Genomic DNA, 115,343 nt, shown 5'->3' with positions numbered 1-115,343 from the left:
GCGGAATAGCGGGACCAGCATGCAGCGCATAATGCCATGACACTCTCGCCTTCCAGGGACGCAGCAGGGGCTGACCTTCTTTTCCTGCGTGAAGAACGCCTGCGCCTGGCGCAGACGCTGATGTTCCTGGTCGGCCGCGACATGGCCGAAGCCGTGGCCCCCGTGCTGGAAGAGGTGGGGCTGGGCCGCGCGCATCACCGCGTGTTGCAGGCGCTGGCATTCAGCCCCGGTATTCCCGTCACGCATCTGCAGGATATTCTGGGGGTGACAAAACAGAGCCTGGGCCGCACCCTGCATGAGCTTGAGGCACGGCAGTATCTGGAAACCCGGCGCGGCAGGAACGACAAGCGCCAGAAGCTGCTTTACCTGAGCACGGCGGGCAAGGCGGCGGAAGCGCGGCTGTTCGCGGTAGTGCGCCAGAGGCTGGTCACCGCCTATCGCGAGGCGGGGGGAACCGCCGTGGAAGGGTTCCGCCGGGTCATGCGCGGAATGTTGTCAGAACACAGCCGGAGTTTGCTGGCCGAGGAGCCTTCGGGGCGCAGGGAGGTTTCGCATGGGAGCTAGGCAGGATCTGATGGAGGGGCAGGTAGCCCCCCATGTGCTGGTGGTGGATGACGACCCGCGCCTGCGCCGCCTGTTGCAGCGTTACCTGTTCGAACACGGTTTTCGCGTGAGTGTCGCGGCCAGTGCTGCGGATGCGCGTTCAAGCCTTGAAGGAATCCAGCCCGATGCGATCGTGCTTGATGTCAGCATGCCCGGTGAAAACGGGCTGGAACTGACCCGCGCCTTGCGCGATGCCGGCCAGGACCTGCCCATCCTGCTGCTGACGGCGCGCGGTGAGCCCGCCGATCGTATCAGCGGGCTGGAATCCGGGGCGGACGATTACCTGGGCAAACCGTTCGAACCGCGCGAGCTGCTGCTGCGGCTCAAGGCGCATCTGCGGCGCAACCAGCCTGCCCCTGCATCGGACAACCTGCGCGTGGTCCGCCTGGGCGACAAGGAATTCGATCCTGCCCGCATGCTGTTGGCGGGGCCCAGGGGCAATATTCACCTGACCGGGGGCGAAGCTGCGCTGCTGGCGGTTCTGGCCCGCCGGCCCAACGAGGTTTTCACGCGCGAGGATATCGCCAAGGCCATGGATATGGGCGAAATAGGCGAACGCGCGGTGGATGTGCAGGTCACGCGCCTGCGCCGCTGCATAGAGCCCGACCCGCGTGAGCCACGGTTCCTGCATACCATTCGTGGCCGTGGCTACGTGCTCAAGCCCGGCCTCTAGAGGCTGAAATGAGAAAGCGGGTCTTCGGACGCCTTTTCTTCGTGCCCAACCAGACCCGGAACATGGAAAAATCCATCCGCCGGGTGCTGCCGCGTTCGTTCCTGGGCCGCTCGCTTCTGATCGTGCTGTTCCCGCTGCTGATAACCCAGGGTATCGCGCTGGAACTGTTCTACGGCAATTTTCTCCAGGTCGTATCGCGCCGGCTTTCAGACAGTGTCACGTCTGAAATCGTCCTGTCGCTGAACGCGCTCGAACGGCTCAAGCAGCCCGAAGACAAGCAGTGGTTCGTCGAACAGGCCAGGCAGAACCTCCAGCTTGTCGAAACATGGCATGGCGGCGCACGGCTGCGGCGTTTCGGGTCCACCCATGTGCTGGGCCCGATGGACGAGGACCTGGCCCGGGCCTTGCAGACTTCGATCAGCTATCCGTTTTTCGTCAACTGGCGGCAGAACCCGCGTACGGTCAAAATTTCCATTCAACTGCCCGATGGCGTGCTGGACGTGGATGCACCCAGGAAGCGGCTGGATATGGGGCAGCTCTGGCTGTTCGTGGCCTGGACGCTGGGCAGCACGGTGCTGCTGTCGGTCATCGCAAGCCTGTTCATGCGCCAGCAGGTCAAGGCCATCCGGCTTCTGGCCCGCGCGGCCGAACAGTTCGGGCTGGGGCGCGATACCGGGCCCATCCGCCCCGTGGGCGCGCAGGAAGTGCGCAAGGCCGCCGTAGCGTTCAACCGCATGCAGGAACGCATCTTCCGCTTCGTGTCCCAGCGCATGGGGGTGCTGGCCGGGGTATCGCACGATTTGCGCACGCCCCTGACCCGGTTGCGCCTTTCGCTGGCCATGCTGCCGCAATCTGGCGCGCTCCAGGCCGAGGATATCCGCCAGGACGTAGAGGACATGGTGGGCGACGTGGTCGAAATGGAACACATGATCGAGAGCTATCTCGCCTTCGCCCGGGGGGAAGGGGCCGAAACCGTCACCCAGGTCGAGCTTCCCACCTTTCTGGAGGACGTGGTGGCTGCCGCCCGCCGGGCCGGAGTGCGGGTGGAGGCGATCGATGTCCCGCCCGACCTGAAAGTGCCCATGCGGCCGGACGCCATGCGCCGCACCTTTGCCAATCTTCTGGACAATGCCCGCAGGCATGACGCCTGTGTCAGGCTCAAGGCCTATCTGGCGGGGCGCAATGTGTGCGTGCTGGTCGATGATGACGGGCCGGGCATCCAGCCCGAGCGTCGCGCCCTGGTGCTCCGGGCGTTTGAAAGCGGGCGCAGCAGCGGCACGGGCCTTGGCCTGACGATTGCACGCGATATCGCCCGCGCGCATGGCGGCGAACTTACGCTGGAGGATTCTCCATTCGGCGGGCTGCGGGTCAGGGTCATCCTGCCGCTGTAAGGTTTTACCCTTGCGCGGCGCAGGCGGGCGTTGCCATTTGCGGGAAAAGAGCGCGCCGTGGAGTAAGGCTGCCGCCTGCGGTGGTTAGAGCGAGTTGCCCGAACCGAAATGGCCGGGGCCCTGCATGTTGTTGTTGTAGCCGCCCATCATGCCGTCGCCCGAGCCAGAGCCCATCATGTTCTGCATGGGGTTGTAGCGGCCCACATTGCCCAGGATCTGCTGCATGACATTGATCTTGGTGCCCGGTGTGGGCGTGATCTTGTCGACCATGGCCACGTTCATGCCGTCCTTGCGGCTGAGGGTGCGCAGGCTTGTTATCTTGCCGGTATTGTCAAAACGCAGCACAACCACCTGCTGCTTGCTGACGGCGGGGAAATCCATGGGGACCATATGTGTGGCCATGGTGATGTAGATCCACACATTGTCATCGAACGCGCCGCGCGTGGTGGGCGAGCCCATCAGGTCCAGCGCATCCGCGCGGGTGCTGGTGCCCGGTATCAACTGGTTATAGTCGTCGGGTTCAGCCAGGGAGCCACGCGGAATAAGGCTGGGGGCGAAAACCGCGCAGCCCGATAGCAGGACAACCGCACAGAACGCCCCGCAGGTGCTGCGCAGGCGGGCTAGTCCGTTGCGGTGTGGCTGTGTCATCTGCTCAGGGTTTCCCAGCTACTTGAGGTCGTATCGTCTGGCATGCGCCGTGGCACATTCCTATCAGGTCGGGGATGCCTCAACCACCGCGAGGCGTCAATTCCCGAGGGCGGCAAAGCAAAGTGCCAGTGCGGTTTTATTGTGCCATTGCGCCGCGCGGAATGCCCGATATGATAGAAGCGTCCTGACGGAATGCGCCGTTGCAGGCCGATCCCCGCCCGGATGCCATATCGCGACAGCTCAGGAGGCCGCCATGACCGACAAGCCAGAATTTTCCCGCCCCATGGCGGTGCGCCGAATCGGGAGTGACGGGACGGATCATACCGTCGAGGCCACGGAAGAGGAACGCCGCCGGGTGGCCCTGCGCCTGGGCCTGCCCGAAATCGCCATGCTGCGCTGCCGTTACACCCTGCATGACAGGGGCCGCGGCGTGGTGGAGGCACAGGGTGCACTTGCCGCGCGCTTCATGCAGACCTGTGTGGTCAGCCTTGAAGTATTTGAGGATATGATGGCGGGGTCTTTTGTGGTCCGCTTCATCCCTGCGCGTGATTTCACGGACTCTGATGTGCCGGACCTGGAGGCGGTGGACGAAATACCGTACGAGGGCCAGGAGATCGATCTGGGTGAAGCCGCGGTGGAGCAGTTTGCGCTGGATCTTGACCCGTACCCCCATGCGCCCGACCTGGTTCTCCCCCCCGGCCTGATCATGGATGAGGACGAGGCGGAGGCCATCGCCGCGCAGGAGCGAAAGGCAAAGACGGCCAATCCCTTCGCGGGGCTTGCGCGCTGGAAAGGCGGCAATGCGTGAAGGGGCGGCCCTGGGGGCGCCCCTTGGGGGTGGCTCCGGGGCAGGCGCTGGGGCGTGAACGGCGCGTGATAGGAATGACGGGTACGGGTTTTCTTTTCGGATTGCTTGCGAAAAAGCTTGCTGTCTGCTAGAGCCCGCGGCTCAGTCTGGTGATGAACCGAATGGTGTTGTCCGGCGGCGTGAACAAGCGCGCGGCCGGACGTTTTGTAACTTAGTGTTTCAGGAAGGGGCTCAGGCTCATGGCTGTACCCAAGAAGAAAACCTCCCCCTCACGCCGTGGCATGCGTCGCAGCCATGAAGCGCTGAGCGTGGAAGCATATGCCGAATGCTCGAACTGCGGTGAACTCAAGCGCCCGCACCATGTGTGCAGCCATTGTGGCCATTATGACGGTCGTGAAGTGGTTGCCTCCGGCAAGGCGCTGAAGGTAGCGGTTCGCGCCTGATTATCAGGCGTGGATTGACGGCGGGTTGCAACAGTAACGCGCGACTGTGGGGGCAAGGCATCTGCGGCATGGCAGAGAAGCAGGCATGAACAAGACCGAGATTCCAGACAGTTTTCCTTCCAACCCGAACGAGGTGTTCAGCCTCGCGATAGATGGAATGGGAGGGGATGGGGCTCCAGAGGTTGTTGTTGCCGGCCTGGCTGTCGCTGCAGAAAGGCATCGCGGCATCAAGGTGCTGCTGATCGGGGACGAGGCAAGCCTTCGCCCCCTGCTGACCAAATACCCCAAGGCTGCGGCTATCTGCACGGTCTGGCATACGGATGTGTCCATCTCCATGGACATGAAGCCGACCTCGGCCCTGCGGCTGCGCCAGTCTTCCATGCGCCTGGCGATGGATGCTGTGGCTGGCGGCCGGGCGCAGGGCGTGGTGTCCGCCGGTAACAGCGGTGCCATGCTGGCTCTGGCCAAGATCGTCATCAAGACCATGCCGGGCATTTCCCGCCCGGCCATGGCGGCTATCAGCCCGACGATCAAGGGCGATGTGGTCATGCTCGACCTGGGTGCGAATGTCGCATGTGATTCGCGCAACCTGGTCGAGTTCGCCGTGATGGGCGAGGCCTTCGCCAAGTCCGTGCTTGGCCTGCCCGCGCCCACCATCGGCCTGCTCAATATCGGTTCGGAAGAACTCAAGGGCGATGAAAAGCTGCGCGTGGCGGCTGAAACCCTGCGTGAAAGCCCGCTGGGCGCGCAGTTCCACGGCTTTGTCGAAGGGCACGATATCACCGCCGGCACGACCGACGTGGTGGTAACGGACGGCTTCACGGGCAATGTGGCGCTCAAGACCGGCGAGGGTGTGCTGAAAATGGCCACCACGCTGCTGCGTCGCGTGTTCCAGAACGGTATTGTCGCCAAGATCGGTTATCTGCTCGTCCGCCCCGGCCTGGAGCGGATGAAGGAATGGCTCGACCCTAGGCGCTATAACGGTGCTGTGTTTGTCGGGTTGAACGGTGTGGTTGTAAAGTCGCATGGTGGCACCGATGCCGAAGGCTTCGCGGCTGCGGTGGATGTTGCCATGGACATGGTCACGCACGGTTTCAACGACAGCATTCGTGACCGCCTGTCCCACATGGGCGCACTGGTTTCGCGCCAGCAGGTGGTAGAAGGGCGCGAACCGGCGGCCTCGGCTTCCTGACAACGGAACGCATGCACGGTATTGCCCGCCAGGTGTAACGCCTGGACAGCCGTGCTGGTGGATTATGAAAGAACGGCGATGGCGAAGCATTCGCTTCTAAGCGGGTTTGGCGGATATCTTCCGGACAGGGTCGTTACAAATGCGGAACTGGCTGCCCAGCTCGATACCTCCGATGAGTGGATCAGAACCCGCACCGGCATTACCCGACGCCATCTGGCCGGACCGAACGATACCGCCGCAAGCATGGGGGCCCAGGCGGGCCGCCGTGCAATGGAGTATGCCGGGCTCACCCCTGACGATATCGATGCCGTGCTGCTGGCCACGGCCACACCCGACCAGGCTTTTCCCGCGACAGCCGTGCGGGTTCAGGCCGAACTGGGCATAAAGCACGCTTTCGCGTTCGATATCGCCGCCGCCTGTTCAGGTTTTATCTACGCGCTGGCCACGGCCGATGCGTTTGTCCGGGCCGGGCAGGCGCGCAATGTGCTGGTGATCGGCAGCGAGGTCTATTCGCGCATTCTCGACTGGTCGGACAGGGGAACCTGCGTGCTGTTCGGGGATGGTGCGGGCGCTGTCGTGCTTTCGGCCTCCGACGCTGATGACGGGCGGGGTATCCTGTCCACCCATTTGCATTCCGACGGCACGCTGGGTGACCTGCTCTATGTCGACGGGGCAGTGGGCCAGCCCGAAAAAAGCGGGCATCTGCGCATGAGCGGGCGCGACGTGTTCCGCCACGCGGTGTCCAAGCTGTCCTCCTCGGTCGATGAAGCGTTGCAGGCCCATGGCCTCTCCTACGAGGATGTGGACTGGCTGGTGCCCCATCAGGCCAATATCCGCATTATCGAGGGTGTGGGCAAAAAACTGCGTCTCCCGCCCGAACGTGTGGTGGTGACGGTGGACCGCCACGCCAATACCTCGGCCGCGTCGGTCCCACTCGCACTGGATGAAGCGGTCAGGGATGGGCGCATTCGCAAAGGCGACCTGGTGCTGATGGAAGCGCTGGGTGGGGGCCTGACCTGGGGCTCGGCCCTGGCCCGACTCTAATTATATTATAACAACCTGCGGATTGGCGGTGTGAATGAATTGACGCGCGGTGCAGGCGTGTTACTTTCATTCACATGGAAACTGTTACGCGTGCATCCTTGATAGAGCAGATCTATCAGCAGGTAGGGCTGTCTCGTAGAGAATCCGCTGTGCTCCTGGAAGATATCCTGGAGACGGTGATGGCCGCCCTTGAGCGCGGCGAAAGCGTGAAAATCAGCGGATTTGGCACTTTTGCCGTGCGCAAGAAGGGCCAGCGTTCCGGGCGTAATCCAAAAACCGGCCAGGAAGTGCCGATTATGCCGCGCTCCGTACTGGTTTTCCGCTCCAGCCAGTTGCTGAAAGCCGAAGTCAATCACGAAACGCTCGAGGCCGGAGCCCAGGACGATGAGTGAACGCATGATGGACCGGCCCGATCCGGTGCAGGGCCTGCTGCCGCCCCAGCCCGCCGAGTCCGAGGATGACAGCTTCGACTCCGCCCGGCTGGAAAAAGGCCCGCTCGCCTTCCGCACGATCAGCGAGGTCGCGGACGAGCTGCACGTGCCCCAGCATACACTCAGATTATGGGAAACGCAGTTCGAAGCCGTACGCCCGCTCAAGCGGGGTGGCGGCAGGCGCTATTACCGCCCGGGCGATGTCGCCCTGCTGCGCCGGATCGCCGATCTGCTCTATACCCAGGGTTACACGGTCAAGGGCGTGCAGCGGCTGCTGCGCGAAGGCGTGATCGCCGTCGATACGGCTGAAGCGGGTGCGGAGTCGGATGGTGACTACGGCACGCTTCTCGATACCCGGGACAGCGCGCCAACCCTGGCGGTTCCGCCTGCCGTATTGCCGCCCGCGCCCTTGCCGAATACCGACATCGTACAGGCCGTGTTCGACCTTGAAAGCCAGGAAACCGTGGTGGTGGACCGCGAGCCCGCCCTTTCCCCCGCCAGTGCGCTGCAATCCGCAGCCTGTGATGAACTGCGCCAGGAACTGGCTGATATCCTTGTCGAACTTCAGGCGATCCGGGCCCGTCTGGTCGGTTGAAAAAAACTGTACGGGGTGGGTTGTGCGGGGGAATTGAGCCTGCTAAACACCACTCCACACTTAACGGGCAGTAGCGCAGTCTGGTAGCGCATCAGTCTGGGGGACTGGGGGTCGTGGGTTCGAATCCCGCCTGCCCGATATGTTTTCAACCGATCCGGTTGCTGAAAAACACGCAGGAATGATGGGGCTACGGCCCGATCAGTCTTGCGTGTTTTTCTGTTTCAGGGGGCTATTTTCCAAGCCTTTCCCCAATGCCCGCTATCAGGCTCTTGCCCCGTTGCCGGTCGTCCAGCGCCGCCAGAGCAGGTGCAGTGTCGCCATGATCGCGGGGCCGACGAACAGCCCGATCAGCCCCCATGTTTCTGCCCCTCCCAGAATGCCCACCAGCACCCACAGGAACGGCAGTTGCGTGCTGCCGCCGATCAGGGTGGGGCGCACGAAATGATCGGCCACGAAAATAACGCTCATGCCGATACAGAAGGTGACAAGTCCGGTAATGGATGCGCCCTGGGCCATGATCAGCACCGAAACCAGGCCCACTGCAATCAGCGCGCAGAACGGAACCATGGCGGCCACGGCGGTTATCACCCCGAACAGGGCCGGGCGGGGTGCATGGGCGACCAGGTAGACCACGCCCATGATTACCCCTTCGGCAATGCCGACCAGCACCAGCCCCTGCACGGTACCGTGGATGGAGGCCACGATCTGGCGGCTTATGCTTTCACCGCGCTTGCCAAAGGCCCGGCACGACGCCACGCGGCATTGCCTGATGACCGAAGGACCATCCTTGTACAGAAAGAACAGGGTCAGGATGGAAAAGCAGAACAGGGTGCTGCGATGCGCGATCTGGGTGCCCAGGGTCTTGGTGAACGCGACCCCATGCACGTCGAGCGAACCGATCATGTCCGAGACATCGCCCGGATTGGCAAGATGGTCTTCCCACCAATGGGCTATGGTGGCCGAGCCGATCGGCAGGCGTTTGACGATCTGGGGAAGGGGCACCCCGAATTCGCGCGCATGCGTCAGCCAGCCCAGGGCACTTTGCGCCTCGCCAATGGCTTCAAGCGTGAGCAGGGTCAGGGGAATGACGAACAGCAGCGCCATGGCCGCGGTAAAAAGCAGGGGCAGCAGTGCGCCACCCGCGGCATTCGGCCAGGTGCGGCATGCGCGCGTATAAAGCGGCCATGTGGCAATGGCGAACACGCTGCCCCATACCAGCGCGGGCAGAAAGCCCTGGATGGTGTAAAGGGCTACGGCGACGATAAAGAGGGCGAGAAAGGTGCGGGCCGCCTCCTGCCCCCGGCGGGAGCGGTGGCTGGGTCTGGTCAGCGAACAGCGTGAAGGGGCAGAAACCGGTTGCTGGGCGGGGGTATCGGGCATTCGGCTGTGTTCTTTCCAACATTCCGGTTCGTGCAAGGTGCTTGTCTTCGCACCGTTTGCCGATCATAGCGTTTTGACACTGGATAATATAGCGCGCTAAGCGGCATGCCCAAGCGGGGCTTTGTCAAAGTGGAAACGCGCAGGAAGGCTTCCACAGTTTTGCGACGCCGGTCATTCTCCTGCCCCGGCGGGCTGACCGCAAGGATCAAGCGATGTTTCATGCTTAGAAATTTTCTTACGGTTGGTGGCTGGACAATGCTCAGCCGCATTCTCGGGTTGGTGCGTGACCAGCTTCTGGCGGCCCTGATGGGCGCCGGTGCGTTGCAGGATGCCTATCAGGTGGCGTTTCGCCTGCCGAACATGTTTCGCCGCCTGTTTGGCGAAGGCGCGTTCAATGCGGCCTTCGTGCCCTTGTTCTCCTCCGTCATGACGCGTGAAGGCAAGGATGAGGCCCGGCTGTTCGCCCGCCAGGCGCTGGGTGTCATGCTGGGCTGGCTGGTGTTCCTGTGCGTCCTGGGCGAAGTGTTCATGCCCCAGATCCTGCGTGTGATCGCCCCGGGTTTCCTGCAGAACGGGGATCGCTACGAACTGGCCGTGAGCCTGAGCCGCATCACCTTCCCCTATCTGGTGCTGATCTGTGCCGCGGCCCTGCTGGCGGGGGTGTTGAACGGGCTGCATCGTTTCGGCATGGCGTCGGCGGCTTATCTTGCCTTCAACGTGGTGGGAATCGCAGCCATTCTGGGCGCGGCCCCTTTCTTCCCCAATGTCGCCTATGCCGCCGCCTGGGGGGTGACCGCATCGGGTGTGGTGCAGCTTGGGCTGCTGGCATGGGCGTGCGAACGAGCACGGTTTGGCCTGTCCCCCCTGTGGCCGACCCTGACACCGCGTATCCGCCTGCTTTTGCGCAGGATGGTGCCCGGGCTGATCGGCAGCGGGGTGGGCCAGATCAACCTGACGATCGATACCATTATCGGCACGCTGCTTCCGGCGGGGAGCGTGTCGCTCATGTATTTTGCCGACCGGATCAACCAGTTGCCGCTTGGTGTGCTGGGGGCCGCCGCGGGCACGACGCTGCTGCCGGTGCTGACACGCCATCTGGCCGCCGCCGAACACGACGCTGCTCATAATGCGCAGAACCGTTCCATTGAATATGTGCTGCTGCTGACCCTGCCTGCGGTGGCGGGGCTGATGGTTCTGGCCGATCCGATCATGATCGTTTTGTTCGGCCATGGCTCCTTTACCCAGCATGACGCCATGCTTTCGGCGCAGTCACTGCGGGCCTACGCCATGGGGCTGCCTGCCTTCGTGCTGGTCAAGGTCCTGTCCCCCGCATTTTTTGCACGGGGTGACACGCGCACGCCGGTTTATGTGGGTATTGCGATCCTGGTGCTGAATGTCCTGCTCAACCTCGCGTTCATGAAGCCGCTGGCCCATATGGGCCCCCCGCTGGCCAGCAGCCTTGCGGCCTGTATCAACGTTGCCTGTCTGGCTTTCCTGCTGTGGCATCGCGCCGCACTGGTCCTGCCCGCCACCATGACGTTCCGCCTTGCGCGGGTTCTGCTTGCGGCGGTGGGGATGGGGGCGGGGCTCTGGCTTGCGGGGCTGGGCTTTCCGCTGCCGGGGGCTTTTTTCTCGCGCGCGGTCTGGCTTGCGGGCATGGTTGGGGTGGGTGTCATGGCCTATCCCGTCTTGCTGCACGGGCTGGGTGTCATCAATCTGCGCAGTACCGGGGCTGCCATCGGCAAACGGCTCGGTCGGCGCTAAGCAGGAGATCAATCCATGCCCGAAATAGTCCTGGCGCATCAGGTTGATTTCGGAACATGGCGGCAGGCCGCACGGGCGCATGCGGGTGCCGGCACGCCACCCGACGACCTGACCTGGCGCGTCGTCCGCTTTGATGAGGCATCTGACCCTGCTGCGCAGCGGGGTCAGGCAGCAGCGGTCGATACGGACGGGGCAGGGCGCGAGGCGACGCATTTCGCGGTGCCGCGCGTTCTGATGCAGTGCTTCGAACGGGCCATCCAGGCCCATGATCCCCAGCGTTTCGCCCTCGCCTACAGGCTGGTCTATCGCGTGGCGCAAGGCCAGCTCGACCTGCGGGACGATCAGGATGCGGATCTTCTGGCCCTGCACAGCCTCGTCGCTGGCGTAGATGCCGAAACCCGGGCGTTCAGAACGGAGTTTTCGGCCTTTACCGCCACACAGGCGCAAAGATGCTGGCTCTATCGGCCCCGCAATTACATCGTGGAGGCCAATGCGGCGTTCTGTGTGGCCCGCAACGCCCGGATATGGGAAATACGCACGCCCTATCGTCGGGCGCTGTGGAACGGAAAAAAGCTGTTCTTCGGCCCCGGAGACTCCGAGGTCGAGCGGATCGTGACCGCGCAGTGGCAGGTGTCGGGCCACGGCTTGTGGCATGGCTACCCGCATACGGTCATGCCGCCGAGCCTGGAGGACGTGCACGCGGCCGGCACGCTGGCGGAATTGGGTGACCTGGCCATGGATTGCCGGGCCTGTAGCCTGTGGCAGCCCGCGTCACGCACGGTTTTTGGTGTGACCCGGACCGATTTTGGCCCCGACCAGCCCGATGGCGCTGCTGTTTCCGATGCTGAGGGTGATATTGGCGATGGTCAGGGTCATCTGACCCGTCAGGACCAGTGTCGGGGAGATCGTGGCCCGGGGCTCGAGGGCGAGGTAGAGCAGCCTGTGCCCCCCGGCCGCCCCATACGGCAGGAAGGGCCGGTTTCAGGCCTGATGCTGGTGGGGGAACAGCCCGGGGATCAGGAGGATCTGGCAGGGCAGCCTTTTGTGGGGCCGGCGGGGCAGGTGCTGGATACTGCCCTGGCGGCGGCGGGTTTCACGCGCGAACAGGTATATATTACCAACGCGGTCAAGCATTTCCGGTTCATGTTCAGGAGCGGGCGCCGGTTGCACCAGAAACCGGGCGAGGATTCGATACAGGCCTGCCGCATCTGGCTGGAGGCCGAGCGCCGTGTGCTTAAGCCCACACTGATTGTCATGTTGGGCGCCACCGCAGCCAGCAGCCTGTTGCGTCGGTCCGTCACCATCTCGCGCGAGCGGTCGCGTATTCTGGCGCTGGAGGATGGCACGAACGGACTGGTGACGGTGCACCCGTCCTATCTGCTCAGGCTGCCTGATGAAGAAAGCCGGCAGCGCGAAAAGGCCCGTTTCATCAGCGACCTGAAGCTGGCACGCGAATTTCTGGCCCAGAAGGCGCGCGCGGAATAGGCACGAAAAGCCGCGGGCCCGAGCACTTGCATGCGGTGGAAGGAGCACCTGCAAGGCAGGGACAAGCCTTCCCGCCAGTCAGCGGCAGGCCAGGGTACACTGTGGGAATGGGATCGACCGGCGGCAGTCGTAGCAAAGGGAGATAAGCCGGAGGCATCCGGTGTGGAAAAAGCCGCAGTTCCGATCAGGGTTGAGCCAGCTTTTGAAACAGGCTCTTAGCTCTTGTGGCCCTTGTTCAGGCGCTGGTGAAGTTCCTTGCCAGTCTTGAAAAAGGGGACAAGCTTCTTGTCCACCTGTACCTGTTCGCCGGTCTTGGGGTTGCGGCCCAGACGCGGATCACGTTCCTTGACGGAAAAAGCACCAAAGCCCCGCAGTTCGACACGTTGCCCATTGGCAAGGCTTTGCGATATGCCGCCGAACACCGTGTTGACAAGAAGGGTCGCTTCGCGAAGTTGCAGATGTGGATTTTTCTGCATCAAGGCTGCAATCAGCTCAGATCTGGTCATGCCGGAGCTCTCATCCCATCAGGTAGCCAGATAGACTGTAACAGGCGATATGTAAGTCTCGCCTCTCGGGGGGTGACTTCAGGACAGAAAACCCGGCGGTGCGAACCAGAATGCACCGCCAGATCTCCCGGGTAATAGCGTTGCCGCCTAGCTGGCGGTTGCCGCTGTCTTCTTGCCGCGTTTGCCGCGACCACCCGTTTCGTCCTCGTTGCCTGCGGCGTGGATTTTACGGCCCAGGCCGATTTCACGCGCAAGGGTCGAACGCCGTTCGGCATAGTTGGGGGCGACCATGGGATAGTCGACCGGCAGGCCCCAGCGTTCACGATACTGCTCAGGCGTCATGCCGTAAGCGCTCTGCAGGTGGCGCTTGAGCATCTTGAGCTTTTTCCCGTCTTCCAGACAGATGATGTAGTCGGGGAAGACCGAACGCTTGACCGGCACGGCGGGCTGAAGCTTCTCGGGCTCGCTCTGGGGCTGGTCCGCCATCTTGAGGGCCTGATAGATATCTCTGATCATGGCCGGGATGGAGGCAGGGTCCGTCTGGTTGTTGGAAACATGTGCGGACACGATCTCGGACACAAGATCTAAGATAGGCGAATAGTTCTGGTTCTCACTCATGGCTGACCCAATAAAAATTTAAAGTGAATGAACGGAAGTATAGTCAATTCATTTTTCCTTGGGAATAGAGAATATAGGGATTTGGCACATTAAATTCAAATGTCGTGCAAAAGATGTGTTGGGGATCTGATATTACGAAAACCTGATAAACTAATTTTAATGTTTCCGGAATGCAGGCACTACAATATGGATCTGTAAAAACTGTGTGCAGGATAACGTCTTTTATGAAAATAAGAGAATGTTAAAGATGCATGACAGCGTTTAACCAGCGTCAGGGCAGTCAAGTTGGGGTTTATTGTGATTCAAAAAATATAAATTTTATAAAACAAGTGTTGATAAAAATTTTTATACGAGCCGAATGCGGCGGTTCAATAAAAAACGGGGCAATAACTCTGGTGAGTATTGCCCCGTGTCGGGTGCGTGCCGCGCCATAACGTCCTGCGCGGCCGCCCTGAAATATCTGGCCTGTCGGTTCAGCGAATACCCAGCTCGCTCATCAGGAAGTCCCGGAATACGGCAACGCGCTTGGAACTGCGCAGTTCTTCGGGGTAGACGAAATAGGCATCCACTGTGGGGGTGGGCACTTCGGGCAGGATCTGCACCAGATCGGGAAATTCCGTTGCGGCATATGTGGGAATGGAGCCAATGCCCAGCCCCGCGGCAATCGCATAGGCCATGGCGGCCATGCTGTTGACCTCAAGCCGTGCGACCTGGGGCGTGTGTCCGGCATGGGCCGCCTGGGCCAGCCAGTTCACATGGGCCACGGGTGGATGATGCTCGCCGAACAGCACGAGGTGGTGGGACTTGATGTCATCCAGGCTGTGCGGCGTGCCGTATTTTTCCAGATACATCGGGGCGGCGAAAATCGGCAGGTGGAAATCCGCCAGATGGCGCTGGATCAGGTCCGGCTGGCGGGGTGCGTGCATGCGCACGGCCACGTCGGCTTCGCGCATGCCCAGATCAAGATCGTTGTCTTCCAGGATCAGGCAGATATCGATCTCGGGGTTGGCTGCAATGAACTTGTGCAGCCGGGGCATCAGCCAGCAGCTACCGAACCCCGTTGTGGTCGTGACCCGCAGCCGACCGGCGGCCTTTTCCTTGCTTTCGGTCAGCAGGGTCTGGGTCATTTCCAGCTTGGAAAAAACCTCCCGCACGGTCTTGTGCAGGGTTTCTCCCTGTTCTGTCAGGATCAGGCCACGTGCATGACGGTGGAACAGAGGAACCTGAAGGACATCTTCCAGCGCGGAAATCTGCCGTGACACGGCAGACTGGCTCAGGTTCAGAACATCCCCCGCGTGGGTAAAGGAACCGGCTTCCGCCACTGCATGGAAAACCCGGAGTTTGTCCCAGTCCACGCACGCCTCCTGCTAATTATTGAATAAAAGATATGCAACACATCGAATTATGCGCCCCATGGGGTATTAGGTGCAGTAATTACACTTCCCGGTCAAGGGACTACATGCGTGCATGCAGGATCAATTCAGTGCGGACAAGAAACGTTCTGCGTCCAGGGCAGCCATGCAGCCGGTGCCGGCCGCCGTAACCGCCTGGCGATAGGTCTTGTCCTGCACGTCGCCCGCGGCAAAGACTCCGGGCACGGATGTCTGGGTGCCGCCGGGTGTGGTTTCAACATACCCCTCCGCATCGAGTGCGAGCTGGCCCTTGAAGATTTCCGTCGTGGGCGCATGGCCGATGGCGATGAAAACACCATCGGTGGGCAGGGTGCTCTCTCCCCCCCCGCGGGTGTCGCGCAGTTTGACCGCACTCACCACCGGTGGTGTGCCAGAGGCCAGGATATCCGCGATCTCGCTGTTCCAGCGCATGGTGATCTTGGGGTTGGCCAGCAGCCGGTCCTGCAGGATCTTTTCCGCCCGCAGGGTGTCGCGGCGGTGGACAAGGGTCACATGGGCCGCATGGTGGGTCAGGTAAAGCGCTTCTTCCACCGCCGTGTTGCCGCCGCCGACCACGACAACGTTCTTGCCGCGATAAAAAAAGCCGTCGCAGGTCGCGCAGGCCGAAACCCCGGCGCCCTGCAACTGCTGTTCGCTGGGCAGGCCCAGCCAGCGCGCCTGCGCACCGGTGGCGATCACGATGGAGCGGGCGCGGTAGGTCGTGCCCGAATCCCCGCGCAGGGTGAAGGGGGAGCCGGTTGAAAAATCGACCGAGGTGATAATATCGTATTCGATGCGTGTGCCGACGTTCAGCGCCTGTTCGGCCATCTGTTCCATAAGCCAAGGGCCCTGAACGGCCTTGGCAAAGCCGGGGTAGTTTTCGACATCGGTTGTAATGGTCAACTGCCCGCCCGGTTGCAGCCCCGCCACCAGAACGGGGGACAGGTTGGCCCGGGCGGCGTAAATGGCAGCGGTATAGCCTGCGGGGCCTGCGCCAATAACAAGCAGATCGGTCGTAATTGTTTGTGTCATGGCGTAAAATCCCTGCGCGTAATGCCGTGCCTCGTAGCACCACCCGTGTGTGGCTTGAAGTGGCACGGGCCCAGATATGGCCGGAGGTTTGGTGTTGGGCAAGAGCCCCAGAGTGTTGTATGCGGCATCGGGGCAGGCATGGCGTGGCGCGATGCGCGGGTCTCAGTTAGTCTCATCGTGGGCAGGATGGATCGGATAAGGTGACGGACCTGGACGCAGTTGATCTTCGTATTGTGGCCGAGCTGCAAAATGACGGGCGCATAACCAACGTGGAACTGGCCCGGCGCGTGGGTATTTCCGCCCCGCCCTGCCTGCGTCGCGTGCGCAGGCTGGAGGAAGAAGGCGTGATCCGGGGCTACCATGCCGAACCGGATTGCGTATCCCTTGGCTGGCCCATCACGTTTTTCGCGCTGATCGGGCTTGAAAGCCAGAAAGAGACAATTCTGTGTGCGTTCGAGCAGACTCTGGCCGAATGGCCCGAAGTCAGGGAATGCCACATGATTCGCGGCGGGGGCGATTTTCTTGTACGGCTGATCGCGCGCGATGCGGCCCATGAAAACCGGCTGACCCGGCAATTGACCGAGGCCGCCCATGTCATCAAGGTGCAGACCTTGCAGACCATCCGCACCAGCCTGGAACGCTGGGGCGTGCCGCTGGAAAACGACCGCGAGGGGAAAGACTGAGTGAACGTGACGACCGGCAGAGTGAATGATGAGCAGGGCGATGCCGCGACAGGCCGCGAGATCGCCCCGGATGGGGCAAGCCAGGCCGGTGTGGATATCAGTATTGTCGTCCCATGTTACAACGAAGCCGCGAATGTCCGCCCGCTGGTCGCGGCACTTCAGGCCGCACTGGCTGGCCGCAGGTGGGAAGTGGTCTTTGTCGACGATCATTCACCCGATGGCACGATCGATGTCGTGCGCGCCCTGGCGCGGGAGGATGCGCGCGTGCGCGGCATGTGTCGTATCGGGCGGCGGGGCCTGTCATCGGCCGTGATCGAGGGCGTGCTGTCCTCCTCCGCCCCGGTCGTGGCCGTCATGGATGGCGATCTCCAGCATGATGAAAGCCGTCTGCCCGCATTGCTCGATGCGGTGCTGAGCGGGGAATGCGACCTGGCCGTGGGGAGCCGGCATGTCGAGGGCGGCAGCAATGAAGGGCTGGCCAATGCCTGGCGGCATGCGCTTTCCGATGGGGGCATATGGCTGGCCCAGCGTGTCCTGCCCGTGAAACTGACCGACCCGATGAGCGGTTTTTTCGCCGTCAGGCAGGAGGTCTTCGAACGGATCGCCCCCAACCTGTCGGGCACGGGCTTCAAAATCCTGCTCGACCTGGTGCTGTCGTCGGACGCCCCCCTGCGCGTGCGCGAAGTGGCCTGCGGCTTCCGCCCCCGCCTGGCTGGTGAAAGCAAGCTCGACGTGCTGGTCATGCTGCAGTTCGGCGCATTGTTGGCGGACAAGTTTTCCCGCGGGTTCCTGCCGTTGCGGTTCGTGGCGTTCGGGTTGGTGGGGCTGGTGGGCGTGCTGGCCAATCTGGTGGTCATGCAACTGGCAAGCCTGTTCGGCGCGTCCTTTGGGGTGGCCCAGGGCCTGGGCACGGTCGTGGCCATGGTGCTGAACTTTATTCTCGACAACAATTTCACCTATCGTGACAGGCGGCTCAAGGGTGTGCGGTGCGTGCAGGGGCTGGCATTGTTCATGCTGGTCTGCTCGGTGGGGGCTATCGCCAATGTGGGGATCGCCCGCATGCTGTACGACCAGAACCACGCCGTGAATGAAGCGAGCATTGCCGGTGCGGTGCTGGCGGCGGTGTGGAATTACGCCATGTCCTCCACCATTGTCTGGCGACCGTGAAAAGACTGCGCGCCAGTAGCGGGGGCTATGGCCTCTGGCTGGTTGTGCTGGTCGGTGTCACACTCGGGCGGCTGATTCTGGCGGGTTTCGTGCCCCTTGCCCCGGATGAGGCCTATTACCGCATATGGGCTCTGGCCCCTGCGGCCGGGTATCTCGATCATCCGCCCATGGTGGCATTATGGATGCGCCTGGGCCTGTGGCTGGGGGGCGATACACCGGTTGGCCTGCGGCTGATGGGGCCGGTCAGTGCTGCCATCGGTTCCTGCCTTCTGGTCAAGGCGGGGGCGTACTGGCAACGCGCGGAAGGGGCGGGTGCTGCGCGGAACGCGGGCCTGCGCGCGGCGATCATGCTGAACGCGACACTCGCCCTGGGGCTGGGCACGCTGATCATGACGCCCGATACCCCCCTTGTCTTTTTCATGACCGTTCTGGTGTGGAGCCTGAGCAGGCTATGCGCGGATGAGGCCGGCTGGTGGTGGCTTGTGGCGGGCGCTGCCCTGGGGCTGGGGTTCGACAGCAAGTATACGGCCCTGCTGCCCGCTGCGGGCGTGGCCGTGTGGCTGTGCGTGAACCGACAGGGGCGACGCTGGCTGCGCACGCCCTGGCCCTGGTGTGCGGCCCTGGTGGGTACGGTCTGTGTCTCTCCCGTCATGTGGTGGAACGCCACGCATCACTGGGCCAGTTTTCTCAAGCAGGGGGGGCGGACAGCGGACTGGCAGCCCGGCAGGATGCTGACTTTCCTGGGCGAATTGCTTGGCGGGCAGGTGGGTCTGGCCTCACCCCTGCTGTTCGGTTTCTTTGCGGGGGGTGCAATCGTGTTGTGGCGCCGGCGCGACGGGTTTTCCGCCCTGCTGTTCTGGATGATTCTTTGCCCGGCCGTTGTTTTTATCCAGCATGCCCTGGGTGCGCGCGTGCAGGCGAACTGGCCGGTCGTGGTTTATCCCGTCCTGGCACTGGCGGCATCGCCCCTTGTGTCCCGCTGGTGGAAGTCGGCGATCGCCGTGGGTGTGGGCATGACGGCCCTGATCGTGATCCAGGCCGTGGCGACTCCCCTGCGTCTCGCCCCGCATTGGGATGTTACCTTGCGCCAGCTTGGCGGCTGGCGCGACTTCGGGCAGGTGGTGGCCCGCGCAGCCCCACCCGGCCTGCCGCTGATGGCCGATGAATACGGTCTGGCCGGTGAACTGGCCTTTTACGCGCCCGCCCGCAGCGTAGTGGCGGTGGAACCCCGCTGGAGCCTGTTCGCCCTGCCGCGTCCCCCCTGCGGACAGGAAGGCTATCTGATCCGCAGCCATAAGCGGCAGGGCGCGCCAGATCCGGGTGTTTTCGAGGTCATGTCCGACCTGTCCGTCTCCCTTGCGCGCGCGCGCCATGGGGTGGTGGCCGAAACCTACGGCATGGTTCATGTCCGCCTGCGCTGCGACGGCGGCCCGCTTGTGCCCGATGCTGCCCGCCTGCCCGCAAAATAGCGGCAATCGGGGCCGGGCGTTCATCGGGTGTGGCAGGTGACGTTTGCGTGTTGCCGCCAAAGCGGGCAGGATACGGCCCATTCTAAGTCTTGGCAGAACGGGAAGCGCAATTTCATGGTCTCGCAGCGGCTTGTAGCGGTTCAGATGGACCCGCTTGAGCATATCAATATCGATGGGGATTCGACTTTCGCCCTCATGCTCGAAGCCCAGGCCCGCGGACATGCCCTGTTCGTATACGAGGTCGGCAGCCTGGCCCTGGGGGAAGGGGCGCATGAACCGGGCGAGCCCTCGCGCACGCGGGTCAGTGCGACAATGCGCCCGGTCACCGTGCGCCGCGAACACGGGCGGCACGCCAGCTATGGCGAGGCCGAGCGCCGCTCGCTGGGGGATATGGATGTGGTGCTGATGCGCCAGGACCCGCCCTTCGACATGGCCTATATCACCGCCACCCACATGCTTGATCACGTACATGGCACGGGGCCGGGCAAGGCGCTGGTGGTGAATGACCCGCGCTGGGTGCGCGACTGCCCCGAAAAACTGCTGGTCACGCATTTTCCCGATCTCATGCCCCCGACTCTGGTCACATGGGATGTGGCGGAAATTCGCGCCTTCCGGGCGAAATGGGGCGATATCATCGTCAAGCCGCTATTCGGCAATGGCGGCAGCGGCGTTTTCCGTATCCGCCAGGACGACCAGAACCTGAACGCGCTGCTGGAAATGCACTTTGCCCGCTCGCGCGAGCCGCTGATGATCCAGCGTTACGAACCGGCCGTAACGGCGGGGGACAAGCGCGTCATCCTGGTGGATGGTGAACCGGTGGGCGCGATCAACCGCGTGCCCTCGGGCGACGATCATCGCTCCAACATGCATGTCGGCGGCGTGGCGCGCCAGATCGGGCTGAGCGATCGCGACCGCGAGATATGTGCCGCCATCGGCCCGTTCCTGCGTGAACACGGGCTGATTTTCGTGGGGATCGACGTGATCGGTCAGTACCTGACCGAAATCAACGTGACATCGCCCACCGGGTTGCAGGAACTGCAACGCTTCGATGGCGTGAACGGTGCCGGGCTGATATGGGACTGTATCGAACGCAAGCTCGGTAACTGATTCCGATGCCTGTGCAGCGCGGGGGCAGGGCGTGTCCTGTCCACGCCGGGGCAGGCTGGGCAAAGCCGCGGCATGGCGCTGCGGGGTCATGCGAATGCGCGGGTCGCAACCTTTGGCAGGCCTGCATGCTTTGGCACAAAGGCGCTTTCGTGGCGGCACAAGCCGCAAGCGGGACCGCATAGAGGGAAGGAAGACGTGTGGTGCCTCTTGAAGAAATGCCGCCAAGCGGGCAGAGAGAAACAATGAGCGATATTCTCCACGATTACCCCTCGGGCCGGGGGGAAGCGCCCGTTCCGCCTCCGTCACGTTCGGCGCTGGATACGGAAGCCGTCAAGCTGGCGTATCGCCGCTGGGCCAACGTGTATGACGTGGCTTTTGGCGGTGTCTCGCGTTTTGGCCGCCTGCGCGCGGTCGAGGCCGTCAACGGCCTGCCGGGGTCGGACGTGCTTGAAGTCGGCGTGGGCACGGGACTTGCCCTGCCGCATTACAATGCCTCCAAGGTCATTACCGGGATCGACCTGTCGAGCGACATGCTGGCCAAGGCCCGCGAACGCGTGCAGCGCCAGGGCCTGCGCACGGTCAAGGACCTGCTGGAAATGGACGCGGAAGACACGCAGTTCGCGGATAATTCCTTCGATATCGCGGTTGCCATGTTCGTCGCATCCGTGGTGCCCCACCCCAGGAAGCTGCTGCGCGAACTCAAGCGCGTGGTGCGCCCGGGCGGGTATATCCTGTTTGTAAACCATTTTCTGGCATCGGGCGGCGTGCGCAGCATGGTCGAGCACGGCATGGCCCGGGCGTCCCGCTCGCTGGGCTGGCACCCCGATTTTGCCATGGAATCCCTGCTGCCGCCTGCTGACCTGGCGCGCGCCTATATCCAGCCTGTGCCGCCTTTGGGGCTTTTCACGCTGGTCACGCTTGAAAACCTGCCCGAAGAACCCGCCCAGCCGCAGGGGGTGGGCGTTTCCGCCAAGGCCCCGAGCCCGTCCGGCGTTCTTGTGGGCTGAATGCGTGCGCTCCCGCCAAGGCAGGGGCGTTTGTCACGCGTGGCTGAACGGCTCGTTCTTGTCGTTGAAAACGGGTAGACTGCCCCGATCAAACCTTGGTGGGTCGGCATGCCGATAGCCCCGCCGGGGCAGTTGCCCGCACAGAAAATGGAAGTTGGAGCATGATCTCCGCTCAGACGCAGAGCCCACAGGATCGTTCACATACCCACCGCCATGTGGTGACGACTGACAGGGTCGATACCACAATGGGTGCGGCCTATGTACTGCTGGCGGCCCTGGCGGGTCTGTGCGGTGGCGGTCTTTCCGTAGCGAACGGGCTGGGGCTGCTGCCTGCGGGTTCCCTGGGTGCCCGGATCGAACAGGCCCATCCGGCCCTTATGCTGCTTTATGTGGCGATCCCGGCCCTTGTCGGCGGTTTTGGCACGCTCTGGCTGCCTCGTGCGCTGGCGCGCAGCCGCATGCTCGCACGCGGGTTCAACGGTGCGGGGCTGGGGCTTGTCGTCTGCGCGGCGCTGTTGACCGTGGTGAATGCGGGGCAGGGTGCCAGTGCGCATGCTACCGGTGCCGGTGTTGCGATTCTGCTGTGGTGTGCTGGCACGCTGTCCACCTGCATGGCGCTTCTGGCCACGGTTTTCGACAGCCGTGCCGACAGTATTGCCCGCAGGGCTTTCTCGCCTTTCGTGTGGGGGGAAATGCTGGCCGCCGCGGTGCTGCTGCTGAGCGTGCCGGTCCTGGCAGGCCAGGTGGTGCGCGGATGGATCTGGCCTTCCCTGACCCAGCCCGTGATGGCGGAAAGTTTCGCAGGACCGGTCAGCCTTGTCATTCTGCTGGCGGGCTTTGGCATCGTATTTGAAATGAGTGCCCGTTTCGCCCGTTTTTCCGAACGTCCGGTGGCCATCATCATGGCCGCCACGGCCGCGACGGGCGTTGTGGCCTGGGTCAAGACCGAATTCGTCCAGGGGGCCGAGCGCACAAGTGCCGTATGGGTCGGCGGTGTCGTCCTGGCCCTGTGTTCCCTGTCCGCCGTCTGCCTGGCGGGTCTGTGGCTTGCAGGCACGTGGAAATCCCGCGTGGCACTGCGTACTCCCCTGCTGTGGGGGCTGGGCTTTCTGGCTGTCGTGTCGGTGGGTTGGGTCGCACAGGTCGTTGATGGCACGGGGCTGCATTCGGCCCTGCAACTTGGCGCACTTTATGCGGTCTGCGGCGGGTTCTACCTGTGGCGGGGGGAGGAATGCGGCTTCTGGTACCCTCAGGCGCTGGCGCTACTGCATTTCGGCCTGACAGCCGCCGCGACGGCGCTGGTGTTCATGCCCGGCCAGCAGGTGCTCAGCGGCGCGCTGTTCGGCCTGTCTGCCCTGTGCTTCGTGCTGACCGCCGGGGCCAGTTTCGGGCGCAATGTGCCCGCCGCCAGTGTGGTGCCCGCGCCTGCGCCCCGTGGCGCGAATGCTGAGGAGCCTGCCCGATGAGCGAGAGCATGGCAGCCCCCGCCACCACCCGGCGGCCGCGTTTCAACAGCGCGCAGGTGGGCACTACGGCGCGCGACTGGCTGGCACTTCTCAAACCCCGCGTGATTTCGCTGGTGGTGTTTACCGGCGCTGCGGGCATGGCCATGGCGCCGGGGCATATCAACCCGTTTGTGGCAGTGGTCAGTATCTTCTGCATTTGTCTGGCGTCAGGTGCTGCCGGTGCCATCAACATGTGGTACGACCGCGATATCGACGCCATCATGCAGCGTACCATCACCAGGCCGATCCCCGCAGGGCGTATCCCGGCGGATGAGGCCCTGGCTTACGGCATCGGCCTTTCCACCCTGTCCGTCTGCCTGATGTGGATTGCGACCAACGCGCTGGCGGCCGGTATCCTGGCGTTCTCGATTTTCTTTTATTCCGTCATCTATACGATGTGGCTCAAGCGCTCGACCCCGCAGAACATCGTGATCGGTGGCGCGGCGGGTGCTTTCCCGCCCATGATCGGCTGGGCCGCGGCAACCGGCCATATGGCGGTCATGCCCGTGGTCATGTTCGGGATCGTCTTTTTCTGGACACCACCGCATTTCTGGTCGCTCTCGCTTTATGCCTGCAAGGATTACGGTCGCGCGGGTATTCCCATGCTGCCCGTGGTGCGGGGTGAGCGCCACACACGCTGGCAGATTTTCATCTACACGCTGGTGTTGCTGGCAGTTTCGCTGATCCCCTCCTTCATGCATCTCAGCGGCTGGCTTTATACGGCCACGGCCCTTGTTCTGGGGCTGGGTTTCGTGGCCTGTGCGGTGCGTGTGCTGCTCGAACCCCAGGACGATCGGGGCACAAGCCAGAAGGGCGACAAGGCGGCGCGGATTTCCTTCCGCTTTTCGCTGGCCTATCTGTTCTTTCTGTTCTGCGGTCTTCTGGCCGATCACATGTTGCGGTTATGGATGAACTGAGTATGACCCAGGTGCTTGATATGGCTTTGTCCGAACAGCTTGAACGGCAACGGCGCCAACGCCAGCGCGTGCGCGGCATGCTGGTGTTCATGGGCCTGCTGGCGACCATCATGTTCGGCCTGACCCTGCTTCAGGGCTGACAGACGCCAGAGCGCGTCCCGCTCCCCGCCTCAAAAATGAGGCCGATTACGGGCGGTATTCCTGTCAGGCGTGCAAGCTCAGGCGTTTACATGTTTGAGCGACGTTTTGGGGCTTGAGCATCCTACAAGCCAGGCAGCTAATATCCCGCTCTGATAAACGCAAAAAAAAGACCCCGGCACATGCGGCCGGGGTCTTTTTTACATTCTACTTCGCGGGATAAAAGTTCGCTCTGCCGTCGTTGCGCTTCAGGAGGGGAGCCGCGCTCTGGCGGCTTTTGGTGCACCGCCAGCAGCCCCTTACCCTGCTCTGGGGCAGGGGGCGTAATCGGCTCCTGCCCCGAACTATCCCCTTGGCGGCGCGGCTGCGCCGGGCGTTCAGCGTGCCTGCTGAATGGCCGAGAGCAGCCAGCGTCCGCCGCGTGAGGGACGGGTGAAGGTCCAAAGCTCGGTAATGGTCACCGGCTCGGTCGAACTGCCGTCGATCACCTGCCCCATGGCGTTGGTGGTCAGGTCGATCAGGCTGTAGCGCATGGCGACTGTCGCGTAATCCATGCCGTTTTCTGCCCAGGCTTCGGCCAGGTCGCCTTGCAGGAAGCGCACGTCCGAGACGACATTGCGTGCCCCCTGGCTGGCAAGGGCTGCAAGCTGTTCGTTGAAATACGAGACCATTTCGGGCGTTGCCAGACGCTGCATGGCCGAAATGTTCTGCTGGTTCCACGCGTTCTGGATATCCAGCAGGGTCTGCTGGAACAACTGGTAATCCGCCGTGGTGATCTGGATCGGGTTACCTGTGGGCCGGGGCGTGGTCGGGGCGGCGCCCATGGGCCCACCCGCCGTGCCGGGGTTAAAGCCGGCCCTTGCGGGCCCGGCACCCGAAAACCGTCGGACCAGCCACATGACAAGCATGACCACAAGCCCGACCTGGATCAGCAGTCCTACCAGGCTGAACAGCCCATGCACGCCGCCCATGAAGCCATGCCCGCTCAACAGGCCGAACAGCCCCGCCCCAAGGAACCCACCAGCAAAGCCGGTCAGGAACGGATGGCGGTTCTGGTAAGGCATCATGGGGCGGGCAAAGGGGGCGGCCATCTGCGGGGAGCCACCAAAGCCCGGGCCGGTAGGTGCGGTACGCGGGGTTATGGAACGGTCCATCGGTGCCGTGCTGTAGGGCGAGGTCCGCGTAGCGGGCGGTGCGCTCCATGTCCGGCTGCCACGGCTGCCCATCGAACTGCCCTGTCCCGCGCGGGCATCGGCCTGCACGGCCAAGGGGCCGGTGGCAAGGCTGGCGCCCAGCAGGAGCGTAAGAACGGATGCGAGAAAACGTGCTTTCACAGGTGAATTGGTCCCCAGGTCAAAAGGTCAGGCCCCGGCGGTGCTCAGGGCCTCCACCCTTAATGTGGGGGCGTCCGTGCCAAAACGGAATATCAGATCATCGGCTAATGTCATGGAGGCGAAAATTTCCAGCAGGTTGCCCGCCAGCGTGAACTCCGCCACCGGTTCGGCAATCTGGCCGTCGCGGATCATGAAGCCGGATGCCCCACGGCTGTAATCGCCAGTCAGGCCGTTGATGGAAGAGCCCATCATTTCGGTAATGTACAGCCCTTCGCCAATATCGGCCATCAGTTCCTGGGGGCTCAGCCTGCCCGGTTCGAAGAACAGGTTGGTGGCCGCAGGGCCCGGTGGGCCGGATGTGCCACGGGCCGCCCTTGCGTTGCTTTCCAGCTTGAGCTGGCGGGCACTGCGGCTGTCCAGAATCCAGTGTTGCAGAACGCCCTCGCGCACCAGGGGCAGGGGGGCCATGGCCAGGCCTTCCCCATCGAACGGGCGCGAGCGCAGGCCCTTGCGGCGGGTCGGGTCGTCGGTAATGCCGATGGCGGGAGCAAAAATAGCCTGGCCCATCTTGTCCTTGAGGAAAGACGTGCCGCGCGCGATGGCGGTCCCCGTTATCGCACCCACGAAATGTCCCAGAAAGCTGCCGGCCACACGCGGGTGAAACACCACGGGATAGCGGCCCGTGCGCGGGCGCCTGGGGTTCAGGCGCGCAACAGCCTTTTCACCCGCGCTGCGGCCGAGCGTGCTGGCGTCCTGCAGGTCGGCCAGCCAGACGGTGCCGTGATAGTCATAGTCGCGCTGCATGGTGTCACCCGCACCCGCCAGCATGCAGACCGAATTGGAATGGCTCGTGCGTTCGTAACTGCCCGCGAACCCGCCAGAGGTGGCAAAGGCCACGCGCGTACGCCCGAAGGAGGCACTGCTGCCCGCGCTGTTGGTCACGCCTTTTACGGCCAGTGCTGCTTCTTCCCCCTGCCGGGCCCGGTCCAGCAGGGTCGCGGTATCGGGCTCGGCCGGGTCGGAGAGCTGCAGGTCGTTCGTGGTATGGGTGCCGGTCATGGCCTGCGGGGCCAGCCCGGCATACTGGTCATCGGGCAGCACGCGGGCCATGGCCATGGCCTGGTCCACCAACTGATCGAGGCGGGCTGCATCGATCGTGGTGGTGGAAACGATGGCGTTCTTCTTGCCCGAAAAAACCCGCAGGCCCAGATCCGTGGTTTCGGAGCGTTCAAGCTCCTCCGTCACGCCGTTGCGCACCCCCGCCCCGACGGAGGTGCTGGCGATGAACACCGCCTCCGCATTGTCGGCGCCGGCTTTTTTGGCACGGCCGATCAGGTCCGCGAGAAGGTCGAGCGTCGGCGCTGTCATGCTGCCAGATTCTCCGCGATGTTCTGGAGGGAGGGAATGTTGCCGATGGGGCCAAGGGCCGCCAGCGTCGGCGTTCCCGCGAAAATGCGGCCCGCCGCACCCCTGATCTCGTCCGTGGTCACGGCTTCGATCCGGCTGACGGTCTCGCTGGTGGGGATGATCCGCCCGAAGATCTGAAGCTGGCGGGCAATCTGTTCGCAGCGGCTGCCCGTGCTTTCCAGCGACATCAGCAGCGACGCCTTGAGCTGCGCGCGGGCGCGGGCCAGTTCGTCCTCACCCACGGCAAGCTGCACCTTGCGCAGTTCCTCCAGCGTGACCGGCACCAGTTCCGCGCATTCCTTCTCGCCCGTTCCGGCGTAAATGCCGAACATGCCGCTATCGAGGAACGGCACGGCAAAGGAATAGACGGAATAGACCAGCCCGCGCTTTTCACGGATTTCCTGGAACAGGCGCGAAGACATGCCCCCGCCCAGCAGGGTGGAAAGCAGCATGGTGGCGTAGTAATCCGCATCGCCATAGCCGGCGGCGGGAAAGCCCAGCACCACATGGGCCTGGTCCAGATCCTTGACCTGGCGGAATTCGCCCCCGCCATAACGTGCGGCCTGCATGACAGGACGCGGGGATGTCGGCAGGTCGGCGAAATGCCTGGCCACCTGTTCGACCACCGCGTCATGTTCGAGGTTGCCGGCCGCGGCCACGATCATGTTGTCGGGCGTGTAATGGGTGCCCATGTAGCGCATGAGCGTTTCGCGGCTCATGCCCCGGATCAGGTCTTCCGTGCCCAGGGTGGGGCGGCCCATCGGCTGGCTGGGGAAGGCCGTTTCCTGGAAATGGTCGAACACGATATCGTCCGGCGTGTCATTCGCCTGACCGATTTCCTGCAGGATCACGCCGCGTTCGCGTTCCAGTTCTGCTGTATCGAAGGCGGAATGGGTCAGGATATCGCCGATGATATCGATGCCCAGCCCCAGGTTTTCCTTCAGAAGCTTGACATAGAAAACCGTCTGTTCCCGTGCGGTATAGGCATTGATATGCCCGCCCACATTCTCGATTTCCTCGGCAATGCGCAGGGCGGACCGCTTGTCCGTGCCCTTGAACGCCATATGTTCGAGAAAATGGGAAACGCCGTTTTCTTCCGCCGTTTCATTGCGCGTGCCGGCAGAAACATAGGCCCCGAAGGAGACGGTCTCCATACGGTCCATGCGTTCGGTCACGACGGTCAGGCCCGAAGGCAGGCGGGTCAGCTTGATGGGATCGGTCATTCTTGTCCTGAAAAAGGAAAGGCTGCCCGGCAAGGCAGCCTGATAGGGAAGATGGGGAGGCTCAGCCCGCGTTACAATCGGCAACGGCCGCGCGTACCGCATCCTTGATGGCCTGGGGGGTCGCGGGCACGGTGCGGTAGCGTTCGCGCCGTTCATACAGATCGGCCATGTGAACGGGCAGGGCGGGGTGAATACCCGTGGCCGCCACCATGGCGTCGGGGAACTTGGCGGGGTGGGCCGTGGCCTCCGCGATCATGGGGGTGCCGGGCTTGCGGAACTTGCGGCCTGCCGCAATGCCGATCACGCTGTGCGGGTCGGCCAGGTAGCCCGATTTCTGGTGCAGGGCGCGAATTTCGGCCTCGGTCTGCGTGTCGTCCAGCGCGAGGCCCGAGAACAGGCTTCGCGCGCGCTCCCATGTTTCTTCCGGCACATCCATATGCCCCGTGGCGCGAAAGCCGGTCATGATCCACGTGCAGGCAGCGGCATCCCGGCCCAGCAGTTCGAACAGCAGGCGTTCGAAATTGGAAGAAACCTGAATATCCATGGAGGGGGAAAGACTGGGCACGACCCCCTTGATGGTCATGTCATTGGCGTTGAGGAAGCGGGTGAGAATATCGTTGCGGTTGGAGCCCACGCAAAGCTGCCGGATGGGCAGGCCCATGCGGCGCGCGGCCCAGGCGGCAAGAATATTGCCGAAATTGCCGGTGGGTACGGCAAAGGACACCTCGCGCTCGGGCGCGCCAAAGGTCAGGGCTGCATGCACGTAATAGGGAATCTGTGCTGCAATCCGCGCCCAGTTGATGGAATTGACGGCCGAAAGGTTCATCTCCCGCCGGAAAGGCAGGTCCGCGAACAGGGTCTTGACCAGGTCCTGGCAGTCGTCGAACGTGCCTTCCACCGCAAGATTGGTGATGTTGGGGTCCAGCACCGTGGTCATCTGACGGCGCTGCACTTCGGACGTGCGGCCCTTGGGGTGCAGGATGATGACCGACAGCCGCTTGCGGCCCCGGCATGCTTCGATCGCGGCCGACCCCGTATCGCCCGAGGTCGCCCCGACGATGGTTACATGGTCGTTGCGCTGGGTCAGCACATGCTCGAACAACTGGCCCAGCACCTGCATGGCCATGTCCTTGAACGCCAGGGTGGGGCCGTGGAACAGTTCCTGGACGAACAGCCCGTCTTCCACCTGGGTCACGGGCACGATGGCGGGGTGGTCGAACCCGGCATAGGCCTGCTCGCACAGGCTCTTCAGCGTCTCGAAATCGATATCGGGTGCCGTGAACGGCGCCATGACACGGGCCGCGAGTTCCGGGTAGGGCAGGCCACGCAGGGACCGCCAGTCATCGAGCGAGAATTCCGGCCAGGCCTGCGGCAGGTACAGGCCGCCATCCTCGGCAAGACCGCTCAGCAGCACATCGGAAAAGGAAAGGGCGGGAGCGTTCCCGCGGGTGGAAATGTAGCGCATGAAAGACACTATACCCTGAATGGCCAGCGGCGCGAAGTAGGCTTGTATCAGGCAGCCAGCCACCCTTCGGCAGGGCAGGCGGGTTGCCCGATGGTGGTGTAACGTGCCGCTTATTGCGGCGGTGGCGTGGTGGGCAGGGTCATTTCATATACCGTGACGGGCCATGTCACGGACTGGGCCCCCCCAAAAGCGGTCGTATGGTCGATCTGGCTGGCGGAGACGAACAGGTGGCCATGCTCGTCAAGCCCCGGCGTGGTGGGCCATGTCAGCCTGGGGTCGGTTATCAGCCGACGCGGAATGCGCCCGGTCGTGTAGCTTAGGATACTGCCGGTCGTGACATCGGCCCAGTACAGCGTGCCATCGGAATCAATGGCCATGCCGCCCAATGTGGGGGTCTTGAACCATTGGGTCACCCCTTCCTCGAAGGCGGCGGGGGTCACATCGGGGTCGAAGAACAGGGATGTGGCAATACGTGAGAGATAGCCCGATGGCGGTTGCACCACGATCCATGACCCGTCGGGGCTGACCGCGATCATGCTGGCGTCAAGGGCGGCCAGCCGGCCCGAAGCGTCGTGCAGCGGGCCGGCCGGGGTCACGATCGGGCGCGTGGCCACAAGGGCCGGATGATGGTCGAGGAAACGGCGGCTCATCCCCGCGGCCAGATCGACCACGATCACAGCCCCTACGCCGGAATCCGCCACATAGGCCGTTTTGTCATGCACCGCCACGCCGGACAGGATGCTGCCCGGACGCAGGGCGCTGGCCTCGATAGGGATGCTGCGCAGCACCTTGTTCTGCGCGGGGTCGATTTCCAGCAGCTTGGGTGGGGCCACAGGCGGCTTGGCGTGGTCAGGCACGCCATTGTCGAGCACCCAGACAGACCCGCTGGCCGCACGCACCAGGCCACCGGCCGACACGATCCGTGTCGCGGCGTCACCTTGCGTGGCGTTCCACGCAGCATCGGGCCAGGGGGCCAGGGTGCCATCGGGCGCGCGGGCGTAAAGCTGCGGGCCGGTATTGCCCACCCAGGCCGGGGCCTCGAAAAGCATGCGCCCGTCGGGCAGGGGCAGGATGGCGTCCCAGACCTGTTTGTCGGACTGCATGAACGGGGTTAACGCTGACGGGCCCAGTTCGGCCACCTTGGGCATATGCAGCGCCCAGGCGGTGGTGCTGGCCAGCGGCCCGGCCAGCGGGTTGGCCAGCAGGCCGACCATGGCGGCACAGAAGGCCGCGCGCCTGATTGGCGTGGGGCGCAGGAGGCGGGGCAGGTAGTGCAAAACAGTCATGCGTCGGTCCATGATGCGGCGGTCTGGAAAAGCCGGAAGGGGCGGGCGTGTGGGTGGGGCCATTCTCCGCGCCCGGCTGCCCGCGCGCAAATGTGTTGTGCAGATGGCTTGTCTGCACGGGTGCGGAGGCACGTAGCCCGCCCACGCTTGCGGCTTACGCGTCAGGCGCGCGGTCGAGGTAACGGTGGCGGATATGGGCCAGATAGGCGTCCGCCCCAAGGGGTTTGCCCGTTGCATCGCGCAGGATCTGCGGCATGGTCGCACTGCTGGCGCGGCCATGCACGTTCTGGCGCAGCCAGCCCAGCAGCGGCGCAAAATCCCCCCTGCCGACGGCAGGCAGGATATCGGGGTTCTGTTCGCAGGCCGCCACGCGGAACTGTGCCGCCGCCATGGCCCCCAGCGCGTAGCAGGGGAAATACCCGAACAGGCCTTCCGGCCAATGAATGTCCTGCAAACAGCCGCGCCTGTCATCGGGCACGCGCAGGCCCAGCAGGGCGTGAATGCCGTCATTGAACGCGCCGGGCAGGTCGGCCAGGGCCAGATCACCCGCGATCAGGGCTTTTTCCAGCTCGTAACGGACCAGGATATGGGCGGGGTAGGTCACCTCGTCCGCATCCACGCGGATAAAGCCCGGCTGCACATGGGTCAGCAGCCTGTGCAGGTTTTCGGCCCCCCACCCTGTGGCGGTGTCGGGCAGGTCGAAGGCGGTACGGGCATGCGGGGCAAGCCAGCGCGCGAACGCGCCCGAGCGGCAGAACTGCATTTCCATCAGCAGGGACTGGCTTTCATGCAGGGTCATGCCGCCAGCCTGCCCCACGGGCTGCGATACCCAGGCACTTGGCAGGCCCATGTCGTACAGCGCATGGCCGGTTTCATGCAGCACGCCCATCATGGCGGGAATGAAATCGGCTTCGTCATAACGGGTGGTCAGGCGCACGTCATAGGTGGCCCCGCCGCAGAACGGATGGGTGCTGACATCCAGTCGGCCGCGCGTCATGTCGAAACCGAGCTGGCGCATCAGCACGCGGCCAAGCGCTTCCTGCCGTGCGACGGAGAACGGACCTTGCAGCGGCGTGGCGGCGGGCAGGGCGGCCTGGCGTTCCAGCACGGAGCCGATCAGTTCGGGCAGTTCGGCGCGCAGGCGGGTAAAGACGGGGTCTATATCGCTCTGGCGGGTGCCGGGGTCGAACCCGTCCAGCAGGGCGTCGTAAGGGCTCAGGCCCAGCGCATCCCCCGTGGCTGCGGCGACAGCGCGGGTCAGGCGCAGCACTTCGGACAGATAGGGGAGAAGTGTGGGAAAATCGCTGTTCTCACGCGCGCTGCGCCAAGCGATCTCGCAGCGTGATGCGGCGTGGGAAAACGCCTCAACCAGGTCCTGGGGCAGGGCGGTGGCGCGCTTGTGCAGGCGGCGCATTTCGGCCAGATTCGCACTGCGCCACAGGGCAGTTTCCTCAGGGGCAGCGTCCCCGCTGGCGTCCACGCCCGCTTCGGCCAGCAGTTCCGCCATGACAGGGGCGGTCAGGATTTCGTGGCGCAGCCCTTCGAGCATGGCCATGTTTTCGGCCCGTCGTTCAGCCGCCCCCGAGGGCATCATGACTTCCTTGTCCCAACTGAGAATGCCGATCGCATCGTTCAGGGAGGACAGGCGCGCAAAGTGGCGTTCGAGAGAAAGATAAGCTGTATTCATGCCCGGCATGGTACAGCATCCGCGTGGCGGGCGGAATGCACCCTGTGGTAAAAACCGGCGGGCAAGGGGAAATCATGCACCATACTGACGAACGGCCTGCCACCCCAAGGGGCGGACCCCACGCGGGTGAGGAACTGGCCGGGCAGGCGCTGGCCCTGCTGGGCACGGGGCAGGCCGAGCAGGCAGCAGCCCTGCTGCGCGTGCATTTGCGCCACCACCCGGACGATGCCCACGCCCTGCACGCCATGGCCTGCATTGCGCGGGCGGGCGGGAACGCGCCAGCCGCCATAGCCCTTGCCGGACGGGCGATCGCCCTGCGGGCGGAGGCGCATTTTCACATCACGCTGGGGCTGGCACTTCATGAAGCCGGGCAGGGACAGGCCGCGCGCGCAGCGCTGAACGTGGCCGTGCTGGCAACGCCCACGGACCCCCGCGCGCATGACGCCATGGCCGTGGTGCTCGAAACCCTGGGCCGTGGGGCGGATGCCGAACGCGCCTTGCGCCAGGCCCTGGCCCTGCGCCCGCTGGAGGCCGAACGCCACATGGCCCTGGCAGCGTTTCTGGCGCGTCAGGGCCGGGGAGGGCAGGCGCTGGAATTTTCGGACAAGGCCCTTCGGCTGGAGGGGGACAATATCGCCGCCCATAACCTGCATGGCATGCTGCTGGATGGCTGCGGGCGCGGGGCGGAAGCGGAACCGCATTTCAGGCGTGTGGCGCAGGCCATGCCCGACAATGCCGCAGCCCTCGCCAACCATGGTGCAGCCTTGTTCGCAACCGGCGCGCAGGAACAGGCCCAGGTTGCGCTGGAAGCCTCGCTCCGCTTCGCACCCGCTGTCGCGCAGACAAGTACCAATCTGGGGCTGGTGCTTATGGCGCAAGGCGCGCTGCACGCCGCGCGCACGCATCTGGCGCAGGCTTGTCGCCTGGGGCCGGGGGATGCCCGGCTGATGCTCAATTACGCCGGCGTTCTGGCTGATCTGGGCGAAAGCGAGGCCGCGACCGACCTGCTGCAACAGGCCGAGGCCCGTGCCACGAACCCGCAGGACCGCGCGCGGGCACGCATGAACCGTGGCGTTATCGCCCTGGCCCAAGGGCATTTTGCAGAAGGCTGGGCTTTGTTCGAGGCCCGGCAGGCCCTGCTGCCACCCCCACCCGCCATCGCGGCCCTGCCGCAATGGGACGGCAAGCCCGGCGCAGGCGCGGACAGGTCTGATATGGGGGCGCCCGGCACGCCGCCTTCAAATGGGCCGCAGGCGGGGGTGTTCGGGGCGGATATGTCCGCCTCTGGCGCGCACCGGTCTGGCATAACGGGGGCCGATGCCTCGCCGCGCCCTCTGCCCTCGCACGGGGCGGTTCTGCTTCACGGCGAACAGGGCCTGGGCGACTGCATACAGTTCCTGCGCTATGTCGAAGTCGCCGCGCGCCATGTTCCTGTGTTGCTGGCCGTGCCTGCGGCCCTGCACGGGCTGGTGGGGCAGACGCGGCTGGGGCGGAACCCGCGGGTGCGGTTGCTGGCCGTGGGTGAGGACGGAACACGGCAGGCCGCGGCCCGCTGTTCCCTGCTCAGCCTGCCGCATTGCCTGGGGGTGTCCGACCCCTTTGCCTGGCAGGCCGATCTGGCGGGGCTTGCCACGCCACGCCCGGACGGTGCCGAACGCGGGAGGTCGTTCCGGCTGGGGCTGTGCTGGGCCGGGAGCGCGCGATTCCAGTTCGATCGGCGGCGCTCGCTCAACCCTGCGCTGCTGGCCCCGTTGGCGGCTATCGAAGGCGTGCGGGTCCAGGCCCTTCAGCCCGAAGCGGGCCATGCGCGCGCGCCCTTCGCGGTGGACGCCCTGCCCGAGGGCGACGTGCTGGCCACGGCGCGGCTTATGGCCGGTCTCGATCTGGTGGTCAGCGTGGATACCATGATCATTCATCTGGCCGGGCTGCTGGGCGTGCCTGCCCTCCTGCTCGATCGTTTTGGCGGCGACTGGCGCTGGGCTGACCCTTCCGCGACAAAAGACGGGGGCGTACCCCCGCGCAGCCTGTGGTACCCCTGCGTGCGTATTCTGCGCCAACCGGCACCGGGTGTGGGGGACGGGCCATGGCGGCCGGTCGTGGCCCGTGCCGAAAGCCTTGTGCGCCACATGGTGCGGGAAAATGGGTAAAGGCGGTTGTTCCGATTAAGCATCTCTTTATGATGTGCGCATGACACGCATTTCCCCCGAAGGGGCCTCCCCGGCGATGGCGCAGTGGTTCGCGCTCAAGGCCGAGAATCCGGAAGCCCTGCTGTTTTTTCGCATGGGCGATTTTTACGAACTGTTCTTTGACGATGCCGTGACGGCAGCCGCGGCGCTGGACATCGCCCTGACCGCGCGTGGCAGCCATGCCTCCGAACCCATCGCCATGTGCGGCGTGCCGGTTGCCGCAGCCCCTGCCTATCTTGCGCGGCTGATCCGCCGGGGTTTTCGCGTGGCCGTGGCCGAACAGACCGAAACGCCAAGCCGTGGCCGACCCGCCAGCAAAGGCCCGCTGGCCCGGGCCGTGGTGCGGCTGGTCACCCCGGGCACGCTGACGGAGGACGAACTGCTCGAACCCGGTCGTTCCAACCTGCTGCTGGCCCTGGTCCAGGGTGCTGCTGCGGGCCGGGGGCGCCGCGGGAAGGACGGTGCCCGCCCGGAGCAGGCATGGCTGGGTGCTGCGTGGATCGATGTCTCGACCGGCCTGTTCGAAACCGCAAGGCTGGCCCCACGCGCCCTGCCTGCGCTGCTTGCACGGCTGGACCCGGCGGAAATCCTGGCCTCACCCGGCCTCGAACTGGGCGATTACGCCATGCGGCTGGCTCCCGAACGGGCCTTGCCCCCGGCCGATACCGCGCGCCAGCGCCTGGCCGCGGCCTTCGGTGTAGCCAGCATGGAAGCCTTCGGCACTTTTTCCGATGAGGAAACACTGGCCGCCGCACAGGCGGTGGATTACGTGCGGCGCACGCAGGCCGGGCAGATGCCGCGCCTGGCCCACCCCGTGCCCCAGAACGATGGCGGCGTGCTGAGCATAGACCCCGCCACCCGCGCCAGCCTGGATATTCTGCGCGCGCGCGACGGCGGGGCGGAACATACGCTGTTCGCCGCCCTCGACCGCACGGTCAGCGCGGCAGGGGCCCGCCAGTTGGCGGAATGGCTGGCATCGCCCCTGACACAGGTGGCCCGGATCGCGGACAGGCAGGCGGGGTGGCTGTGGCTCAAGGACGAGCCCGTGCGCACGCAGTCCCTGCGCGACGCGCTGAAAAAAGCCCCCGACATGGCCCGGGCCCTGGGCCGCCTGTCAGTGGGGCGCGGGCAGCCGCGTGACCTTGCCGCCATACGCGACGGGCTGCTGGCCGCGCGCGAAGCGGCCGCGGCACTGGCCGGGGGGCAGGCCGCCCTGCCCGAAATCCTGCAAAAGGCGGTCCGTTGCCTGGGGGGTGCCGAAGGGCTGAAGGTTCTGCTGGGCAGCGCCCTGGCCGAGCACATGCCCGCCAGGCTGGACGATGGCGGGGTGGTGGCCCCGGGCTATGACCCCGAACTGGATGAACACCGTGCCCTGCGCGATGATTCGCGCCGCCTGATTGCCGAGCTTCAGGCCGAATACGGCGCCCGCTATGGCATGGCCAGCCTTAAGATCCGCCATCATGCCCAGCTTGGCTATGTCATGGAGGTGCCGGTGGGTGCGGCCACCCGGCTGAAGGACAGGGCCGAGCTTATCCTGCGGCAGGGCACGGCCAGCACGGCGCGTTTCGTGACCGAGGAACTGGCCAGCCTGGATGCGTGCATTACCCAAGCGGCGGACAGGGCCGCCCAGCGCGAGAAAGCCCTTTTCGCGGGGCTGGTCGCCAGTATCCTGGCCGAAGCGGACCTGCCCGCCGTGGCCCAGGCCCTGGCGGTGGTGGACGTGCTGCAATCCTGCGCGGCCCTTGCGGCAGGGGGTACGTGGTGCTGCCCCCGCGTGACCGACGATACGGCCTTCCGCCTTGAAGGATGCCGCCACCCGGTTGTGGAAGCCGCCCTGCCCGCGGGTGCGCGCTTTACGCCCAATGGCTGCGACCTGGCCCCCGAATACCGGATCATGCTGCTGACCGGGCCGAACATGGCGGGCAAGTCCACCTTTCTGCGCCAGACGGCCCTTGCGGTCATTCTCGCACAGGCGGGTTTTCCGGTGGCCGCCGATCGGGCGCATATCGGTATTGTGGACCAGCTGTTCTCCCGCGTGGGGGCATCGGACGACCTGGCGCGCGGGCGTTCGACTTTCATGGTCGAAATGACCGAGACCGCGGCCATTCTCAACCAGGCGGGTCCGCGCTCTTTGGTGGTGGTGGACGAGATCGGGCGGGGTACTGCAACGCTGGACGGTCTGGCCATTGCCTGGTCGGTGCTTGAAGCCCTGCATTCCACCGTGCGCTGCCGCGCGATTTTTGCAACCCATTTTCATGAACTGGGTCGGCTGGTGGATACGCTGCCCCGGCTGTGCCTGCATACAATGGCCGTGCGCGAATGGCAGGGGCAGATTGTCTTCCTGCACGAGGTGCTGGCGGGCACGGCCAAAAAGAGCTGGGGCGTGCATGTGGCGCGGCTGGCCGGGGTGCCCGCGGGTGTGGTGGACAGGGCAGGGCGCTTGCTGCGGGAGTTGGAGCGTGCTGAAAATACAATACCCGAGCCGCTCCCGCTGTTCGACACGCACAAGGTCATACCCACGGAAGCTGAAAATACGCTAAAACAACGCTTGATGGACATTGATCCCGATACATTGACCCCAAGGGGTGCGCTGGATCTGCTTTACGAGCTTTGCAAGGAAGCGCGACAGCAGGCAGGCGTTGTGGGCCAGTCCTTCAAGTCCTGATCGTATCGTGTCTCCAGGCATTCTAATTCTCCAGGAATCGAACCCGAACCCCGATGTCCATTTCTCCCGTACACGCTGCCCCCGGGCAGCAGCCCGACATGACCGTTCTGGCCGCCCTGACGCCAGAAGCCCTTGCCGCATGCCTGACGCGGGAGCTTAGAGACGCCACGACCCAGGACGCCGCCACCCCCGAGCGGGAGGAGGCCGTGGCGATCTTTCGGCGCTACCTGGGGCGCTACCAGGCCGATGTGCGCAACCGCTTCGAACGCTACGAGCTTAAGGGGGCGGCGTCCGCCAAGCTGATCGCGGCCTTCACCGATGTGATGCTGCGCGCCATCATCGACCTGGCCATTCGCGCCAATCCCGGTGTCCATGCGGATGCGGGGGCTCCGCTGGGTGGGCTGTCGGGCTTTGCCGTGGCGGCCACGGGGGGGTACGGCCGGGGCATGCTGGCCCCGTTCAGCGATATCGACCTTTTGTTTCTGATCGGGGACGATGCGGGGGAACGGGTCCACCCGCTGATCGAATACGTGCTGTATTTCCTGTGGGACCTGGGGCTCAAGGTCGGGCACGCCACGCGCACCATTTCCGAATGTATCGAGGAATCCACAAAGGATACGACCGTGCGCACGGCCCTGCTGGATGCGCGGCTGCTGATGGGGGACACGGCGTTTTTCGCCATGTTCGAGGCGCGCTACATCCTGGCCAGTGTGGAGGCGGGGCCGACCGGGTTCATTCACGACAAGCGCAGCGAACGGCTTGAGCGCCACCGCCGCTTTGGCGACAGCCCCTATCTGGTGGAACCCAACATCAAGGAAGGGCGCGGTGGCCTGCGGGACATGCAGACCCTGTACTGGATGTGCCGCAACACGTTCGGCACCCGCCACGTCAAGGATCTGCTGGCCCCCGAATTCATCTGGATGGGGCTGCTGACGGAACAGGAAGCCGCCCGTGCCCGCCGGTCGTGGGACTTCCTGTGGACCCTGCGCCTGCACCTGCATTACGTCGCCGGTCGGGCGGAGGAACGGCTGACCTTCGACATGCAGCCGGTAATCGGGGCGCGCATGGGGTATACCCGCCACGGCCGCCAGAACGGTGTCGAGCGCTTCATGCGCCATTACTTCCTGACCGCGCGTGAGGTCATGCGCCTCACACATGTGCTTGAACCCGCCGTGCTGCGCCAGGCGCAGGGCCCCGTCGCCCATGCCGCAAAACCCGACGAGGCCATGCGCGAGGCCGGGTTTACCCTGCTGGACGGGCAGATCCTGCCCGATCGCGGCGTGTCCTTCGATGAAGACCCCATCAAGATGATGCAGATCCTGGACTGGGCGCGCTTGCGCCGCCGGCCGCTGCATCCGCTGGCCCGCCACCAGCTTATCCGCTGGGAACGCCGCGCCACTGCCCTGCGCGACAACCCCGAGGCCGCGCGCATTTTCCTTGACCTGCTCTGTGGTGAAACACCGGAGGAGGAACAGCGCCCCCGCCGCCGGCGGGCCAGTGCGGTCGCGGCTGCCGTGGCGGCGGACGAGACCACGCCCGCCTATTCCGCGGCGTATGGCAGCCACCCGCCTTCGGGCCATTCGCACTGGCTGCATATCCTGAACGAGACCGGCATTTTCGGGCGGCTGATCCCTGACTGGGCGCGCATTGTCGGGCAGATGCAGTTCGACACCTATCATGTCTTCACGGTCGATGAGCACACGATCGAGGCGGTACGCATTCTCGATGAGGTCGTGGCCGGGCGCATGGCCGATGAAATTCCCATCGCCTACGACCTGATCAAGGACCTGCAATCGCGCTGCGCGCTGTATATGGCCGTCCTGCTGCATGACGTGGCCAAGGGGCGCGGTGGCGATCATTCCGAAATCGGGGCCGAGATCGCCGCCGAACTCTGCCCCCGTCTTGGCATGTCGGGCGAGGAGACGGAGACCGTGTCGTGGCTGGTGCTGCACCATCTGCTGCTCAGCCACACAGCCTTCCAGCGCGATATAGACGACCCCAAGACCATTCTGGACGTGGCCGATATCGTGCAGTCGCCCGAACGCCTGCGCCTTCTGCTGCTGCTGACCATTGTGGACATGCGCGCGGTCAGCCCGCGGGTATGGAACGCCTGGAAAGCCACCCTGCTGCGTGAACTTTACGTGCGCGTGGCGGAAGTGCTGGCCGGTGGCCTGGCCACGACCGAGCGCGACGTGCGCGTGCGCCACGCCAAGGACACGGCAGCCGAAATCCTGACGGAGGAAGGGGTTTCCCGGCGCGATATCGACCGGTTCCTGGGCCTGGGCTACGCGGGGTACTGGCTGTCTTTCGATTACGAGACCCATAGCCGCCACGCCCGCCTGATCCGCGAGGCGGACCGCCGCGAATCCCCCCTGACGGTGGAGGTCCTGCCCCTGCCCGCGCGCGGGGTGACGGAGGTTACGGTCTATACGGTGGACGTGCCGGGCCTGTTTTCCAAGATTGCGGGGGCGCTGGCGTTGGCGGGGGCGTCCATCGTGGATGCGCGCATCCATACCATGACCCACGGCATGGCGCTGGACACGTTCTGGATCCAGGATACATCGGGGCAGGCCTATGAGGAAACGCACCGCCTGGCGCGGCTTTCCTCGCTGATAGAACAGGGTTTGAGCGGGCAGATCGATATCGAGGCCGAAATCGCGCAGGCCGGGTTCGGCCACATGCCCATGCGCATGCGCGCCATTCACGTGCCGCCGCGCGTGGTGGTGGATAATGGCGTGTCCAACACCCATACGGTGATCGAGATCAACGGCCGCGACCGGCCCGGCCTGCTGCATGACGTTACCCAGGCCATGAGCCGCGAAAGCCTGCAGATTGCCTCCGCCCATATCACCACCTACGGCGTGCGGGCGGTGGACGTGTTCTACGTCAAGGATCTGTTCGGCCTGAAAATTACCGACAAGAAGCGGCTGGAGGAAATTCGCGTCAGCCTGCTGGCTGGCCTGAAGGAGGCCGAGGCCGAAGCCACCGCAATGGCCCAGTCGCGCTATTCAGGCTGAGCCGAAAGGCTTGACCCGGAGCCGGGGCGAAGGGCTTACGCGGGGAGCGGCACGCCGATGCCGCGCGGCAGGGTATGGACGCGCCCGGACAGGCACGGCCACGTAGGCAGCCCGGGCCTGCGGCGGGAGAGGGGGTCAAACCGCCAGACCGCCCCCGACAAGCCGGGGCGCGGGTGTCAGGTGGGCAGGGCGCGCGTCCGACCCGGGCTTGCGGGGGAAAGACCGTTGTCCAGCCCGGTGCGGAGCATCCGCCCCTCGGCGCTTGCGGGGTCGATCAGCCCCTGGCGCAGGAACAGGTCGATCAGCACCAGATTGACATTGAACTTGAAGTCATCCGTGTCGCGCACGATCCAGAAGGCCTCATCCAAGGGCATGAGGGTGAAGGATTCAACCTCGCCATCCGCGGCTTTGGGGGTAAAGCTTTCGGGCAGGTACAGGTCGTAGCAATATAGAATATCGCGCCGCAGCCCTTCCGCGCGGTTGAGCGCATAGACAATGCGGCCGGTCTGCGTGGCCTGGGCCGCAAGCTGGGGACCTATGCTGGCTTCTTCCGCCGCTTCCTTTGTCAGGGCTTCGCGATGGGTATGCCCCGCCGGCACGCCCCCGGCCACAAGGTGATCGAGCTTGGATGGGTCCAACCGCTTGTCGGCCGCCCGCCGCCCGACCCACAGATGCAGCCCCTGCGGCGTACGCACCAGCCCGTTCATGTGCACGCCGACCGCCACCAGCCCGAACAGCGGCAGGGCCCCGCGATCGATCCGGCCCATGACGGGCGCGCCCAGGTCGGGCATGACATCGAAGAGTTCATGGTGGGATGTGTAATAGCCCTCCACCGCCAGCGCCTCGCCCAATGCTTCGAGCTGGTCGGGGCGCGGCAGGTCGAACCCCCTGGCGCGCGTGCCCAGTCTTTCCGCCTCAAGCCGGTCGAACAGGTCGGGCGTGATCCAGCCCGCCGGTCTGCCCGCCAGGGAAAAGGGGGCCCGCCCGCCAGGCAGGGTCGCGGAATTGCAGTGCTCAAGGTGCCTCAGGAAAGGCGATGGGTCAGCAGACATGAACGGTCCTGTCAGCCCGGATCGGGCAAATAAGGCACCTGTTATCGGGTGCGGGGGCCGCCGTGGCAAGGCTTCGGGGTTTGCAAAAACAGCCCGGCATGCCAAATCCATGCCATGCGTCCTTCCCATAACGCGGCGTCCGGGCCGTTGCACAAACCGGCCAGCATGACATTTGCCCGCCTGCTGCCCTATCTCTGGCCAGCGGGAAACCGTGCCCTGCGCTGGCGCGTGGTGCTGGTGCTGCTGGTCATGGTCGCGGGCGAGCTTGCGACACTGGCGGTCCCGCTTGTCTACAGCCGCGTGGTGGACCGCTTCGTGCATCCCGACAGCCTGGCCATGGCTCCGGCCCTGCTGATTATCGGCTACGGGCTGGTCCGGCTGATTTCCGCCGCGCTGACCAACCTGCGTGACGCGCTGTTCGCCCCGGTGCGCTTCAGGGTCGCGCGGCAGGCGGCGTATCGCAGCTTCCAGCACATGCACGCTTTATCCATGCGCTTTCACCTCGACCGGCGCACGGGGGGCGTCACCCGCGCCATAGAACGCGGGACCGAGGCGGTCGAGACCCTGCTGCGGATGATCATGTCCATCTCGCCCACCATCTTGCAGGCGGTGCTGGTCATGGGCGTGATCGGGCACGTGTTCAACTGGAAATACGTCGCCCTGATGGTGGCGATGATCGCGGCCTATATCCTGTTCACCGTGCGGTTCACGACATGGCGGCTGGGCATTCGGCGGCGCATGAACGAGACGAACAGCGAGGCCACGGGCAAGGCGCTGGACAGCCTGCTCAATTACGAGACCGTCAAGTATTTCGGCAACGAGGAGCACGAGGCTGCGCGCTACGACAGCGCACAGGCGCGCTACGAACAGGCGGCATTGAGCACGCAGTATTCGCTGGGCACGCTCAATTTCGGGCAGGCCGCCATTATCGCGATCTCCCTGGCCGCCATCATGCTGCTGGGCGGGTTCGACGTGCAGGCCGGGCGCATTACGGTGGGCGAGTTCGTGATGGTGAACACCTACCTGCTTCAGTTGTACGGCCCGCTCAATTTCCTGGGCTCGGTCTATTCGGGCATTCGCACGGCCCTGGTGGATCTCGAACACATGCTGGGCCTGGCCGATGAGGTGGTGGAGGTAGCCGACCCGCCCAACCCGCTGCCACTGGCCACGAAGCTTTCGGTCTCGGCCCCCGCCCGGGTGGAGTTCCGCGATGTCCGCTTCGGCTACCGCCCCGACCGCGAGATATTGCACGGGGTCAGCTTCATGGTGGAGCCGGGGCACAAGGTCGCCATTGTCGGCAGCACCGGGGCCGGCAAGTCCACCATCAGCCGTCTGCTGTTCCGCTTTTACGATGTATCCTCGGGTGCGGTGCTGGTGGACGGGCATGACGTGCGCGATTACCGCCAGGCCGACCTGCGGGCCGCCATTGGCGTGGTGCCGCAGGATACCGTGCTGTTCAACGACACGATCGGCTACAACATCGCCTATGGCCGTCTGGGCGCCACGCAGGACGAGGTGGAACAGGCGGCCCGGCTGGCCCAGATCCATGATTTCATCGCCTCCCTGCCCGAAGGGTACAAAACCCGGGTGGGTGAGCGCGGGCTGAAGCTTTCGGGGGGCGAAAAGCAGCGCGTGGCCATTGCCAGGACGATTCTGAAAGACCCACGCGTTCTTGTGCTTGACGAGGCCACAAGCGCGTTGGACACACATACCGAAAAGGAAATTCAGGCAGCGCTGAAGACTGTCGCCGCCCGGCGCACGACCCTTGTCATAGCCCATCGCCTGTCCACCATCGTGGATGCGGATGAAATCCTGGTGATGGGCCACGGGCTTGTGGTGCAGCGTGGAACGCATGCGGCCCTGCTGGCCGAAGGCGGGCCTTACGCCGCCATGTGGGCGGCACAGGGCAGCGAAGGGGCGTAAGCGCGTATTGGATTGGCGGCCCATGAACGGCCAACAGCGACGACCCGTCGAATCCGGGTCGTAACGCAGCAAGGGAGAAAGACATGGCTGATACAGCGGACAATACCGGACACGACGGCGGAACCGGGCCCGAAGTGCCCGAAGACCTGGCCCGGTGCGCCATGGTGGTCGAACATGCGATCGATCACCTCAAGCAGGAGAAATTCCCGCCTTTGGCCGTGGCTTCCGCCCTTCTGGGCGGTGCGCTGGGCGTGCTGGCGCGTAGCATGGACCGTGATACGGTTCTGCGCATTCTCGAATCAGCGGCTGCCAGCGTGCGTTCGGGGGATGTCCATGCCTCCGTCCATGCCGACACCGAGACCGGGCCGGGAAATTAAACTGGCGCCCAGGCGAGAAAGCCTGGGCACAACCCTTGACGGGAGGCGGCGGGTCAGTCATAAGCCGCGCCAATCGTGAATGTGATTGCCGGGCGTCTGTCTCGGCCCTCTGTTCCTATTTTTTAGTCAAGACTAAGGATGAGACAATGTCCCGTCGTTGCCACATCACCGGCAAGGGCGTGCTGACCGGAAACAACGTCAGTCATGCCAACAACAAGAGCCGTCGCCGTTTTCTGCCCAACCTGCAGGAAGCGTCCCTGGTGTCCGAAATCCTGGGTTCTGCCGTGCGCATGCGCGTAAGCACCCGCGGGCTGCGCACCATCGAACACAATGGCGGCCTGGATGCGTTCCTGCTGGGCACGCCCAACCGCAAGCTCCCCACGGAAGCGCTGGTCGTCAAGCGTCGCGTGCAGCGCGCTCAGGCCAAGAAGCAGGTCGCCGTCAGCGCCTGATTTTTCGGGGCCTGTCTTCGGCGGAGCCGGGTTCGTGCCCGTGGCCCATGCGGCCATAAGGCAGGGGCCCGGTTTCTGTGTGGTTCGGGTGGCTGGCTGCATGCCAGGCATCTTTGTCTATCGGCCGGGATCCGGCAGCCGGCCTTCCTGAACGGCGTTGTTTCAGGCAGGGGCCGTGGTGTTCGGTGGCCACAGGCGCGAAGGGATTCCTGTCGCGCCTGACCTGTTTTCTGGAGGTTTTCGTGTCCACCAAATCTGATCTCTCCAAGATCCGCAATATCGGTATTACCGCACATATCGACGCCGGTAAGACGACCACGACCGAGCGCATCCTGTATTATACCGGCGTGTCCCACAAAATCGGTGAAGTGCACGAAGGCAACACCACGACCGACTACATGGCCCAGGAACGTGAGCGTGGTATCACCATCACCTCCGCCGCCGTGACGTGCGACTGGAAAGACCACCGCATCAACATCATCGACACGCCCGGACACATCGACTTCAACATCGAAGTGAACCGCTCCCTGCGCGTGCTCGACGGTGCCGTGTTCATCATCGAAGGCGTGGCCGGTGTGCAGCCGCAGTCCGAGACCAACTGGCGTCTGGCTGACCGCTACAACGTGCCGCGTATCATTTTCATCAACAAGCTCGACCGTACGGGTGCGGATTTCTACCGCGCGTTCGACACGTTGAAGGAAAAACTCGATATCGTCGCCATTCCGCTGCAGCTTCCCATCGGTGCGGAAGACCAGTTTGTCGGTGTTGTCGACCTGGTGGAAATGAAGGCCATCGTCTGGGAAGGTGGTGAGCTGGGCGCGAAGTTCCATGACGAGGAAATTCCCGCCGATCTGAAGGAAAAGGCCGCCGAAGCGCGCCAGGAACTTCTGGACACGGCCCTGGCTGTCGACGAAGCCGCCATGGAAGAATACTTCGACAAGGGCGACGTTTCGGTCGAAACGCTGAAGAAGTGCATCAAGAAGGGTGCCATCAGCGGTGAATTCCGCCCCGTCCTGTGCGGCACGGCCTTCAAGAACAAGGGCGTGCAGCCCCTGCTCGACGGGATCATCGACTATCTGCCCGCCCCTGACGACGTTGCCGGCATTCGTTGCGCCCCGCCCGAAGGCGAGGAAGCCGACGAAAAGAACCAGCCGATCATCCCCGTCGATCCCGATGGCAAGTTCGCTGGCCTGGCGTTCAAGATCATCAACGACAAATACGGCACGCTGACCTTCGTGCGCGTCTATCGCGGCGTTCTCAAGACGGGCGATACCGTCCTGAACACCACGAAGGGCCACAAGGAACGTATCGGCCGTATCTATCAGATGCACGCCGACAAGCGCGAAGAACTGACCGAAGTGCATGCCGGTGACATTGCGGCGTTCGTGGGCCTGAAGGACACCCAGACGGGTGACACCCTGGCCGACGGGTCCGATCCGGTGGTGCTGGAACGCATGTCCTTCCCGGTTCCGGTTATCGACATCTCGGTCGAGCCCAAGACCAAGGACGCGGTCGAGAAGATGACCTTGGCGCTGCAGAAGCTGGCTGGCGAAGATCCTTCGCTCCAGCTCAAGACCGACCAGGAAACCGGCCAGACCATTCTGTCGGGCATGGGCGAACTGCACCTGGACATCATCATCGACCGTCTGCGCCGCGAATACGGCGTGGAAGCGAATGTGGGCGCGCCGCAGGTGGCTTACCGCGAAACCATTTCGCAGCCGCATACGGAAACCTATACCCACAAGAAGCAGTCCGGTGGGTCGGGCCAGTTCGCTGAAGTCAAGATCAACTTCGAGCCGGTCGAACGTAACGGCGGTATCCTGTTCGAAAACCAGGTTGTGGGCGGCACCGTGCCGCGCGAATACATCCCTGCGGTGGAAAAAGGTATTCGCGTCCAGTCCTCCACCGGTGTGCTGGCAGGCTTCCCGACGGTGGACTTCAAGTTCACGCTGCTCGACGGTAAGTACCATGACGTCGACTCGTCCGCCCTGGCGTTCGAAATCGCTGCCAAGGCCTGCTTCCGCGAAGGCATGAAGAAGGCCGGCCCCGTCATTCTCGAACCGATCATGGACGTGGAAGTGACCACCCCGAACGATCACGTGGGTGACGTGGTGGGTGACCTCAACCGTCGTCGTGGCATGATCCAGAACCAGGAAACTTCGGGTTCCACGGTCATGGTGCGCGCCTATGTGCCGCTGAAGGAAATGTTCGGCTACATTTCCCACCTGCGGTCCATGACCAAGGGCCGTGCATCCTTCACGATGCAGTTCCACCACTACGATCCCGTGCCGCGCAACGTGGCCGACGAAATCATGGCTCAGTCCCGCTGATAACGTCGCTTTCAGGCGGTTAAATAAAAAGGGCTGCTCCGGTTTCGGGGCAGCCCTTTTTGCTATGGGGCCCTGTTCCGGGCGGCGGCGCAGAGACCGTTCCAAAACAGTCTCCCGATGATGATAAAAGTTTTTGGTGAAGTTTTTTTCAAAAAGCTTGAGGGAACGCCACGTTTTTAAAAAAGTGGCGGCCGAACTTCTATGCAATGCCCCCGATATGTCGCGGACAGGCTTTTGAAGCTGCCTCTTCGACCTTAACGGAGGAACGACGCGCCTGTCAGCCGAACGCGCCGATATCGTGCATGAGGGCGACGCTGATCTCGCGCAGGAGTTCGAACAACTGCCCCATGGGGGTGAAGATTTCCCTGTGTTCGCGCACGTAAATGCCTTCGTCCCGCGGGCCTGCGGGTTCGTGGAAGTCCAGTTCCGAAGGGCCCGTGCCGGTGGGGAAGATATTGCCCAGTTCCTGCAACACGGCAGGGATATCGAGGCAGAGGATCTGCTGCATCATGGTTTCGTGGTTGAAGCCGCCGCGGGGCATGAAGAAGGGAATACGGCATGCCAGCAGCCAGATGCGTTCGATCAGCATGATACGGATTGCGTGCAGCAGGCGAATGCGCGGCTCCACCCGGGGGGCGTGCTGCCAGGCTTCGCGCAGGGCCAGGTGGTCCGCCTGGATGCGGCGGAACAGGGTCTGCAATTCCGCCGAAAGGTTCAGTTTTTCCAGATCCCGCATGATCCCCAGAAAAGCCTGGCGGCGCTTGGCGGCTTTTTCCTCGCTCGCGCGGTCCAGCCAGAAGCCGGGGTCCAACAGGCAGACCACACTTTTAAGCACCTTGTCATCCGAGCAGGCCAGCGCATGGCGCGCGAAATCCAGGGCGCGGTGAAAGCGCGGGCTGGAAGTGTTCAGCGTCTCGAAGGTTTCGGGATGGCGGCGCGCGGCGGCCCCCAGCCCTTGCAGCGTGTTCGCGCACCAGCCAAGCTGTTGCAGGATGGCGTTGTTGGGAATGGCGCGTAGCTGGCCCGGATGGGTGATGCGGCTGCGGGTCGCGGCCTCCGCACTCTGGCGCGCGGGCGGGCGCGAGCCAGTACGATCGATCAAAGACGGGCCGAACGCGCCCAGCAGGGCGGCATAGCCCGGATCGGCCACCAGGCTTTTCATGTTCTCGATCACGCTGGAGAAGAAATCCGCCGCGAAATCGGGGTGGTCGTAGATCGGGTCGCTGTCCTGGCGGTGGGGCAGGTAGATGTTCTCGGCAATGGTCGCCAGTGTCGCACTGGCCAGTTCCGGGGTGCCGAACAGCAGGTAGCCATCCCCGCCCTGGAAGGATGTTTCCTCCCGCCAGACAATGCCGCTTTCCTCGAACCGGTTGCGCACATGCGCGGGGGAAAGATAGTCGAGCCGGTCCGCAAGACGAAAGGGGTGGGCACCCCGGCCGATGCTTTCGCCATGCGTGTCGAAAAACACGACCGTGACATCGGACAGCCCCCAGCGGGCCAGCAGGTCCCCGATCCGCAGGCGCAGCCGTTCGATCTGGTAGGATGCGGCAAGCTGGCCGATATAGCGGCCGGAATCGGAATAGCCGAACTGGAAGCAGATACGCCCCATGCGCCGCACATAGGCGCGCCATGCGGGGGAGCGCAGGGCTTCCTCCACGATATGCGCGCCGTTGACCAGCGCTTCCTCCGTCTCGAACAGGGGGGAGATTTCGATATGCTCGGCAACGCCGAAATGGGTCGCGGCCCACAGGGCGGCCAGCAGCGTGTAGCCGGTTTCGGTCTCCGCGATCAGGAAGCGGACCGGGGTCTGCGTATCCACGAACTTGGTGATCTGGGCGATGGTCATCAGCAGCCGCCCCGCCGTGGACGGGTCGTTCAGGAGCGCGCCGAAATCGACCGGCACCGCCTCGACATTCTCCAGCGCCTCGTTCACCTGGATCAGCAGGGCGCGGCGATGCACCGGGTTGGTGGGGTCGTCCAGCAGCTTGAGCTTCTGGCGGACGAAATTATGCACCTGCACGGAATTCAGGCGCACATGCGTATGGGCCAGCCCCAGCCCGTGGGCCAGAAAGCCCGCGCGGGCCACGGCCAGCGGCACCTGGGCCGATGGCGGGGCGGTGTCGATCGCGGCCTGCAACAGCCCTTCAAGCTCCTGCGCGTGGGTCAGGGCGGTTTCGCGCCCGTCCACCATCAGCCGCGCGAAATTCGCCACTGCCTGCACATCGGCCGGGCCCGCCGGGGCCGCACTGATCTGGGCCTTGACGCAGCTTATGGCGTTTTGCAGCCTTTCCGCCAGTTCGGGGGCCAGCACCCCTTCATGGGTAATCTGGGCTTCCAGCCGCATGAGCTGAAACAGTTTCATGCGCAGCCGCAGGCGCAGCGTATCCCACCAGCCGATATCCGTGCGGCCGTCCGTGTCGTAACCGACCCAGCTTGTGGCAATGACGGGGCAGGGGGCCAGATGGTTCCAGTCTTCGGGCCAGGTGGTTTTCGCGGTTTCCAGCAGGGCGGTGGACAGCAGGTCTATGGCGTCACGCGCGCGGGTTATGGCCTGTGCGGCCAGCGTGAATTCCTCCTCCAGCGTGGGGGGGGCTGCACGGCGATGCGTCTCGAAGAAAGGTGCGGTCTCGGGCGGGATGGCGGTGGAGGCACTGGCCGCCACGGCCGCATAGACCGGGTTGCTCAGGGCGAATGTCGGGTGGGCGGTGAACACGGCGGCGAAGCGGATGGTGCTGATCGCTTCCTGGAAAGCCGCAAAGCTGGGTTCGGGCAGGGTGGCGCGGATATGTTCGGCCACCTCGCGCAGCTTGTCGTGCGATGCGGCAAGGGTGGCCCCCCCAACATAGCGGTGCAGGCGCCGTGCGCGGTTCAGGAACGCCTCGTCCCGCAGGGTACGGATCAGGCCGAGAATATCGCCGTAGCTGATCTCCTCCCGCTCGAAGGCCTCGCCAAGGCGCAGGGCCGTCGCCATGACCGGATTGGTGCCTTCCGCCACTGTGCCGGGGGCCGATGCCTCGCCCACGGATGCGAGCAGGCTGCCGATGCGCGGCGGAAGAGATGAAAGATCAGGGGACATGGGGCGCGCGGGGTCCTTGCAGGATTGGTCGTTGAGACACGTGAATTTATGCGCAAACGCGAGGGTGAGTCTTTTCACGTCTGCCAGGCGCGCGCAACAGGCGGCGTGAAAGCCCGGGGCAGTGCAATGGCCAATGCGGACAGCAGACCGCGCTTGCGGGTGCATGCCCGTAGCGGACACTTGGGGCTGGCGCTGCGTGGTGCTATCGAACAGGCATGACGTCACAAGTCGAAAACGCAGGGGATTTCGCCGCCCGCCAGATGCTGCGGCGATACAAGAGGGCGGCCACAGGCCTGCTGGTGCTGATGGGCGGGTTGACCGTTCTTGGCTATGCAGCGCCCGCGGCCGGTTGGGTCACGGACGGATTCTGGCTGGAAATGCTGCGGGCGGGGGCGCGGGCGGGGGTTGTTGGCGGCCTGGCCGACTGGTTCGCCGTGGTCGCGCTGTTTCGCCACCCTATGGGGCTGCCGATTCCCCACACCGCGATCCTGCCCGCGCAGAAGGACCGCCTGGGTAATGCGCTGGGTCGTTTTGTCGCGGGGCAGGTTTTCACCGAAAAGGAAGTCACGCGGGTTCTCGCCCAGATGGACGTGCCCGCCCTTGTGGCCCGCATTCTCGACGACCCCGCGACACAGGACACGATCGTTGGCGCGCTGACCCGCTCCACCCCGCAGATTCTCGACCGTCTGGAAGACGGGCGCGCCAGCCGTGGGCTGGCACGCGTGCTGCCGCGCCTGCTGGGGGGGAACGATCTTGCCCCCGTGATCGCCAAGGCGTTGCGCAGCATGGTCGATGACGACCGGCACCAGGAGGTGCTGTCCTATCTGCTGGGCCAGATCAAGGACGGCCTGCAATCCAAGGAAGCATCGCTGCGCGCCATGATCGAGGACCGGGTGCGCGAACAGGGCGGGCGCTTTCTGGGCTGGGCCATTGGCGGGTCCATCGCCACCAAGGTCATTCTGGCGGCGGGGAAGGAACTGGAGCGGATCGACCCGGAAAATTCCAGCCTGCGCGAAGGCTTTACCACCTGGGTGCGTGCGCAGGTGGACCGGATCGAGACCGACCCCGAACGCGGGCGGGAATTCACCCAGGCTGTCATGTCCGTCCTGTCGCATGAAAGTGTCGCGGGCTGGTGGGGCGATATCTGGCACCGATTCCGCCGCATGGTGGAGTCCGACATCGAAGACCCCGAAGGCCGCGTGGCCTCTCTCGTTCGTGATGGCCTGACCCGCCTTGCCACGCAGGCGCGCGACGACGAGGTGCTGCGCAGGCGGATCGTGGATGGGACCAACCGCGCCGTCCTGCGCATGCTGCCCTTTGCGCGTGAGCGTGTGGGCGACTTCATCGCCCGCGTGGTGTCGGGCTGGAACACGGTGGAAATGGCCGACCGGCTGGAACTGCGGGTGGGCAAGGACCTGCAGTTCATCCGTTTCAACGGCACGCTGGTGGGCTTTGGGGTGGGGGCGTTGCTGTTCGCCGTCCTGCGGCTGATGTTCGGGCTGAATGCGCAATAGGCCCGAACCCCGGCACGGCAGGGGCGAGGGACAGCTATGCGGGGGCAATATTCCCGCCGATTTGGGTTGACGCAGGTCCTTCTTGGGGCCATGTATCCGAAACAGGACCGCACAGGTCTTTAATTGGGTGAAGGCCGGATAATGCTGAAACTTTCCCGCCTGGCGGACTACGCGATTGTCATTCTCGTAAGGCTTGGCGAGCAGGCGGGGGTTGTGACCTCTCCCTGTCTGGCGCACGAAACCGGCGTGCCGGAACCGACCGTTGCCAAGGTGCTTAAGGTTCTTGCGGGGGATGGTTTCGTGCTGTCGCAACGCGGGGCCAAGGGTGGCTACAGGCTGGCAAGGCCGCTTGCCGATATTTCCGTCGCCAGCGTGATCACGGCGGTGGATGGCAAGATCGCCCTGACCGCCTGTGTCGATGGCGGGGGGTGCGATAACGGCGTATCGTGCAGCCTGTGCGGCAGCTGGGATACGATCAACCAGGCCATCCGCACGACGCTGGAGGGCATCTCGCTCGAGAGCATGCGCCAGAGCCAGACAATCCGCCCGCCACGCCCTTATGCTGGCAATGGCGCGGCAAGTACTGTTCAAGAACTGCGTGGAGGGGCCTAGCTCATGCCGGCCGTAACAGAAACCCGCGAAGCCGTCGAAAAACTCGGTCAGTCCACATATAAATGGGGCTTCGAGACCGAGATCGAGATGGATATGGCTCCCAAGGGGCTGAATGAAGACATCATCCGTCTGATTTCAACCCGCAAGGAAGAGCCCGAATGGATGCTGGAATGGCGTCTGGCGGCGTTTGCGACGTGGCAGGCCATGCGCGAACCCACATGGGCCAAGGTGTCCTATCCCCCCATCGACTACCAGGACCTGCATTACTACGCAGCCCCCCGCCGCAAGCCGGGCCCCAAGTCGCTGGAAGAAGTCGACCCGGAACTGCTCCGGACGTATGAAAAGCTGGGTATTCCGCTGCATGAACAGGCCCTGCTGGCCGGGGTGGAACTGCCCGAGGGCGAAACCGCCCGCCCGCCCGTGGCGGTGGATGCGGTGTTCGACAGTGTTTCGGTCGCCACCACCTTCCGCAAGACGCTGGAAGAAGCCGGCGTGATCTTCTGCCCCATTTCCGAAGCGGTGAAGGATCACCCCGAACTGGTGCGCAAATACCTGGGCAGCGTGGTGCCGGCGGGCGATAACTTCTTTGCCGCCCTGAACTCCGCCGTGTTTACGGATGGCTCGTTCGTCTACGTGCCCAAGGGCGTGCGCTGCCCGATGGAACTGTCCACCTATTTCCGCATCAATGCGCGCAATACCGGGCAGTTCGAACGCACGCTGATCGTGGTGGAGGAAGGGGCTTCCGTCTCCTACCTTGAAGGCTGCACGGCCCCCATGCGTGACGAAAACCAGTTGCACGCAGCCGTTGTGGAACTGGTGGCGATGGATGACGCCTCGATCAAGTATTCCACGGTGCAGAACTGGTATCCGGGGGATGAGGAAGGGCGTGGCGGGATCTACAATTTCGTCACCAAGCGCGGTGCGTGCCGCGGTGCGCGCTCCAAGATTTCCTGGACCCAGGTGGAAACCGGATCGGCCATTACCTGGAAATATCCGTCCTGCATTCTTCAGGGTGAAGGCTCGGTGGGGGAATTCTATTCGGTCGCGGTCACGAATAACTGCCAGCAGGCCGATACCGGCACCAAGATGATCCATATCGGGCGCAATACACGCTCGACCATTATTGCCAAGACCATCAGTGCCGGCCGGTCGGACAGCACCTATCGCGGTCTTGTGCGCGTGCAGCCCAAGGCGTCGGGTGCGCGCAATTTCACGCAATGCGACAGCCTGCTGATCGGCGATCAGTGTGGCGCGCATACCGTGCCGTATATCGAAAGCCGCAACATGGCGGCCCGGATCGAGCACGAGGCGACGACATCGAAAATTTCGGAAGACCAGTTGTTTTACTGCCGTCAGCGCGGCCTGTCCGAGGAAGACGCCGTGGGCCTGATCGTGAACGGGTTTTGTCGCGACGTTCTGAAGGAACTGCCGATGGAATTCGCGGTCGAGGCGCAGAAACTGTTGCAGATCAGCCTTGAAGGCAGCGTTGGGTAAGGAAGTACAGACCATGAGCCAGTTTTTGGAAATTTCCGGACTGAAAGCCAGAATCGATGCTGACGGGCAGGAAAAGCAGATCCTGCGCGGCGTGGATCTGAGCATCCCCCCCGGTGAGGTGCATGCCATCATGGGCCCCAATGGCTGCGGCAAGTCCACGCTGTCCTACGTTCTCGCCGGGCGTGAGGATTACGAGGTCACGGCGGGCAGTGTTCTGTTCAAGGGCCAGGACCTGCTGGCCATGGAGCCGGAAGAACGTGCGGCTGCCGGGCTGTTCCTGGCCTTTCAGGCGCCGGTTGAACTGCCCGGGGTGAACAACGCCAATTTCCTGCGCACGGCGGTCAACGCGGTGCGGCGCGCGCGCGGGCAGGACGAGCTTGATGCCGTGGCGTTCCTCAAGCTTGCCCGGACGGCAGCCAAGGAACTTTCCATGGCCCCGGACATGCTCAAGCGCAATGTGAATGTCGGGTTTTCGGGCGGTGAGAAAAAACGCAACGAAGTCCTGCAGATGACCATGCTCGAACCCAGCTTCGCCATTCTGGACGAAACCGATAGCGGGCTGGACGTGGACGCGCTGCGCATTGTGGCCGAAGGCGTGAACCGCCTGCGTTCCCCGCAGTTTTCGGCCCTTGTCATCACCCATCACCAGAAACTGCTGGATTATCTGGTGCCCGATCGCATCCATGTCATGGCGCAGGGGCGGATCATCCTGTCCGGCGGGCCTGAGCTTGCGCGTGAGATCGACCGGGAGGGTTACACCAAATTCCTGGCGGAGGCAGAGGCAGCGTGAACGCCATCAGCACCACCATGCCCGGCCCGCTGGCCCTGTTCGCCGATCGCCTGAACGGCGTGGCCGGGGCTGAACGCCATGCCGCCCTGGGTGCGCTGGCCCGAACCGGCCTGCCCAGCCGCCGCACGGAGGCGTGGAAATATACTGCCCTGCGCGCGCTGGGCACCGCCAGTTTTGCCGCCCCTGCCGCAGGATACGACACGGCGCGGGCGCAAGCCCTGCTCGACCACGTGCTGGCCACGCATGAAAGCCTGGCAACGCTCGCACGCGTGGTGCTGGTCAATGGCACCCATGCGCCCGAACTCAGCCACGTGCCCGATACGCTTCAGGTCGGTTTTTTCAACCAGTCCCCCACATTCGGGGTGCAGGCCGCACCGGACCGGGACCCGCTGGTGGCCCTCAACACCGCTTTGGCTGAAGATGGCGTGATGCTGTCCGTGGCCGCCGGGGTCAAGGCCGGGCAGGTTGCCGTGATCTCGCTTGGGCTGGGTGGGGAACAGGCCATGTCCTACCATCCGCGCCATGCGATCTCGCTCGGTGCGGGGGCCAGCCTGTCGGTATTGTCGGTCCATGCGGGGGAAGGGGCGTATTTCCATAATCCCGTAACGGATATCCATGTGGGTGAAAGTGCCGAACTGCGGCATGTCACCCTCCAGCTTGAAGGGGTGGAGGCTGTCAGCCTGGGCACGGTCTATGCCGATATCGCAGGCCATGGCGTTTACGACAGTTTTGCCCTGGGGCTTGGTGGCGCACTGGCGCGGCATGAGGTGCATGCCCGCCTGGCCGCCCCGCATGCCCTGGTGCATGTCAATGGTGCGCAACGGCTGGGTGGCCGCCAGGTCGGTGACATGACCAGCGTGATCACCCATGCGGCGTCGGATTGCGTATCCCGCCAGACGGTGCGCAACGTGCTGGACGGGCATGCACGCGGCGTGTTCCAGGGCAAGGTGCTGGTGGAACGGGTGGCCCAGAAGACCGACGGCTACCAGATGAACCAGGCCCTGCTGCTCTCCCCCGATGCGGAGATCGACGCCAAGCCGGAACTGGAAATCTACGCGGATGACGTAAAGTGCAGCCATGGTGCGACCGTGGGTGCGCTGGATGACGACCAGTTGTTCTACCTGCGCAGCCGCGGCGTGCCCGAAATACAGGCCCGCCAGATCCTGATCGATGCGTTCCTGGACGAAGCCCTGGCCCTGGTGACGGACGAGACGGCGCAGGATATCTGCCGCGCCATCATGACCGAACGCTTCGGCCAGAAGGGAGGACAGGCATGACCGCCATGACCACAACGCCCCCCCATACCGGCGGCTTCGACCTTGCGGCTATTCGCGCGCAGTTTCCCATCCTGTCCGAAACGGTGCATGGCAGGCCGCTGGTGTTCCTGGACAGTGCGGCCTCCGCCCAGAAGCCCGAAGCCGTGATCAGTGCCATGGCCGAGACCATGCGCCACCAATACGCCAACATCCATCGCGGCCTGCACTGGATGAGTGAGCGCACGACCGAGGCGTATGAAAACGCCCGCGACCTGATTGCGGGGTTCCTCAACGCCCCGTCGCGCAATGAGATCATTTTCACCCGCAACAGCACCGAAGCCATCAATCTGGTGGCGCATTCCTTCGGCTCCATGCTCAAGCCGGGGCAGGCGGTGCTGATTTCGGAAATGGAGCATCACGCCAACCTCATCCCCTGGCAGATGCTGCGTGACCGCGCGGGAATCGAACTGCGCGTGGCCCCCATTACCGATGCGGGCGATATCGACCTGCCGGCACTTGAAGCGCTGCTGGCCGATGGCAAGGTCGCACTGGTCGCCATCACCCATATGTCCAACGTGCTGGGCACCATTACCCCGGCGCGCCAGATCGCGGACATGGCCCATGCGGCCGGTGCGCTGGTCCTGTTCGACGGCAGCCAGGCCGTGGTGCATCACCGTACCGACGTGCAGGCGCTCGGGGCCGATTTCTATACCTTTACCGGCCACAAGCTCTATGGCCCGACCGGCATTGGCGTGCTGTGGGCCAGGCAGGCCCTGCTTGAAGACATGCCGCCCTTCCTGGGCGGGGGGGACATGATCTCCACCGTCACGTTCGAGAAGGCGACCTGGGCCCATGTGCCCCACAAGTTCGAGGCGGGAACCCCCGCCATTGTCGAAGCCATTGGCCTGGGGGCTGCCGTATCGTGGGTGGACGCCATCGGGTTCGAGGCGATTGCGGCCCATGAACAGGCCCTGACCACCCATGCCCTGGCCCGCCTGGCCGAAGTGCCGGGCCTTGTCGTGACCGGCAATCCCGCATGCCGGGGGGGCGTTGTGTCCTTCACCATGGCCGATGTGCATCCGCACGATATCGCCACCCTGCTGGACCGCAACGGTATTGCCGTGCGGGCGGGTCATCATTGCGCGGAACCGCTCATGCGCAGGCTGGGGCTGAGTGCTACGGCACGTGCAAGCTTCGGTATCTATACCAGCAAGGACGAGATCGACACGCTGGCCGATACACTGGTGCGGATCAGGGACTTTTTCGTGTGACCGACATGGATGAGGCCCTGTACGACCGGCTGATCGTCACGCGGGCACGCAAGCCGCTGCATGCGGCCCCGCTGGCCAACCCGGATGTAAGCGGGGAAGGCAAAAATCCGCTTTGTGGCGATCGCACACGGCTCGATATCCGGCTTGACGGTCCCCATATAGCACAGATCAGCCACCACACTCGGGGCTGTGCGATCTGTGCGGCTACGGCCGATCTGATGGCCGAACGTCTGGCGGGGTGCAGTATCGAACAGGCCGATGCCCTGTCGCACCGTTTTTCCGCGCTGCTGCGCGATGGGGCGGACCGGCCCCGGACCCAGGCCGGACTGCCAGAACTGGGGGCATTGCAGGCCTTGGCCCCGGTACGTGCCCATAAAGCCCGGATACGCTGCGCCGAACTGCCGTGGATAGCCCTGAAGGAGGCACTTTCTCATGTCCGTAACTGACGATGTGCGCGCCCACAGCCCGGCCCCCACGCCGGAGGTGCTGACCACGCAGCCCGAGGCGCCGCCGGTGGAGGATGTCCTGCACGCGGACCACGCCGCAAATGCGGCGCGCGCGGCGGTGGAAAGCTGGCGACCCGATGGGGACGATGCGGAGCACGCCCCCGCCGAAGATACACCCGCTCCCAAGGCGGAGGGGGCCACCGGCACCCATCCGTCCGAAGATGCGGTGATCGAGGCCATCGCCACGGTTCATGACCCGGAAATACCGGTCAATATCTACGAGCTTGGCCTGATCTACGCGATCGACCTTTACGATGACGGGCGTGTGCGCGTTGAAATGACCCTGACCGCGCCCAACTGCCCCAGTGCCCAGGAACTGCCCGTGCAGGTCAAGGACGCGGTGGAGAAGCTGCCGGGTGTGACCAATGCCGAGGTCGAGGTGGTGTGGGATCCGCCATGGGACATGTCGCGCATGAGCGATGAAGCCCGCCTGTCCCTTAACATGTTCTGACGCAGGAAAGGACGTAACGATGTCTCAAAGCATCAGCACTGCTCCGCCACGACGCGCGCTGCCCCCGCTGCTGAGCCTGACGGATGCGGCGGCCGAGCGGCTGCGGCATTTATACGCAACGGCGCATACGGGCCAGCTTTTACGCGTTTCGGTGACCACGCGCGGCTGTTCGGGCCAGGCCTACGACATGACCTTTGTCGACAAGCCCGGTGAGGGCGACGAGATCATCAGGGACCACGACCTGACCCTGCTGATCGACCGCAAGGCCACGCTGTTCCTGATCGGTTCGCAGATGGATTACCGCATGGGCGATCTGGAAGCCGGGTTCGTGTTCATCAACCCGAACGAGAAGGGCCGCTGCGGCTGCGGTGAGAGCTTTCACGTATAAAGCTGCACACGGCCTCTGTCTCCGCCGACCAGAGGAACTGATCAATTACGGCTATGCTGTCCAGCCTGTAGCCCGCTTCGGCCAGCAGGGCGGCATCCTTTGACAGGGCCGCGGGGTTGCAGCTTACGTAAATGACCTGCGCGGGCCTGCCCTGGGCGATCTGGCGCATTTGCAGCTTTGCCCCCGCATGGGGCGGGTCGAGTATCACGACCGGGGCCTTTGCAAGATCCTTGGCCATGACCGGCTGGCGGTTGAGGTCGCGGCATTGGGCCTGGATACGGGTGTTGCCTGCCGCTTTCAGGGCAGCACAGGCTGGGGCATGTCCCTCATACGCCATGACCCGACAGCGCTCGGAAAGCGGGAGCGTGAGCGTTCCACACCCGGCATAGAGTTCAATCACATTGTCCCGCCGCCCGAGCCTGGCGGGCAGGGCCGCCATGACGGCCTGCTGGATGGAGTGCTCGCTCCGGGCGGTCGCTTGCAGGAACGCACCCGGTGGCGGGGTGATTCTGTGGCCGGCAATGCTCTGAAAGACCGGGCCGTTCTGTGCGGCGGTTTCGGGCTCGCCATCCCCCTTGAGCAACCGCCAGCCGATTCGCGGTATGCCGTGCTCTTCCGCCAGACGGGCCAGCCTGATCCGGTCAGGTGCCTGCAAGGGGCTGTCGGTCAGCAGCACGATATCGGGGCCGGAATCGAACAGGTTGATATGCAGACTCGCCTCGCTGCGAATGGCCTGAAGGCTGCGCAATGTGGTGCGAAAGGCGGGCAGAAGCCGCAGAATATCCGGGTTCAGCGCTGGGCAGACCGTCATATCCGCCACCGCCTTGCTGCCGCGCGCATGCAGCCCGATCAGCATGGCGTCGGGCATGCGCCGCACGGCCAGATCTACGCGGCGGCGGCTATAGGGCGGCACCTGTGTGCATGTTGGTTCGGGAATGGGCGCAAACCCGGCTTTTTGCAGGGCGTGGCGCACCTTGCTGGCTTTCCAGTCCAGCAGGGCTGCGGGCTGCATCTGCTGCATGGAACAGCCGCCACAGGTGCCAAATAGCGGGCAGGGGGGTGTTACGCGGTCGGGCGAGGCATCCAGCACCGTATCCAGCCGCCAGATGCCCGCCGCATCCTGTATCAGGCGAACGCGCTCACCTGCCAGCGTGCCAGGACAATAGGCGACCTGCCCGTCCGGCAGGCGAACCGCGCCATCGCCCTGTGCCGCAAGGTACAGGACAGGTGCCTCAACCACCGTATTCATGGGCCTGCCCAGCGGATCAGGGTGTGGCGGGAACCGGGTGGCCCGTCTCGGAGTCGCCCTGCGGTCGCGCCTCTGCCTTCGCCGTGGCCGTTTCGGAGTCGCGGCGCGGCAGAAGCATGAAGGCGGGCAGCAATTCGCCAAAGCCCACGACCTCGCCCGCGGGCATGGGGGCTATGTCGTCCCGCTGGTAACGGCTCGGCTTGTTCGCGCTCCGGCTGCCGGACTGCGGGGCGCGCTCTGCACGCTGTTCGGCCTGCGTATCGCGCGGCGGTGGGCTTGCGCGTTCCTCACGCGCGGGGGGCTGGTTCGGGGTCTTGTTCTTTGCCTTGGACCGGTCTTTGTTCCGATCCCGATCCCGATCCCGATCCCGATCCCGATCCCGATCCCGATCCCGATCCTTGCCACGCGCGGCCGGGTTCGCGGGGCGCTTGCCTTCCGCCCATTCAAGCTGTTCCACGCCGTCCACCGCCAGGCGGGGGAATTCCTTGCCGATAAGCTGCTCAATGGCTTCGGCCAGCGCCTTGTCGTAGGGCGTGGCCAGGGAATAGGCATGGCCTTCACGCCCGGCGCGGCCCGTACGGCCGATGCGGTGCACGTAGTCTTCGGGGTGGAACGGCAGGTCGAAATTGAAGACATGCGACAGGCCGCCAATATCGATGCCGCGCGCCGCCACATCCGAACAGACGAGCACTTTCAGCTCGCCGTTCTTGAATTTTTCCAGCGTTGCGAAACGGACGGATTGCGGCAGGTCGCCATGCAGCGCCCCGGCCGAAAAACCGTGCTTGATCAGCGATTTGGTCAGCACATCCACATCGCGCTTGCGGTTGCAGAACACGATGGCGTTCTGCAAGGTCGGGTCACGCAGCAGCAGGCGCAGCGTCTTGCGTTTGTCGTGCTCGTCAACAATCACCAGCCCCGTGGTGATCGTGGTCGCAACCGAGGACTGGCGCGCGACGGTGATTTCCTTGGGGTTATGCAGGAACGCATCCGCCAGCTTGCGGATGGTCGGCGCCATGGTGGCCGAAAAGAACAGCGTCTGGCGGGTGGGGGGCAGAAGGCCGACAATTTTTTCGATATCGGGGATAAAGCCCATATCGAGCATTCGGTCTGCTTCGTCGATCACCAGGATTTTGGTGTGGCTGAGCAGCAGCCCGCCACGCCCGAACAGGTCAAGCAGGCGGCCCGGCGTTGCGATCAGCACGTCCACGCCGCGATTGAGCACCTCTTTCTGCTCGGCCATGCTTTCGCCACCGATCAGCAGCGCATGGTTGAGCTTGAGATACTTGCCGTAATTGACAAAATTTTCCGCGACCTGAAGGGCCAGTTCACGCGTAGGCTCCAGGATCAGGGAACGCGGCATGCGGGCCCGTGCCCGCGAACCGCTCAGGATCTCGAGCATCGGCAGCGTGAAGGACGCGGTCTTGCCGGTGCCGGTCTGGGCAACGCCCAGCACATCGCGCGCCATCAGCACGGCGGGAATGGCCTGCGCCTGGATGGGGGTGGGCGTGGTGTAGCCCATATCCGCGATGGCATGCAGGATCGGTTCGGACAGTTCGAGATCGGCAAAGGTGACCGACTCGGTCGCGGCCGGTGCGGCGGGCTTGGGCGCTGCGGCCTGCTCCGCCGGGGCAACGGGGGCGGGTGCTGCTGCTTCCGGCTGCGCAGGTGTTTCCGCCGGGGGGGCGGTTTCAGCCACGTCGGCAATAGTTTGGGCGGGCTGGGGGGCTTCCGCTGCGGGCTCGGCGGCCTTTTTGCGGCGGGGTGCGGCTTTTTTCCGGGGTGCTGGTGCCACAGCCTCTTCCGACTCGGCCTTTGCTGCCTTGGCGGCGCGGCTGGTCCTGGGTTTGGCTGCTGGCTTGGCCGCGGCCTTCGGGGCTTCTGGTTCAGCACCCTTGGCTGGTTTTGCCCGGCGTTTCGCGGCAGGTTTGGGCTTTTTTTCCGCTACGGCGGCCGCTGCGGCAGGGGGCGCGGCTTCGTCTTCCGCGCTGCCCGCTTCCACGATTGCAGATGTGTCAGGTACCGCGGCTTTCTTGGGGCTGCGGGGTGTGGTCTTGCGGGGGCGGGCAGGTGCTTTTGCGGTCAATATGCTCTCGGAACTTCAACAGTCATTATCGGACGGGCTGGCCGGCTTGTATGTTCCGACCGGACAAAAAGCCGTGAGGCGGCAACGTCTCCAGCACGCGATCAGGCGCTAGCCCGGATAAAGGTCTTTGTGCGTAAAAGCAAGTTTTTGGGCCAGCTTCCCTTGTTTTTTCACACAAACGGATGGCCCAGGCTGGCGGCCAGCACGGCCAGCATTCCCAGTGCGACAATAACCAGGACCTGCGTGCGGATCGAGTCGAAGACCGAAGCCTGGGGCCGGATCGCCCGGCGGGCCTTCTGGTAGGCGCCAAAATACAGCCGTGCGAACAAGAGCGCCATCAGGATTCCCGCAAGCTGCATGAGGTTGGTGGTCCAGGGCACGTTGGCAAAGCCGCCTTCGTGGAAGATCATCAGCCAGCCGGTGATCAGCGCGGTGGGAATGGCATGCGTCAGCCCCTTGAAGAAGCGCGCCATGGTCTGGAGATGGACCGAATTGCGCTGGGTCGCGTCCAGCAGGCCAAGGCTGGGCCGCAGCACCACCACAGCGTAGGCGCCACCCCCCACCCAGAAGATGATGCTGATGAGATGGAGCGCCAGGACAAGGCTCCACAGAATGGAATGTGGCATGCAAACTCCGCTAGGCTTGCCGGTCCCCTCGGGTGCCGACGACAGGGCTCAGGCCGGTGCGGCAACAGGGCCTCCGGCGCGTTCTTGCTGTCTGATTGCCAATGTGACGGTGCGGGTGCAAGGGGTATGTTCAGCGCACCACCCATAATCCTGCCCATGGAGATAAGCTGTGGAGCTTGCCTGTCCCTCCGTTCTTGGTGTTTACGCGCCCGCCGATATGGCGCGGGTGGACGCGTTGAGTGCCGCCACAATTCCGGTATCGGTGCTGATGGAGCGTGCAGGCTGGGCCGTGGCCCGCGCGATCAGGCGGTCTATCCCCCCCATGCGCACCCTGGTCCTGTGCGGGCCGGGCAATAACGGTGGCGATGGCTATGTCACGGCACGGCTGTTATCCGATGCTGGCTGGCCCGTGGCGGTGGCGGAAATGCAGCCACCCCGCCAAGGCACGCCGGCTCATGCGCAGGCCTGCCTGTATACAGGCCCCCGCGTGCCTTTTGATGTGGCGGAGGTCGCGCGGGCCGGGTTGGTGGTGGATGCCCTGTTCGGTGCGGGGCTTGCGCGCGATGCCACGGGGGTGGCGGCCGACATGCTGCGGGCGGCCACGCGGGTGGTGGCGGTGGACGTGCCCTCGGGCGTGGATGGCGCCACGGGGCAGGTGCGGGGGTACGCGCCGCAGGCGGAGCTGACGGTCACGTTCCATCGCTTCAAACCCGGGCATCTGCTTTATCCCGGCCGGGGGCTGATGGGGCGACTGGTGCTGGCCGACATCGGTATTCCGGCCCCGTTGGCGGAGCAGGTTCCGTTCACCATGTGGCGTAACGAACCCGGCCTGTGGCGCCTGCCCGTCCCGGGGCCGCAAAGCCATAAATATACGCGTGGTGTGGTCAGCATTTGTGCGGGGCAGGGCATGCCGGGTGCGGCGCGCCTTTGCGCATCGGGCGCGCGGGCAGCAGGTGCGGGTCTGGTGCGTGTGGCCGCCGGGAATGCGGCGCGCGATTACCGGCTTGGGCCTGCGGGCATGATCGTGGATGACGCCGCACTGGGCGTGTTGCTCGAAGATGCGCGTCGTCATGTGTGGGTGTGCGGGCCCGGCCTTGCCGAAGATGAGGTCGCCCATACCCTGCCAGCCTTGTTGCGTGCTGGCCGTTGCGTGCTGGCCGATGCCGGCGCGCTGAGTGCCGCGGCCGACCGGCCGGAACAGCTAAAGGGTGTGGCCGTCATTACGCCGCATGCGGGGGAGTTCACGCGTGTCTTCGGCCCGGTGGGCGCCAACCCGCCCGAGCGGGTGCGGGAAGCGGCAAGGCTGATCGATGCCGTGGTGGTGCTCAAAGGGTCCACAACCATGATTGCCGCACCCGATGGCAGGCTGGCCATCAATACACATGCAACATCCGCTTTGGGCACGGCGGGGTCGGGCGACACGCTTTCGGGCGTGATCGCGGCCCTTCTGGCGGCAGGCATGCCCGCCTGGCAGGCCGCGTGCGGCGGTGTCTGGCTGCATGGGGAGGCCGGGATCCGCGCCGCCGCCGATACGGGCGGCTGGCCGCTGGCCGAAGACCTGGACCGTTATCTGGGCCCCGCCCGGCAGGAGGCCACACGTCGCCAGCAGGGTCTTGCGCCCTCGGTCATGCCCGATAGCGGGTTGGATACCGCGTTGCCAGCGGGCAGGGGGCAACGGTTATAAAGGCCGTTCAGGGAATAAAGCGGGGTCTCTTGCCGTGGGGCACGCTTTGAGCTAAGTCCACGCTTCTTGCGACGGCGAGCAATGTGCGCGGGCGTGGTGGAATTGGCAGACACGCCAGATTTAGGTTCTGGTGACGCAAGTCATGGGGGTTCAAGTCCCTCCGCCCGTACCATCCAGCTTCATTCTCCCGTCCTGTTCCGCGACGGCCTTTCGGCATGACGTAGCGGGCTGTCTGAAGTTTTGTACCGAGAGGAAGGCCTGGCCGATGCAGGTAACCGAGACCCTTTCTGAAGGGCTGAAGCGTGGTTTCACCGTCACAGTTCCGGCTGCTGAGCTTGAAGGCAAGCGCGATGCGCGCCTCAAGGATGTTGCCGCCAACCTGAAACTGCCGGGTTTTCGTCCGGGCAAGGTGCCGGTGTCCCTGGCCCGCCAGCGCTACGGTGCCGCGGTGTGGGGCGAAGTCATGGAGCAGACGGTGTCCGATGCGATCCGCACTGTTTTCGACGAACGCGGCCTGCGCCCTGCCGGCCAGCCGCAGGTCGATCTGGTGTCCGGCCAGGATGATGATGGCAAGGACCTTGAATTCAAGGTCGAAAGCGAAATCCTGCCCGAAATCAAGGTGCCCGACCTGTCCGGCCTGACGCTGACACGCCTGAAGGCCCCTGTCGCGGAAGCCGCCATCGACAAGGCGATCGAAGATATCGCCAAGCGCGGTCGCACGTTCGAGGTGGTCGAGGAAGTCCGCCCCGTCGCCAAGGGTGACGTGATCGCGGTCGACTTTGTCGGCAAGCGTGACGGTGTGGCCTTCGACGGCGGCACGGCCGAGGATGTGAATATCGAAATCGGCGGCGAAGGGTTCATTCCCGGCTTTGCCGAACAGATCGAAGGCATGTCCCCGGGCGAGGAAAAGGTCATTACCGTGACCTTCCCCGAGGATTACGGTGCGGCCGAGCTTGCCGGCAAGGAAGCGACGTTCGACATCAAGGCCAAGCAGATCAAGAAGCCCGTGGACGCCGCGATCAACGACGACCTGGCCAAGCAGATCGGCTTTGAAAGCCTCGACCAGCTCAAGGACCTGATCCGCAAGCAGATCGAAGGCGAATACGACCAGCTTTCGCGCCTGCGCATCAAGCGCGAGCTGCTGGACGAACTGGCCACGAAGACGGATTTCGAAGCTCCTGCCAACATGGTGGATGCCGAATTCCAGCAGATCTGGGCCCGTGTCGAGGCCGACCGCAAGGACGGCCAGATCGATGACGAGGACAAGGACAAGGACGAAGCCACCCTGCGTGCGGACTATCGCAAGATTGCCGAACGCCGCGTGAAGCTGGGCCTTCTGCTGGCTGAAATCGGCACCAAGAACGGCATTGCCGTCAGTTCCGAGGAACTGGCGCGGGCCGTGCGGGCGGAAGCCATGCGCTACCAGGGCCAGGAACAGCAGGTTTTCGAATTCTTCCAGAAGAATCCGCAGGCTGCCGAAAGCCTGCGGGGCCCGATCTTCGAAAACAAGGTCGTGGACTACCTGATCGAATTGGCCAAGGTCACGGACAAGGAAGTGACCCCCGAAGAGCTTTCAGATATTCCACCCGCGGATATCTGAGAAAAACGGCTCTGTCCCGCCAGTGTGAACTGGCGGGACATTCTTTTTGGGGCATGTTTTTCCATCGCGGGGGTGGCATCTTGCTACTTTATCTCTATCTTGAAGGTTGGAGCCTGAACCGGTTTTTCGCCCGAGGCGGGAAATGGGGGAGGGAAGAGCAGTTTTTATACGGGAATGAGTGGTATGAGGGATCGTGATCCCGTTGAGATTTTCAGCAACGCCCTGGTGCCCATGGTGGTCGAACAGACCTCACGCGGGGAACGGGCTTTCGATATCTATTCCCGCCTACTGCAGGAGCGGATCATTTTTCTGACCGGCCCGGTCTATGACCAGGTGGCGTCACTGATCTCCGCGCAGCTTCTGTATCTGGAAAGTGTTAATCCGAACAAGGAAATCTCGTTCTATATCAACAGCCCCGGGGGCGTAGTTTCCGCCGGGCTCGCGATCTACGACACCATGCAGTATATCCGCAGCCCCGTCAGCACGGTGTGTATCGGGCAGGCGGCGTCCATGGGTTCGCTCCTGCTGGCCGGCGGCGAAAAAGGGCGGCGCTTCGCCCTGCCCAATGCGCGCGTCATGGTGCATCAGCCCTCGGGCGGGGCGCAGGGACAGGCGAGCGATATCGAAATCCAGGCGCGCGAAATCCTGATCATCCGCCAGCGCCTGAACGAGATCTACCGCGAGCATACCGGCCGCACGCTTGAGGAAATCGAGCAGAAGCTCGAGCGTGACACCTATATGTCCGCGGGCGAGGCGCAGTCTTTCGGCATTGTCGATGAGGTTATCAGCCATCACAAAGCCACGGAAACGGGTAAGAAGGATAAAGACCATCCTTAAGCTGGCATACTGTGGACTTCCTGTTACAATAAGGAAGCTCCCGGCTTGCCCGCAGGTGGGGGAAGTCTGGGACTCGGCTCTCCGTGCCGTGGGGCCAGAGACGATCGAGGGAGGGGGCGATGAATACGAAGTCCGGTGATTCCAAAAATACGCTGTACTGCTCGTTCTGCGGCAAGTCGCAGCACGAGGTACGCAAGCTTATCGCCGGCCCTACGGTGTTCATCTGCGATGAATGTGTCGAACTCTGCATGGATATCATCCGTGAAGAGAACAAGACGACGCTGGTCAAGTCGCGCGAAGGGGTGCCTACCCCCAAGGAAATCTGCAAGGTTCTGGATGATTATGTCATCGGTCAGGTGCAGGCCAAGAAGGTCCTGTCCGTGGCGGTGCATAACCATTACAAGCGGCTGACGCAGGTTGCCAAGACGGGCGATATCGAAATTGCCAAGTCCAACATCCTGCTGATCGGGCCGACCGGTTCGGGCAAGACGCTGCTGGCCCAGACGCTGGCGCGTATCCTGGATGTGCCGTTCACCATGGCGGACGCCACGACCCTGACCGAAGCGGGCTATGTGGGTGAGGATGTCGAGAACATCATCCTCAAGCTGTTGCAGGCGTCGGACTACAATGTCGAACGCGCCCAGCGCGGGATTGTCTATATCGACGAGATCGACAAGATCTCCAAGAAATCCGACAATCCGTCCATCACGCGCGATGTCAGCGGCGAAGGCGTGCAGCAGGCCTTGCTCAAGCTGATGGAAGGGACCGTTGCCTCCGTACCGCCGCAGGGTGGACGCAAGCATCCGCAGCAGGAATTCCTTCAGGTCGACACCACCAACATGCTGTTCATCTGCGGTGGCGCGTTCGCGGGGCTGGACAAGATCATTTCCGCGCGCGGCAAGGGCACCAGCATCGGTTTCGGGGCCGATGTGCGTTCCCCGGACGAGCGGCGGACAGGGGCGATCCTGCACGACGTGGAGCCTGAAGACCTGATGAAATTCGGGCTTATCCCCGAATTTATCGGGCGCCTGCCGGTTCTGGCGACACTGGGCGACCTGGACGAGGCCGCGTTGATCAAGATCCTGACCGAGCCCAAGAATGCTCTGGTCAAGCAGTATCAGCGCCTGTTCCAGATGGAAGACGTGCAGCTTACCTTTACGGATGATGCGCTCAAGGCCATCGCGGACCGTGCCATTGTCCGCAAGACCGGTGCACGCGGCCTGCGCTCGATCATGGAGAGCATTCTCATGTCCACCATGTTCGACCTGCCCGGTCTGGACAATGTGGAAGAGGTGGTGGTCAACCGTGAGGTGGCCGACGGCAAGACCAGTCCGGTCTATGTCTACGGCCAGAAAAAAGACCTGCCGGCGGAGCAATCCGCCTGAGCCAGGGTTCCTTTCAGGCAGTGTCGGCGGCAGGTCCGTCGGCACTGTTTTCACGCCCGTGCTATTGCGCGGCGCGTTACGCAGTCCAACATAAAATCACAGACGGGCTTTTTCGCCGCGCGGAAAAGCCGAACAGAGCAAGCGTATGCCGCCTGGCGGGTGCGCTGCCTGGATCGTCCTTATCGGGAGGTCAATAATCATGGCTGAAAACGAAAAACCTGCCACCACACGGCGCAGGCGCAAGACGGATACCCCCACCGCGCAGGATGCCCAGGCTCCGGAGTCGGTGCAGGCGGTGGCTGAAAAGCAGGGTTCGGGGCGTGTGGCGGTACTGCCACTGCGTGATATCGTGGTCTTCCCGCACATGATCGTGCCGCTGTTCGTCGGGCGGGAAAAATCCGTGCGCGCTCTGGAATCCGTCACACGGGACGACCGGCATATCCTGCTGGTGGCGCAGAAAGATGCCGCCCAGGACGACCCGACGGCGGACGATATCTACCGCGTGGGCACGCTTTCCACCATTCTGCAGTTGCTCAAGCTGCCCGACGGCACCGTGAAGGTGCTGGTGGAAGGCGTGAAGCGCGTGCGCGTGAAGGCGCTGCTTGATGTCAACGGACATTTCGAGGCCGAGGTCGAGCCGATTGTCGATATCCCGGCCCACGGGCCGGAGGCGGAGGCGCTGGGCCGCTCCATCGTGACGCAGTTCGAGCAGTATATGAAGCTCAACAAGAAGATTGCGTCCGAAGTGCTGGTGTCGCTGAACCAGATCAGCGACCTGTCCAAACTGGCCGATACCGTGACCAGCCACCTCAACCTCAAGATTTCCGAAAAGCAGGACATTCTGGAAGCGCCCAGCGTTCAGGCGCAGCTTGAAAAGGTCTTTGGCCATATCGAGGCCGAGATCGACGTCCTGCAGGTCGAGAAGAAAATCCGTAACCGCGTCAAGCGCCAGATGGAGCGCACCCAGCGCGAATACTATCTGAACGAGCAGCTCAAGGCCATTCAGAAGGAGCTGGGCGAAGGCGAGGACGGCAAGGACGAAACCTCCGAAATCGAGGAGCGGATCGCCAAGACCAAGCTGTCCAAGGAAGCGCGGGAAAAAGCGCTGGGCGAGCTGAAGAAGCTGCGTGGCATGAGCATGATGTCCGCCGAGTCCACGGTGGTGCGCAACTACCTCGACTGGATTCTGAGCATTCCGTGGAAGAAGCGCAGCAGGGTCCGCCATGACCTGACCGAGGCCGAGAAGATCCTGGACGCCGACCATTACGGTCTGGACAAGGTCAAGGAGCGTATTCTCGAATATCTGGCGGTGCAGAGCCGTTCGCAAAAGCTCAAGGGGCCGATCCTGTGCCTTGTGGGGCCGCCGGGCGTGGGCAAGACCTCGCTCGCGCGCTCAATCGCCAAGGCGACGGGGCGGCATTACGTGCGCATGTCGCTGGGCGGTGTGCGCGATGAAGCCGAAATTCGCGGCCACAGGCGCACCTATATCGGCTCCATGCCGGGCAAGATCATCCAGGGCATGAAGAAGGCGAAAGTGTCCAACCCGCTGTTCCTGCTCGATGAGATCGACAAGCTGGGGGCCGACTGGCGGGGCGATCCGTCATCGGCGCTGCTGGAGGTCCTGGACCCCGAGCAGAACGGCACGTTTGCCGATCATTACCTGGAAGTGGATTACGACCTGTCCGATGTCATGTTCGTGACAACGGCCAACAGCCTGAACATGCCCCAGCCTTTGCTGGACCGCATGGAGATCATCCGCCTGTCCGGCTACACGGAGGATGAAAAGGTCCAGATCGCGCGCGGGCACCTGATTTCCAAGCAGACCGAGGCCCATAACCTCAAGCCCGGTGAATGGACGATCAGCGATGACGGCCTGCGCAACCTGATCCGCTATTACACGCGCGAGGCCGGTGTGCGTAATCTGGAACGCGAACTGGCAGGGCTTGCCCGCAAGGCGGTGAAGGAAATCGTGACCGGCAAGGCGGAGTCCGTTGCCGTGACGGCCGAGAACCTGGAGAAATACGCGGGCATTCCGCGTTTCCGCTACGGTGAGACCGAGGCCGAGGATATGGTTGGCGTCGTGACCGGCCTGGCCTGGACCGAGGTGGGGGGTGAAATCCTGACCATCGAGAGCGTGATGGTGCCGGGCAAGGGTGGCATTGTCGAAACCGGCAAGCTTGGCGACGTGATGAAGGAGAGCATTTCCGCTGCGTTCTCCTTTGTGCGGAGTCGGGCCACCAGTTTCGGAATCGTCCCCACCCTGTTCGAAAAGCGCAGTTTTCACGTACATGTGCCTGAAGGCGCGACTCCCAAGGATGGGCCTTCGGCCGGTGTGGGCATGGTCACATCGCTGGTCAGCGTGCTGACGGGCATTCCCGTGAGGCGGGATGTGGCCATGACGGGCGAGATTACCCTGCGTGGCCGTGTCCTGGCCATTGGCGGGCTGAAGGAGAAGCTTCTGGCCGCCCTGCGCTCGGGTATCCGCACGGTCTTCATTCCCAAGGAAAATGAAAAAGATCTCGCGGAAATCCCCGATGTTGTGAAAAACAACCTCGAGATCGTGCCGGTCTCGCATGTGGATGAGGTTCTGGCCCGTGCCCTGGTGCGCCAGCCCCAGCCGATCGAATGGGAAGACGTGCCCGATCCGGTGCCGGGTACGGCTGCCGGCAAGGTGCTTCCGGTGCTGCCGCACTAGGCTGTCGCGTCAGGCAATACGCGGTCTGCAAAGGGGTTTGGGCCGCAAAGTTGCAAACTTTGCTCATGCTTGGTTGACGTAGGAAAAAACGGCTTCATAGTGCGAGCAGGTTGTGGCGGGGGAACCCATTTCCCGCCACTTCACGAAAACGGAAAAGAAAGAGAAAGGCGTAACATGGAGAAGCCGCTCAACAAGCAGGAACTGGTTTCAGCCGTGGCTGAGGCTGTCGACCTGCCCAAGGCAAAGGCCGGAGAAGTGGTCGACGCCGTATTCGGTGCTATCGAGAAGGCCCTTGCCAAAAAGCAGGAAGTGCGTCTGGTTGGCTTCGGTACGTTTGTCACCGCCACCCGCAAGGCCGCCAAGGGCCGCAACCCCCGCACGGGTGAGGAAATCGATATTCCGGCTTCCACCTCTGTCCGCTTCAAGCCGGGCAAGGCGCTCAAGGATGCGGTCAGCAGCTAAGCTGGCGGTTTTTTGAACGGCCGGCCAATCTCCTTGAAAAAGGGGGTTGCCGGCCGTTTCTGTTTGTGGGACAGAAGCTCCCGGGCGATTAGCTCAGCGGTAGAGCGTCTCGTTTACACCGAGAGGGTCGGCGGTTCGATCCCGTCATCGCCCACCACCCCCCCATTAAAAATTCGATCGGCCGATGGGCATCACGCATCGCATGCGGTGCCCTTTTGCCCGTAGCACTGGGTGCCATGCGGGTGCGCCTTTCATTTTATGCATCAATTCCCCCATTCACAGGAAAGTGGCCGCCGAACAACGCGTTCGTGCATGGTCGTGGGCAGCAGTCAGGTCTAGGGTGAGCGCATCGGCAAAGCCTACAGGGCTTTCATAGATGCAGGATCGAGCTCCATGCAGTCTGTTTTGAATGATTATGCGCCAGTCCTTATTTTTGGCGGTATTTCCGTTGTTATCGCGGCGGCCATGCTTGGCATGGCGCTGCTGTCGGGGCATCAGAAGCCCTACCCCGAAAAACTGACGGCGTATGAATGCGGGTTTGGCGCGTTTGACGATGCGCGGCACCGGTTCGATGTCCGCTTCTACCTTGTTGCCATTCTTTTCATCATTTTCGACCTGGAAGTGGCGTTCCTGTTCCCATGGGCGATCAGCCTGGGGCGGATCGGGCTGTTCGGGTTCCTGTCCATGCTTGGCTTCCTGGCCGTACTTGGCATCGGCTTCCTGTATGAGTGGCGCAAAGGCGCTTTGGATTGGGATTGAAGGAGCGTGGCCATGAACGCAGAGCACAATGAAAACGCCATCATGTGGAATCGTGAGGCGCTGCCTCCCGGTCCCGAACAGGACGCCGTTGTACAGGGCATAACCGGGGTCCTGGCGGAAAAAGGCTTTGTGGTGGCGAATCTGGACAAGCTCGTCAACTGGGGGCGTACGGGCAGCCTGTGGCCCATGTCCTTCGGCCTGGCGTGCTGTGCGGTGGAAATGATCCACGCCTACATGCCCCGTTACGACCTTGACCGCATGGGCATTATCCCGCGTGGTTCACCCCGGCAGTCCGATGTCATGATCGTGGCGGGCACGCTCACCAACAAGATGGCGCCCGTGCTGCGCCGCCTGTACGAGCAGATGGCCGAGCCACGCTGGGTAATCTCGATGGGCTCCTGCGCCAATGGCGGGGGGTATTATCACTATTCCTATTCCGTGGTGCGCGGATGCGACCGTATCGTGCCGGTGGATGTCTATGTTCCGGGCTGCCCGCCAACGGCCGAGGCGCTGATTTACGGCATCCTTCTGCTCCAGAAAAAAATTCGTCGGACAGGGACCATTCTCCGTGGCTGATCTTCCGCTCAATCCCCGACAGGACCGGCTGGACGGGCAGCTTTCCGCGCTGGCATTCGCCTTTTCATCGTCGCTGGCCTATGTGTCCTATGCCGCCGTCGAAAAAGGGGAACTGGTTGTGCGCACCACGCGCGACCACCTGGTGCCGTTTCTGACCCTGCTGCGTGACGACCCGCGCTACCGTTTCGAGCAGCTTATGGATTTATGCGGGGTGGATTACCCGCAACGGCCTGAACGCTTCGACGTGGTCTATAATCTGCTTTCCGTGACGTATAATCGGCGGGTTCGCGTGATTGTTACAACGGATGAGCAGGCACCGGTTCCATCCGTGCACCAGCTCTGGCCCTGCGCCACATGGTGGGAGCGCGAATGCTACGACCTGTTTGGCGTCCTGTTCTCGGGCCAGGCGGATCTGCGCCGCATCCTGACCGATAACGGCTTTGAAGGGCACCCGCTGCGCAAGGACTTCCCGCTGTCGGGCTTCGAGCAGGTGCGGTACGATATCGAACGCAAGCAGGTCGTGAAGGAACCCGTTTCCTTGACGCAGGATTTCCGAGACTTCGACTTTGTTTCCCCATGGGAGGGCATGCTGACCCTGCCGGGGGATGAAAAAGCACATGAAGTCCGGCAGGGCATGAAGAGGTCGAGCTGATGGCGGAGTCACAGGACAAGGCATCCCTCGCTTTCGCGCAAACCGTTCTGCGAGAGGATATTCCCGAAACCTTGCTGCCCGAACACAAGGCAGAGGTCAGGGAGCACAAGATCGTCGAGATCGATTCCCACGCGCTGAATTTCGGCCCGCAGCATCCTTCCGCCCATGGCGTGCTGCGCCTGGTGCTGGAAATGGAAGGCGAGGTCGTGGCCCGCGCGGTGCCCCATATCGGGCTGCTGCACCGGGGCACGGAAAAGCTGATCGAATACAAGACGTACCAGAAGGCGCTGCCGTATTTCGACCGGCTGGATTACGTCTCCCCCATGTGCCAGGAGCAGGCCTTCGCTTTGGCGACGGAAAAGCTGCTGGGTATCGACATTCCCGAACGGGCGAAATGGCTGCGTGTCCTGTTTGCGGAAATAACCCGTATTCTCAACCATATTCTCAATCTGACCTCCATGGGGCTGGATTGCGGCGCAGTCACGCCTGCCCTGTGGGGGTATGAGGAGCGCGAAAAGCTTGTCGAATTCTATGAAGCCGCGTCAGGTGCGCGTTTTCATGCCAATTACTTCCGTCCCGGCGGTGTCGCGCGTGACGTGCCAGCAGGGCTCGAGGATAAAATTGGTGCCTGGGCCAGGGAGTTTCCGGCCTGGATCGACGATCTGGAAGGCCTGCTGACCGAAAACCGTATCTGGAAACAGCGCACGGTGGGGATTGGGGTTTTCACCGCGGAACAGGCTCTGGCCTGGGGTTTCAGCGGTCCATGCCTGCGCGCATCGGGCGTGCCGTGGGACCTGAGGCGCAACCAGCCTTATGACAATTACCACAAGGTCGAATTCAACGTGCCGGTGACCCGCCAGGGCGACTGCTATGACCGCTACCTGGTGCGTGTGGCCGAAATGCGCGAGAGCCTGAAAATTATCGATCAGTGCCTCAACCAGATCAGGCCCGGCCCGGTCAAGATCCAGGACCCCAAGTTCAGCCCGCCCCCGCGTGCGGACATGAAACGGTCCATGGAAGCGCTGATCCATCATTTCAAGCTTTTCAGCGAAGGTTATCACGTGCCGCCCGGGGCGACCTACACGGCGGTGGAAAGCCCGAAAGGCGAATTCGGCGTCTATCTGGTGGCCGATGGCAGCAACCGGCCATACCGGTGCAAGATCCGCCCCACAGGCTTTTCGCACCTTCAGGCCATCGATGAGCTGTCTCGCCGGGGCATGCTCGCGGATATGGTGGCCATTATCGGATCGCTTGATCTTGTGTTTGGGGAAGTTGATCGATGAACCCTGTCTGGACCCCGCCCGAACAGCCGGAAGATTTCACCTTCGATGCAGACTCGGAAGCGGAAATCGCAGTCGTGCTCGCCAAGTATCCGGTCGAACGCAAGGCCAGCGCCGTCATGCCGCTGCTCTATATTGCCCAGCGCCAGCTAGGGCGGCAGACGGGCAATGCCTGGGTGCCGATTGTCGCAATGGACGAGATCGCACACCGGCTCGATATGGCGCCGATCCGCGTATACGAGGTCGCCTCTTTTTACACCATGTACAATACCAAGCCCATCGGGCGGTATCATTTGCAGGTCTGCACCACCACGCCGTGCTGGCTGCGCGGATCTGACGACGTGGTGGCGGCCTGCCAGCGGGCGACCGGCATCAGCCATTTCGGCCAGACAAGTGCCGATGGCCTGTTCACCATGACCGAAGTGGAATGTCTGGGGGCATGTTCGAATGCGCCTATTCTGCAAGTCGATGATGATTTCTACGAAGATATGGACGGTCCGCAAACCGAAGCGCTGATTGCCGAACTCAGGGCAGGGCGGCGTCCGACCCCCGGGCCGGTGGTGGATCGGAGCGGATCGGCCCCGGTTGGCGGGCGCAAGACATTGCTGTCAACGCCGGTCGCGGCGGACAAATAACGGGAGAGACGGGACATGCTCGAAGACAAGGACCGGATCTTCACCAATCTTTACGGTCAGGATGACTGGCGGCTGGATGGCGCGCGCAGGCGCGGTGACTGGAACGATACCGCCGCCATTCTGGCCCGCGGGCGGGATGCGATCGTCGCGGAAATGAAGGCCTCCGGCCTGCGCGGACGCGGCGGGGCAGGCTTTCCCACCGGGCTGAAATGGTCGTTCATGCCAAAACAGAACGATGGCAGGCCGCATTATCTGGTCATCAACGGTGACGAATCAGAACCGGGCACCTGCAAGGACCGTGAAGTCCTGCGTAACGAGCCGCACAAGCTGATAGAAAGTGCGTTGATCGCGTCTTTCGCCATGGGGGCGCATGCGTCCTACATCTATATTCGTGGCGAATTCTGTCGCGAGGCCGAACGCCTGCAAGCCGCGATCGATGAAGCATACGAAGCGGGCCTGCTTGGAAAAAATGCCGCAGGCACCGGGTGGGATTTCGATTTCCGTATTCATCGTGGTGCAGGTGCCTATATCTGCGGCGAGGAAACGGCCCTGCTCGAAAGCCTGGAAGGCAAGAAAGGCCAGCCGCGCATGAAGCCGCCTTTCCCGGCCGGGGTCGGGCTGTACGGCTGCCCCACGACCGTGAACAATGTGGAAAGCATTGCGGTTACATCGACCATTTTGCGGCGCGGGGGATCCTGGTTCTCGGGGTTGGGGCGGCCCAACAACGCGGGCACGAAGCTGATGGCCATTTCTGGCCATGTGAATACGCCCTGCGTTTTTGAAGAAGAACTGGGCGTGCCGCTCAAGGACATTATCGAGAAACACGGCGGGGGCGTGCGGGGTGGGTGGGACAACCTGCTGGCGGTCATTCCTGGCGGCTGTTCGGTCCCGCTTCTGCCCAAGGCGATCTGCGAAACCGTGCTGATGGATTACGACAGCCTGCGGGCCGAACGTTCCGGCCTGGGCACGGCCTGCATGATCGTCATGGACAAGTCCACGGATATCGTAAAAGCGATTGCCCGTTTCTCGAAGTTTTTCAAGCATGAGAGCTGCGGCCAGTGCACCCCATGCCGTGAAGGCACGGGCTGGATGATGCGCATGATGGACCGCATGGTCGAAGGACGGGCCGAGATCGATGAGATCGACCTGCTCGAACAGGTCACCCGGCAGGTGGAAGGCCATACCATCTGCGCGCTGGGCGATGCGGCGGCCTGGCCCATTCAGGGCCTGATCAGGCATTTCAGGCCCGAGATCGAGGCACGTATCCAGCAATACAAGGCGGCCCATGGTGGCACGGGGCTGGTTCAGGTGCCCGCGGGCATTGTTCCTGTGGCGGCGGAGTAACGGACAATGGTCAGGGTAATTGTTGACGGCACACCGGTCGAGGTCGCTCCCGGTTCCAGCGCGCTTCAGGCGTGTGAGGCAGCAGGCAAGGAAATTCCGCGTTTCTGCTATCATGAACGGCTGTCTGTCGCGGGCAACTGCCGCATGTGCCTGGTGCAGGTGGCCCGGGCGCCAAAACCCGTGGCGTCCTGCGGGTTTCCGGTCGCGGATGGCATGGAAATCTTTACCGATACCGAGGTCGTGCGGCGCGCCCGCCGGGCGGTGATGGAATTCCTGCTCATCAACCACCCGCTGGACTGCCCGATCTGCGACCAGGGTGGGGAATGCGATCTTCAGGACCAGGCTTACGGGTACGGTTCGGGCGTGTCGCGCTACAAGGAAGACAAGCGCGCGGTCACGGACAAGGATCTGGGCCCGCTGGTCAAGACGGTCATGACCCGGTGCATCCAGTGCACGCGCTGTGTGCGTTTCAGCACCGAAGTGGCTGGCACGCCCGAACTGGGGCTGGTGTCGCGCGGTGAAAATGCCGAGATCACCACCTATGTGGAAAAAGCGCTGACATCGGAGCTTTCGGGTAACCTGATCGATGTCTGCCCGGTGGGTGCGCTGACAGCAAAACCCTCGGCCTTTCATGCCCGGTCGTGGGAATACAAGAAAACCGACAGTATCGACGTCATGGATGCGCTGGGCACCAATATCCAGGTGCAGGCACGCGGTGGCGAGGTCATGCGCATCGTGCCCCGCGTCAATGATGCGGTGAACGAAGAATGGCTGTCTGACAAAGGACGTTTCTCGGTCGATGGTCTCAAGCGCAGGCGGCTCGATCGTCCGTGGGTGCGGGTGCATGGCAAGCTGGTTCCCGTGCCCTGGAAAGACGCCCTTGTGGCGCTGGCCCGCAGGCTGGACGGTGTCGCGGGTGAGAAGATCGGCGCCATCGCCGGAGATCTGGTCGATGCGGAAAGCCTGTGTGCACTCAAGGACCTTTTGACCGCACTGGGATCTTCCAACCTCGATTGCCGGCAGGATGGCGCATGGTACGATACCACGACGCGTTCGGCCTATCTGTTCAACAGCGATCTGGCGGGCATTGACGAAGCCGACGCGCTTCTGCTTGTCGGGGCCATGCCCCGGCACGAAGCCCCGGTGCTGAATGCGCGCATTCGCAAGCGGTTTCTCGATGCCGGGCGCGGTGGTTTTCCGGTAGGCGTGATCGGACGGCCGTCGAGCGATCTGACCTATACGGCCGACCTGCTGGGTGATGGGCCGGAGGTGCTGGCCAGCCTGCTGGACGGCACGCACCCCTTTGCCGAACATCTACGCAACGCCCGCAAGCCCATGATCATCCTCGGCCATGCCGCACTGACCCGCAAGGATGCCCCCGCCATTTATGCGGCGTGCCGGCAACTGGCGGATGCCACGGGCGTGGTCACGGCAGACTGGAACGGTTTTAACATCCTGCATACGGCGGCTTCGCGCGTGGGTGCGCTGGATCTGGGCTTCCTGCCCGGGCCGCAGGGTTGTGCCGCCGGCGGCATGGTGCGGGGCGGGGTGGATGTGCTCTGGCTGCTGGGTGCGGATGATGTGGCGCTGGAGCGCATCCCGGCCGAGACGTTCGTGGTCTATCAGGGCCACCATGGCGATCGTGCGGCGGCCCGGGCGGATATCATCCTGCCCGGTGCGGCCTACACGGAAAAGCCGGGCACCTATGTGAACACGGCGGGCCGCGTGCAGCGTGCCTATCGCGCGGTTTTCGCCCCGGGCGAGGCGCGGGAAGACTGGCGGATCATTCGTGCCTTTTCAGAAGTCGTGGGCCATACGCTGCCTTATGACACGCTGGAGCAACTGCGCGCGCGCATGGCGCAGGTCAATCCCGTATTCGCGCTTTCCGCGCCACCTGCGGGACTGCTGGCGAATGCGAACCCGGCACTTGCACCGGCCAGTGTCGCGCAGCCAGGCAGCTTTACGGACGGCCCGTTCCGCCCCGTCATTGTGGATTATTACCAGACAAACGCCATCAGCCGCGCCAGCCAGACCATGGCGGAATGTTCAGCGGTCTATGGTGCGGTGGCGGCGGAGTAATGGGCATGGAGCAGTTTTTTTACCATACACTCGTCGGCCAGGTCATTTTGATGGTGCTGGAAACGCTGGCCGTGCTGGTGCCGCTGCTGATCGGGGTTGCCTATCTGACCCTGATGGAGCGCAAGGTGATGGCCGCCATGCAGCGCCGTCGCGGGCCGAACGTGAATGGCCCCTTCGGCCTGTTGCAGGCCTTTGCCGACGCCATCAAGATGATCGTCAAGGAAACGGTCATTCCCTCCGGCGCCAACCGGGTTCTGTTCCTGTTCGCCCCGTTCCTGACCTTTTCGCTGGCCATGGTGGCCTGGGCCGTCATTCCCACGGGCAACGGGCTTGCGGTTGCGAACATCAATGTCGGGATCCTCTACCTGCTGGCGATTTCATCGCTCGGGGTTTACGGCATCCTGATCGCGGGCTGGGCATCGAATTCCAAATACGCCTTTCTGGGCGGCTTGCGTGCCGCAGCGCAGATGGTGTCATACGAAGTCTCTATCGGGCTGGTGATCGTCTCCGTCCTGCTTGCGGTCGGTAGCCTCAACCTCAACGACATCGTCCTGGCGCAGCGCCATGTGTGGTTCTGCCTGCCGATGTTCCCGATGTTCATCGTGTTCGTCATTTCCGCCCTGGCGGAAACCAACCGCGCCCCGTTCGATCTGCCCGAAGGCGAGAGCGAACTGGTGGCGGGCTTCTTTGTCGAATATTCGTCCCTGGCTTTCGGGCTGTTCTTCCTGGGCGAATACGCGAACATGATCCTGATGTCGTCCATGATCAGCATTCTGTTCCTGGGGGGCTGGCTGCCGCCGCTGGGCATTGCCCCGCTGACCTGGGTGCCGGGCCCGCTGTGGCTGATCTTCAAAATCCTTTTCTGCCTGTTTGTCTTTATCTGGGTGCGCGCCACGTTCCCCCGCTATCGCTATGACCAGCTCATGCGGCTGGGCTGGAAGGTCTTTCTGCCCTTCTCGCTGCTGTGGATGATCGGGACGGCCGGATTTCTGATGGCAACCGGGCTGCTGCCTCATGCCGGGGGTGTGAACTGATGGGTACGCTAAGCAATACGTTCAACTCCTTCCTGCTCAAGGAACTGGTCGCGGGTATGGCCTCGACCTTTCGGACGATGTTCAAGCCGAAAGTGACGCTGAACTACCCTTACGAGAAAAGCCCGCTTTCGCATCGTTTCCGCGGAGAGCACGCGCTGCGCCGCTACCCGAACGGGGAAGAACGCTGCATTGCCTGCAAGCTGTGCGAGGCGACCTGCCCGGCGGAGGCCATCACCATCGAGGCGGAGGCGCGCGATGATCAGTCACGCCGTACCACGCGCTACGATATCGACATGACCAAGTGCATCTATTGCGGCCTGTGCGAGGAAGCCTGCCCGGTGGATGCGATTGTCGAAGGCCCGAACTACGAATTTGCCACCGAAACCCGTGAAGAGCTTATGTACGACAAGGCAAAGCTCCTGGCGAACGGGGACCGGTGGGAAGCCTTGCTTGCCCGCAGGCTTGAACTTGATGCGCCGTATCGCTGATCCGATGCAGCAGATGCAAGGCACGATACGGCAGGAGGTTGGCCCCTAATGGCACAGCTTGTTTTTTATGTTTTCGCGACGGTACTGGTGTTTTCGGCCATCATGGTCATTACGGCGCGTAATCCCGTGCATTCCGTCCTGTTCCTTATTCTGGCATTTTTCAACGCGTCGGGCCTGTTCCTGATCGCCGGGGCTGAATTTCTGGCCATGCTGCTGGTCATCGTCTATGTCGGCGCGGTGGCGGTTCTGTTCCTGTTCGTCGTCATGATGCTGGATATCGATTTCAGCCGCCTGCGCGAAGGATTTCAGAAATACGCGCCCTTGGGGGCCTGTGTCGGCGGCGTGCTGCTGGCCGAACTCGTGCTGGCGTTCAGCAACTGGCAGATGGCCCCGGCTGCGGTCCGCACCCCGCTTGCGATCGACCCGAGCCTGACCAACACGGCGGCCCTGGGCACGGTTATCTACACCCATTACATCCTGCTGTTCCAGGCCTGCGGGCTTGTGCTGCTGGTCGCCATGATAGGGGCCATTGTCCTGACGCTGCGTGACCAGCCGATGGGGCGCAGGCAGGTCGTCTCGCGCCAGCATGCGCGCAAGGTTGGTGACACGCTTGAACTTGTCACCGTTTCCCTGGGCGAAAACGTAGCCGAGCATGGTGGTTTCCTGCGGCCCAAGGGCTCCTATTACGAAATCGCGGTGCCGGGCTCCTTCGGTGTTCCCGAGCCCGAAGCACAGGAAAACGAGGAGAAGGGCGCATGACACCCGCTATCGCTTCCATAGGGCTCACCCCTTACCTGATCGTCAGTGCGGTGCTGCTGGTGCTGGGCGTGTTCGGCATTTTCCTGAACCGCAAGAACATCATCATCCTGCTGATGTCGATGGAACTGATCCTGCTTTCCGCGAACCTGAACCTTGTCGCGTTTTCCTCCGCACTGGGCGACCTGTCGGGGCAGGTCATGGTTCTGTTTGTCCTGACCATAGCCGCGGCGGAGGCGGCGATCGGCCTGGCCATCGTTACGGTCTACTTCCGTAACCGTGGTTCGATCCAGGTCGAAGACGTGACGATGATGAAGGGCTGACCCCGCCATGCAGACTGATCTTTCCCTGTTTTCCGTGGCTGTTCTCACCCCTTTGGCGGGGGCGGCCATAGCCGGGCTGGGTGGCCGCCTGTTTGGTGACACCCTGGCCAAGGCCATTACGCTGCTGTGCATGGGTGTTGCGACGCTATGCGGCATCGGGGCCCTGTGGGGGGCATGGCAGGCCGGTTTCCCCCATCTTGCCGTGCCGCTGGCCGAATGGGTCCATGCTGGCGGGTTCGAGGCGGACTGGACGCTGCGCTTCGACACCCTGTCCACCACCATGGTGGCGATGGTGCTGTCGGTTTCGCTGCTGGTGCATTGCTACAGCGTTGGCTACATGAGCCACGAAAGCATGCCGACCTACCGGTTCTTTGCCTATCTGTCGCTCTTTACCTTCGCCATGCTGATGCTGGTATCCTCCAACGACCTGATCCAGTTGTTTTTCGGCTGGGAAGGGGTTGGCCTGGCCAGCTACCTGCTGATTGGCTACTGGTACGATCGCCCGTCCGCCACCGCTGCGGCCATCAAGGCCTTTGTCGTCAACCGTGTGGCGGACCTGTTCTTTATCGTGGGCATCGGGCTGGTTTACGTGCTGTTCCACACGGTGCAGTACGATCAGATCTTTGCCGCCGTTCCGCAGGTTGTGGATGCATCCTACACCATCTTCGGCATGCCTGTGCGCATGCTCGAAGTAATCTGCCTGCTGCTGTTCATTGGCGCCATGGGCAAGTCGGCCCAGCTTTTCCTGCACACATGGCTGCCTGACGCCATGGAAGGGCCTACTCCGGTTTCTGCCCTTATCCATGCCGCAACCATGGTAACGGCGGGTGTGTTCCTGATGGCGCGGATGTCGCCTTTGCTGGAATTCGCGCCCGGCACCCGCACGGTCGTGATCGTGATCGGTGCGACCACCTGTTTTTTCGCAGCTACCGTGGGCATGGTGCAGCCCGATATCAAACGCACGATCGCCTATTCCACCTGTTCGCAGCTTGGCTACATGTTCGCGGCGGTCGGGGTCGGGGCGTATCAGGCTGCTGTTTTCCACCTGACCACGCATGCCTTCTTCAAGGCGCTTCTGTTCCTTGCGGCGGGTTCGGTCATTCACGCCATGCATGATGAACAGGATATGTTCCGCATGGGCGGGCTGTGGAAAAAACTGCCGCTGACCTACGCAGTGATCTGGATCGGCAGTCTGGCACTGGCCGGTGTGTTCCCGCTTGCCGGCTACTGGTCGAAAGATGCCATCCTGAACGCGTTGTGGGCGTCGGATGCATCCTACAGCCATTATGCGTGGGTGCTGGGTACCGTGACGGCGTTCCTGACCGCCTTTTACAGTTGGCGTCTGATTTTCCTGGTCTTCCACGGTCAGGCGGCTGATAGGCATGCGCTCGACGCCGCACATGAAAGTCCCGCAGTCATGAGCGTGCCGCTCGTGCTGCTGGCGATCGGTGCTGCCCTGGCCGGTGCGTTGCTGGCCCCGTTCTATATCGGTGCGCATCAGGTGGCGTTCTGGAACGGCGCCATCTTCAACGCGCCGGACAACGCGATCATGGAGCGGTTCGAACACGTGCCCGCCATGATCGCCCTTTTGCCGTCGGTTGCCGGCTTCGCGGGTATTGCCCTGGCGGTGGTGTTCTATGTGGTAAGCCCGACCCTGCCGGTGGCGCTTGCCCATGCGACAGGCCCGCTCTACCGCTTTTTTCTCAACAAATGGTATTTCGACGAACTGTACGACATCATTTTCGTCCGTCCCTATGCGGCTATCGCCCGTGCATTGTGGAAAGACGGGGATGAAGCTGTCGTGGAAGGCCTGCCGCTGGATGTCGTGCATGCCACGCGGGACGGGGCGGTGCAGGCCGTCAAGCTCCAGACCGGGTCCATCGCCATTTATGCCTTTACCATGCTGGCGGGACTTGTCGTGCTCCTGACAGTGGCCCTGTGCGGATAAGCCGACATGACACGTGACTTTCCTGGCTTCCTGTCTTCTCTTGCTGTGCGGAGTGCTGCGCAATGGGCGTGATGACCACATTCAACTGGGCCGTGGCCCTGCCGGAGCTTGTTCTGGCACTCTCTGGCATCGTTATTCTCGTGGCCGGTGTTCTCCAGCGCAAGGGGGAGGGGTTCTTTCCGTCCGCCATGCTGAGTGTCGCTGCGTTCCTGGTCTGCGCGCTGCTGGTGCTGCTGGCTCCGGCGGGCCAGGGCTACGCCGGAACATTCGTCAATGACGGCTTTGCCCGGTTCATGAAGATCCTGATCCTGACGGGCGGTCTGGCGGCCGTGGTGCTGAGCGTAAGCTACCGCACGAACGATGCGCAGGCGCTGCCGTTCGAAGCCCCTGTGCTGATGCTGTTTTCCACGCTGGGGGCCATGATCATGGCATCCTCGGCCAATCTGATGACGTTGTTTGTCGGGCTGGAACTGTCTTCGCTGTCCATCTATATCCTGTGCGCGCTGGAGCGGGAGAATGTCCTGTCCGCTGAAGCCGGGCTGAAATATTTTATTCTCGGATCCCTGGCCTCCGGCCTGCTGCTTTACGGCATTTCGCTGGTGTACGGCTATGCGGGCACGATGGAATATACCGGCCTGGTCGAGGCCGTCCGTGCCGTGGCCATGCCGCCCATGGGGCTTGTGGTCGGTATCGTGTTCGTGGTGGTGGGGCTGAGCTTCAAGCTTTCCGTGGTGCCGTTTCACATGTGGACACCCGATGTCTACCAGGGCTCCCCCACGCCGGTGACCGCCTATATGGCCGGTGCGCCTAAATTCGCGGCCTTCGCCCTGTTCCTGCGTGTCATGGCGGGGCCGTTCGGTACCATCGCACCGCGCTGGCAGATCCTGGTGGAGGTGGTCTCCATCCTGTCCATGGTCTACGGGGCGTTCGCCGCCATTCCGCAAACCAATATCAAGCGGCTGATGGCTTATTCCTCCATCGGGCATATGGGCTACGCCATGATGGGGCTGGCGGCGGCATCTTCCGCCGGGGTGCAGGCGACACTGATCTATCTGGCGGCCTATCTGGTCATGAACGCGGGCGTGTTCGCCTGCATTGGCGCCATGCGCCGCCACGGGCGTGAAGTCACCGGCATTGCCGATCTGGCCGGGCTTGGAAAAACCAACCCCGGCATGGCGCTGGCGCTGGCCATTTTCATGTTCAGCATGGTCGGCGTGCCCCCGCTGGCGGGCTTTTTCGGCAAGTTTCTTATTTTTGCCTCCGCCTGGCAGTCCGGTCTTTATACGCTGGTCGTGATCGGCGCCCTGTCCAGCATTGTAGGGGCCTATTATTACCTGCGGGTGGTGAAGGTCATGTATTTTGACGCCCCGGCCGAGGAATTCGACCGGCCCGCGTCCAGCCTGCTTTTCGTCTCGGGCGGCATGGGGCTGGCAACGGTGCTGTTCATTGCTATGCTGGGACCGTTGATGGCATTCGCCCATCAGGCTGCGGTGGCACTCGTCGGGTAAGCCCGCGCGTATGAGAGTGGGGGTGTATGAACGTTCGGGACGTGTCGTGGCGGCTTGAATGCCATGACGAACTGCCTTCCACTTCCGATTACTGCCTGCAGAAAGCCAGGGCGGGAGAGACCGCAGGGCTGGCCGTCCTGGCCAGGCGGCAGACACGGGGCCGGGGTAGCCGCGGTCGCCAGTGGCAGGATGCGGGCCAAAGCCTGGCCCTTTCCGCGCTGCTGGACGCCAACATGGCGGGAAGCGAAAGCCTTGGCGGATGGCCCTTTGCCGCCTCCATGGCTTTTTTTGAAGGGCTTGCCGCCAGTGTGCCTGCGGCCCGTGCGCGGCTTGCGATCAAATGGCCCAACGATATTCTGCTTGATGGCGCCAAGCTGGGTGGTATCCTGATTGAACGCGACGGCGCAAATGTCGTCATCGGGCTGGGGGCCAACCTGGCAGCCGCCCCCGGGCTTGCGGAAATCGGGCGCAGGACAGCATGCCTGGCCCAATGTGGCGACGTGCCGGAGGTTGAAAATGTGGCCCGCGCGGTGCTTACCCAGTTGTCCATCTGGTGTGCGATCTGGCGGGAACAGGGCTTTGCGCCGCTGCGCGCGGCCTGGCTCGATCGGGCCCACCCGATAGGAACGCCTCTTGTCGTAAAGGGCGGGAGTACTTATGAGGAAGGGCGTTTTGCGGGGCTTACGGCGGATGGTCGCCTGATGCTGGACACGGATGGCGGGATGAAGATAATCGCGACGGGTGAGATTTTGCTGGCTCAGGGGAGCGCGTAACGGTGCTGCTCGTTGTCGATGCCGGGAACACCAATGTCGTTTTTGCCGTCCATGATGGGGAAAAATGGCGTGGTGTCTGGCGCATCACCATGCAGGCCCAGCGCACCTCGGATGAATATGGCGTGTGGCTGCTGGCGTTGCTGAAAACGCAGGGCATGACCCCCGCCGCCATCGAAGGGGCGGTGATCGGGACCGTGGTGCCCGCAGCCCTGTACCACCTGCGCACGTTATGCCGGCAATGGTTCGCGGTGGAACCGCTGCTTGCATCTTCCAGGCTGGACTGGGGTTTTGCCATCAAGGTCGACAACCCGGACGAGGTCGGGGTGGACCGGCTGCTGAACGGGCTTGCCGCCCATTACGAATATGGCGGCCCGCTGACCGTGATCGATTTTGGTACGGCCACGACTTTCGATGTGGTAGATGGTGAAGGAAGTTATTGCGGCGGGGTGATCGCGCCGGGCATCAACCTTTCGGTTGAAGCGCTGCATCAGGCGGCGGCACGTCTGCCACGCATTGGCATAGGCCGCCCGGTGGGGGAATCCGCGATTGGCCGGAACACGGTTTCGGCCATGCGCTCGGGGGTATTCTGGGGGTATGTCGGTCTGATTGAGGGGATCGTCGAGAGGATCAGGCGGGAAGTGGGGCCTTCTATGAAGGTGCTTGCAACCGGTGGTCTGGCTCCGCTCTTCTCGGAAGGAACGACTGTTTTCGATCAGGTGGATTCAATGTTGACCTTGAATGGACTGCGCTTGCTGGCGGGGCGTAACCCCTTGCCAAAACTGACTGTGGAACGAGATTTTCTGACTGAAGGATAAAACGACATTATGACAGAACACAACGGCGATCTGGCCTTTCTGCCCTTGGGCGGAACAGGCGAGATTGGCATGAATCTCAACCTGTATCGCCTGGGCGATACCTGGCTTGCGATTGACTGCGGCATCGGTTTCAGCGGCAACGACACGCCTGAGGCAGAAATTCTGGTTCCCGACCCGGCCTTTATCGTCGAACGCCGCAAGAACCTGGCGGGGCTGGTCGTTACCCACGCGCATGAAGACCATATCGGTGCCATCGCGCATGTCTGGCCCATGCTGGAATGCCCGATCTATGTGACCCCCTTCGCCAATGCGGTGCTGCGGCGCAAGCTGGGCGAAGCCCGGCTGAACGATGTGCCGATCCATGTGGTCAAGCCCGGCAGCCGCTTTGACGTGGGGCCGTTCGATATCGAATTCGTGCCGGTCACGCATTCCGTGCCCGAAGCGCAGTCCCTGGTGCTGCGCACGCCTTCGGGCGTGGTGGTGCATACGGGTGACTGGAAGTTCGACCCCACGCCGCTGGTGGGCCCGCCCACCGATCTGGCCCGGCTGGAGGAAATCGGCAAGGAAGGCGTGCTCGCCCTGGTGTGTGACAGCACCAATGTGATGAAGCCCGGCTTTTCCAGTTCGGAAGCCGAAGTGCGCGTGAGCATGACGGAACTGATCGCCAGTCTGAAAGGGCGCGTGGCGGTCACTTGCTTTGCCTCCAACGTAGCCCGTGTCGAAACCATCGCCATGGCGGCGCAGGCTGCGGGCCGGACGGTCATGCTGGTGGGCCGTTCGCTGCGCAACCTCGACACGGCGGCGCGCGAATGCGGCTACCTGTCGGGCGTGCTGCCGTTCCTGAGTGAGCAGGATGTCAACGAGGTGCCAGATGATCGGCTGCTGATGATCATCACCGGTAGCCAGGGGGAGCCCCGCTCCGCCCTGTCTCGCATCTCGCTCGATATTCACCCCAATATCTCGTTGGGGGAGGGCGATACGGTCATTTATTCCAGCCGTATGATCCCCGGCAACGAACAGGCCATCATGGCGGTGCAGGACAACCTGGCCCGCCGCGGCGTGACGGTCCTGACCGATCGCGATCATCTGGTGCATGTGTCGGGCCATGCCACGGGTGGGGACGTGCAGAAAATGTACGGCCTGCTCAAGCCCCAGCATGTCGTTCCCGTGCATGGCGAATGGCGGCACCTGACGGCCCAGGCGGCTTTGGCCCAGGAAATGGGCATTACCCCCATCCTGCTTGAAGACGGCGATATTCTGCGCCTGGCACCCGGCAAGCTCGAAGTGGTGGACACAGCCCCCACCGGCCGCCTGGCGCTGGACGGCAACCGTCTCCTGCCCATGAATGGCGGCGTGCTGGCAGCCCGGCGCAAGATGCTGTTCAACGGGGTGGTGATCGGCAGCTTTGCGGTTGATGACGAAGGCTTTGTCATTGGTGAGCCTAAGCTGAGTGCCCCCGGCCTGCTCGAACCCGATGATCTGGAGAGCATTCGCGTGCGCGAGGAATTCGCCAACGCGCTCGATGTCATCCCCGACGAACTGCGCAACGATGACACCGCCTTCCGTGACGCGGCCAAGACGGCGCTGCGGCGTGCCCTGGGGCGCAAGCTGCAAAAGCGCCCGCTGGTTGACGTGCACCTGCTGCGTGTCTGAACACGACCGCAAGCCCCCACTATCAAGGAAAGCCCGGCCTGGCCGGGTTTTCTCTCACCCTGCGCTGTTCTAAACCCGCGCAGGACTTCATAACATCGGAACAGGCTTTGCCGTGCCATAAGCCGTTCCCTGCACAAGGCTGAATGCACCATGCGTCTTTCGCGCAGCTTTCTTCCCACGTTAAAGGAAAACCCCGCAGAGGCGCAGATCGTCTCGCACCGGCTCATGCTGCGCGCGGGGCTTGTTCGCCAGACGGCGTCGGGCATTTATGCCTGGCTGCCAGCCGGGTTGAAGGTGCTGCGCAATATCGGCCAGATCGTGCGTGAGGAACAGGACCGGATCGGCGCGCAGGAAGTGCTGATGCCAACCCTGCAATCCGCGGATCTGTGGCGGCGTTCGGGGCGGTATGACGCCTACGGCCCGGAAATGCTGCGCATTCAGGACCGCCACAAGCGCGAACTGCTTTACGGCCCCACCAATGAGGAAATGATTACCGACCTGTTCGGCCAGGCCGTGAAGTCCTACAAGGAACTGCCCCAGGCCCTGTATCATATCCAGTGGAAATTCCGTGACGAGGTGCGCCCGCGCTTTGGCGTGATGCGCGGGCGCGAATTCCTTATGAAGGATGCCTACAGCTTCGATGTGGATTATGCCTCCGCCGTGACCAGCTACCGGCGCATGCTGCTGGCGTATCTGCGCACGTTCCAGCGGCTTGGCGTGCAGGCGGTTCCCATGCGGGCCGATACCGGCCCCATCGGCGGTGAACTGAGCCACGAATTCCTGATCCTGGCCCCGACCGGCGAAAGCGGTGTGTATTACGATGCGGCACTGGGCGAACAGGACTGGCTGGACGAACCGGTGGACACCAACAACCCCGAAGCGCTGGAAGCGTTTTTCAACCGCGTGACCACACCCTACGCCGCCACGGACGAAATGCACGACACCGCCGCATGGGAAAACGTGCCCGCCGAGCGCAGGCGGGAAGGTCGTGGGGTGGAGGTGGGCCACATCTTCTACTTCGGGAACAAATATACCAAGGCGCTCGATGTCAGCATCACCGGGCCGGACGGTAACAAGCTCTACCCGGAAATGGGGTCCTACGGCATTGGCGTGTCGCGTCTGACCGGTGCCATCATCGAGGCCTGCCATGACGAGAACGGCATTATCTGGCCGGATTCCGTCGCCCCCTTCAAGGCCGCCATCCTGAACCTGAAAATGGGGGATACGCTGTGCGATGACGTGTGCGAACGCATTTACGCAGCCGCCCCCGAGGACTTCCTGTATGATGACCGGGCCGAGCGCGCGGGCGTGAAATTTGCCGATGCCGATCTGATGGGCCACCCCTGGCAGATCGTGGTCGGGCCGCGTGGTGCCAAGGAAGGTATTGTCGAACTCAAGCGCCGGGCCACGGGTGAGCGGCGCGAAGTCAGCGTGGATGACGCGCTGGCCCTGGTCCTGGCGGGCTAAGGGCCATGTTCGGTCCCTTCGAGCGGGCGGTGGCGGGCCGTTACCTCCGTGCGCGCCGGGGGGAACGCTTTGTCTCCATCATCGCCATTTTTTCGTTGATCGGCATTGCCCTGGGCGTTGCAACGCTGATTATCGTCATGGCGGTGATGAACGGCTTTCAGGCCGATCTGATGAGCCGCATCCTGGGCCTGAACGGTGACCTGACCATTTACGGTTCGGGGCGGACCATCTCGCAGTACGAAGCCGCGGCGCGGACGGTCCGTACCGTGCCCGGCGTGGTCAGTGCCACCCCCATGATCGAAGGCCAGGTGCTGCTCAGTGCCGGGGCGTACAGTTCCGGCGGGGTGGTGCATGGTGTCACCCCCCAGGGGCTGCGTGACCTCAAGGCCGTCAGTTCCTCCATTATCGCCGGCTCGCTCGATGCGTTCGGCAGTGACGATTCCATTGTGGTGGGTGTCACGCTGGCCGAACGGGCGGGGCTGTCCGTGGGGTCCGGGCTGACCCTTGTCTCGCCCGATGGGGCGGCCACCGCCTTCGGCACCGTGCCGCGTGTGCGCACCTATCATGTGGCGGCCATTTTCGATGCTGGCGTGAACGATTACAATTCCTCCGTGGTGTTCCTGCCCATGCATGCGGCTCAGGTCTATTTCCAGATGCCCGGACAGGTGACGCAGCTTCTGGTCATGACGACGGATGCCGAGCATGTGCGCCCGATCTCCATGGCGATCGACAAGGCGCTGGGGAACCCCGGCCTGCGGGTGCTGGACTGGACAAATGCCAATAACGCCCTGTTCGGCGCGGTTCAGGTGGAACAGAATGTCATGTTCCTGATCCTGACCCTGATCATCCTGGTGGCGGCGTTCAATGTCATTTCCTCTCTGATCATGATGGTCAAGGACAAGACGGCCGACATTGCCGTGCTGCGCACCATCGGGGCCAGCCGGGGTGCGATCATGCGCATTTTCCTGATGTGCGGGGCTTTTGTCGGGGTGGCGGGCACCGTGTCTGGCACGGTGCTGGGTGTGGTGTTCTGCCTGAATATCGAGCGGATTCGCCAGCTTCTGCAAAGGCTGACCGGCACCAACCTGTTCAACCCCGAAGTATATTACCTCGAACACCTGCCGGCCCGGCTGGTCTGGGGGCAGGTGGTGGAGGTCATTGCCATGGCGCTGGTGCTGTCCCTTCTGGCAACGCTGTACCCATCATGGCGGGCGGCGAAAACGGACCCGGTGGAGGCTCTGCGCCATGAATAACCCGACCGTGCTGGCGCTGGAAGGCGTGCAGAAAGCCTATCGCAGCGGGGATGACGGCGTGCTGCCCGTGCTGTGCGGGGCCGATTTCGAACTCCGGGCGGGGGAAATCGTGGCCCTTGTCGCCCCGTCGGGCACCGGCAAGTCCACCCTGCTGCATCTGGCGGGCCTGCTAGACACGCCCGATGCGGGCGATATCGTCATTGCGGGCAAGTCCACCAAGGGCATGGCCGAGGCCGGTCGTACCGTTTTGCGGCGCGACCGGATCGGCTTTGTCTACCAGTTCCACCATCTGCTGGGCGAATTCACCGCGCGCGAAAACGTCATGCTGCCGCAGATGATCGCCGGCGTGCCCAAGGCGCGCGCGCGGGCCGAGGCCGAACGCCTGCTGGACATGTTCGGACTGGCCCACAGGCTGGATCATTTGCCGGGCAAGCTTTCAGGCGGGGAACAGCAGCGCGTGGCCATTGCCCGTGCCCTGGCGAACAACCCGGCCCTGCTGCTGGCGGACGAACCCACCGGCAACCTGGATGTCCACACGGCGGATGCGGTCTTTGCCGAACTGCTGACAGCCGTGCGGCAAAAGGGGCTGGCGGCACTGGTCGCGACCCATAACGAGGAACTTCTGCCCCGTATGGACCGGGTCGTGACCCTGCGCGAAGGCAAGATCGTCCCGCGCTAGGCACGCTAAAGAGTGCTGGCGGGCAGAGGCCTAGTCGGCTTGCAGCACCTGCTCGACCGCGTGCCTGACCCGCCATGCGGTGGGGGGTGTCAGGCTGCTGAACCATGTGGCGGGCATGCCCTGCCGGTTCGTCAGGTATTTAAAGAAATTCCACCGCGGCCGGGCCAGAATGCCCAACTGGCTGTCCAGCCACTTGAACAGCGGAATGGCTTCACCTCCCTTGACGTGGCAGCGTGCGGCCATGGGAAAGGTCACGCCGTAATTGCGCTGGCAGAAGGTGGCGATTTCGTGGGCTGAACCGGGTTCCTGGTGGCCGAAATCGTCGCTGGGAATCCCCACGATGACCAGCCCAGCCTTGTTGAACTGGGTCCAGAGCGCTTGCAGCCCTTCATATTGCGGGGTGAAACCGCAAAGGGATGCGGTATTGACCAGCAGGATGGGCTTGCCCCGATAGGTGCCAAGGTCGATGCTGCCGCCTTCAAGTCCGGGAAGAGTAAAATTATATACACAGGTCAAGGTGCTGCCCTTTTGCTGGTTTTGTGGCAGGAGAGAGATCTGTGTAGCTCAATGACGCATGATGGGCGAGTGGAAAGGGACCAAGGGAATGATCGCTGGCGCGGCAGGGTGGAAGCCTGGTGCCCTGTTTCGGGTTCTTGTTTCAGGCTTCCACCGCAACTCTGCGCGGGGAGATCGGTTCGTTTATTGTTGTTCATTATATTGAACTCGATCCCGTATGTGGAATATGAAGAGATGAGCTTCCTCTGTCAATAGGAAAATACGAAAACGCATGCCCAGTCCCCCGGATACGGTGCCAGCCCTGCGGCGCGCCGTTCGCATTCTCGATCTCGTCAAGGCGGCAAGCCGCCCACCGCTGGCGGCCGATGTCGCCCGCCAGCTCGATCTGCCGCGCAGCACGGCCCACGGGCTGCTGGCGGTCATGGTCGAGCTTGGCCTGTTGGAAAAAACGTCGTCCCAGGGGTATCGGTTGGGTACACGTTTGCTTGACTGGGCGGGTGACGTGACCGAAAAGCGCGATCTGGTGGCGGAGTTCTACCATGTGCTCGATAACCGCCCGGACCTGGATACGTTCACCCTGACCCTGACCATGCTCGAAGGGATGCAGGTGGTTTACCTGGCCTGTCGCAACAGCGCGACGGTGCTGGGCGCATCCTTTCGGGTGGGCATGCGCCTGCCTGCCATATTTACGGCCACAGGCAATGCCATGCTGGCGGGCATGGATGACGAGACATTCGAGGACTGGCTGGCCCAGCATCCGGTTGCGACCTGGCCCAAGCCCCCCACGCCGCATGGCATACGCTCGGTCACGACACTGGTGCGCGAAATTGCCGAAATACAGGATCGGGGCTACGCGGTGGATGACGAACAGGTGCTTGACGGGCTCTGGTGTTTCGGTTCAGCCATCAGGGACCATTCCGGCCAGGCCGTGGCAGGGGTGGGGATCAGCCTGCCGCAGACGGAACTGACCCAGTATGACGTCAAGGAACTGGGGGCCAGGGCCGTTGATCTGGCACGCGCGGTTTCCTTCAGGCTTGGCTATCGCGGCCTATAGTGTCACGGGGCACATGACAGGGCACATCATGAACAGATTACGCGCTTTCCTGTTTTCGCGGGGGTCGCGCCCGGGCGTGGTCCGTTACGGGGTATTCCGCCGGGCCTTCCCGGCCCGGCTGGGCAAAGGCGGGCTGTTGGCGGGCCTGCTTGCGGCCTGCGTCATGCAGCCTGCCGCAGGTGCCGGTGCGACCGAAACCCTGCCGCAGAACGTCGCACGCTATCATATCTATGCCCATGGGCTGGAACTGATGGCGCTGGATACGGCGTATCGCCTGGGGGCCGATCAGTACAGCGTATCCGCCGCCGCCAGGACAGGCGGGCTGGTGGGCCTGTTCGTCAAGAGTTCCCTGCGGATGTCCGGCATGGGCACCTTCACGCCCGACGGTACGGTCACGCCCCAGTTCTACAAGAGCGATGGCCGCTCCCATCATCAGGACTGGCTCCTGAACATGGGGTACCCCAAGGGCATGGCCGAGGTGACGGAGGAAAACCCCACCGAGGCCGATCGTGAGCCCGTAACCCTTCAGGACAAGGTGGGGGCGGTGGACATGCTGGCCACCTTCATGGGGGTGCTGCACCAGGTCCAGGCCGCGCATCGCTGCACGGACACACCCAGAAAGATTTTCGATGGCCTGCGCCTGAGCACGCTGAGCATGAGTGACGCGGGCATACAGCGCCTGCCCGAAGGCACGATGCGTGACTGGGGTGCCGACGGGCTGCGGTGCAATTTCGTCTTGCAGCAGGTGCAGGGGTTCAAGGTTTCAGCCCGCCCCAGCAAGCTGCGCCAGCCCCAGCCCGGCCAGGTCTGGTTCGAGGACGTGCCGCAGGTGGGGCTGGTCGTGGTGCGGCTGGAACTGGAACACCCCAAGCTGGGGCATATCGTCATCCAGCTTGAAGACCCGCCCAGGCTGGTGCCCTGAAAGCAATCTTGCCAGTGACCTCATGATGAATACGGGCGGGGAACTTTCCCCACCCGTATTCGGCGCCTGTTTGGCGGGGCCGCCTATTCCACCGTGACGGATTTGGCCAGGTTACGGGGCTGGTCCACATCCGTGCCTTTGAGCACTGCCACCTCATAGGCCAGGATCTGGACCGGGATGGTTTGCAGGATCGGGGCCACGAAGTCATGCACGCTGGGCAGCACCACCATATGCTCGGCAATGGCACCCACGCGTTCCGCCCCGCGTGTGTCCGTAAAGACCAGCAGCCTGCCGCCGCGTGCCTTTGCTTCCTGCAGGTTGGACAGGGTCTTGTCGAACAGCGGGGTGGAAGGGGCGGTGGCGACAATGGGCACGCTGCGGTCGATCAACGAGATCGGGCCGTGCTTCATCTCCCCCGCCGCATAGGCTTCGGCGTGGATGTAGGAAATTTCCTTGAGCTTGAGCGCGCCTTCCATCGCCACGGGGAACAGGCTGCCCCGGCCCAGATACAGCACGTCGCGCGCTTCGGCCACGACACGGGCCATGGTGCGTATGGCATCCCCCTGCTTGAACACATCGGCCGCGCGGCTGGGCAGGTCCAGCAGCGCACCCACCAGTTCTTCTTCACGCAGGCTGTCCAGCTTGCCGCGTGCACGCGCCGTGGCAATGCTCAGGCAGGCCAGAACGGTCAACTGCGCGGTAAAGGCCTTGGTGGAGGCGACTGAAATTTCAGGCCCGGCCACGGTGCCCAGCACGGTGTCGCTTTCGCGCGCCATGGTGCTGTGTTCGACATTCAGGACAGAGAGAATATGAATGGCCTTTTCGCGCAGGCCCCGCAGGGCGGCCAGCGTATCCGCCGTTTCCCCCGACTGGGAGATCAGCAGGCCGAGCGAGCCTGGGGTCAGCGGCGGGTCGCGGTAGCGCATTTCGCTGGCCACATCGATATCGACCGGCAGGCGGGCAAGCTCTTCCAGCCAGTAGCGCCCGACCATGCCCGCGTAAAAGGCGGACCCGCAGGCGGTTATGACCGCGCGTGGCACACTGGCCAGGTTAAACGGCAGGTCGGGCAGGCTGACCCTGCGGGTTGCCGGGTCCACCATGCGTTGCAGGGTCTGCCCGATCACCAGCGGGTGTTCGTGCAGTTCCTTTTCCATATAGTGGCGGTACCCATCCTTGCCGATGGCCCCTGCCGTCAGGGCGGTGACCTGGACCTGGCGTTCGACGGGCGTGCCATCGAAGGTCATGAAGTCGGCGCGCTGCGGGGTCAGGATCACGCAATCCCCGTTTTCCATATAGGCGATGCGGCGGGTGAGGGGGGCCAGGGCCAGCGAGTCCGAACCCAGGAACATTTCCTCATCGCCAAAGCCCACGGCCAGGGGGGCATTATGGCATGCGCCGATCATCAGCCCTTCATGCCCTGCAAAGATCATGGCGACCGCATACGCCCCTTCCAGGCGGCGCAGGGTGCGCAGGGCGGCCTCTTTCGGGGTAAGGCCCTGTTGCAGGTGATAGTCGACAAGCTGGGCTATGGTTTCACTGTCGGTTTCGGTTTCGAAGACCTGCCCCGCCCCTTCCAGCTCGCGGCGCAGGGTTTCGAAGTTTTCGATAATACCGTTATGGACAATGGCGACGCGGCTTGTGCCGTGCGGATGGGCATTGCCCGTGGTGGGCGCGCCGTGCGTGGCCCAGCGCGTATGGCCAATGCCCGTGGTGCCAGGCAGCGGGTCCTGGGCCAGCAGGTCTGCCAGGTTGTCCAGCTTGCCGGCGGCGCGGCGGCGTTCCACCTGGCCATCGACCAGTGTGGCGATCCCCGCCGAGTCGTAACCACGATATTCGAGCCGGCGCAGGCCCTCGAATATGATAGGGGTTGCGTGTCGCAGTCCAACTGCGCCGCAAATTCCGCACATCAGCCGTTTTCCTTTTCTGCCTTGCGGGCGTCCATGAAGCGTTTGCCAAGCTCGGGCTTGTTGACCTGACGCGCCCGGCCCAGTGCCAGGGCCTCGGGCGGGACATCGGATGTAACGACGCTGCCCGCACCCACCAGCGCGTGGTCCCCGATGCTGACGGGCGCCACCAGCACCGAGTCAGACCCCACGAACACGTTGTTCCCGATTGTGGTGGTGTGCTTGAACACGCCATCATAATTGCATGTAATGGTGCCCGCGCCGATATTGGTATGCGCCCCGATCCGTGCATTGCCCAGATAGGTCAGGTGGTTGACCTTGGTGCCTTCGCCCAGCGTCGCACTCTTGACCTCGACAAAATTGCCGATGCGCGCACCCGAGCCTATGCTGGTTTCAGGCCGCAGGCGCGCATAGGGGCCGATGACGGCACCTGCATGCACCTCGCACCCTTCCAGGTGGCTGAAGGCGCGGATCACCACGTTTTCATGCACCGTGACACCGGGGCCGAACACCACGTTGGGTTCGACCAGCACGTCGGGGGCGAGCGCGGTATCCGCACTGAAAAAGACCGTCTGCGGGGCAACCAGCGTCACCCCGTTTTCCATGGCCTTGTGGCGCAGGCGTTCTTGCAGGCAGTGTTCGGCCTGGGCCAGTTCGGCGCGGGAATTCACGCCGCGCAGTTCATCCTCGGCCGCTTCGACCGCGCGCACCCGGGCCCCGTCGTCCACCGCCAGGCCGACCACATCCGTCAGGTAGAATTCGCCCTTGGCGTTGTCGTTCCCCACGCGGTGCAGCCATTTGCGAAAATCCGCAGCTCCCGCGCACAGCACCCCGGCATTGCACAGATCCGTCGCCCGCTCGTCCGGCGTGGCGTCCGCCCATTCGACAATGCGGGTCACGTCTTCGCCCTGGGTCATGACCCGGCCATAACGGGCAGGGTCCGCCGGGCGCATGGCCAGCAGCGCCAGCCCCACACCGGGCTTGCGGCGTTCGGCCAGCAGGGCGGCCAGGGTCTGGGCCGAAATCAGCGGGTTATCGGCATACAGCACGGCCACGTCGCCTTCACCGAACCAGTGTTCGGCCTGCAAGGCGGCATGGGCGGTGCCCAGGCGTTCATGCTGGACCACCACGGGGAAGGGGGCGGCCAGTTTGGCAACGTCGTCCATATCGGGGCCGACGACAATCACCAGCCGGTCGAATACCTCCGCCGCGCTGGCGATCAGGTGCGCCAGCATGGGCTGGCCCGCCAGGGTCTGCATGGCCTTGGGGCGCGAGGATTTCATGCGGGTGCCCAGCCCTGCGGCCAGAAGAACCGCCGTAGCCGGACGCGAAGAGGGAAGAGACGTCATGTCAGATGCGGTAAGCCAAGCACAGGCACGTGTCAAACGTCTCGCCGGGGTGGGGCAGACATGCCATATCCTGAAGCTTCCGATCTTTTTGATGAAGGCTGACCGAGTATGACGACCCGCAGGCTCGCGGTTTTTGACATGGATGGCACCTTGCTGGATTCCCTGCCCGATCTGGCGGAATGCAGCCGGGACCTGCTGGCGTCCTACGCACTTCCCCCCATCTCGGATGCAGAGGTCAGGGGCATGATCGGTGAAGGCGTGCAGGTGCTTGTCACCCGTGCCCTGGCCCTGGCGGCACGCAAACAGGCCGCCCTGACCGGTGGCCCTGTGACGACCCTGCCCGAATCGGCACAGGCGGCGGAGCGTTTCATGGCATTTTATACGCCCCGCGCGGCCCGCCTGTCCCGGCTCTTTCCCGGCACGGAAGACGCCCTGCATGCGCTGCAAGCCCAGGGCTGGAGCCTGGCGATCTGCACCAACAAGCCCGAACGGGCGGCGCGCGGCATATTGGATACGCTGGGTGTGGCGGCGCTGTTTGCGGCCGTTGGCGGGGGCGACAGCTTTGCCGCACGCAAGCCCGACCCGCGCCACCTGCTGGGCACCATCGTGCAGGCGGGCGGGCAGGTGCAGCGTAGCGTCATGATCGGGGACATGCCCCCGGACTGGCTGGCGGCCGAAGGGGCGGGGTGCGACTTCGTATTCGCGGCCTGGGGTTATGGGGTGACCCCGCCACCGGGGCATTCCGGGCATTCGGCCCCGCTGGCGCGGAGCATGGCGCAGGTGCCCGTAACGCTTGAGACGGTATTGCCCCCGGACAGGATACGCACAGGCTAGGTCCGTCCCCGGAGCACCTCCATTGTCACCCTACGCCCGCAAGGCCGCATTCGGGCTTGCGCTGATGCAGGGCCATATGGGGCGGAGGGCAGTTGCTTATTGCGGCCGGGCCGGTTTTTTTTTGGCAATGGCCCGCCAGACTGCAAGCCCGGACAGGGCCAGCCCCACGGCTGATGAGATCAGCATGCTCCACGCAGCCCCTTTTATGCCAATGCGCGGCATCAGCAGCCCAAGGGCTGCAAACAGGATAAACGTGCGGACAAGGCGCACTTTCAGCGCCTGCCCGGCATGGCCGGTTGCCAGAAGGGCGGGCTCGAAGCTCACGCCGATCAGGTCCAGCGATGCGGCAATGCCCAGGGCCACAAGGAGCGGGAACGCCGCCAGGTAATCATGGCCTGCGACAAGGTGCAGCACAGGGCGGCCGAATGCCGCGAGTGCCAGTGCCAGTGCCAGGGTGGCCCCAAGGGCCAGCCCCGTGGATTTGCGCAGCAGCATGCGGATACTGTCCAGCGCCTGGCTGGCATGGGCGCGCGCAAGTTCAGGCAGAACCGCACGGGAAAACATTTCCGACACGCGCACAAGGGCCTGGCTGAGCTGATACGCCAGCCGATAATGCCCGGCATCGGCCGCCCCCGTGGCAAGGCCCACCACGATCACCACCATGTTGTTGCAGCCCGTGCCGATGATCGAATTCAGGTTGGTCAGCCACGCAAAGCGCCAGATGCCCGGGTTTTCGACCGGCGCGCGCCACCCTTGGCGAAGCTGTGCCACGGGCAGGGCACCCGGCATGACCTTGGCCACGCAAACCCAGTACGCAATCGCGGTGATGATATCTGCAATCGCCCAGGCTAGCAGAAAGCCCGTTACGGTGCGGTCCCACAGGACCGCGGCCAGTGCGCCTATGAAACGCGCGACGGGGGTTACCGCGTCGGCCATGGCCCCCACGCCAAAACGGTCGTGAAGGCGCAGTAGCCCCACGGCCGTGGAGCGCACGGAAAGCAGCATGACGAAACAGAACGCCAGGGCCGCATGCGACAGCCCTTCGGGCCAGCCAAGCAGCGGCCCCAGAAGCGCTACGCCACCCCAGGCGATAAAACAGCCCGCAACGGCGCTGCCGACATCCAGCCCGATGCAGAACCCGGCCAGCCGTGCGAGCGCTCCCGTATCGCGCGTGGCAATATGATTGACCCCGTAGCGGATGACGATCTGCCAGGTCTGGAAGCTGACGACAGCGGCAATGGCCTGGGCGGTGCCGAAGACAAGGGTGAATTGCCCGAAGCCCTGGCTCTTCAATGTCCGGACCGCCAGCCCCAGATAAATCAGGCTCAGCACCGCGCCAACACCCTTGCCCGCCAGAAGCCAGGCAAGATTGGCAAGTGTCCGGCTGAGTAATCCGTCCTCACGTGCCACGGTTGTCACCAAGACTTGCTCACCAGACACAATAAAATTATACGGTGACCCACGATGAATGTTGCATTTCTATACATTGCTGAATCTTACCAGTGCTACCATTCGGCCGCAATCGCTTTGGAATTGGCGAAATGCGATACAATAAATGTAACAAGTTTTTACAACGACCCCGAAACGCCGCATCATCTTGAACGCGTCCGCGCGGCCTTTGGTGCGCCGGAAATGGACTATCGCGCCATGCGTCGCTCGTGGCCCACGGCCGCCATGCAGTCGCTGCGTATTCTGGGCATGTTCAAGGACATGGTCCTGCGTGATAACGCCCGGGAACTGAACCGCTACGATGCGATCGTAACGGTGGAGGATACGGTGGCCTCTGCCCGGCGGCTGGGTATTACGCATCCGCGCCTGATCTACCTGCCGCATGGATGTGGCGACCGCGCGCGCGGCTTTACGGATGAGGTGAGGGCTTTCGATCATGTCCTGCTGCCCGGTGAGAAATCAGCGCAGCGGATGCTCGATGCCGGGCTGATACGGGCTGACAATCATTCGGTCATTGGCGCGGTCAAGCTGGAAACCTGTGCAATGCTGCCACGTGCGGGGCAGCCGCTTTTCGCGCAAAAGCGGCCTGTGGTGCTCTATAATGCACACAAGGCGCGTGGCCTGTCTTCATGGCCGCGATTTATCGAACCCATGCTCGAACAGTTTTCCGCGCAGGATCGGTTCAATCTGGTTGTCGCTCCCCATACAAAAATGTTCCGCCGGCGGGCGCAATCGGTCCGGGACCGCTGGAATGCGCGCAGTAATGCCACAATCCTGATCGATACGGGTTCGGATGCCTGCGTTGACATGACCTATACGATGGCTGCCGATATTTATGTCGGCGATGTCAGCAGCCAGGTTTACGAATTCCTTGTAACGCCCAGGCCCTGCGTGTTCCTGAATGCCCATAACATCGACTGGCGCGACAATCCCGATTTCGCCCATTGGCATCTGGGCGATGTGATCGACGATCCGCGCGATCTCCCCGCCGCCATCGCGGCCGCACCTGAACGCCACGCCCTGTATCGCGCCCGCCAGGAAGACATGGCCGCCCGTTCGCTGGGGGATCGCACGCCGGGGGCCGCGCGGCGGGGTGCGGACGCCATCCGGAATTTCCTATGTCCATGAAAATCGGTTTCCTGTTCAACCACGATATGCTGCACCAGATCGCGCATACGGCGCCGATCGCGGCGGAACTGGCGGCCGACGGGGTCGATGTGTCCGTTCTGTGCTCCAGCGCTGAGCAGGAACAGCGCGTGCGGGCCTTTATTCCGCCTGACATGCCTGTCCGGTTCGTGCGCCTGACCACATCCGGCTTGGCCAATATCGCCAACAGCCTGACCGGCGGCGTCATTCCATTCCGGCGGCTGGGCATTTTGCGCCAGAACCTGGAAATATTTGCCGGGTTTGACGCGCTGGTCGTGCCCGAAACCACATCCACGCTGCTTAAAAGCCGCTATGGATTGAAAAACCTGAAGCTGATCTACCTGCCGCATGGCGCGGGGGACAGGTCCATCGGTTTTCGCGGTGTAACGCGCCTGTTCGATTTTGTCCTGTTATCGGGCAACAAGGTGCGCGACAGAATGCTGCGCAGCGGGCTGATCACACCCGATAATTATGCCGTTGTCGGCTACCCCAAATTCGATACGGTCGATCTCGATCACGTGCCGCGCATTTTCGACAATGACCGGCCCACAGTCCTGTACAACCCGCATTTCGACCCCCTGTTATCATCCTGGGGGACTATGGGCGAACAGGTGCTCGATTACTTCGCGCAGCAGGACCGGTTCAATCTGATTTTCGCGCCGCATGTCATGCTGTTCCAGCGTCGCCTGCATGCCTCGCTCGAACATCGGCGTATCCGGTTGCGCAGGAAGATCCCGCAGCGTTTTTTCAGCCTGCCGCATATGCGCATCGATACGGGCAGTTCGCTGTCGACCGACATGTCCTATACGCGGGCGGCCGATATCTATCTGGGCGATGTGAGCAGCCAGGTTTATGAATGGATATATCGGCCAAGACCCTGCATTTTTCTGAATTCGCACCACGCGGCCTGGCGCGGCAACCCGAATTACGCCCATTGGCTTCTGGGCGATGTGATAGACAGCGTTGCCGAACTGCCGGCAGCACTGGATCGCGCCATGGCCGATCCCGCGCGCTTTGCCCATCTTCAGGAACAGGCATGCAGGGAGACATTCGGCGTGAGCGACGGCACGCCATCGTCCCGCCGGGCGGCCGATGCGATTCTGCGTTTCATGCAACGATCACCGGTGCCGGCTCCCGCACCAGCGTACAAGGATATGAGGGCGAAAGCCCATCTGTCGTTCTGAGACTGAGCGCGTCCGGCAGTGTTTATGCCGTGCCAGGGCCGCGCAGGCATATTGTAACAATTCCCCCAATTCTGTTCCGGGCAGCATCGAAGGTGAATAAATTTTTTTTTCAATGAAAGTCTGAAAAACGGAGATAATGTCAAAGGATCAGTCGCCTTGAATGGGGGCGAGCGTTATGGTGCGCAGATACAAGCCCTGACGCCTTGCCTCCGTTGTCCTGACGCTATTAACCGGGCCCGCTCCTTTCTCCTGATTACGTGAATTTTAGAAGAAGACGTCGAGATTTAAGTGGAGATGGTGCTGTGATCGGGAAAGCGACGAATTTTTGCCAATCGCGTCTGGCGAATAGTCTTTCTGCCGGTCTTCTTTTGGTTTTTTGTCTTGTCTCCCGGCTCCAGTCCCTCGGTAATCCGTTGATCGACCTGGATGAGGGCTATTACCTGTTTGTCGGCGGGCAGATCCTCCATGGGGCGATCCCCTTCGTCGATATCTGGGACCGGAAGCCTGCTGGTCTCTTTTTACTTTATGCTTTTTTCCATTTATTCGGTCCCTACAGGTTGCTGGCGTACCAGATTGGCGCGGTGATCAGCGTGTGGCTGACCAGCCTGCTTGTCATGAAGATGGCACGGCACATCGCCCCCGCCCTGGGGGCATTGGTGGCTGCGCTGCTCTATATCGGCTGCATGAACCTGGCTGGCGGGGAAGGTGGACAGTCCCCCGTATTTTATAATCTCCTGGTTGCCTGGGCGATGTCTCTTATCATCGACATGATAAATGCTGATAATAAGAGTATAAAAGATATGAAAAGAGCAGCCTGCAAGGTTATGGTGCTCTTTGGTCTCTCTCTTCAGATCAAATATACAGTCGTTTTTGAAGGGGTGTTTGCGGGTGCATTCCTGTTATGGCTGTTCTACCGCAAAACAGGCTCTTTGCGTGATGTCGCCCTTCAAGCCTTGCTCTGGGTCGTTCTCGCAGTTTTGCCCACCGCAATCGTCGCCCTGGCTTATGGCCTGGCCGGATATGGGCAGGAATGGTGGTTTGCGAATGTGATCTCCATTTTCTACCGGGGACAAAGCCAGCCGGGCAGCGCCAGGCATCAGGCCATCAAGATGCTGGTGCTGGCATTGCCGTTCCTGCTGAGCATCCTTTTCAGAAAAATGGCCTGCCCGGCCATGACCGTGCAGCAGAAGGACTGCGGACGGTTCGTCAATCTCTGGGCCCTGTCGGCACTTTTGGGCGTTGCGGTCTTCGGAACCCGATATATCCATTACGCGCTGCCCGTCTTTACGCCCCTGAGCGTTGCCGTGGCGCCTTTATGGAATAAAAAATGGGGCCAGGTCTGGCTGGTGGTCCTTTTGGCCTATGTGACCGTCAAGGGGCAGCTCACGGTCATCAAACATAAGCACGACCACGGTAACAAAGCGCTTTTCGACAATGTCGTGTCTGTTCTCTCGCATCCCGCCGGCTGCGTTTTTGTTTATAATGCTTCTCCCGTTTTCTACGATTTTTCAGATTTTTGTAACATGACGACACATCCGTTTCCTGCGCATCTTTATGCCCTGGGCGAACAGAAGGCGACGGGCATCAATCCGTTGACCGAAATCCAGCGTATACTGCAAAAAAAGCCGATATATATTGTCTTGAAAGACGCCATGATACCGGGTGAAAATATACAAGCCCGAGATATACTTAATAATAGGCTGCAAACAGAGTATCACCTTGTCTATACGGCCCCCGTGGGCAAGTCGTCCATTTCTGTTTACGGGCTCAATGGAGCGGCCCCCCATTCTTCATTGATGCCCCAGCTGCCCCAGTAATGCTGCAAGCCCCTGCGCGGATATTCATGGAAAAAAAAGGGGGACTTTCGGGTTGCATGCGCCGATCGAAATCGTTGTTCCCGGTAGGGAGGGGGCAGGGGCCTGACACGCCAGGGGTGCACTATACGCTGATCGGGGCGTGCTGTATGGACGCGGATGAACGCTCATCCATTCTGCTGTCGGGCTTTGTCGCCGCTGATTACGGGCATGTCTGGGCCTCCGTCATGGACTGAAGATTGCAGGGCCACGTGGCCCGGTTCCGGGTGGCGCTGACCCCCGATAGGAAAGGACAGAGGGTGCGCTGCTGTTTGCTGATTCACAACATTGTCGCGCGTGCGGGAACGGAGCGTTCCGTGTGCCGGGTGCTCAGCGGCCTTGCCGAACGGGGCCATGGTGCCGATTTCGAGGTGCTGGAAGTCGTACGCGGGGGCGAGCCCGCATTCCATCTGGACGGGCGGATCGGGCGGGCAGCACTGTTCGACCGGCCGGTATCGCTGGCGCTGTCAGGGTGGCGGCTCATGCTGCGGCTGCGTCGGCATGTGCGGCGCGGCGGGTTCGATACGGTGGTGGTGATCGGCTCCAGCCTGGCGCTGTTCGCGGTTCCGGCCTTGCGGGGGCTGGGCGTTCGCGTGGTCTTTTGGGAACATTTCAATTTCACGGCGGATCTGGGCAAGCGCAAGCGGCGGTGGGGACGCCAGATTGTCGCCCGCCAGGCCAGCGATATCGTGACATTGACAGAGCGCGATATCGGCTTGTGGCGCGCTGGTGCTACCGTGCGTGCGCGCATGACCTGCATTCCCAATATCGCGCCTCCGCCTGCCTCCGCCCCGCGTGTGGACATGACCGCGCGCACCGTTCTGGCGGTGGGGCGGCTGGTGCCGCAAAAGGGGTTTGACCTCCTGCTGGCGGCATGGGCGCGTGTATGTGCCGACCCCCGGGCCGACGGATGGCGCTTGCGGATCGTGGGGAACGGCCCCGAGCAGGCCGCGCTGATGCGCCAGATAGAAACCACGGGGCTGAGCGCGCGCGTGAGCGCGGAGCCCGCACGCAGCGATATTGCCAGTTGTTTCGACGCAGCCGGCCTGTATTGCTGTTCCTCACGGTTCGAAGGGCTGCCCATGGTGTTGCAGGAGGCAATTTCGGCCGGATTACCCTGCGTGGCCTTTGCCTGCCTGACCGGGCCGGAAGAACTGATTGCCGATGGCGTATCCGGTACATTGGTGCCCCCCGGCGACATTCAGGGACTGGCCGAAGCGCTTATCGACCTGATGGCCGATCCGGCCCGCAGGCAGGCCTATTCGCGTGCCGCGTTGCAGAAGGCCGCACAGTTCGGGCCCGACCGGATACTGCCGCAGTGGGAGAGCCTGTTTTACGGAGCCCCTCTCCGCCGATAGCGACCAGCAGGCCAGTCTTCAGGGAACGGCCTGCCTGCCGGGCTTCAAAAAGGGGCGAAAGTGACCGAGAAGGCAGGCCTAGCTGTGCCCCGAACGGACGGGCGGCAAACCTGCGGCCAGGCGTTCGGCCAGGACCATGTCGGCCGGTTTGTCCACGTCCACCGCCGCGCGCCCGTCCGACAGGGGGACCAGTTCGGCCTGTGCCCCTGTCAGGGTGTGAATGCGCGCATACAGGGCCTTGCGCGTTAGCCGGCCTGTCAGGGCGCGCAGCAGGATGAGCGGGCCCAGGGTCCAGGCAATACGCAGGGGGTGCTTGCGGTTCTTTTCCACCTCCCGCCACAGGGTGGCCACCTGTGCGGAAATGGCGGTTTTGAACAAAAACATGTTGCAGCCCGAGAACGCCATGTCAGCCAGGCGGATATAGGTCCGCTGGGTATTGGGAACATCGCGCCGCACGGTTTCTTCCGTGGCGACTGCGGCGGCCATGTCGCTGCCGGGTTGGATACGGGCCAGAAATTCCTCCACCCAGCCGGCTTGCAGCAGCGCATTGTCCGCGGTCGTTACCAGCAGGGGCGTGCCGTACTGCCCCAGGGCCGCCAGAACGCTTGCACTGGGTCCTTCGGGGCTGGATGGCAGCATGGCCACATCGGGCGGCAGAACGGGGGCCAGGCCGTCGGGTGTGTTGGTGCAGACAACAATCCGACCAATGGCCGGCGTGGCACGCAGGGCCGCGATCACCCGTGCTATCATGGGAACGCCGCCCACGGGAAACAGTGCCTTATGGGCAACACCGCTGGCCACGGCTACCGGATCTGGCTTGCCCGGCCTGCTTCCAGCCAGGATCAGGGCTGTTACCGGCCGTGTGGCGGCATTCATGCGGCGTGTTTGCCTTCCGGGCGGGCGCCATCGGGCCGGTCACGCGGGGGGGAACCTGTCTGCTGCATGACCCAGGGATAGCGCGCGGCCTGCTGGATGTCATAGCCCAGGTTGAACACGGTGGGGCTGCGTCGCCGGGCCTTGGCATCCACGTAGTAGGAGCCGAAAAGACGGTCGACCACAAAGCTGGTAATGCCGAAATTGCCGTCTTCATCATGGAAATGGTGCAAGACGTGCCGCGCCTTCATGCGCTGGATCCAGGCTGAACGGGGCTTGTAGTTCAGGTGCTGGATGCAGTGAAAGAACTCGTAGATACAGGTGATGGTAATGCCGGTGCCTATGGCGGCTGCGGCAGCACCCACGCCGCCGATCAGGTAGCCGATCGGCCCGGTGATCAGGATAATGGTGGGCAGCGTGGTCACGGGTGCGCCGAACAGCACGTCAAGTAGATGCGGGTCCTGATGGTGGTCGAAATGGATGCGTTTCCATAGGCTGGCGGTCCAGGGGTTTTTGTACAGCAAATGTCCGTGCAGCACGTAGCGGTGCAGCAGGTACCACGCCAGCGGGTAGACCACGACCACGGCACAGGCCGCCAGCAAGGTTGCACCCCACCCCGCGAAATACAGGCAGGTCATCGCAAGGCAGCCGAGAATGAGCGCGAAATACAAAAGGATGGTCGGGTAGGTCAGATAGGCGACCCAAAGCTGCCGAAGGTTCATTTTACCCAGGTCAAAACTGCGGCCAGTCTTGAGCGACGGGTTGTTTAACGTGCCACTCATCGTGTTTCGCTCCTAATGAGTATGCTCAGCGCACCCAGCGTGAAGATTACCAGCCCCGGAACTGTCGCAAGCGCGGGTGGCAAAAGTTCGGCATTGCCCATGGCGCGCAATAATCCCTGAACGATAATGAACAGCAGCCCGGCACCCAGGCACCAGACGGGCAGCCAGCTGCGTGTGCCTGTCCGGGGAGGGATATAGATCACGGGCAAGGCAAGCAAGAGCAATACCAGCAGGGACAGCGGGCGCAGGAAGCGTTCAAGCAGGCCGGCCTGCAAGTAAGCCGGTGTGGAATCCGAAGGCAGGCGCCCGCGCAGCATGCCCAGGACAGTGGTGGTGGAAAGGGGCGGGGTGTCTGCCGCAAGGCGGATGAAATCGGCCGGTCGCAGCCCGGTCGGCCAGGGGCTGTCCGCCAGTGGGGCGGGGCGTTCGACCTTGGAGTCATGGACATTGACACTGGTGACATCGTGCAGGGTCCAGCCCTGCGCCCCCGTGTAGGTGGCCCGCTGGGCGTGCAGGGCCTGGGTCAGCAACCCGTCCGGCCCGCGTGTATAAATATCTATGCGTGTGAGCATATTGCCGCCATCCGACACGTAGCCCACCCGCAGGACTCGGCCATTATCGCGAAACCAGAAGGCGCGCCCCTGATCGGGCTGGGGATCGGTCCTGTTCCACCACGCCGCCAGGGCCTGTTCGGACCGGGGTGTGAACTGGTCATCCATGACAACACCTGCCAGGCCGATGACCAGTGTTGCGGGAATAAGGCGCACATACAGCCCGATCGTGGACAGGCCACAGGCCCGCAGAATGGCGATCTCGCTGCTCAGGGTAAGCTGCGTGAGCATGACCAGCGCGCCGATCAGCACGCTCAGGGGGAGGGAGCCCGTCAGCAGGAACGGCAGGCGCATGCCCGCATAGGACAGAATGCCCCGCACGCCCAGATGGCGTTGCAATATGGGCGTGGTCTGTTCCAGCAGGGCCAGAATTTCCAGAAGCCCTACCAGCACCACGCAGCAGAACATGACGCGCATGAACAACGTGCCCGACAGATAGCGCAGGAGCACATGCCGCGACATGAAGGGCAGCCTGTCGCCGGGCGCGGTGTCGGGGCGTGGGGGGGGCAGGGTTTCCATCAGGCGGGTCTGGGCAGGTGGCGGCGCAGGCGCGCGCGGATAAGGGAGAACATACCCGACTGATAGAGCAGCAGGGTGGCGCAGATGAGGATGAAAATGACCGCAGGCCCCCAGATTGCCAGCAGCGACGCCTTGCGGGTGGCGACAAGGCTATGGCCGAACTGAAGGATATGATCGAACCCCACCATGATCAGAAATGCCAGGGGCAGGCCGATATTGCCGCGCTGGCGTTTGCGCGCGATCGCAAGGGCCGCGGCCAGCATGGGAATGAAGGGCACGGTCAGGCTGCGGGCCAGGCGGAAATGCACTTCCGAGCGCATATGCGGGCGTGAAATGGCCGGATTATGCGCCACCAGCCGCGAAACAAGCTCGGGCGAGGTCAGTTCGCGCTCGTCATCCCCGCGCTGGCGGAAGGGAGAAACTTCGGACGCATGGGTCAGGAAACGGGTGGAATGCTCGAACGTGGTGATCGAAGGGGCATCCTGCGGGCGGTCGGTGACGATGGTTCCGTGTTCGAGATCGATCTGCACCGTGCTGCCATCCGGTGCCAGGCGGATATGCCCGCGCCGGGCGGTGATGTCGCGTTCGTAATGGTCTGTCATGTCGCGGATAAAGACATGGTGCAGTTCCGAACCACCCTGTGTGACCTCTTCCGCCGTGATTGTCAGGTCGGCAGAGGGGCTGCCGAACATGCGGGACTGCAGGCGCGGGGTCCAGCCGGCATGGCTTGCGAAATAGAATGCGGCGCGAAATTCGTAACGCGCATGGGGTTGCACGAACCCGTAGAGAAAGAACGAGGCAACCCCCAGGGCGGCCCCAAGCTGCATATAGGGCCGGATGATCCGCAGCAGGGAAATGCCCACACTGTTGATCGCATCGATTTCCTCATTCTGGCTCATGCGCCGGATGACGGAAAAGACCGACACGCACAGCGCGGCAGGGATGGCAAGGCCCAGGTAATGGGGCAGCAGGGTCGCGACCAGTTCCAGAAAGACGCCCAGGTGGCTGTTGCCGACAGCCAGCAGGTTGAGCAGCACCAGCAGGCGTTCGAGCAGCAACGCGATCATGACCACCGACAGGGCGATAACGAATGGCGGCAGCAACTGCGTCAGCATGTATTTGTCGAGGGTGCCGGGAGCAAGCGCCTTGCTGAACCGGTGCAAAAAAGGCTCTTTCGGCATGAACGGCCTTATAGCGCGCTTGGCGGCAAAAAGCGATCCGCGGTAAAGGCATGGTACTCTGCACAGTCGGTCATGCTTCCGCCCGGTGTCAGGGCGCGTCGCTGCACGGTTATCGCCCACCTGTCGGGTTGCGGGGTGATGGTAATCAGGTTCCAGCCGGCGGCCGTGGCGGGGGTATCGGGCGTGTGCGAGGCCGAGGTCGTGCCCAGGACGGGAATGGCCGAACCCGCAAGCCGGGTGAAGGTCGCGCGGTGCGAATGCCCGTGCAGCACCAGCTCCGCTCCGTTCTGGCGCAGAACGGCCTGGAAGGCTTCAAGATCGGTCAGGCCTTTTCGGGTGCTGACAAGCCCCGCCACCGGCGGATGGTGCAGGAGCACGACGCGACATAGCCCGGCCGCCCTGCTCTGGCTCAGGCACTGTGCCAGTTGCGCAAGCTGTGCCTCCCCCGCGCTGCCGGTCGCCAGAAAAGGCAGGGACGGCCGCGCGGTGTTGACGCCGATCAAGGCCACGCCATCCTGTTCCAACACGGAAAGGGCGGGGTAAAGCTTGCTGCGGTGTAGCCAGGGCTCCCACATCGCGCGCTTGGCGGCACTGTTTTCGCGCAGCAGGGCTTCATGGTTGCCGGGAACCAGCAGTGTGGGGGGCAGATCCTGCCGGTCCAGCCACTGCCGGGCCTGGCGGAATTCCGCCAGCAGGCCCAGATTGGTCAGATCCCCCGTCAGGGCCACCAGATCCGGCCGCGCGCGTGCTATATCGCGCATGACCGCTTCCAGCGGGGCCCAGCGATGCAGCTTGCGCCGTCTCACGCTCCACGAAAGCAGGCTCAGGATCCGTTTGAAACCCAGTTCCCGCCAGCCGGGCAGTTCGGCCAAAGGCAGATGGGGGTCGGAAAAATGCGCAATCCGAACACAGGGCAACGACAAGGCCAGCTCCCATCACGATTGCCGTGAGGGTACGGCATGTGACAACGATATAAAGTGCCAGTATACCACCATGACCAGGGCAGGGCAAAAGCCCCTGACCGTTTGATCGTGTGAGCAAGAGATACCGAGTGCCGGACCATTTCGCCCTTATCTACAACCCGCGCAGCCGGCGGAATCTCAAGATCGACCGGCAGTATCAGGAGGTGGTGCGGGCCATGCCTTCAGGCATGTGCCATGCCCCCCGATCGCATGCCGAACTGCGCCGGGTCATCGAAAACCTGGCCCGTGTCCCGCCTGCCTGTATCGTGGTGGATGGGGGGGACGGCACGGTCGGCAGCGTGCTGAGCGCGCTCCATGCCTCGTCCTGGCCGCATGAATACTGGCCCTCCCTGGCTGTCCTGCCTTCGGGCAATACCAACCTGATCGCAGCGGATGTGGGGTTCGGTATGCGGGGGCCAGAGGCATTGCGTCTGGTGCGGGACCGGCTGGCCAGCGGGCAGGCGGGGGCGAAACTATGCCGCCGCAGGCCGCTTGTGGTCTCCCGCATGGGGCATGAGGGCGAGGATATTCTGGGGTTTTTCGGGGGCTTGGGCGCTTTTGCACGCGGCATAGAGATCGCGCACAAGCCCGGCGTTCTGGAACACTGGTCGCATGACATGGCTGTTCTGGTCACGCTGCTGATAAGCTTTGCCCAGCTCATATCCCCCGCCCAGCGCCGGAGCTGGCTTGCAGGGGTAACGGCAGGGATCACAGCCGACGGTCATGCCATGCCCGGTGCCGAGCATTTTCTGCTGCTGTGCACAAGCCTGCAACGGCTCCCCTACGGTGCCTGGCCGTTCTGGAACGCGGCGGGGGAGGCCGACAGGGGACTGAGCTATCTTGACGTGGCGGCCATGCCCAAGCGCCTGTTCCCTGCGGCGTGGAACCTGCTGCGCGGACATGTGCCGCAGTGGCTGAAGCAGTCCGGCAGCTATGCCAGCGGCCGTGCGGACAGGCTGGTGCTGCAAACCAGGCAGGCTTTCGTACTGGATGGAGAAGTGCTGTCCCCCGGCACCGATGGCCGTATCACGATCGCGGCCGGCCCGATGGTCTCCTTCCTCCAGGCATGACGTATGTATCGCCCGATAGCCAAGGCATGACCACGGCCCAGGCCCGGACCCTGCTTGCCGCCCTGACGGCGCGCGAACTCAGTGCCACCTTGCCAGCCGGCGTGTCCGACTTTGTCGGTCAGATCATGGGGGCTGCGCGTCCGTTGGGGGTGCTGTTCTACGGTTCAGGGCTGCGTGGCGGCATTGACGATGACACGCTGCTCGATTTCTATGTCATCGTCGAACGTCAGTCGGACTGGCCACGCACCCCACTGGCCCGGCTGGGCAATGCCGTGCTGCCCCCCAATGTGGAATATCACGAACAGATCGTAGGTGGGCGTCGGATGCGCGCAAAGGTGGCCATCCTCTCGCTCAGGCAATTCCGTGCGCTGACCGGGTTTGCGACACTCGATACGACGATATGGGCCCGTTTTTCCCAGCCTTCTCGGCTGGTCTGGGCGCGCGATGCTGCTGCTGCCCGCGCTCTCCAGTGCTGCGTCATGCGCGCCCTTGTCACGGCAGCCCGCTGGGCGGCCCTGCTGGGGCCGCAAACCGCGCCGCGCCGCGCCTTCTGGGATGCGCTCTACCGTCGGACCTATGGTGCCGAACTGCGTGTGGAAAGTGGAAAGCGGCCGACAAGCCTGGTCGATGCCTGTCCGGACTGGTACGAACAGGCGCTTGAGCCCTGCTGGGTTCTTGCGGGTCTACACCCCAGTGTGGACGGGAACGCCATCAGCCCCGGCCTGTCCGCCAGCCAGAAGCAGCGGGCCGCAAGCCAGTGGGGGCTGCGGGCCCGGTTCGGCAGGCCGCTGAATATCATGCGCCTGATCAAGGCCGCGTATACTTTTACAGGTGCTGCGCGCTACGTCGCATGGAAACTGCGCCGCCATAGCGGGATCGAAATTCCCATAACGCCGTTTGCCGAAAAGCACCCGCTGCTTGCAGCACCGCCAGTGTTCTGGTCGCTCTGGCGGCGCGGGGCTTTTACGCGGCGTTAGGACGCCACAAGTGGTGCGGGTGCCGCAGTTGCCCCTGTTTCCTGCGCGGCCTGCCTGAATATCTCGATCGCGTCGTCAATCTGCTGGGGCGTATGCGTGGCCATGACCGAGCAGCGCAGCAGCGGACGGGAATCCGGTGTGGCGGGGGGCAGGCTGAGATTGACGTAAACCCCAAGTTCCAGCAGCCGGTTCCACATGGGAATGGCCTGTTCCACCGTTTCCAGCGTTACGGCGATAACGGGGCTGACCTGCTTGCTGGCATTCAGCCCGATCCGCACAAAACCCGCATGCAACCTGGCGGCGTTTTCCATCAGCCGCAGGCGCAGTTCCGGGCGTTCCTGCATTTCTTCCAGAGCCGCAGCAGTCGCTGCGATAATTTCTGGCGGAAGTGACGCGGTGAACATATACGGCCGACAGTTCAGACGGACCAGTTCGAGTTCGGGATGGTCGGACACGCAATAGCCACCGACAGTGCCAAGGCTTTTGGAGAACGTGCCCACGACAAAATCCACGTCGGCCTCGACACCGTCCGCCTCGGCCGCGCCGCGCCCGTGCTCGCCCAGCACGCCGAATGAATGCGCTTCGTCCACCAGAAGATACGCACCGGTCTCTTTCTTGACGGCGGCAAATTCCTTCACGGGCGCTACATTGCCGGTCATGGAGTAAATCCCCTCGACCACGACAAGCTTGGCGCTATCGGGGGCATCCAGACGTTTGATGCGCTTGTAAAGGTCGTCCGGGTCATTATGGCGGAAACGGATAACCTGTGCGCTGCTCAACCGGCTGCCGTCATAGATGCTGGCATGGCTGTCCGCATCCAGCAGCAGGTAGTCGTCCTTGCCCGCCAGGGCCGAGATCATGCCCAGATTGGCCTGGTACCCCGTTGAGAACACCATGGCGTCCCGCCGGTGGAAGAACGCCGCAATCTTGTGTTCCAGGCGGCGATGAAGGGATTGCGTGCCGTTGGCGATGCGCGAACCCGTGGTGCCCACGCCACAAGCACCTGCTGCGTCCTGTGCCGCCTTGATGGCGCGTTCGGACTGGCTCAGCCCCAGATAGTTGTTGGTGCCGAACAACAGGGTGTGCCGACCTTCGATAATGCCCACCGTCGAGGAGACGGGCTTTTCGATAACGACGGCAAAGGGGTTACGTCCGCCAGCGGCAACCACAGCGCCCAACGCGCTTGCGATGCCCTGATATTTGGCAAACAGTGACGTCATGCCCCGCTTACCCTTTGTTCTTCAGGTCGACAATGCAGGCAGCCAGATCGTTGATCGAACGAATATCGGCCAGTTTGTCGAGGGGAACGGAGACATCGAGGCTGTCTTCCACTTCCATGACAAAGTTCATTACCGCCAGGGAATCAAAAGCAAGGTCTTCCATGATCTTGCAGTTGCCGTCGATGTCGCGTGGCACCTTCGGGTTGGCAAGCAGCTTCTGGATGATCAGCGCGGAAACGCTTTCAACGGTTTCGCTCATGTCAGATCCTTCAATCCTATAAGGCTCACAACCGAGCTTCAGCCCGTTGTGGCGCGTTATGAGAGAAAAAAGCCGGTTTGACCAGTCTTTCTCTCATAGGCGCGTGTAAATGGGCAGGTTGCTCAGGCGACCTGGGTCTGCTGCGCGAAAGCGCCGCTCAGGTACATGTTACGGGCTTTGGCGCGTGTCAACTTGCCCGACGATGTCTGGGGCAGGGCATGAGGGGGCACCAGCACCACAGACACGTCAACCCCATGCAGGCGGCGGAACAGGCTGGCGGCGTCGGAACACAGCGCCGCACGCACCGACGGGTCGGATGTGCGGCACTGGATCAGGGCCACGATTTCCTCATGGTCGCCTTTTTCCAGCGAGAAAACTGCCACGTCGCGACTGCGCAGCGTGGGAATATGCGTCTCGGCCGACCATTCCAGGTCCTGCGGCCAGATGTTGCGGCCATTGATGATAATCAAATCCTTGGCACGACCCGTCACCACAATCTGCCCGTCGAGCATATAGCCCAGGTCGCCGGTATTCAGCCACAAATCGCTGTCCAGCACCTTGTTCGTCTCGTCTTCCATGCGGAAGTAGCCGCTCATCAGGCTGGGGCCGCGCACATAGATCGTGCCGATCTGGCGATCGCCCAGAACACGTCCGGCGGCGTTGCGCACTTCCAGTTCATGGCCGGGCAGAACCTTGCCGCATACGACGAACGTGCGGCTGGGCGTGTCCGGTGTGGCAGGTGCGCGCGCGATGGCGTTGCTTTCCAGGTAGGGCAGGTCGACCGTGTCGGTCTGAATGCCGCTGTCCAGGGGCACGAAGCTGATGGCCAGCGTAGCTTCGGCCATGCCATAGCTTGCGACGAAGGCCTTGGGGTCAAAACCCACAGGGGCGTAGCGGTCGGCAAATTCCTGCAAGATATGCGCGCGGATCATGTCGCCGCCAATACCGGCCACACGCCAGCAGGACAGGTCCAGATCCGCCGATGCCGGGCGCCGGGCGCACAGTTCATACCCGAAGGACGGGCTGTAGGCGATTGTCCCGCGGTTACGGCTGATCAGGTCGAGCCACACATGCGGGCGCCGCGCGAATTCTCGCGTGGGCAGCAGGTCCACGGTCAACTGGCATGTCAGAGGGGTCAGGAAGAACCCCACCAGCCCCATGTCGTGATAGAGCGGCAGCCAGGAAACGCACCGGTCCCCGGTCTCGCGCACCTGCAATCCGTCGCGTGCGATGGCGGATACATTGGCCATGCCCGAACGATGGCTGACACAGACCCCCATGGGAAAGCGCGTGCTCCCCGATGAGAACTGAAGGTAGGACAACGCGTCCGGCTTGACCACGGGCAGGGAGATGTCAGGCACCGGGCGGGCCATCAGGTCGGCAGGGGAGCCGGCGAACACCAGGCCCAGCCCGGCGACAATCTCATCGGTCCAGCCTTCAATAATATTGGGAATGACCACAGCACTGGAGAGCGAGCTTTTGATCATGCCACGCAACGTGGCCAGATAGGCGTCCTTGCCGCCAAAGGCTACGGGCAGGGGCAGGGGGGCCGCGATAAGGCCCGCATACTGGCAGCCAAAGAAGATGCGCGCGAAGTCGCCATCGCTTTCGGCAATAATGGCCACGCGGTCACCGGGCTGCAGGCCCATGCCAAGCAGGCGCAGCCCCGTCTCGACCGCCTGGTCGCGCAATGTCCGGTAGGGCAGGGCTTCAAGCAGCGTGCCCTTGCCGGAATAGATGTTGATACCGGCCTCACCTTGCGCTGCGTAATCGAGCGCTTCGCAGAAGGTCGCAAAATTTCCGTAACGGCGCGGCTGCCCGGATGCGGTCGAAACCGGCTGAAGCGTCTCTTCCAGGGTGGGTGCAGGGGCAGAGTTCATTATGTTCATCAACTGGCCATTCGAAGAAAATCAACAATCGCGTCAGCGCCCAGTGGCGCGGTAGGTTCGCCCCCCGTCAGGCCGAACGTGTCGCGTATATAGTCTTTTTGGGGATTTATGAAAGCGTCATGCGTCGGCAAGGCCCGCCCGATGTCTCCGTCCCGCATGTCGGCCAGGCTGCATGGGGGGCGCAATGCCCGCACATCTCGGGCCTCATCGCTATCCCCGTTAATGCGCAGAGCGTACCCCGGCAGACCGTTGCCCGACCGGGTTGCGAACGCCGCTTTTGCAGGAATTCCGATGCCACGGCTTTTGGGGGAAGCAGTCCCTCGAACCCAAAGATTTCGCGGCCTCAGGCGGCCATTTCCGGGAATACCTAAATTCCAGCCACTCGGGACGATGCCAACCGTCCTGGCATCACTATCCTGTCGTGGTTGGACCCGGCGTGGCGTGTGAAGTCCCCCATGCCGCAGGGAAAGCGAAAGCCGGGCGAGCGGGACGACCTCGTGAAACGTCGAGAAATAATTTTTGTTAAGGAAAGAGTGCGGTAAGCGGGGAAAAATAGTCCCCTCGAAGACGGTGACCCGATACTGCGGAAGAGAAGACGGTTGCGGAAAGCTGCAATGCCCCCTCGATTCCGGAGAGTGAAAATCCAGTAAACGCACATAGTCCCCATGCGTTCGTTCCGCAGGGGCCAACCGCACTGTCACGCTTGGATATGAGCACGCCATCTTCATGGCAACTGGCAGGGAATGCAGGGTTTGATGCGATTGAGCGATGGATGGGAAGAGAATGCGCATTGGCAGAATGACATCCTTTCTATCGCGTCTTGGCGCCATGAGTGATCAAACTATGTTCCATAAGCCGGAAAGAGGATCGCCTTCCTCTCTCAGCCTGCTCCTGAGTAAAAATCGTATTCCGCCAAATCAAGTCAAGCCTTCCACCCAGGGGGGAGGGGGCCACCATCCGCCTCCTGCGTGAGCGAACGGATGCTCCAGACCTGCGTGGGCAAAAAAATTGAGCATCAGTGTTTTTCGT

The 115,343-nt window shown here is 63.2% G+C and carries 100 protein-coding genes and 3 tRNA genes (1 of these 103 running past the window's edge); 74 read left to right on the top strand and 29 right to left on the bottom strand.

Annotation, left to right across the window (positions count from 1 at the left end):
- The 4 genes in view from J2D77_RS12205 to J2D77_RS12190 are tightly spaced (at most 27 nt apart) and all read left to right on the top strand, a layout consistent with a single transcriptional unit that may run on beyond the window.
- On the top strand, positions 1-9 hold the end of the coding sequence (locus tag J2D77_RS12205) for a ubiquinone biosynthesis protein COQ9 (RefSeq protein WP_207846555.1). It extends 660 nt beyond the left edge of the window; 9 of the gene's 669 nt are visible here — the last part of the coding sequence; its start codon lies beyond the left edge, outside the window; it ends in the stop codon at positions 7-9.
- 27 nt (positions 10-36) lie between these two features.
- Positions 37-564 carry a MarR family winged helix-turn-helix transcriptional regulator gene (locus J2D77_RS12200; protein WP_207846553.1) on the top strand — a complete coding sequence of 176 codons (528 nt, stop codon included), beginning with the start codon at positions 37-39 and terminating at the stop codon, positions 562-564.
- Positions 554-1,276 (top strand): response regulator, encoded by a 723-nt coding sequence (locus tag J2D77_RS12195; protein ID WP_207846552.1) that lies wholly within the window; start codon positions 554-556, stop codon positions 1,274-1,276. The genes J2D77_RS12200 and J2D77_RS12195 overlap by 11 nt, the downstream gene beginning before the upstream one ends.
- An 8-nt stretch (positions 1,277-1,284) precedes the next feature.
- Complete coding sequence (locus J2D77_RS12190) at positions 1,285-2,667, top strand: ATP-binding protein (protein WP_207846551.1); 1,383 nt, start codon at positions 1,285-1,287, stop codon at positions 2,665-2,667.
- An 84-nt stretch (positions 2,668-2,751) separates the two neighbouring features.
- Here the strand turns inward: J2D77_RS12190 and J2D77_RS12185 are convergent, their stop codons facing one another.
- Positions 2,752-3,315 (bottom strand): outer membrane protein assembly factor BamE, encoded by a 564-nt coding sequence (locus J2D77_RS12185; RefSeq protein WP_207846550.1) that lies wholly within the window; start codon positions 3,313-3,315, stop codon positions 2,752-2,754.
- A gap of 253 nt (positions 3,316-3,568) precedes the next feature.
- Here J2D77_RS12185 and J2D77_RS12180 point away from each other — a divergent pair, with 253 nt between their 5' ends.
- The 7 genes from J2D77_RS12180 to J2D77_RS12150 all read left to right on the top strand — a co-directional run bounded on the left by J2D77_RS12180 (position 3,569) and on the right by J2D77_RS12150 (position 7,966).
- Positions 3,569-4,123, top strand: coding sequence for a DUF177 domain-containing protein (locus tag J2D77_RS12180; RefSeq protein ID WP_207846549.1), 555 nt, complete (start codon positions 3,569-3,571; stop codon positions 4,121-4,123).
- Positions 4,124-4,362: 239 nt separating this feature from the next.
- Positions 4,363-4,566, top strand: a complete 204-nt coding sequence (gene rpmF / locus J2D77_RS12175; RefSeq protein ID WP_207846548.1) for a 50S ribosomal protein L32 — start codon at positions 4,363-4,365, stop codon at positions 4,564-4,566.
- A gap of 85 nt (positions 4,567-4,651) precedes the next feature.
- A complete protein-coding gene (plsX, locus tag J2D77_RS12170) occupies positions 4,652-5,758 on the top strand; it encodes a phosphate acyltransferase PlsX (RefSeq protein ID WP_207846547.1) in 1,107 nt (368 codons plus the stop codon).
- Between the two features lie 78 nt (positions 5,759-5,836).
- A complete protein-coding gene (locus tag J2D77_RS12165; protein ID WP_207846546.1) occupies positions 5,837-6,802 on the top strand; it encodes a beta-ketoacyl-ACP synthase III in 966 nt (321 codons plus the stop codon).
- A 68-nt stretch (positions 6,803-6,870) separates the two neighbouring features.
- Complete coding sequence (locus tag J2D77_RS12160; RefSeq protein WP_331000114.1) at positions 6,871-7,194, top strand: integration host factor subunit alpha; 324 nt, start codon at positions 6,871-6,873, stop codon at positions 7,192-7,194.
- Entirely contained in the window at positions 7,187-7,828 is a 642-nt protein-coding gene (locus tag J2D77_RS12155; RefSeq protein WP_230975760.1) for a MerR family transcriptional regulator, read from the top strand. The genes J2D77_RS12160 and J2D77_RS12155 overlap by 8 nt, the downstream gene beginning before the upstream one ends.
- A 64-nt stretch (positions 7,829-7,892) precedes the next feature.
- A tRNA-Pro gene (locus J2D77_RS12150) sits at positions 7,893-7,966 on the top strand.
- 123 nt (positions 7,967-8,089) lie between these two features.
- Here the strand turns inward: J2D77_RS12150 and J2D77_RS12145 are convergent.
- The gene (locus J2D77_RS12145; protein WP_207846544.1) at positions 8,090-9,208 is read right to left on the bottom strand and encodes an AI-2E family transporter; all 1,119 of its coding nucleotides are present in this window, start codon (positions 9,206-9,208) and stop codon (positions 8,090-8,092) included.
- A 219-nt stretch (positions 9,209-9,427) separates the two neighbouring features.
- On the opposite strand from J2D77_RS12145, the gene murJ reads away from it, so the two are divergent.
- Together murJ and J2D77_RS12135 are read left to right on the top strand one after the other, a co-directional pair.
- Positions 9,428-10,972: a murein biosynthesis integral membrane protein MurJ gene (gene murJ / locus J2D77_RS12140; protein WP_207846543.1), complete on the top strand. Its 1,545-nt coding sequence runs from the start codon at positions 9,428-9,430 to the stop codon at positions 10,970-10,972.
- A gap of 15 nt (positions 10,973-10,987) precedes the next feature.
- Complete coding sequence (locus tag J2D77_RS12135; protein WP_230975759.1) at positions 10,988-12,457, top strand: UdgX family uracil-DNA binding protein; 1,470 nt, start codon at positions 10,988-10,990, stop codon at positions 12,455-12,457.
- A 215-nt stretch (positions 12,458-12,672) separates the two neighbouring features.
- Here the strand turns inward: J2D77_RS12135 and J2D77_RS12130 are convergent, their stop codons facing one another.
- From J2D77_RS12130 to trxB, 4 genes are all read right to left on the bottom strand, one after another.
- Complete coding sequence (locus tag J2D77_RS12130; protein ID WP_207846542.1) at positions 12,673-12,963, bottom strand: integration host factor subunit beta; 291 nt, start codon at positions 12,961-12,963, stop codon at positions 12,673-12,675.
- A 147-nt stretch (positions 12,964-13,110) separates the two neighbouring features.
- A complete protein-coding gene (locus J2D77_RS12125; RefSeq protein ID WP_207846541.1) occupies positions 13,111-13,581 on the bottom strand; it encodes a MucR family transcriptional regulator in 471 nt (156 codons plus the stop codon).
- Positions 13,582-14,054: 473 nt separating this feature from the next.
- The gene (locus tag J2D77_RS12120; RefSeq protein ID WP_207846540.1) at positions 14,055-14,936 is read right to left on the bottom strand and encodes a LysR family transcriptional regulator; all 882 of its coding nucleotides are present in this window, start codon (positions 14,934-14,936) and stop codon (positions 14,055-14,057) included.
- Positions 14,937-15,056: 120 nt separating this feature from the next.
- Positions 15,057-16,004 (bottom strand): thioredoxin-disulfide reductase, encoded by a 948-nt coding sequence (gene trxB, locus J2D77_RS12115; protein ID WP_207846539.1) that lies wholly within the window; start codon positions 16,002-16,004, stop codon positions 15,057-15,059.
- Positions 16,005-16,204: 200 nt separating this feature from the next.
- Between trxB and J2D77_RS12110 the strand changes: the two genes are divergently transcribed.
- The 8 genes from J2D77_RS12110 to J2D77_RS12075 all read left to right on the top strand — a co-directional run bounded on the left by J2D77_RS12110 (position 16,205) and on the right by J2D77_RS12075 (position 23,999).
- Entirely contained in the window at positions 16,205-16,687 is a 483-nt protein-coding gene (locus tag J2D77_RS12110) for an Lrp/AsnC family transcriptional regulator (protein ID WP_207846538.1), read from the top strand.
- 60 nt (positions 16,688-16,747) lie between these two features.
- A complete protein-coding gene (locus tag J2D77_RS12105) occupies positions 16,748-17,854 on the top strand; it encodes a glycosyltransferase (RefSeq protein WP_207846691.1) in 1,107 nt (368 codons plus the stop codon).
- Positions 17,851-19,323 (top strand): ArnT family glycosyltransferase, encoded by a 1,473-nt coding sequence (locus J2D77_RS12100; RefSeq protein WP_331000109.1) that lies wholly within the window; start codon positions 17,851-17,853, stop codon positions 19,321-19,323. The genes J2D77_RS12105 and J2D77_RS12100 overlap by 4 nt, the downstream gene beginning before the upstream one ends.
- A 114-nt stretch (positions 19,324-19,437) precedes the next feature.
- Complete coding sequence (gene gshB / locus J2D77_RS12095) at positions 19,438-20,430, top strand: glutathione synthase (RefSeq protein WP_207846537.1); 993 nt, start codon at positions 19,438-19,440, stop codon at positions 20,428-20,430.
- A gap of 242 nt (positions 20,431-20,672) precedes the next feature.
- A complete protein-coding gene (locus J2D77_RS12090; RefSeq protein ID WP_207846536.1) occupies positions 20,673-21,437 on the top strand; it encodes a class I SAM-dependent methyltransferase in 765 nt (254 codons plus the stop codon).
- A gap of 161 nt (positions 21,438-21,598) precedes the next feature.
- The gene (locus tag J2D77_RS12085; protein WP_230975758.1) at positions 21,599-22,903 is read left to right on the top strand and encodes a cbb3-type cytochrome c oxidase subunit I; all 1,305 of its coding nucleotides are present in this window, start codon (positions 21,599-21,601) and stop codon (positions 22,901-22,903) included.
- 8 nt (positions 22,904-22,911) lie between these two features.
- Positions 22,912-23,859: a heme o synthase gene (locus J2D77_RS12080; RefSeq protein WP_407927102.1), complete on the top strand. Its 948-nt coding sequence runs from the start codon at positions 22,912-22,914 to the stop codon at positions 23,857-23,859.
- A 2-nt stretch (positions 23,860-23,861) separates the two neighbouring features.
- The gene (locus tag J2D77_RS12075; protein WP_207846534.1) at positions 23,862-23,999 is read left to right on the top strand and encodes a hypothetical protein; all 138 of its coding nucleotides are present in this window, start codon (positions 23,862-23,864) and stop codon (positions 23,997-23,999) included.
- A 375-nt stretch (positions 24,000-24,374) separates the two neighbouring features.
- On the opposite strand, the gene J2D77_RS12070 is transcribed toward J2D77_RS12075, so the two are convergent.
- The 6 genes from J2D77_RS12070 to J2D77_RS12045 all read right to left on the bottom strand — a co-directional run bounded on the left by J2D77_RS12070 (position 24,375) and on the right by J2D77_RS12045 (position 32,399).
- The gene (locus J2D77_RS12070; protein ID WP_207846533.1) at positions 24,375-25,331 is read right to left on the bottom strand and encodes a Tim44 domain-containing protein; all 957 of its coding nucleotides are present in this window, start codon (positions 25,329-25,331) and stop codon (positions 24,375-24,377) included.
- A gap of 27 nt (positions 25,332-25,358) precedes the next feature.
- Positions 25,359-26,699 (bottom strand): TldD/PmbA family protein, encoded by a 1,341-nt coding sequence (locus J2D77_RS12065; RefSeq protein WP_207846532.1) that lies wholly within the window; start codon positions 26,697-26,699, stop codon positions 25,359-25,361.
- A complete protein-coding gene (locus J2D77_RS12060; RefSeq protein ID WP_207846531.1) occupies positions 26,696-27,961 on the bottom strand; it encodes a M16 family metallopeptidase in 1,266 nt (421 codons plus the stop codon). The genes J2D77_RS12065 and J2D77_RS12060 overlap by 4 nt, the downstream gene beginning before the upstream one ends.
- 61 nt (positions 27,962-28,022) lie before the next feature.
- Positions 28,023-29,426, bottom strand: a complete 1,404-nt coding sequence (gene thrC, locus J2D77_RS12055) for a threonine synthase (RefSeq protein ID WP_207846530.1) — start codon at positions 29,424-29,426, stop codon at positions 28,023-28,025.
- A 110-nt stretch (positions 29,427-29,536) separates the two neighbouring features.
- Positions 29,537-30,712: an L-dopachrome tautomerase-related protein gene (locus J2D77_RS12050; protein WP_407927101.1), complete on the bottom strand. Its 1,176-nt coding sequence runs from the start codon at positions 30,710-30,712 to the stop codon at positions 29,537-29,539.
- Positions 30,713-30,866: 154 nt separating this feature from the next.
- Positions 30,867-32,399 (bottom strand): carboxypeptidase M32, encoded by a 1,533-nt coding sequence (locus J2D77_RS12045; protein WP_207846687.1) that lies wholly within the window; start codon positions 32,397-32,399, stop codon positions 30,867-30,869.
- Positions 32,400-32,473: 74 nt separating this feature from the next.
- On the opposite strand from J2D77_RS12045, the gene J2D77_RS12040 reads away from it, so the two are divergent.
- From J2D77_RS12040 to J2D77_RS12030, 3 genes are read left to right on the top strand one after another with little or no spacing between them, the layout of a single operon-like run.
- Positions 32,474-34,546: a tetratricopeptide repeat protein gene (locus J2D77_RS12040; RefSeq protein ID WP_207846529.1), complete on the top strand. Its 2,073-nt coding sequence runs from the start codon at positions 32,474-32,476 to the stop codon at positions 34,544-34,546.
- A gap of 40 nt (positions 34,547-34,586) precedes the next feature.
- On the top strand, positions 34,587-37,250 hold the full coding sequence (gene mutS, locus J2D77_RS12035) for a DNA mismatch repair protein MutS (protein WP_207846528.1): 2,664 nt from the start codon (positions 34,587-34,589) through the stop codon (positions 37,248-37,250).
- Between the two features lie 53 nt (positions 37,251-37,303).
- Positions 37,304-40,267 (top strand): [protein-PII] uridylyltransferase, encoded by a 2,964-nt coding sequence (locus J2D77_RS12030; RefSeq protein WP_207846527.1) that lies wholly within the window; start codon positions 37,304-37,306, stop codon positions 40,265-40,267.
- A gap of 176 nt (positions 40,268-40,443) precedes the next feature.
- Here J2D77_RS12030 and J2D77_RS12025 read toward each other — a convergent pair whose 3' ends face one another.
- Positions 40,444-41,319, bottom strand: coding sequence for an NUDIX hydrolase (locus J2D77_RS12025; RefSeq protein WP_207846526.1), 876 nt, complete (start codon positions 41,317-41,319; stop codon positions 40,444-40,446).
- 165 nt (positions 41,320-41,484) lie between these two features.
- Between J2D77_RS12025 and J2D77_RS12020 the strand changes: the two genes are divergently transcribed.
- The 4 genes from J2D77_RS12020 (at position 41,485) to fusA (ending at position 46,401) form a co-directional block, all read left to right on the top strand.
- Positions 41,485-43,242, top strand: coding sequence for an ABCB family ABC transporter ATP-binding protein/permease (locus tag J2D77_RS12020; RefSeq protein ID WP_230976906.1), 1,758 nt, complete (start codon positions 41,485-41,487; stop codon positions 43,240-43,242).
- 83 nt (positions 43,243-43,325) lie between these two features.
- Positions 43,326-43,619 (top strand): hypothetical protein, encoded by a 294-nt coding sequence (locus J2D77_RS12015; protein WP_207846524.1) that lies wholly within the window; start codon positions 43,326-43,328, stop codon positions 43,617-43,619.
- A gap of 146 nt (positions 43,620-43,765) precedes the next feature.
- Complete coding sequence (gene rpmB / locus J2D77_RS12010; protein ID WP_207846523.1) at positions 43,766-44,071, top strand: 50S ribosomal protein L28; 306 nt, start codon at positions 43,766-43,768, stop codon at positions 44,069-44,071.
- A gap of 242 nt (positions 44,072-44,313) precedes the next feature.
- Positions 44,314-46,401: an elongation factor G gene (gene fusA / locus J2D77_RS12005; RefSeq protein WP_207846522.1), complete on the top strand. Its 2,088-nt coding sequence runs from the start codon at positions 44,314-44,316 to the stop codon at positions 46,399-46,401.
- 277 nt (positions 46,402-46,678) lie between these two features.
- Here the strand turns inward: fusA and J2D77_RS12000 are convergent, their stop codons facing one another.
- The gene (locus tag J2D77_RS12000; protein WP_207846521.1) at positions 46,679-49,477 is read right to left on the bottom strand and encodes a phosphoenolpyruvate carboxylase; all 2,799 of its coding nucleotides are present in this window, start codon (positions 49,475-49,477) and stop codon (positions 46,679-46,681) included.
- A gap of 215 nt (positions 49,478-49,692) precedes the next feature.
- On the opposite strand from J2D77_RS12000, the gene J2D77_RS11995 reads away from it, so the two are divergent.
- The 9 genes from J2D77_RS11995 to J2D77_RS11955 all read left to right on the top strand — a co-directional run bounded on the left by J2D77_RS11995 (position 49,693) and on the right by J2D77_RS11955 (position 57,759).
- Positions 49,693-50,991 (top strand): DUF445 domain-containing protein, encoded by a 1,299-nt coding sequence (locus tag J2D77_RS11995; RefSeq protein ID WP_207846520.1) that lies wholly within the window; start codon positions 49,693-49,695, stop codon positions 50,989-50,991.
- Positions 50,992-51,132: 141 nt separating this feature from the next.
- Positions 51,133-51,603 (top strand): SUF system Fe-S cluster assembly regulator, encoded by a 471-nt coding sequence (locus J2D77_RS11990; protein WP_230975757.1) that lies wholly within the window; start codon positions 51,133-51,135, stop codon positions 51,601-51,603.
- A 3-nt stretch (positions 51,604-51,606) separates the two neighbouring features.
- Positions 51,607-53,097: a Fe-S cluster assembly protein SufB gene (sufB, locus tag J2D77_RS11985; protein WP_207846519.1), complete on the top strand. Its 1,491-nt coding sequence runs from the start codon at positions 51,607-51,609 to the stop codon at positions 53,095-53,097.
- Positions 53,098-53,110: 13 nt separating this feature from the next.
- Positions 53,111-53,887: a Fe-S cluster assembly ATPase SufC gene (gene sufC / locus J2D77_RS11980; protein ID WP_207846518.1), complete on the top strand. Its 777-nt coding sequence runs from the start codon at positions 53,111-53,113 to the stop codon at positions 53,885-53,887.
- Positions 53,888-53,904: 17 nt separating this feature from the next.
- Complete coding sequence (gene sufD, locus J2D77_RS11975) at positions 53,905-55,164, top strand: Fe-S cluster assembly protein SufD (RefSeq protein ID WP_207846686.1); 1,260 nt, start codon at positions 53,905-53,907, stop codon at positions 55,162-55,164.
- A gap of 5 nt (positions 55,165-55,169) precedes the next feature.
- Positions 55,170-56,414, top strand: a complete 1,245-nt coding sequence (locus J2D77_RS11970) for an aminotransferase class V-fold PLP-dependent enzyme (protein ID WP_207846685.1) — start codon at positions 55,170-55,172, stop codon at positions 56,412-56,414.
- A 5-nt stretch (positions 56,415-56,419) separates the two neighbouring features.
- Positions 56,420-56,860, top strand: coding sequence for a Fe-S cluster assembly sulfur transfer protein SufU (gene sufU, locus J2D77_RS11965; RefSeq protein ID WP_207846684.1), 441 nt, complete (start codon positions 56,420-56,422; stop codon positions 56,858-56,860).
- Positions 56,847-57,371, top strand: a complete 525-nt coding sequence (locus J2D77_RS11960; protein WP_207846517.1) for an SUF system Fe-S cluster assembly protein — start codon at positions 56,847-56,849, stop codon at positions 57,369-57,371. Before sufU ends, J2D77_RS11960 begins: the two co-directional genes overlap by 14 nt.
- Positions 57,372-57,390: 19 nt before the next feature.
- Positions 57,391-57,759 carry a HesB/IscA family protein gene (locus tag J2D77_RS11955; protein ID WP_207846516.1) on the top strand — a complete coding sequence of 123 codons (369 nt, stop codon included), beginning with the start codon at positions 57,391-57,393 and terminating at the stop codon, positions 57,757-57,759.
- Here the strand turns inward: J2D77_RS11955 and J2D77_RS11950 are convergent.
- From J2D77_RS11950 to J2D77_RS11940, 3 genes are all read right to left on the bottom strand, one after another.
- Complete coding sequence (locus J2D77_RS11950; protein WP_207846515.1) at positions 57,707-59,008, bottom strand: class I SAM-dependent RNA methyltransferase; 1,302 nt, start codon at positions 59,006-59,008, stop codon at positions 57,707-57,709. The genes J2D77_RS11955 and J2D77_RS11950 overlap by 53 nt on opposite strands.
- Positions 59,009-59,024: 16 nt before the next feature.
- Complete coding sequence (locus J2D77_RS11945) at positions 59,025-60,527, bottom strand: DEAD/DEAH box helicase (protein ID WP_456304738.1); 1,503 nt, start codon at positions 60,525-60,527, stop codon at positions 59,025-59,027.
- Positions 60,528-61,261: 734 nt separating this feature from the next.
- Positions 61,262-61,717: a hypothetical protein gene (locus tag J2D77_RS11940; protein ID WP_207846513.1), complete on the bottom strand. Its 456-nt coding sequence runs from the start codon at positions 61,715-61,717 to the stop codon at positions 61,262-61,264.
- 217 nt (positions 61,718-61,934) lie between these two features.
- Here J2D77_RS11940 and J2D77_RS11935 point away from each other — a divergent pair, with 217 nt between their 5' ends.
- The 27 genes from J2D77_RS11935 (at position 61,935) to J2D77_RS11805 (ending at position 90,402) form a co-directional block, all read left to right on the top strand.
- Positions 61,935-63,401 carry an NAD(P)H-hydrate dehydratase gene (locus J2D77_RS11935; RefSeq protein ID WP_207846683.1) on the top strand — a complete coding sequence of 489 codons (1,467 nt, stop codon included), beginning with the start codon at positions 61,935-61,937 and terminating at the stop codon, positions 63,399-63,401.
- A gap of 87 nt (positions 63,402-63,488) precedes the next feature.
- Positions 63,489-63,573: transfer RNA gene (locus tag J2D77_RS11930), tRNA-Leu, on the top strand.
- 93 nt (positions 63,574-63,666) lie between these two features.
- On the top strand, positions 63,667-65,001 hold the full coding sequence (gene tig, locus J2D77_RS11925; RefSeq protein WP_207846512.1) for a trigger factor: 1,335 nt from the start codon (positions 63,667-63,669) through the stop codon (positions 64,999-65,001).
- Positions 65,002-65,175: 174 nt separating this feature from the next.
- Positions 65,176-65,838: an ATP-dependent Clp protease proteolytic subunit gene (locus tag J2D77_RS11920; protein WP_207846511.1), complete on the top strand. Its 663-nt coding sequence runs from the start codon at positions 65,176-65,178 to the stop codon at positions 65,836-65,838.
- A 119-nt stretch (positions 65,839-65,957) separates the two neighbouring features.
- Complete coding sequence (gene clpX / locus J2D77_RS11915; protein ID WP_207846510.1) at positions 65,958-67,223, top strand: ATP-dependent Clp protease ATP-binding subunit ClpX; 1,266 nt, start codon at positions 65,958-65,960, stop codon at positions 67,221-67,223.
- Between the two features lie 199 nt (positions 67,224-67,422).
- Positions 67,423-69,918, top strand: coding sequence for an endopeptidase La (gene lon, locus J2D77_RS11910; RefSeq protein ID WP_207846509.1), 2,496 nt, complete (start codon positions 67,423-67,425; stop codon positions 69,916-69,918).
- Positions 69,919-70,092: 174 nt separating this feature from the next.
- Complete coding sequence (locus J2D77_RS11905; protein WP_207846508.1) at positions 70,093-70,380, top strand: HU family DNA-binding protein; 288 nt, start codon at positions 70,093-70,095, stop codon at positions 70,378-70,380.
- 82 nt (positions 70,381-70,462) lie between these two features.
- A tRNA-Val gene (locus tag J2D77_RS11900) sits at positions 70,463-70,537 on the top strand.
- Positions 70,538-70,773: 236 nt separating this feature from the next.
- Entirely contained in the window at positions 70,774-71,139 is a 366-nt protein-coding gene (locus J2D77_RS11895) for an NADH-quinone oxidoreductase subunit A (RefSeq protein ID WP_207846507.1), read from the top strand.
- Between the two features lie 12 nt (positions 71,140-71,151).
- The gene (locus tag J2D77_RS11890; protein WP_207846506.1) at positions 71,152-71,715 is read left to right on the top strand and encodes a NuoB/complex I 20 kDa subunit family protein; all 564 of its coding nucleotides are present in this window, start codon (positions 71,152-71,154) and stop codon (positions 71,713-71,715) included.
- Positions 71,708-72,367 carry an NADH-quinone oxidoreductase subunit C gene (locus tag J2D77_RS11885; RefSeq protein WP_207846505.1) on the top strand — a complete coding sequence of 220 codons (660 nt, stop codon included), beginning with the start codon at positions 71,708-71,710 and terminating at the stop codon, positions 72,365-72,367. The genes J2D77_RS11890 and J2D77_RS11885 overlap by 8 nt, the downstream gene beginning before the upstream one ends.
- On the top strand, positions 72,367-73,650 hold the full coding sequence (locus J2D77_RS11880; protein WP_207846504.1) for an NADH-quinone oxidoreductase subunit D: 1,284 nt from the start codon (positions 72,367-72,369) through the stop codon (positions 73,648-73,650). Before J2D77_RS11885 ends, J2D77_RS11880 begins: the two co-directional genes overlap by 1 nt.
- Positions 73,647-74,282 (top strand): complex I 24 kDa subunit family protein, encoded by a 636-nt coding sequence (locus J2D77_RS11875; RefSeq protein WP_207846503.1) that lies wholly within the window; start codon positions 73,647-73,649, stop codon positions 74,280-74,282. Before J2D77_RS11880 ends, J2D77_RS11875 begins: the two co-directional genes overlap by 4 nt.
- Positions 74,283-74,297: 15 nt before the next feature.
- A complete protein-coding gene (gene nuoF / locus J2D77_RS11870) occupies positions 74,298-75,626 on the top strand; it encodes an NADH-quinone oxidoreductase subunit NuoF (protein WP_207846502.1) in 1,329 nt (442 codons plus the stop codon).
- Positions 75,627-75,632: 6 nt separating this feature from the next.
- On the top strand, positions 75,633-77,705 hold the full coding sequence (gene nuoG / locus J2D77_RS11865; protein ID WP_207846501.1) for an NADH-quinone oxidoreductase subunit NuoG: 2,073 nt from the start codon (positions 75,633-75,635) through the stop codon (positions 77,703-77,705).
- A gap of 5 nt (positions 77,706-77,710) precedes the next feature.
- Positions 77,711-78,739 carry an NADH-quinone oxidoreductase subunit NuoH gene (nuoH, locus tag J2D77_RS11860; RefSeq protein ID WP_207846500.1) on the top strand — a complete coding sequence of 343 codons (1,029 nt, stop codon included), beginning with the start codon at positions 77,711-77,713 and terminating at the stop codon, positions 78,737-78,739.
- Positions 78,739-79,227, top strand: coding sequence for an NADH-quinone oxidoreductase subunit NuoI (gene nuoI / locus J2D77_RS11855; protein WP_207846499.1), 489 nt, complete (start codon positions 78,739-78,741; stop codon positions 79,225-79,227). The genes nuoH and nuoI overlap by 1 nt, the downstream gene beginning before the upstream one ends.
- Before the next feature lie 48 nt (positions 79,228-79,275).
- Complete coding sequence (locus J2D77_RS11850; protein WP_207846498.1) at positions 79,276-79,986, top strand: NADH-quinone oxidoreductase subunit J; 711 nt, start codon at positions 79,276-79,278, stop codon at positions 79,984-79,986.
- Positions 79,983-80,306, top strand: coding sequence for an NADH-quinone oxidoreductase subunit NuoK (gene nuoK, locus J2D77_RS11845; protein ID WP_207846497.1), 324 nt, complete (start codon positions 79,983-79,985; stop codon positions 80,304-80,306). Before J2D77_RS11850 ends, nuoK begins: the two co-directional genes overlap by 4 nt.
- A gap of 7 nt (positions 80,307-80,313) precedes the next feature.
- A complete protein-coding gene (gene nuoL, locus J2D77_RS11840) occupies positions 80,314-82,254 on the top strand; it encodes an NADH-quinone oxidoreductase subunit L (RefSeq protein ID WP_207846496.1) in 1,941 nt (646 codons plus the stop codon).
- Between the two features lie 71 nt (positions 82,255-82,325).
- On the top strand, positions 82,326-83,762 hold the full coding sequence (nuoN, locus tag J2D77_RS11835) for an NADH-quinone oxidoreductase subunit NuoN (RefSeq protein WP_207846682.1): 1,437 nt from the start codon (positions 82,326-82,328) through the stop codon (positions 83,760-83,762).
- A 26-nt stretch (positions 83,763-83,788) separates the two neighbouring features.
- Positions 83,789-84,535: a biotin--[acetyl-CoA-carboxylase] ligase gene (locus tag J2D77_RS11830; protein ID WP_207846495.1), complete on the top strand. Its 747-nt coding sequence runs from the start codon at positions 83,789-83,791 to the stop codon at positions 84,533-84,535.
- Between the two features lie 2 nt (positions 84,536-84,537).
- Positions 84,538-85,350: a type III pantothenate kinase gene (locus tag J2D77_RS11825; RefSeq protein WP_207846494.1), complete on the top strand. Its 813-nt coding sequence runs from the start codon at positions 84,538-84,540 to the stop codon at positions 85,348-85,350.
- A gap of 9 nt (positions 85,351-85,359) precedes the next feature.
- Positions 85,360-87,003, top strand: a complete 1,644-nt coding sequence (locus J2D77_RS11820; protein ID WP_207846493.1) for a ribonuclease J — start codon at positions 85,360-85,362, stop codon at positions 87,001-87,003.
- Between the two features lie 150 nt (positions 87,004-87,153).
- On the top strand, positions 87,154-88,470 hold the full coding sequence (gene proS, locus J2D77_RS11815; RefSeq protein WP_207846492.1) for a proline--tRNA ligase: 1,317 nt from the start codon (positions 87,154-87,156) through the stop codon (positions 88,468-88,470).
- 5 nt (positions 88,471-88,475) lie between these two features.
- Positions 88,476-89,723: a lipoprotein-releasing ABC transporter permease subunit gene (locus tag J2D77_RS11810; protein ID WP_207846491.1), complete on the top strand. Its 1,248-nt coding sequence runs from the start codon at positions 88,476-88,478 to the stop codon at positions 89,721-89,723.
- A complete protein-coding gene (locus J2D77_RS11805) occupies positions 89,716-90,402 on the top strand; it encodes an ABC transporter ATP-binding protein (RefSeq protein ID WP_207846490.1) in 687 nt (228 codons plus the stop codon). Before J2D77_RS11810 ends, J2D77_RS11805 begins: the two co-directional genes overlap by 8 nt.
- A gap of 30 nt (positions 90,403-90,432) precedes the next feature.
- Here J2D77_RS11805 and J2D77_RS11800 read toward each other — a convergent pair whose 3' ends face one another.
- Positions 90,433-90,918: a glutathione peroxidase gene (locus J2D77_RS11800; protein WP_207846489.1), complete on the bottom strand. Its 486-nt coding sequence runs from the start codon at positions 90,916-90,918 to the stop codon at positions 90,433-90,435.
- 271 nt (positions 90,919-91,189) lie between these two features.
- Between J2D77_RS11800 and J2D77_RS11795 the strand changes: the two genes are divergently transcribed.
- Both J2D77_RS11795 and J2D77_RS11790 read left to right on the top strand, forming a co-directional pair.
- Positions 91,190-91,972, top strand: a complete 783-nt coding sequence (locus J2D77_RS11795; RefSeq protein WP_207846488.1) for an IclR family transcriptional regulator — start codon at positions 91,190-91,192, stop codon at positions 91,970-91,972.
- 28 nt (positions 91,973-92,000) lie between these two features.
- On the top strand, positions 92,001-92,894 hold the full coding sequence (locus J2D77_RS11790; protein ID WP_207846487.1) for a DUF3108 domain-containing protein: 894 nt from the start codon (positions 92,001-92,003) through the stop codon (positions 92,892-92,894).
- Positions 92,895-92,977: 83 nt separating this feature from the next.
- Here the strand turns inward: J2D77_RS11790 and glmS are convergent, their stop codons facing one another.
- Both glmS and glmU read right to left on the bottom strand, forming a co-directional pair.
- Entirely contained in the window at positions 92,978-94,801 is a 1,824-nt protein-coding gene (gene glmS / locus J2D77_RS11785) for a glutamine--fructose-6-phosphate transaminase (isomerizing) (RefSeq protein ID WP_207846486.1), read from the bottom strand.
- Entirely contained in the window at positions 94,801-96,147 is a 1,347-nt protein-coding gene (gene glmU, locus J2D77_RS11780; protein WP_207846485.1) for a bifunctional UDP-N-acetylglucosamine diphosphorylase/glucosamine-1-phosphate N-acetyltransferase GlmU, read from the bottom strand. The genes glmS and glmU overlap by 1 nt, the downstream gene beginning before the upstream one ends.
- 108 nt (positions 96,148-96,255) lie before the next feature.
- On the opposite strand from glmU, the gene gph reads away from it, so the two are divergent.
- A complete protein-coding gene (gph, locus tag J2D77_RS11775) occupies positions 96,256-96,981 on the top strand; it encodes a phosphoglycolate phosphatase (protein ID WP_207846484.1) in 726 nt (241 codons plus the stop codon).
- Between the two features lie 96 nt (positions 96,982-97,077).
- On the opposite strand, the gene J2D77_RS11770 is transcribed toward gph, so the two are convergent.
- Complete coding sequence (locus tag J2D77_RS11770) at positions 97,078-98,400, bottom strand: lipopolysaccharide biosynthesis protein (RefSeq protein WP_331000113.1); 1,323 nt, start codon at positions 98,398-98,400, stop codon at positions 97,078-97,080.
- 228 nt (positions 98,401-98,628) lie between these two features.
- Between J2D77_RS11770 and J2D77_RS11765 the strand changes: the two genes are divergently transcribed.
- The 5 genes from J2D77_RS11765 to J2D77_RS11745 all read left to right on the top strand — a co-directional run bounded on the left by J2D77_RS11765 (position 98,629) and on the right by J2D77_RS11745 (position 103,971).
- The gene (locus J2D77_RS11765; RefSeq protein ID WP_230975756.1) at positions 98,629-99,558 is read left to right on the top strand and encodes a hypothetical protein; all 930 of its coding nucleotides are present in this window, start codon (positions 98,629-98,631) and stop codon (positions 99,556-99,558) included.
- Positions 99,549-100,760, top strand: a complete 1,212-nt coding sequence (locus J2D77_RS11760; RefSeq protein WP_230975755.1) for a hypothetical protein — start codon at positions 99,549-99,551, stop codon at positions 100,758-100,760. Before J2D77_RS11765 ends, J2D77_RS11760 begins: the two co-directional genes overlap by 10 nt.
- 302 nt (positions 100,761-101,062) lie before the next feature.
- The gene (locus tag J2D77_RS11755) at positions 101,063-102,577 is read left to right on the top strand and encodes an ArnT family glycosyltransferase (RefSeq protein ID WP_207846482.1); all 1,515 of its coding nucleotides are present in this window, start codon (positions 101,063-101,065) and stop codon (positions 102,575-102,577) included.
- Between the two features lie 56 nt (positions 102,578-102,633).
- Positions 102,634-102,810 carry a hypothetical protein gene (locus J2D77_RS11750; RefSeq protein ID WP_207846481.1) on the top strand — a complete coding sequence of 59 codons (177 nt, stop codon included), beginning with the start codon at positions 102,634-102,636 and terminating at the stop codon, positions 102,808-102,810.
- A gap of 75 nt (positions 102,811-102,885) precedes the next feature.
- The gene (locus J2D77_RS11745; RefSeq protein ID WP_230975754.1) at positions 102,886-103,971 is read left to right on the top strand and encodes a glycosyltransferase family 4 protein; all 1,086 of its coding nucleotides are present in this window, start codon (positions 102,886-102,888) and stop codon (positions 103,969-103,971) included.
- Positions 103,972-104,049: 78 nt separating this feature from the next.
- Here the strand turns inward: J2D77_RS11745 and J2D77_RS11740 are convergent, their stop codons facing one another.
- The 5 genes from J2D77_RS11740 to J2D77_RS11720 are packed head-to-tail and all read right to left on the bottom strand — an operon-like array spanning position 104,050 to position 108,860.
- Entirely contained in the window at positions 104,050-104,847 is a 798-nt protein-coding gene (locus J2D77_RS11740) for a nucleotidyltransferase family protein (protein ID WP_207846479.1), read from the bottom strand.
- Entirely contained in the window at positions 104,844-105,626 is a 783-nt protein-coding gene (locus tag J2D77_RS11735; RefSeq protein ID WP_207846478.1) for a sterol desaturase family protein, read from the bottom strand. Before J2D77_RS11735 ends, J2D77_RS11740 begins: the two co-directional genes overlap by 4 nt.
- Positions 105,623-106,699 (bottom strand): LptF/LptG family permease, encoded by a 1,077-nt coding sequence (locus J2D77_RS11730; protein ID WP_207846680.1) that lies wholly within the window; start codon positions 106,697-106,699, stop codon positions 105,623-105,625. The genes J2D77_RS11735 and J2D77_RS11730 overlap by 4 nt, the downstream gene beginning before the upstream one ends.
- A gap of 56 nt (positions 106,700-106,755) precedes the next feature.
- Positions 106,756-107,937: an LptF/LptG family permease gene (locus J2D77_RS11725; RefSeq protein WP_207846477.1), complete on the bottom strand. Its 1,182-nt coding sequence runs from the start codon at positions 107,935-107,937 to the stop codon at positions 106,756-106,758.
- 8 nt (positions 107,938-107,945) lie between these two features.
- Positions 107,946-108,860, bottom strand: coding sequence for a metallophosphoesterase family protein (locus J2D77_RS11720; protein ID WP_230975752.1), 915 nt, complete (start codon positions 108,858-108,860; stop codon positions 107,946-107,948).
- Positions 108,861-108,988: 128 nt separating this feature from the next.
- On the opposite strand from J2D77_RS11720, the gene J2D77_RS11715 reads away from it, so the two are divergent.
- Positions 108,989-109,969 (top strand): diacylglycerol/lipid kinase family protein, encoded by a 981-nt coding sequence (locus J2D77_RS11715; RefSeq protein ID WP_207846476.1) that lies wholly within the window; start codon positions 108,989-108,991, stop codon positions 109,967-109,969.
- Positions 109,970-109,995: 26 nt separating this feature from the next.
- On the top strand, positions 109,996-110,946 hold the full coding sequence (locus tag J2D77_RS11710) for a hypothetical protein (protein ID WP_207846475.1): 951 nt from the start codon (positions 109,996-109,998) through the stop codon (positions 110,944-110,946).
- On the opposite strand, the gene spt is transcribed toward J2D77_RS11710, so the two are convergent.
- The 3 genes from spt to J2D77_RS11695 form a co-directional block, all read right to left on the bottom strand.
- Positions 110,943-112,166 carry a serine palmitoyltransferase gene (gene spt / locus J2D77_RS11705; RefSeq protein WP_207846474.1) on the bottom strand — a complete coding sequence of 408 codons (1,224 nt, stop codon included), beginning with the start codon at positions 112,164-112,166 and terminating at the stop codon, positions 110,943-110,945. The genes J2D77_RS11710 and spt overlap by 4 nt on opposite strands.
- A 7-nt stretch (positions 112,167-112,173) precedes the next feature.
- Positions 112,174-112,425 carry an acyl carrier protein gene (locus J2D77_RS11700; protein WP_207846473.1) on the bottom strand — a complete coding sequence of 84 codons (252 nt, stop codon included), beginning with the start codon at positions 112,423-112,425 and terminating at the stop codon, positions 112,174-112,176.
- Between the two features lie 122 nt (positions 112,426-112,547).
- Positions 112,548-114,314 (bottom strand): fatty acyl-AMP ligase, encoded by a 1,767-nt coding sequence (locus J2D77_RS11695; RefSeq protein ID WP_207846472.1) that lies wholly within the window; start codon positions 114,312-114,314, stop codon positions 112,548-112,550.
- Positions 114,315-115,343 lie beyond the last annotated feature (1,029 nt).

Source organism: Acetobacter garciniae, from assembly GCF_017377735.1.
Lineage (GTDB): Bacteria > Pseudomonadota > Alphaproteobacteria > Acetobacterales > Acetobacteraceae > Acetobacter > Acetobacter garciniae.
Note: the sequence above shows the minus strand (reverse complement) of the source record. Positions and strands in the feature narration are given on the sequence as shown.

What these genes read in the sequence shown, in the direction of transcription:
- rpmF (WP_207846548.1), top strand. Translation starts at nt 4,363, where the DNA reads ATGGCTGTACCCAAGAAGAAAACCTCCCCCTCACGCCGTGGCATGCGT.
- J2D77_RS12190 (WP_207846551.1), top strand. Translation starts at nt 1,285, where the DNA reads ATGAGAAAGCGGGTCTTCGGACGCCTTTTCTTCGTGCCCAACCAGACC.
- J2D77_RS12145 (WP_207846544.1), bottom strand. Translation starts at nt 9,208, where the DNA reads ATGCCCGATACCCCCGCCCAGCAACCGGTTTCTGCCCCTTCACGCTGT.
- J2D77_RS11740 (WP_207846479.1), bottom strand. Translation starts at nt 104,847, where the DNA reads ATGAATGCCGCCACACGGCCGGTAACAGCCCTGATCCTGGCTGGAAGC.
- J2D77_RS12025 (WP_207846526.1), bottom strand. Translation starts at nt 41,319, where the DNA reads ATGTCTGCTGACCCATCGCCTTTCCTGAGGCACCTTGAGCACTGCAAT.
- J2D77_RS11995 (WP_207846520.1), top strand. Translation starts at nt 49,693, where the DNA reads ATGACGTCACAAGTCGAAAACGCAGGGGATTTCGCCGCCCGCCAGATG.
- J2D77_RS12040 (WP_207846529.1), top strand. Translation starts at nt 32,474, where the DNA reads ATGCACCATACTGACGAACGGCCTGCCACCCCAAGGGGCGGACCCCAC.
- sufB (WP_207846519.1), top strand. Translation starts at nt 51,607, where the DNA reads ATGCCGGCCGTAACAGAAACCCGCGAAGCCGTCGAAAAACTCGGTCAG.
- J2D77_RS12090 (WP_207846536.1), top strand. Translation starts at nt 20,673, where the DNA reads ATGAGCGATATTCTCCACGATTACCCCTCGGGCCGGGGGGAAGCGCCC.
- nuoG (WP_207846501.1), top strand. Translation starts at nt 75,633, where the DNA reads ATGGTCAGGGTAATTGTTGACGGCACACCGGTCGAGGTCGCTCCCGGT.
- J2D77_RS11765 (WP_230975756.1), top strand. Translation starts at nt 98,629, where the DNA reads ATGCGTCGCTCGTGGCCCACGGCCGCCATGCAGTCGCTGCGTATTCTG.
- gph (WP_207846484.1), top strand. Translation starts at nt 96,256, where the DNA reads ATGACGACCCGCAGGCTCGCGGTTTTTGACATGGATGGCACCTTGCTG.
- J2D77_RS12135 (WP_230975759.1), top strand. Translation starts at nt 10,988, where the DNA reads ATGCCCGAAATAGTCCTGGCGCATCAGGTTGATTTCGGAACATGGCGG.
- J2D77_RS12015 (WP_207846524.1), top strand. Translation starts at nt 43,326, where the DNA reads ATGGCTGATACAGCGGACAATACCGGACACGACGGCGGAACCGGGCCC.
- J2D77_RS11805 (WP_207846490.1), top strand. Translation starts at nt 89,716, where the DNA reads ATGAATAACCCGACCGTGCTGGCGCTGGAAGGCGTGCAGAAAGCCTAT.
- J2D77_RS12045 (WP_207846687.1), bottom strand. Translation starts at nt 32,399, where the DNA reads ATGAATACAGCTTATCTTTCTCTCGAACGCCACTTTGCGCGCCTGTCC.
- sufC (WP_207846518.1), top strand. Translation starts at nt 53,111, where the DNA reads ATGAGCCAGTTTTTGGAAATTTCCGGACTGAAAGCCAGAATCGATGCT.
- J2D77_RS11735 (WP_207846478.1), bottom strand. Translation starts at nt 105,626, where the DNA reads ATGAGTGGCACGTTAAACAACCCGTCGCTCAAGACTGGCCGCAGTTTT.
- J2D77_RS11935 (WP_207846683.1), top strand. Translation starts at nt 61,935, where the DNA reads ATGGCGCGGGTGGACGCGTTGAGTGCCGCCACAATTCCGGTATCGGTG.
- lon (WP_207846509.1), top strand. Translation starts at nt 67,423, where the DNA reads ATGGCTGAAAACGAAAAACCTGCCACCACACGGCGCAGGCGCAAGACG.
- nuoN (WP_207846682.1), top strand. Translation starts at nt 82,326, where the DNA reads ATGACCACATTCAACTGGGCCGTGGCCCTGCCGGAGCTTGTTCTGGCA.
- J2D77_RS11695 (WP_207846472.1), bottom strand. Translation starts at nt 114,314, where the DNA reads ATGAACATAATGAACTCTGCCCCTGCACCCACCCTGGAAGAGACGCTT.
- gshB (WP_207846537.1), top strand. Translation starts at nt 19,438, where the DNA reads ATGGTCTCGCAGCGGCTTGTAGCGGTTCAGATGGACCCGCTTGAGCAT.
- J2D77_RS11795 (WP_207846488.1), top strand. Translation starts at nt 91,190, where the DNA reads ATGCCCAGTCCCCCGGATACGGTGCCAGCCCTGCGGCGCGCCGTTCGC.
- J2D77_RS11940 (WP_207846513.1), bottom strand. Translation starts at nt 61,717, where the DNA reads ATGCCACATTCCATTCTGTGGAGCCTTGTCCTGGCGCTCCATCTCATC.
- J2D77_RS11920 (WP_207846511.1), top strand. Translation starts at nt 65,176, where the DNA reads ATGAGTGGTATGAGGGATCGTGATCCCGTTGAGATTTTCAGCAACGCC.
- J2D77_RS11955 (WP_207846516.1), top strand. Translation starts at nt 57,391, where the DNA reads ATGTCTCAAAGCATCAGCACTGCTCCGCCACGACGCGCGCTGCCCCCG.
- murJ (WP_207846543.1), top strand. Translation starts at nt 9,428, where the DNA reads ATGCTTAGAAATTTTCTTACGGTTGGTGGCTGGACAATGCTCAGCCGC.
- tig (WP_207846512.1), top strand. Translation starts at nt 63,667, where the DNA reads ATGCAGGTAACCGAGACCCTTTCTGAAGGGCTGAAGCGTGGTTTCACC.
- J2D77_RS11820 (WP_207846493.1), top strand. Translation starts at nt 85,360, where the DNA reads ATGACAGAACACAACGGCGATCTGGCCTTTCTGCCCTTGGGCGGAACA.
- J2D77_RS11700 (WP_207846473.1), bottom strand. Translation starts at nt 112,425, where the DNA reads ATGAGCGAAACCGTTGAAAGCGTTTCCGCGCTGATCATCCAGAAGCTG.
- J2D77_RS11945 (WP_456304738.1), bottom strand. Translation starts at nt 60,527, where the DNA reads ATGGGCTACACCACGCCCACCCCCATCCAGGCGCAGGCCATTCCCGCC.
- J2D77_RS11730 (WP_207846680.1), bottom strand. Translation starts at nt 106,699, where the DNA reads ATGTCGCGGCATGTGCTCCTGCGCTATCTGTCGGGCACGTTGTTCATG.
- J2D77_RS12020 (WP_230976906.1), top strand. Translation starts at nt 41,485, where the DNA reads ATGACATTTGCCCGCCTGCTGCCCTATCTCTGGCCAGCGGGAAACCGT.
- J2D77_RS11760 (WP_230975755.1), top strand. Translation starts at nt 99,549, where the DNA reads ATGTCCATGAAAATCGGTTTCCTGTTCAACCACGATATGCTGCACCAG.
- J2D77_RS11880 (WP_207846504.1), top strand. Translation starts at nt 72,367, where the DNA reads ATGGCGGAGTCACAGGACAAGGCATCCCTCGCTTTCGCGCAAACCGTT.
- J2D77_RS12030 (WP_207846527.1), top strand. Translation starts at nt 37,304, where the DNA reads ATGTCCATTTCTCCCGTACACGCTGCCCCCGGGCAGCAGCCCGACATG.
- sufD (WP_207846686.1), top strand. Translation starts at nt 53,905, where the DNA reads ATGCCCGGCCCGCTGGCCCTGTTCGCCGATCGCCTGAACGGCGTGGCC.
- J2D77_RS12085 (WP_230975758.1), top strand. Translation starts at nt 21,599, where the DNA reads ATGATCTCCGCTCAGACGCAGAGCCCACAGGATCGTTCACATACCCAC.
- nuoF (WP_207846502.1), top strand. Translation starts at nt 74,298, where the DNA reads ATGCTCGAAGACAAGGACCGGATCTTCACCAATCTTTACGGTCAGGAT.
- glmS (WP_207846486.1), bottom strand. Translation starts at nt 94,801, where the DNA reads ATGTGCGGAATTTGCGGCGCAGTTGGACTGCGACACGCAACCCCTATC.
- J2D77_RS11750 (WP_207846481.1), top strand. Translation starts at nt 102,634, where the DNA reads ATGCGCCGATCGAAATCGTTGTTCCCGGTAGGGAGGGGGCAGGGGCCT.
- nuoK (WP_207846497.1), top strand. Translation starts at nt 79,983, where the DNA reads ATGACACCCGCTATCGCTTCCATAGGGCTCACCCCTTACCTGATCGTC.
- J2D77_RS11970 (WP_207846685.1), top strand. Translation starts at nt 55,170, where the DNA reads ATGACCACAACGCCCCCCCATACCGGCGGCTTCGACCTTGCGGCTATT.
- J2D77_RS11890 (WP_207846506.1), top strand. Translation starts at nt 71,152, where the DNA reads ATGAACGCAGAGCACAATGAAAACGCCATCATGTGGAATCGTGAGGCG.
- nuoI (WP_207846499.1), top strand. Translation starts at nt 78,739, where the DNA reads ATGGGTACGCTAAGCAATACGTTCAACTCCTTCCTGCTCAAGGAACTG.
- nuoH (WP_207846500.1), top strand. Translation starts at nt 77,711, where the DNA reads ATGGAGCAGTTTTTTTACCATACACTCGTCGGCCAGGTCATTTTGATG.
- J2D77_RS11810 (WP_207846491.1), top strand. Translation starts at nt 88,476, where the DNA reads ATGTTCGGTCCCTTCGAGCGGGCGGTGGCGGGCCGTTACCTCCGTGCG.
- J2D77_RS11895 (WP_207846507.1), top strand. Translation starts at nt 70,774, where the DNA reads ATGCAGTCTGTTTTGAATGATTATGCGCCAGTCCTTATTTTTGGCGGT.
- J2D77_RS12060 (WP_207846531.1), bottom strand. Translation starts at nt 27,961, where the DNA reads ATGACCGATCCCATCAAGCTGACCCGCCTGCCTTCGGGCCTGACCGTC.
- J2D77_RS12065 (WP_207846532.1), bottom strand. Translation starts at nt 26,699, where the DNA reads ATGACAGCGCCGACGCTCGACCTTCTCGCGGACCTGATCGGCCGTGCC.
- J2D77_RS11960 (WP_207846517.1), top strand. Translation starts at nt 56,847, where the DNA reads ATGTCCGTAACTGACGATGTGCGCGCCCACAGCCCGGCCCCCACGCCG.
- J2D77_RS12050 (WP_407927101.1), bottom strand. Translation starts at nt 30,712, where the DNA reads ATGACTGTTTTGCACTACCTGCCCCGCCTCCTGCGCCCCACGCCAATC.
- trxB (WP_207846539.1), bottom strand. Translation starts at nt 16,004, where the DNA reads ATGACACAAACAATTACGACCGATCTGCTTGTTATTGGCGCAGGCCCC.
- sufU (WP_207846684.1), top strand. Translation starts at nt 56,420, where the DNA reads ATGGATGAGGCCCTGTACGACCGGCTGATCGTCACGCGGGCACGCAAG.
- J2D77_RS11830 (WP_207846495.1), top strand. Translation starts at nt 83,789, where the DNA reads ATGAACGTTCGGGACGTGTCGTGGCGGCTTGAATGCCATGACGAACTG.
- J2D77_RS12200 (WP_207846553.1), top strand. Translation starts at nt 37, where the DNA reads ATGACACTCTCGCCTTCCAGGGACGCAGCAGGGGCTGACCTTCTTTTC.
- J2D77_RS11850 (WP_207846498.1), top strand. Translation starts at nt 79,276, where the DNA reads ATGGCACAGCTTGTTTTTTATGTTTTCGCGACGGTACTGGTGTTTTCG.
- J2D77_RS11905 (WP_207846508.1), top strand. Translation starts at nt 70,093, where the DNA reads ATGGAGAAGCCGCTCAACAAGCAGGAACTGGTTTCAGCCGTGGCTGAG.
- thrC (WP_207846530.1), bottom strand. Translation starts at nt 29,426, where the DNA reads ATGCGCTACATTTCCACCCGCGGGAACGCTCCCGCCCTTTCCTTTTCC.
- J2D77_RS11725 (WP_207846477.1), bottom strand. Translation starts at nt 107,937, where the DNA reads ATGCCGAAAGAGCCTTTTTTGCACCGGTTCAGCAAGGCGCTTGCTCCC.
- J2D77_RS12165 (WP_207846546.1), top strand. Translation starts at nt 5,837, where the DNA reads ATGGCGAAGCATTCGCTTCTAAGCGGGTTTGGCGGATATCTTCCGGAC.
- J2D77_RS12125 (WP_207846541.1), bottom strand. Translation starts at nt 13,581, where the DNA reads ATGAGTGAGAACCAGAACTATTCGCCTATCTTAGATCTTGTGTCCGAG.
- plsX (WP_207846547.1), top strand. Translation starts at nt 4,652, where the DNA reads ATGAACAAGACCGAGATTCCAGACAGTTTTCCTTCCAACCCGAACGAG.
- clpX (WP_207846510.1), top strand. Translation starts at nt 65,958, where the DNA reads ATGAATACGAAGTCCGGTGATTCCAAAAATACGCTGTACTGCTCGTTC.
- proS (WP_207846492.1), top strand. Translation starts at nt 87,154, where the DNA reads ATGCGTCTTTCGCGCAGCTTTCTTCCCACGTTAAAGGAAAACCCCGCA.
- J2D77_RS12180 (WP_207846549.1), top strand. Translation starts at nt 3,569, where the DNA reads ATGACCGACAAGCCAGAATTTTCCCGCCCCATGGCGGTGCGCCGAATC.
- J2D77_RS12130 (WP_207846542.1), bottom strand. Translation starts at nt 12,963, where the DNA reads ATGACCAGATCTGAGCTGATTGCAGCCTTGATGCAGAAAAATCCACAT.
- nuoL (WP_207846496.1), top strand. Translation starts at nt 80,314, where the DNA reads ATGCAGACTGATCTTTCCCTGTTTTCCGTGGCTGTTCTCACCCCTTTG.
- J2D77_RS12185 (WP_207846550.1), bottom strand. Translation starts at nt 3,315, where the DNA reads ATGACACAGCCACACCGCAACGGACTAGCCCGCCTGCGCAGCACCTGC.
- J2D77_RS11790 (WP_207846487.1), top strand. Translation starts at nt 92,001, where the DNA reads ATGAACAGATTACGCGCTTTCCTGTTTTCGCGGGGGTCGCGCCCGGGC.
- J2D77_RS11875 (WP_207846503.1), top strand. Translation starts at nt 73,647, where the DNA reads ATGAACCCTGTCTGGACCCCGCCCGAACAGCCGGAAGATTTCACCTTC.
- J2D77_RS11990 (WP_230975757.1), top strand. Translation starts at nt 51,133, where the DNA reads ATGCTGAAACTTTCCCGCCTGGCGGACTACGCGATTGTCATTCTCGTA.
- J2D77_RS12000 (WP_207846521.1), bottom strand. Translation starts at nt 49,477, where the DNA reads ATGTCCCCTGATCTTTCATCTCTTCCGCCGCGCATCGGCAGCCTGCTC.
- spt (WP_207846474.1), bottom strand. Translation starts at nt 112,166, where the DNA reads ATGACGTCACTGTTTGCCAAATATCAGGGCATCGCAAGCGCGTTGGGC.
- mutS (WP_207846528.1), top strand. Translation starts at nt 34,587, where the DNA reads ATGACACGCATTTCCCCCGAAGGGGCCTCCCCGGCGATGGCGCAGTGG.
- J2D77_RS11950 (WP_207846515.1), bottom strand. Translation starts at nt 59,008, where the DNA reads ATGAATACGGTGGTTGAGGCACCTGTCCTGTACCTTGCGGCACAGGGC.
- J2D77_RS12155 (WP_230975760.1), top strand. Translation starts at nt 7,187, where the DNA reads ATGAGTGAACGCATGATGGACCGGCCCGATCCGGTGCAGGGCCTGCTG.
- J2D77_RS12195 (WP_207846552.1), top strand. Translation starts at nt 554, where the DNA reads ATGGGAGCTAGGCAGGATCTGATGGAGGGGCAGGTAGCCCCCCATGTG.
- rpmB (WP_207846523.1), top strand. Translation starts at nt 43,766, where the DNA reads ATGTCCCGTCGTTGCCACATCACCGGCAAGGGCGTGCTGACCGGAAAC.
- J2D77_RS12080 (WP_407927102.1), top strand. Translation starts at nt 22,912, where the DNA reads ATGGCAGCCCCCGCCACCACCCGGCGGCCGCGTTTCAACAGCGCGCAG.
- J2D77_RS11710 (WP_207846475.1), top strand. Translation starts at nt 109,996, where the DNA reads ATGACCACGGCCCAGGCCCGGACCCTGCTTGCCGCCCTGACGGCGCGC.
- glmU (WP_207846485.1), bottom strand. Translation starts at nt 96,147, where the DNA reads ATGACGTCTCTTCCCTCTTCGCGTCCGGCTACGGCGGTTCTTCTGGCC.
- J2D77_RS12075 (WP_207846534.1), top strand. Translation starts at nt 23,862, where the DNA reads ATGACCCAGGTGCTTGATATGGCTTTGTCCGAACAGCTTGAACGGCAA.